The 112959-nt window shown below is 67.0% G+C and carries 98 protein-coding genes, 1 tRNA gene and 2 pseudogenes (2 of these 101 only partly in view); 39 read left to right on the forward strand and 62 right to left on the reverse strand.

Annotated features, from left to right (window positions below; translation table 11 throughout):
• Positions 1 to 1458 carry the 5' portion of a PHA/PHB synthase family protein gene (locus AC2IR1_RS08115; RefSeq protein WP_486475775.1) on the reverse strand. The gene continues 351 nt to the left of window position 1, outside the view, so the window shows 1458 of its 1809 coding nt (coding positions 1-1458); it begins with the start codon at positions 1456 to 1458; its stop codon lies beyond the left edge, outside the window.
• A 164-nt stretch (positions 1459 to 1622) separates the two neighbouring features.
• On the opposite strand from AC2IR1_RS08115, the gene phaZ reads away from it, so the two are divergent.
• Positions 1623 to 2891 carry a polyhydroxyalkanoate depolymerase gene (gene phaZ / locus AC2IR1_RS08120; protein ID WP_486475776.1) on the forward strand — a complete coding sequence of 423 codons (1269 nt, stop codon included), beginning with the start codon at positions 1623 to 1625 and terminating at the stop codon, positions 2889 to 2891.
• Positions 2892 to 3005: 114 nt separating this feature from the next.
• Here the strand turns inward: phaZ and AC2IR1_RS08125 are convergent, their stop codons facing one another.
• Positions 3006 to 3461 carry a methylated-DNA--[protein]-cysteine S-methyltransferase gene (locus tag AC2IR1_RS08125; RefSeq protein ID WP_486475777.1) on the reverse strand — a complete coding sequence of 152 codons (456 nt, stop codon included), beginning with the start codon at positions 3459 to 3461 and terminating at the stop codon, positions 3006 to 3008.
• Positions 3462 to 3777: 316 nt separating this feature from the next.
• Here AC2IR1_RS08125 and AC2IR1_RS08130 point away from each other — a divergent pair, with 316 nt between their 5' ends.
• Complete coding sequence (locus AC2IR1_RS08130; protein ID WP_486475778.1) at positions 3778 to 4161, forward strand: hypothetical protein; 384 nt, start codon at positions 3778 to 3780, stop codon at positions 4159 to 4161.
• A gap of 177 nt (positions 4162 to 4338) precedes the next feature.
• Here AC2IR1_RS08130 and ileS read toward each other — a convergent pair whose 3' ends face one another.
• From ileS to AC2IR1_RS08150, 4 genes are all read right to left on the reverse strand, one after another.
• On the reverse strand, positions 4339 to 7245 hold the full coding sequence (gene ileS, locus AC2IR1_RS08135; protein WP_486475779.1) for an isoleucine--tRNA ligase: 2907 nt from the start codon (positions 7243 to 7245) through the stop codon (positions 4339 to 4341).
• 555 nt (positions 7246 to 7800) lie between these two features.
• Positions 7801 to 8856 (reverse strand): YcjF family protein, encoded by a 1056-nt coding sequence (locus AC2IR1_RS08140; RefSeq protein WP_486475780.1) that lies wholly within the window; start codon positions 8854 to 8856, stop codon positions 7801 to 7803.
• A complete protein-coding gene (locus AC2IR1_RS08145) occupies positions 8853 to 9353 on the reverse strand; it encodes a GNAT family N-acetyltransferase (protein ID WP_486475781.1) in 501 nt (166 codons plus the stop codon). The genes AC2IR1_RS08140 and AC2IR1_RS08145 overlap by 4 nt, the downstream gene beginning before the upstream one ends.
• Positions 9350 to 10780 (reverse strand): YcjX family GTP-binding protein, encoded by a 1431-nt coding sequence (locus AC2IR1_RS08150; RefSeq protein WP_486475782.1) that lies wholly within the window; start codon positions 10778 to 10780, stop codon positions 9350 to 9352. Before AC2IR1_RS08150 ends, AC2IR1_RS08145 begins: the two co-directional genes overlap by 4 nt.
• A gap of 235 nt (positions 10781 to 11015) precedes the next feature.
• On the opposite strand from AC2IR1_RS08150, the gene truA reads away from it, so the two are divergent.
• The 3 genes and pseudogenes from truA to AC2IR1_RS08165 all read left to right on the forward strand — a co-directional run.
• On the forward strand, positions 11016 to 11783 hold the full coding sequence (gene truA, locus AC2IR1_RS08155) for a tRNA pseudouridine(38-40) synthase TruA (protein WP_486475783.1): 768 nt from the start codon (positions 11016 to 11018) through the stop codon (positions 11781 to 11783).
• Between the two features lie 194 nt (positions 11784 to 11977).
• Positions 11978 to 12946, forward strand: coding sequence for an isopenicillin N synthase family dioxygenase (locus AC2IR1_RS08160; protein ID WP_486475784.1), 969 nt, complete (start codon positions 11978 to 11980; stop codon positions 12944 to 12946).
• A 315-nt stretch (positions 12947 to 13261) separates the two neighbouring features.
• A pseudogene (locus AC2IR1_RS08165) lies at positions 13262 to 13694 on the forward strand (transposase); the annotation flags it as partial.
• A gap of 282 nt (positions 13695 to 13976) precedes the next feature.
• Here the strand turns inward: AC2IR1_RS08165 and AC2IR1_RS08170 are convergent.
• The 9 genes from AC2IR1_RS08170 to AC2IR1_RS08210 form a co-directional block, all read right to left on the reverse strand.
• Complete coding sequence (locus tag AC2IR1_RS08170) at positions 13977 to 14297, reverse strand: hypothetical protein (protein WP_486475785.1); 321 nt, start codon at positions 14295 to 14297, stop codon at positions 13977 to 13979.
• A 32-nt stretch (positions 14298 to 14329) separates the two neighbouring features.
• Entirely contained in the window at positions 14330 to 15040 is a 711-nt protein-coding gene (locus AC2IR1_RS08175; RefSeq protein WP_486475786.1) for an orotate phosphoribosyltransferase, read from the reverse strand.
• Positions 15037 to 16317, reverse strand: coding sequence for a hydantoinase/carbamoylase family amidase (locus tag AC2IR1_RS08180; protein ID WP_486475787.1), 1281 nt, complete (start codon positions 16315 to 16317; stop codon positions 15037 to 15039). Before AC2IR1_RS08180 ends, AC2IR1_RS08175 begins: the two co-directional genes overlap by 4 nt.
• Positions 16314 to 17255, reverse strand: coding sequence for a dihydroorotate dehydrogenase (locus AC2IR1_RS08185; protein WP_486475788.1), 942 nt, complete (start codon positions 17253 to 17255; stop codon positions 16314 to 16316). The genes AC2IR1_RS08180 and AC2IR1_RS08185 overlap by 4 nt, the downstream gene beginning before the upstream one ends.
• Complete coding sequence (locus AC2IR1_RS08190) at positions 17252 to 18097, reverse strand: dihydroorotate dehydrogenase electron transfer subunit (protein ID WP_486475789.1); 846 nt, start codon at positions 18095 to 18097, stop codon at positions 17252 to 17254. The genes AC2IR1_RS08185 and AC2IR1_RS08190 overlap by 4 nt, the downstream gene beginning before the upstream one ends.
• 28 nt (positions 18098 to 18125) lie before the next feature.
• Positions 18126 to 19409 carry a TRAP transporter large permease gene (locus AC2IR1_RS08195; protein ID WP_486475790.1) on the reverse strand — a complete coding sequence of 428 codons (1284 nt, stop codon included), beginning with the start codon at positions 19407 to 19409 and terminating at the stop codon, positions 18126 to 18128.
• Positions 19406 to 19903: a TRAP transporter small permease gene (locus tag AC2IR1_RS08200; protein ID WP_486475791.1), complete on the reverse strand. Its 498-nt coding sequence runs from the start codon at positions 19901 to 19903 to the stop codon at positions 19406 to 19408. The genes AC2IR1_RS08195 and AC2IR1_RS08200 overlap by 4 nt, the downstream gene beginning before the upstream one ends.
• Before the next feature lie 104 nt (positions 19904 to 20007).
• The gene (locus AC2IR1_RS08205; protein WP_486475792.1) at positions 20008 to 21018 is read right to left on the reverse strand and encodes a TRAP transporter substrate-binding protein; all 1011 of its coding nucleotides are present in this window, start codon (positions 21016 to 21018) and stop codon (positions 20008 to 20010) included.
• A gap of 160 nt (positions 21019 to 21178) precedes the next feature.
• Positions 21179 to 22060, reverse strand: a complete 882-nt coding sequence (locus AC2IR1_RS08210; RefSeq protein ID WP_486475793.1) for a helix-turn-helix domain-containing protein — start codon at positions 22058 to 22060, stop codon at positions 21179 to 21181.
• A gap of 359 nt (positions 22061 to 22419) precedes the next feature.
• On the opposite strand from AC2IR1_RS08210, the gene AC2IR1_RS08215 reads away from it, so the two are divergent.
• The 8 genes from AC2IR1_RS08215 to AC2IR1_RS08250 all read left to right on the forward strand — a co-directional run bounded on the left by AC2IR1_RS08215 (position 22420) and on the right by AC2IR1_RS08250 (position 30033).
• Positions 22420 to 23166, forward strand: a complete 747-nt coding sequence (locus AC2IR1_RS08215; RefSeq protein WP_486475794.1) for an ABC transporter ATP-binding protein — start codon at positions 22420 to 22422, stop codon at positions 23164 to 23166.
• Entirely contained in the window at positions 23166 to 23933 is a 768-nt protein-coding gene (locus AC2IR1_RS08220) for an ABC transporter permease (RefSeq protein WP_486475795.1), read from the forward strand. Before AC2IR1_RS08215 ends, AC2IR1_RS08220 begins: the two co-directional genes overlap by 1 nt.
• On the forward strand, positions 23923 to 24705 hold the full coding sequence (locus tag AC2IR1_RS08225) for a nucleoside phosphorylase (RefSeq protein WP_486475796.1): 783 nt from the start codon (positions 23923 to 23925) through the stop codon (positions 24703 to 24705). The genes AC2IR1_RS08220 and AC2IR1_RS08225 overlap by 11 nt, the downstream gene beginning before the upstream one ends.
• 39 nt (positions 24706 to 24744) lie before the next feature.
• Positions 24745 to 25734 (forward strand): ABC transporter substrate-binding protein, encoded by a 990-nt coding sequence (locus tag AC2IR1_RS08230; RefSeq protein ID WP_486475797.1) that lies wholly within the window; start codon positions 24745 to 24747, stop codon positions 25732 to 25734.
• A 3-nt stretch (positions 25735 to 25737) separates the two neighbouring features.
• Complete coding sequence (locus tag AC2IR1_RS08235; protein WP_486475798.1) at positions 25738 to 26481, forward strand: ABC transporter permease; 744 nt, start codon at positions 25738 to 25740, stop codon at positions 26479 to 26481.
• A complete protein-coding gene (locus AC2IR1_RS08240; RefSeq protein WP_486475799.1) occupies positions 26474 to 27685 on the forward strand; it encodes a phosphopentomutase in 1212 nt (403 codons plus the stop codon). The genes AC2IR1_RS08235 and AC2IR1_RS08240 overlap by 8 nt, the downstream gene beginning before the upstream one ends.
• Positions 27686 to 28210: 525 nt before the next feature.
• Complete coding sequence (locus tag AC2IR1_RS08245) at positions 28211 to 29605, forward strand: MATE family efflux transporter (protein WP_486475800.1); 1395 nt, start codon at positions 28211 to 28213, stop codon at positions 29603 to 29605.
• Entirely contained in the window at positions 29602 to 30033 is a 432-nt protein-coding gene (locus tag AC2IR1_RS08250; RefSeq protein WP_486475801.1) for a glyoxalase superfamily protein, read from the forward strand. Before AC2IR1_RS08245 ends, AC2IR1_RS08250 begins: the two co-directional genes overlap by 4 nt.
• 247 nt (positions 30034 to 30280) lie before the next feature.
• Here AC2IR1_RS08250 and AC2IR1_RS08255 read toward each other — a convergent pair whose 3' ends face one another.
• The 11 genes and pseudogenes from AC2IR1_RS08255 to AC2IR1_RS08305 all read right to left on the reverse strand — a co-directional run.
• On the reverse strand, positions 30281 to 31759 hold the full coding sequence (locus AC2IR1_RS08255) for a pyruvate kinase (RefSeq protein ID WP_486475802.1): 1479 nt from the start codon (positions 31757 to 31759) through the stop codon (positions 30281 to 30283).
• Between the two features lie 299 nt (positions 31760 to 32058).
• A complete protein-coding gene (locus AC2IR1_RS08260; RefSeq protein WP_486475803.1) occupies positions 32059 to 33279 on the reverse strand; it encodes a DegT/DnrJ/EryC1/StrS family aminotransferase in 1221 nt (406 codons plus the stop codon).
• Positions 33280 to 33580: 301 nt separating this feature from the next.
• Entirely contained in the window at positions 33581 to 34957 is a 1377-nt protein-coding gene (locus AC2IR1_RS08265; protein WP_486475804.1) for a glutamine synthetase family protein, read from the reverse strand.
• Positions 34954 to 35634, reverse strand: coding sequence for a type 1 glutamine amidotransferase (locus AC2IR1_RS08270; protein WP_486475805.1), 681 nt, complete (start codon positions 35632 to 35634; stop codon positions 34954 to 34956). Before AC2IR1_RS08270 ends, AC2IR1_RS08265 begins: the two co-directional genes overlap by 4 nt.
• A gap of 226 nt (positions 35635 to 35860) precedes the next feature.
• Positions 35861 to 37177, reverse strand: coding sequence for a glutamine synthetase family protein (locus tag AC2IR1_RS08275; protein WP_486475806.1), 1317 nt, complete (start codon positions 37175 to 37177; stop codon positions 35861 to 35863).
• Positions 37178 to 37366: 189 nt separating this feature from the next.
• Positions 37367 to 38206: an ABC transporter permease gene (locus AC2IR1_RS08280; protein ID WP_486476386.1), complete on the reverse strand. Its 840-nt coding sequence runs from the start codon at positions 38204 to 38206 to the stop codon at positions 37367 to 37369.
• Positions 38206 to 39102, reverse strand: coding sequence for an ABC transporter permease (locus AC2IR1_RS08285; protein ID WP_486475807.1), 897 nt, complete (start codon positions 39100 to 39102; stop codon positions 38206 to 38208). Before AC2IR1_RS08285 ends, AC2IR1_RS08280 begins: the two co-directional genes overlap by 1 nt.
• 256 nt (positions 39103 to 39358) lie before the next feature.
• Positions 39359 to 40081 (reverse strand): transporter substrate-binding domain-containing protein, encoded by a 723-nt coding sequence (locus AC2IR1_RS08290; RefSeq protein WP_486475808.1) that lies wholly within the window; start codon positions 40079 to 40081, stop codon positions 39359 to 39361.
• A 278-nt stretch (positions 40082 to 40359) separates the two neighbouring features.
• The gene (locus tag AC2IR1_RS08295; RefSeq protein ID WP_486475809.1) at positions 40360 to 41136 is read right to left on the reverse strand and encodes an ABC transporter ATP-binding protein; all 777 of its coding nucleotides are present in this window, start codon (positions 41134 to 41136) and stop codon (positions 40360 to 40362) included.
• A 79-nt stretch (positions 41137 to 41215) separates the two neighbouring features.
• Positions 41216 to 41995, reverse strand: a complete 780-nt coding sequence (locus AC2IR1_RS08300) for a phosphate/phosphite/phosphonate ABC transporter substrate-binding protein (RefSeq protein ID WP_486475810.1) — start codon at positions 41993 to 41995, stop codon at positions 41216 to 41218.
• A 104-nt stretch (positions 41996 to 42099) separates the two neighbouring features.
• Positions 42100 to 42531, reverse strand: a pseudogene (locus tag AC2IR1_RS08305) (tellurite resistance TerB family protein); the annotation flags it as partial.
• A gap of 460 nt (positions 42532 to 42991) precedes the next feature.
• Between AC2IR1_RS08305 and AC2IR1_RS08310 the strand changes: the two are divergent.
• Complete coding sequence (locus AC2IR1_RS08310; RefSeq protein WP_486475811.1) at positions 42992 to 43516, forward strand: hypothetical protein; 525 nt, start codon at positions 42992 to 42994, stop codon at positions 43514 to 43516.
• Between the two features lie 20 nt (positions 43517 to 43536).
• On the opposite strand, the gene ppk2 is transcribed toward AC2IR1_RS08310, so the two are convergent.
• Positions 43537 to 44484: a polyphosphate kinase 2 gene (gene ppk2, locus AC2IR1_RS08315; RefSeq protein ID WP_486475812.1), complete on the reverse strand. Its 948-nt coding sequence runs from the start codon at positions 44482 to 44484 to the stop codon at positions 43537 to 43539.
• Between the two features lie 422 nt (positions 44485 to 44906).
• Between ppk2 and AC2IR1_RS08320 the strand changes: the two genes are divergently transcribed.
• Positions 44907 to 46202 carry an MFS transporter gene (locus tag AC2IR1_RS08320; protein WP_486475813.1) on the forward strand — a complete coding sequence of 432 codons (1296 nt, stop codon included), beginning with the start codon at positions 44907 to 44909 and terminating at the stop codon, positions 46200 to 46202.
• Between the two features lie 716 nt (positions 46203 to 46918).
• On the opposite strand, the gene AC2IR1_RS08325 is transcribed toward AC2IR1_RS08320, so the two are convergent.
• Positions 46919 to 47788 carry a LysR family transcriptional regulator gene (locus AC2IR1_RS08325; RefSeq protein WP_486475814.1) on the reverse strand — a complete coding sequence of 290 codons (870 nt, stop codon included), beginning with the start codon at positions 47786 to 47788 and terminating at the stop codon, positions 46919 to 46921.
• 336 nt (positions 47789 to 48124) lie between these two features.
• Here AC2IR1_RS08325 and AC2IR1_RS08330 point away from each other — a divergent pair, with 336 nt between their 5' ends.
• Positions 48125 to 48343: a hypothetical protein gene (locus AC2IR1_RS08330; protein ID WP_486475815.1), complete on the forward strand. Its 219-nt coding sequence runs from the start codon at positions 48125 to 48127 to the stop codon at positions 48341 to 48343.
• A gap of 87 nt (positions 48344 to 48430) precedes the next feature.
• On the opposite strand, the gene pyrG is transcribed toward AC2IR1_RS08330, so the two are convergent.
• The 3 genes from pyrG to AC2IR1_RS08345 all read right to left on the reverse strand — a co-directional run bounded on the left by pyrG (position 48431) and on the right by AC2IR1_RS08345 (position 51305).
• Positions 48431 to 50074: a CTP synthase gene (gene pyrG, locus AC2IR1_RS08335; protein WP_486475816.1), complete on the reverse strand. Its 1644-nt coding sequence runs from the start codon at positions 50072 to 50074 to the stop codon at positions 48431 to 48433.
• A gap of 241 nt (positions 50075 to 50315) precedes the next feature.
• Complete coding sequence (secG, locus tag AC2IR1_RS08340) at positions 50316 to 50687, reverse strand: preprotein translocase subunit SecG (RefSeq protein ID WP_486475817.1); 372 nt, start codon at positions 50685 to 50687, stop codon at positions 50316 to 50318.
• Positions 50688 to 50903: 216 nt separating this feature from the next.
• Positions 50904 to 51305 carry a DUF6524 family protein gene (locus AC2IR1_RS08345; RefSeq protein WP_486475818.1) on the reverse strand — a complete coding sequence of 134 codons (402 nt, stop codon included), beginning with the start codon at positions 51303 to 51305 and terminating at the stop codon, positions 50904 to 50906.
• Positions 51306 to 51614: 309 nt separating this feature from the next.
• Between AC2IR1_RS08345 and AC2IR1_RS08350 the strand changes: the two genes are divergently transcribed.
• The 3 genes from AC2IR1_RS08350 to AC2IR1_RS08360 all read left to right on the forward strand — a co-directional run bounded on the left by AC2IR1_RS08350 (position 51615) and on the right by AC2IR1_RS08360 (position 54580).
• Complete coding sequence (locus AC2IR1_RS08350; RefSeq protein WP_486475819.1) at positions 51615 to 52907, forward strand: adenylosuccinate synthase; 1293 nt, start codon at positions 51615 to 51617, stop codon at positions 52905 to 52907.
• A gap of 106 nt (positions 52908 to 53013) precedes the next feature.
• Positions 53014 to 53289: a DUF2842 domain-containing protein gene (locus tag AC2IR1_RS08355; protein WP_486475820.1), complete on the forward strand. Its 276-nt coding sequence runs from the start codon at positions 53014 to 53016 to the stop codon at positions 53287 to 53289.
• 58 nt (positions 53290 to 53347) lie between these two features.
• Positions 53348 to 54580, forward strand: coding sequence for a multidrug effflux MFS transporter (locus AC2IR1_RS08360; RefSeq protein WP_486475821.1), 1233 nt, complete (start codon positions 53348 to 53350; stop codon positions 54578 to 54580).
• Positions 54581 to 54590: 10 nt separating this feature from the next.
• On the opposite strand, the gene AC2IR1_RS08365 is transcribed toward AC2IR1_RS08360, so the two are convergent.
• The 9 genes from AC2IR1_RS08365 to AC2IR1_RS08405 all read right to left on the reverse strand — a co-directional run bounded on the left by AC2IR1_RS08365 (position 54591) and on the right by AC2IR1_RS08405 (position 66747).
• A complete protein-coding gene (locus AC2IR1_RS08365) occupies positions 54591 to 55781 on the reverse strand; it encodes a M20 aminoacylase family protein (RefSeq protein ID WP_486475822.1) in 1191 nt (396 codons plus the stop codon).
• A gap of 56 nt (positions 55782 to 55837) precedes the next feature.
• Complete coding sequence (locus tag AC2IR1_RS08370) at positions 55838 to 56815, reverse strand: peptidase C39 family protein (protein ID WP_486475823.1); 978 nt, start codon at positions 56813 to 56815, stop codon at positions 55838 to 55840.
• A 12-nt stretch (positions 56816 to 56827) separates the two neighbouring features.
• A complete protein-coding gene (locus AC2IR1_RS08375; RefSeq protein WP_486475824.1) occupies positions 56828 to 57886 on the reverse strand; it encodes an ABC transporter ATP-binding protein in 1059 nt (352 codons plus the stop codon).
• On the reverse strand, positions 57883 to 58917 hold the full coding sequence (locus AC2IR1_RS08380) for an ABC transporter ATP-binding protein (RefSeq protein ID WP_486475825.1): 1035 nt from the start codon (positions 58915 to 58917) through the stop codon (positions 57883 to 57885). Before AC2IR1_RS08380 ends, AC2IR1_RS08375 begins: the two co-directional genes overlap by 4 nt.
• Positions 58914 to 59783: an ABC transporter permease gene (locus AC2IR1_RS08385; protein WP_486475826.1), complete on the reverse strand. Its 870-nt coding sequence runs from the start codon at positions 59781 to 59783 to the stop codon at positions 58914 to 58916. Before AC2IR1_RS08385 ends, AC2IR1_RS08380 begins: the two co-directional genes overlap by 4 nt.
• Positions 59780 to 60721, reverse strand: a complete 942-nt coding sequence (locus AC2IR1_RS08390) for an ABC transporter permease (protein WP_486475827.1) — start codon at positions 60719 to 60721, stop codon at positions 59780 to 59782. Before AC2IR1_RS08390 ends, AC2IR1_RS08385 begins: the two co-directional genes overlap by 4 nt.
• 69 nt (positions 60722 to 60790) lie before the next feature.
• Complete coding sequence (locus AC2IR1_RS08395) at positions 60791 to 62419, reverse strand: ABC transporter substrate-binding protein (protein ID WP_486475828.1); 1629 nt, start codon at positions 62417 to 62419, stop codon at positions 60791 to 60793.
• A 166-nt stretch (positions 62420 to 62585) separates the two neighbouring features.
• Positions 62586 to 63509: a LysR substrate-binding domain-containing protein gene (locus tag AC2IR1_RS08400; protein ID WP_486475829.1), complete on the reverse strand. Its 924-nt coding sequence runs from the start codon at positions 63507 to 63509 to the stop codon at positions 62586 to 62588.
• A 112-nt stretch (positions 63510 to 63621) separates the two neighbouring features.
• The gene (locus tag AC2IR1_RS08405; protein WP_486475830.1) at positions 63622 to 66747 is read right to left on the reverse strand and encodes a valine--tRNA ligase; all 3126 of its coding nucleotides are present in this window, start codon (positions 66745 to 66747) and stop codon (positions 63622 to 63624) included.
• Positions 66748 to 67007: 260 nt separating this feature from the next.
• Here AC2IR1_RS08405 and AC2IR1_RS08410 point away from each other — a divergent pair, with 260 nt between their 5' ends.
• Positions 67008 to 69314, forward strand: coding sequence for a xanthine dehydrogenase family protein molybdopterin-binding subunit (locus tag AC2IR1_RS08410; RefSeq protein WP_486475831.1), 2307 nt, complete (start codon positions 67008 to 67010; stop codon positions 69312 to 69314).
• Positions 69298 to 70368, forward strand: a complete 1071-nt coding sequence (locus tag AC2IR1_RS08415; protein WP_486475832.1) for a DUF2235 domain-containing protein — start codon at positions 69298 to 69300, stop codon at positions 70366 to 70368. The genes AC2IR1_RS08410 and AC2IR1_RS08415 overlap by 17 nt, the downstream gene beginning before the upstream one ends.
• A 59-nt stretch (positions 70369 to 70427) precedes the next feature.
• Here AC2IR1_RS08415 and AC2IR1_RS08420 read toward each other — a convergent pair whose 3' ends face one another.
• Positions 70428 to 70901 carry a PaaI family thioesterase gene (locus tag AC2IR1_RS08420; RefSeq protein ID WP_486475833.1) on the reverse strand — a complete coding sequence of 158 codons (474 nt, stop codon included), beginning with the start codon at positions 70899 to 70901 and terminating at the stop codon, positions 70428 to 70430.
• 171 nt (positions 70902 to 71072) lie between these two features.
• On the reverse strand, positions 71073 to 71939 hold the full coding sequence (gene metF / locus AC2IR1_RS08425) for a methylenetetrahydrofolate reductase [NAD(P)H] (RefSeq protein ID WP_486475834.1): 867 nt from the start codon (positions 71937 to 71939) through the stop codon (positions 71073 to 71075).
• Between the two features lie 92 nt (positions 71940 to 72031).
• On the opposite strand from metF, the gene AC2IR1_RS08430 reads away from it, so the two are divergent.
• Both AC2IR1_RS08430 and AC2IR1_RS08435 read left to right on the forward strand, forming a co-directional pair.
• On the forward strand, positions 72032 to 72946 hold the full coding sequence (locus tag AC2IR1_RS08430) for a LysR family transcriptional regulator (RefSeq protein ID WP_486476387.1): 915 nt from the start codon (positions 72032 to 72034) through the stop codon (positions 72944 to 72946).
• 156 nt (positions 72947 to 73102) lie between these two features.
• A complete protein-coding gene (locus tag AC2IR1_RS08435) occupies positions 73103 to 73891 on the forward strand; it encodes an inositol monophosphatase family protein (RefSeq protein WP_486475835.1) in 789 nt (262 codons plus the stop codon).
• 116 nt (positions 73892 to 74007) lie between these two features.
• Here AC2IR1_RS08435 and AC2IR1_RS08440 read toward each other — a convergent pair whose 3' ends face one another.
• Positions 74008 to 74847, reverse strand: coding sequence for a rhomboid family intramembrane serine protease (locus AC2IR1_RS08440; protein WP_486475836.1), 840 nt, complete (start codon positions 74845 to 74847; stop codon positions 74008 to 74010).
• Positions 74848 to 75009: 162 nt separating this feature from the next.
• Here AC2IR1_RS08440 and AC2IR1_RS08445 point away from each other — a divergent pair.
• A tRNA-Leu gene (locus AC2IR1_RS08445) sits at positions 75010 to 75096 on the forward strand.
• 64 nt (positions 75097 to 75160) lie between these two features.
• Here AC2IR1_RS08445 and AC2IR1_RS08450 read toward each other — a convergent pair.
• Genes AC2IR1_RS08450 through AC2IR1_RS08480 form a run of 7 tightly spaced genes read right to left on the reverse strand, consistent with a single transcriptional unit; the run spans position 75161 to position 83152 of the window.
• Positions 75161 to 75970, reverse strand: coding sequence for an inositol monophosphatase family protein (locus AC2IR1_RS08450; RefSeq protein WP_486475837.1), 810 nt, complete (start codon positions 75968 to 75970; stop codon positions 75161 to 75163).
• Between the two features lie 2 nt (positions 75971 to 75972).
• Positions 75973 to 76989 carry a LacI family DNA-binding transcriptional regulator gene (locus AC2IR1_RS08455; RefSeq protein WP_486475838.1) on the reverse strand — a complete coding sequence of 339 codons (1017 nt, stop codon included), beginning with the start codon at positions 76987 to 76989 and terminating at the stop codon, positions 75973 to 75975.
• Positions 76986 to 78491: a glycerophosphodiester phosphodiesterase gene (locus AC2IR1_RS08460; protein ID WP_486475839.1), complete on the reverse strand. Its 1506-nt coding sequence runs from the start codon at positions 78489 to 78491 to the stop codon at positions 76986 to 76988. Before AC2IR1_RS08460 ends, AC2IR1_RS08455 begins: the two co-directional genes overlap by 4 nt.
• Positions 78488 to 79543, reverse strand: coding sequence for an ABC transporter ATP-binding protein (locus AC2IR1_RS08465; protein ID WP_486475840.1), 1056 nt, complete (start codon positions 79541 to 79543; stop codon positions 78488 to 78490). The genes AC2IR1_RS08460 and AC2IR1_RS08465 overlap by 4 nt, the downstream gene beginning before the upstream one ends.
• Entirely contained in the window at positions 79543 to 80382 is an 840-nt protein-coding gene (locus AC2IR1_RS08470) for a carbohydrate ABC transporter permease (RefSeq protein ID WP_486475841.1), read from the reverse strand. The genes AC2IR1_RS08465 and AC2IR1_RS08470 overlap by 1 nt, the downstream gene beginning before the upstream one ends.
• 8 nt (positions 80383 to 80390) lie before the next feature.
• Positions 80391 to 81800, reverse strand: coding sequence for a carbohydrate ABC transporter permease (locus AC2IR1_RS08475; RefSeq protein WP_486475842.1), 1410 nt, complete (start codon positions 81798 to 81800; stop codon positions 80391 to 80393).
• Positions 81797 to 83152, reverse strand: coding sequence for an extracellular solute-binding protein (locus AC2IR1_RS08480; protein ID WP_486475843.1), 1356 nt, complete (start codon positions 83150 to 83152; stop codon positions 81797 to 81799). The genes AC2IR1_RS08475 and AC2IR1_RS08480 overlap by 4 nt, the downstream gene beginning before the upstream one ends.
• Before the next feature lie 458 nt (positions 83153 to 83610).
• Here AC2IR1_RS08480 and AC2IR1_RS08485 point away from each other — a divergent pair, with 458 nt between their 5' ends.
• Positions 83611 to 84678 carry an AbrB family transcriptional regulator gene (locus AC2IR1_RS08485; RefSeq protein ID WP_486475844.1) on the forward strand — a complete coding sequence of 356 codons (1068 nt, stop codon included), beginning with the start codon at positions 83611 to 83613 and terminating at the stop codon, positions 84676 to 84678.
• Positions 84679 to 84735: 57 nt separating this feature from the next.
• On the opposite strand, the gene AC2IR1_RS08490 is transcribed toward AC2IR1_RS08485, so the two are convergent.
• Genes AC2IR1_RS08490 through AC2IR1_RS08505 form a run of 4 tightly spaced genes read right to left on the reverse strand, consistent with a single transcriptional unit; the run spans position 84736 to position 88667 of the window.
• Complete coding sequence (locus AC2IR1_RS08490; RefSeq protein ID WP_486475845.1) at positions 84736 to 85716, reverse strand: ABC transporter substrate-binding protein; 981 nt, start codon at positions 85714 to 85716, stop codon at positions 84736 to 84738.
• 52 nt (positions 85717 to 85768) lie between these two features.
• Complete coding sequence (locus tag AC2IR1_RS08495; protein WP_486475846.1) at positions 85769 to 86830, reverse strand: FecCD family ABC transporter permease; 1062 nt, start codon at positions 86828 to 86830, stop codon at positions 85769 to 85771.
• A complete protein-coding gene (locus tag AC2IR1_RS08500; protein ID WP_486475847.1) occupies positions 86827 to 87816 on the reverse strand; it encodes a FecCD family ABC transporter permease in 990 nt (329 codons plus the stop codon). Before AC2IR1_RS08500 ends, AC2IR1_RS08495 begins: the two co-directional genes overlap by 4 nt.
• Complete coding sequence (locus tag AC2IR1_RS08505; RefSeq protein WP_486475848.1) at positions 87816 to 88667, reverse strand: ABC transporter ATP-binding protein; 852 nt, start codon at positions 88665 to 88667, stop codon at positions 87816 to 87818. The genes AC2IR1_RS08500 and AC2IR1_RS08505 overlap by 1 nt, the downstream gene beginning before the upstream one ends.
• Before the next feature lie 345 nt (positions 88668 to 89012).
• On the opposite strand from AC2IR1_RS08505, the gene AC2IR1_RS08510 reads away from it, so the two are divergent.
• From AC2IR1_RS08510 to AC2IR1_RS08530, 5 genes are all read left to right on the forward strand, one after another.
• A complete protein-coding gene (locus AC2IR1_RS08510) occupies positions 89013 to 89945 on the forward strand; it encodes an L-lactate dehydrogenase (RefSeq protein ID WP_486475849.1) in 933 nt (310 codons plus the stop codon).
• Between the two features lie 172 nt (positions 89946 to 90117).
• Positions 90118 to 90630, forward strand: a complete 513-nt coding sequence (locus AC2IR1_RS08515) for an NUDIX hydrolase (RefSeq protein WP_486475850.1) — start codon at positions 90118 to 90120, stop codon at positions 90628 to 90630.
• The gene (locus AC2IR1_RS08520) at positions 90627 to 92123 is read left to right on the forward strand and encodes an inorganic phosphate transporter (protein WP_486475851.1); all 1497 of its coding nucleotides are present in this window, start codon (positions 90627 to 90629) and stop codon (positions 92121 to 92123) included. Before AC2IR1_RS08515 ends, AC2IR1_RS08520 begins: the two co-directional genes overlap by 4 nt.
• 128 nt (positions 92124 to 92251) lie before the next feature.
• The gene (locus AC2IR1_RS08525) at positions 92252 to 92824 is read left to right on the forward strand and encodes a hypothetical protein (protein ID WP_486475852.1); all 573 of its coding nucleotides are present in this window, start codon (positions 92252 to 92254) and stop codon (positions 92822 to 92824) included.
• A gap of 21 nt (positions 92825 to 92845) precedes the next feature.
• Positions 92846 to 95416, forward strand: a complete 2571-nt coding sequence (locus tag AC2IR1_RS08530; protein ID WP_486475853.1) for a methyl-accepting chemotaxis protein — start codon at positions 92846 to 92848, stop codon at positions 95414 to 95416.
• 171 nt (positions 95417 to 95587) lie between these two features.
• Here the strand turns inward: AC2IR1_RS08530 and metG are convergent, their stop codons facing one another.
• The 3 genes from metG to AC2IR1_RS08545 all read right to left on the reverse strand — a co-directional run bounded on the left by metG (position 95588) and on the right by AC2IR1_RS08545 (position 99564).
• On the reverse strand, positions 95588 to 97300 hold the full coding sequence (metG, locus tag AC2IR1_RS08535; RefSeq protein WP_486475854.1) for a methionine--tRNA ligase: 1713 nt from the start codon (positions 97298 to 97300) through the stop codon (positions 95588 to 95590).
• Between the two features lie 165 nt (positions 97301 to 97465).
• Entirely contained in the window at positions 97466 to 98221 is a 756-nt protein-coding gene (locus AC2IR1_RS08540) for an SDR family NAD(P)-dependent oxidoreductase (RefSeq protein ID WP_486475855.1), read from the reverse strand.
• A gap of 122 nt (positions 98222 to 98343) precedes the next feature.
• Positions 98344 to 99564: an MFS transporter gene (locus AC2IR1_RS08545; protein ID WP_486475856.1), complete on the reverse strand. Its 1221-nt coding sequence runs from the start codon at positions 99562 to 99564 to the stop codon at positions 98344 to 98346.
• A gap of 210 nt (positions 99565 to 99774) precedes the next feature.
• Here AC2IR1_RS08545 and AC2IR1_RS08550 point away from each other — a divergent pair, with 210 nt between their 5' ends.
• Positions 99775 to 100821 (forward strand): aldo/keto reductase, encoded by a 1047-nt coding sequence (locus tag AC2IR1_RS08550; RefSeq protein ID WP_486475857.1) that lies wholly within the window; start codon positions 99775 to 99777, stop codon positions 100819 to 100821.
• Positions 100822 to 100935: 114 nt separating this feature from the next.
• Here AC2IR1_RS08550 and AC2IR1_RS08555 read toward each other — a convergent pair whose 3' ends face one another.
• On the reverse strand, positions 100936 to 101793 hold the full coding sequence (locus AC2IR1_RS08555; protein ID WP_486475858.1) for a helix-turn-helix domain-containing protein: 858 nt from the start codon (positions 101791 to 101793) through the stop codon (positions 100936 to 100938).
• A gap of 111 nt (positions 101794 to 101904) precedes the next feature.
• On the opposite strand from AC2IR1_RS08555, the gene AC2IR1_RS08560 reads away from it, so the two are divergent.
• Genes AC2IR1_RS08560 through AC2IR1_RS08570 form a run of 3 tightly spaced genes read left to right on the forward strand, consistent with a single transcriptional unit; the run spans position 101905 to position 103913 of the window.
• Complete coding sequence (locus AC2IR1_RS08560) at positions 101905 to 102126, forward strand: DUF2061 domain-containing protein (protein ID WP_486475859.1); 222 nt, start codon at positions 101905 to 101907, stop codon at positions 102124 to 102126.
• Positions 102119 to 103018 (forward strand): fatty acid desaturase, encoded by a 900-nt coding sequence (locus AC2IR1_RS08565; RefSeq protein WP_486475860.1) that lies wholly within the window; start codon positions 102119 to 102121, stop codon positions 103016 to 103018. Before AC2IR1_RS08560 ends, AC2IR1_RS08565 begins: the two co-directional genes overlap by 8 nt.
• A gap of 13 nt (positions 103019 to 103031) precedes the next feature.
• Positions 103032 to 103913, forward strand: a complete 882-nt coding sequence (locus AC2IR1_RS08570; protein ID WP_486475861.1) for an EamA family transporter — start codon at positions 103032 to 103034, stop codon at positions 103911 to 103913.
• On the opposite strand, the gene AC2IR1_RS08575 is transcribed toward AC2IR1_RS08570, so the two are convergent.
• On the reverse strand, positions 103914 to 104657 hold the full coding sequence (locus tag AC2IR1_RS08575) for an NUDIX hydrolase (protein ID WP_486475862.1): 744 nt from the start codon (positions 104655 to 104657) through the stop codon (positions 103914 to 103916).
• Positions 104623 to 105177: a DUF983 domain-containing protein gene (locus AC2IR1_RS08580; RefSeq protein ID WP_486475863.1), complete on the reverse strand. Its 555-nt coding sequence runs from the start codon at positions 105175 to 105177 to the stop codon at positions 104623 to 104625. Before AC2IR1_RS08580 ends, AC2IR1_RS08575 begins: the two co-directional genes overlap by 35 nt.
• A 555-nt stretch (positions 105178 to 105732) precedes the next feature.
• On the opposite strand from AC2IR1_RS08580, the gene AC2IR1_RS08585 reads away from it, so the two are divergent.
• The 4 genes from AC2IR1_RS08585 (at position 105733) to AC2IR1_RS08600 (ending at position 108669) form a co-directional block, all read left to right on the forward strand.
• Positions 105733 to 106581, forward strand: a complete 849-nt coding sequence (locus AC2IR1_RS08585; protein ID WP_486475864.1) for an EF-hand domain-containing protein — start codon at positions 105733 to 105735, stop codon at positions 106579 to 106581.
• Between the two features lie 379 nt (positions 106582 to 106960).
• Positions 106961 to 107551, forward strand: coding sequence for an RNA polymerase sigma factor (locus AC2IR1_RS08590; RefSeq protein ID WP_486475865.1), 591 nt, complete (start codon positions 106961 to 106963; stop codon positions 107549 to 107551).
• Positions 107544 to 108116 carry a hypothetical protein gene (locus tag AC2IR1_RS08595; protein ID WP_486475866.1) on the forward strand — a complete coding sequence of 191 codons (573 nt, stop codon included), beginning with the start codon at positions 107544 to 107546 and terminating at the stop codon, positions 108114 to 108116. The genes AC2IR1_RS08590 and AC2IR1_RS08595 overlap by 8 nt, the downstream gene beginning before the upstream one ends.
• 4 nt (positions 108117 to 108120) lie before the next feature.
• The gene (locus tag AC2IR1_RS08600) at positions 108121 to 108669 is read left to right on the forward strand and encodes a periplasmic heavy metal sensor (RefSeq protein ID WP_486475867.1); all 549 of its coding nucleotides are present in this window, start codon (positions 108121 to 108123) and stop codon (positions 108667 to 108669) included.
• Positions 108670 to 109896: 1227 nt separating this feature from the next.
• Here AC2IR1_RS08600 and AC2IR1_RS08605 read toward each other — a convergent pair.
• Positions 109897 to 111369 (reverse strand): GGDEF domain-containing response regulator, encoded by a 1473-nt coding sequence (locus tag AC2IR1_RS08605; protein ID WP_486475868.1) that lies wholly within the window; start codon positions 111367 to 111369, stop codon positions 109897 to 109899.
• Between the two features lie 156 nt (positions 111370 to 111525).
• Between AC2IR1_RS08605 and AC2IR1_RS08610 the strand changes: the two genes are divergently transcribed.
• Entirely contained in the window at positions 111526 to 111810 is a 285-nt protein-coding gene (locus AC2IR1_RS08610; RefSeq protein WP_486475869.1) for a DUF3572 domain-containing protein, read from the forward strand.
• A gap of 757 nt (positions 111811 to 112567) precedes the next feature.
• Here the strand turns inward: AC2IR1_RS08610 and AC2IR1_RS08615 are convergent.
• Positions 112568 to 112959, reverse strand: partial view of a MarR family winged helix-turn-helix transcriptional regulator gene (locus AC2IR1_RS08615; RefSeq protein WP_486475870.1) — the 3' portion only. Its footprint extends 106 nt past the window's final position; 392 of the gene's 498 nt are visible here — the last part of the coding sequence; its start codon lies beyond the right edge, outside the window; the stop codon is at positions 112568 to 112570.

Below are 112959 nucleotides of genomic sequence, written 5' to 3' on the forward strand. Positions count from 1 at the left end.
GATGGAGCAGAGCGGCACGGTGACGTCGGAGATCTTCAGCGTCTCGCCGCAGATCTCTATCCCGTCGCCGACGAGGCGGTTGCGCTGGCAGAGGTCGCGCAGGTACTGCACCGCCATCTTCGCCGGCAGGTTGGTGCCATCGCCGTTCCAGAAGAGCAGGTCGAAGGCGGGGGGCTGTTCGCCCATCATGTAGCTGCGGATCGCGGGCCGGTAGACCAGGTCGTTGGAGCGCAGGAAAGAGAAGGTGCGCGCCATGATGGCGGAGCGCAGGATGCCGACCTTCTGGGCCTCCACCTCTATCGCGTCGACGAAATCGTCCTGCAGGAAGGGGGTGAAATCCCCCTGGTCGGAGAAATCCGTCAGGGTGGTGAAGAAGGTCGCGGACTTGACCGAGCGGTCGCCGCGTTTCTTCAGCAGGGCCAGCGCCAGGTGCAGGGTGGTGCCGCCGATGCAGTAGCCGATGGTGTTGACCTGCTTGACCTTGCAGATCTCCTTCACCTGGTCGATGGCCGCCAGGTAGCCGTCCTGAACGTAATCGTCGAGCGCCACGTCGCGGTAGCCTGCATCGGGGTTCACCCAGGAGACGACGAAGAGCGTGTAGCCCTGGTCGACGATGTAGCGGATGAGGGAGTTCTTCTCCTTCAGGTCGAGGATGTAGAACTTGTTGATCCAGGGCGGGAAGATTAGCAGGGGGGTGGAATGCACCTTTTCGGTGGTCGGCGTGTACTGGATCAGTTCCAGCATGTGATTGCGCCAGACGACCTTGCCCGGCGCGGTCGCCACGTTTTCCCCCAGCTGGAAGGCGGAGCCATCGGCCAGCCGCACCAGCATCTCTCCGCCGTTGGCCTCGAGGTCGGCGACGAGGTTCTCCAGCCCCTGCACCAGGCTTTCACCGTCGGTTTCCAGGGCGCGTTCCAGGGCGTCGGGGTTGGTGGCCAGGAAGTTGGTGGGCGCCATCATGTCGGCAATCTGCCGCGTGAAGTAGCGCAGGCGCTGCTTTTCGAGCGGCGACATGCCGTCGACATCCTCGACCGCCTGGGTCATGGCGGCGGTATTCAGCTGATACTGCTGCTTGACGTAGTTGAAGTAGGGGTGGCTTTTCCACAGCGGGTTGGAGAAGCGGGGATCCTCTGGGCCGTCATCTTCGGGTGCTTCGAGCTTGCCGCGCGCCAGGGCCTCCTGGGCCTCCAGGAAGTGGGTGACGGATTTGCCCCAGTATTCAAGCTGATGTTCGAAGATGCGCGCGGGGTTCTGCATCATCTCGGTCCAGTAGGCGCCGGCGGCCTGGGCGAAAAGCGTGGGCGAGGGGCCCGACAGGCCGGGATGCATCTGCTGCCGGTCCTTCAGCGCCTGCAGGAAACGCTGGCTCAGCTGCTCAACCCTGGCGAGATTTGCGCTCAACTTTTCGAGGTTTTCGTTTCCCGAAACGTCACCTTCGTGGGTCTCTTGTATTGTCATGTAAACGATTCCCCCCTATTTTCTGCTCTGCAGCATGCGCGGGATTCTCCCGGAGGTGCCGGTACGCGGCGGCCTCCCACACGGTGTGACAGACCCTGCCTGCGCTGCCCGGAAGACCCCAGTGACGGAGATGCCGGGCGCTGCCCCGCGACAAGGAGAGACCGATGCGCTTTATGGCAAGCTACGACCTTATGGAGACGGTGCGCAATACCCAGCAGTGGATGGGTGCCTCTGCGCTGAGCCTCGCCTCCTACCCGGCCTTCGCCCTGGTGCCGAACCCGATGCTGACGATGATGGCCGCCTGGGGCGAGGTGACGGAGCGCGCCTACAAGCGCATGATCGCCAAGCCCGACTGGGGCATCCATTCGGTGGCCTGCGACGATGGCCGCGATCACCTGGTGTCCATCGCCAAGATCGTGGAACGCCCCTTCGGCGACCTGATCCACTTCGAGGTGCAGGGTCGGGAAGAGAAGAAGCGCAAGGTCCTGCTGGTGGCACCGATGTCCGGTCACTACGCGACCCTCCTGCGGTCGACGGTGGTTTCCCTGCTGCCCGACTGCGAGGTCTACATCACCGACTGGCACAATGCGCGCGACATTCCCGTCAGCGAGGGCAAGTTCGACGTCGAGGATTACACGCTCTACTGCGTCGATTTCATGAAGGAACTGGGCCCGGACGTGAACGTGATCGCCGTGTGCCAGCCCGCGCCGCTGGTGCTGGCCGCCACAGCCTACCTGGCGGAGATCTTCCCCGAGGCGCAGCCCGCCACCCTGACCCTGATCGGCGGCCCGATCGACCCGGATGCCACCCCGACCGAGGTGACCGATTTCGGCAACCGCGTCAGCATGGGCCAGCTGGAGCAGATGATGATCCAGCGCGTCGGCGCCAAGTACAAGGGCATCGGCCGTCAGGTCTACCCGGGCCTGCTGCAGCTGACCTCCTTCATCTCGATGAACCTGGACACCCACGCCACCGCCTTCGGCGAGCAGATCTTCCGCGTGGCACGGGGCGAGGCGGGCGACCATGACCGGCACAACCGGTTCTACGACGAATACCTTGCCGTCATGGACATGACCGCTGAATTCTACCTGTCGACGGTGGAACGCATCTTCAAGAACGGCGAGATCGCCAGGAACGAGTTCACCATCAACGGCCACCCGGTCGACATCGGCAAGATCACCAATGTCGCGGTGAAGACCGTGGAGGGCGAGAAGGACGACATCTCGGCCCCCGGGCAATGCGTGGCCGCGCTGGACCTGTGCACCGGCGTGCCGGACGAGATGAAGTCGAACCACCTGGAACCGGGCGCGGGTCACTACGGCATCTTCGCCGGCTCCTCCTGGCGCAACAACATCCGCCCGCTGGTGCTGCAGTTCATCGATGCCAACGGCGATGCCAAACCCAAGGGCGGGGCCAAGCTGGCCGCAGTTTGAGATCCGAGGCCGGGCCAGAAGCTGGGCCAGAAGCTGGGCCGGACATTTTCGGGAACGCCCGGTGCCGAGAGGTGCCGGGCGTTTTTCGTTGTGCCGGGGGGGGCAGGGGGGCGGTCAGAGCAGCAGGGAGGCGGCGCCTTCGTGCCTGAGCAGCCAGACCTTGGTTTCCACGCCGCCCTCTCCCGAGAACCCGCCGAGCCCGGTGGAGGAAAGCACCCGGTGACAGGGCACGATCACGGGGATCGGGTTGCCGCCGCAGCCCTGGCCCACGGCCTGTGCCGGGGCCTTCAGGGCACGGGCCAGGTCGCCATAGGTGCGTGTCTCGCCCCGGGGGATGGCGGCGATGGCGGCGCAGACCTGCTGCTGGAAGGCGGACCCCGCGATGCGCAGCGGCAGGTCGAAGGTGTCGAGCTGCCCGTCGAAATAGGCCCGTAGCTGATCCCGGGCGCTTTCCAGCAGGGGTGTCGGACTGTCCGGCCCAAGGGGGCGCCAGGAGGCGCGGGTGATCGCGCCCTCCTCTTCGAGGAGCCAGAAGCGGCCGGTGGGCGTATCGAGCGAAAGGCAGGGCATGGCCCCGGTATAGCAGGTCCCGGCGGGGGCGGGAGGGCGTAATCGGGCGTAAACTTTCTGCCGTTAAGCTCCTGTAAAGAGTTGAGGCGCAGACTCGGGGAGACTCATCAGGTGGCCCCAGCAGGGGGCCGATCATGGGGCCCGGTCCGACGGATGACCTTTCGGGGATGCGCAGGCCGGACAGGCCAGGGGGCACGATGCCCGTCTGCAAGCCCGCCTGCAAGGATGACCCTGTTCCGTACAGGGCCAGCCCGAACCAGAACCAGTCCCGTACAGCATATGACAGCGTACAGGACCTATCACGAAGGAGAGTGTCATGCTGGATACATTGCCCGCCGCGCGTGCCCTCTTCACGCCGGAGCTTCGGAGCCTGGCGGCCGAGCTTGAGGCGGAACCGCCGCGACAGGCCACCCCGACGGAGGCGCAGCCCCTGCCGGAACCGGCGGAGACCGTCCGCACGGCGCTGCCGCCCGCGCCTCCGGTCGCGGAAGAGGACAGCGCAGGCACGAAGGTGGAAGCAGAGGCCGGCAGCCCGGAGGGCGATGCGCCGACCCGGATGGATGCGATGTCCCTTTTCCAGGGCATGCTGGCGGAGGCCAGCAGGTCCGGCGTGACCGCCCCGGGAACATCAATGCATATCTACGCGCTGGTGAAGCAGCTTTCGACGCTGATGGCGCATCGGAGCGAGCCCGCGGCCTGATGCTGCCTTGATGGCGCGGCTGTGAAGGCTGGCGGAGGTGCGGGGCGCTGGGCATCCCGGGGACGGCATGCCGGGGCGCTGTCGGCGGCTTTCAGTGCCCCAAGGGCGAAGCCTATGGCGGACAAGAAAAAGGGGCGGCCGAGGGCCGCCCCTTTTCGGTGATCTCAGGACTGTCGATCAGCCGAGCGCGCTGTCGCAGCGGCTGCAGACATGCGCGTGGGTGTGGGTGCCCACGTCCGGCAGGATCTTCCAGCAGCGCTGGCACTTCTCGCCCTCGGCCTTTTCGAAGACCACGGCGATGCCGGGGACCTCGGGCAGGCGGAAGGCCTCCTGCGGGGCGGCGTCGGCGGTCAGGCTGATGCCGGACGTGATGCAGATGTCGTCGAAATCGACCGACTTCAGCGCCGCCAGCACGGCCTCATCCTCGACATGGACGACCGGAGCGGCCTCGAGCGAGGCACCGATGACCTTTTCGACCCGCTGGATTTCCAGCGCGGCGGTGACGACGCGGCGGGCCTGGCGGACGCGGGCCCATTTGGCGGCCAGGGTATCGTTCTGCCAGGCGGCGGGCGTTTCGGGGAAGTCCTGCAGGTGGACGGAGCTGTCCTCGCCCGGGAAACGTTCCAGCCAGACCTCTTCCATGGTGAAGACCAGAACCGGCGCGAGCCAGGTGGTCAGCCGGTGGAACAGGATGTCCAGCACGGTGCGCGCGGCATGGGCGCGGGGCGTTTCGCCGTCGCAGTAGAGCGCATCCTTGCGGATGTCGAAGTAGAAGGACGAGAGCTCCACCGTGGCGAAGTTGAACACGGCCTGGAAGACGCCCTGGAAGTCGAAGGCGCGGTAGCCCTTGGTGACGACCTCGTCCAGCTCGGCCAGGCGGTGCAGCACCCATTGCTCCAGCTCGGGCATGTCGGCAGGCGCGACGCGCTGCGCTTCGGTGAAGTCACCGAGCGAGCCCAGGATGAAGCGCATGGTGTTGCGCAGCCGGCGGTAGCTGTCGGCGGTGCCCTTCAGGATGGTGTCACCGATCCGCTGGTCGGCGGTGTAATCGGCCTGGGCCACCCAGAGGCGCAGGATGTCGGCGCCGTACTGCTTGATGACATCCTCGGGCGCCACGGTATTGCCGAGCGATTTGGACATCTTGTTGCCCTTCTCGTCCAGCGTGAAGCCATGGGTGACCACGTTGCGGTAGGGCGCGCGGCCCAGGGTGCCGCAGGCCTCCAGCAGGGAGGAGTGGAACCAGCCGCGGTGCTGGTCGGTGCCTTCCATGTAGACATCGGCGATGCCGTCCTCGGTGCCGTCTTCGCGGTCGCGCAGCACGAAGGCGTGGGTGGAGCCACTGTCGAACCAGACGTCGAGAACGTCATCGACCTTTGTCCACTCGTCCGCATTGTAGCCTTCGCCCAGGAACCGTTCCTTGGCACCATCCTTGTACCAGGCGTCCGCGCCCTCGGCCTCGAATGCCTCCACGATGCGGGCATTGACGGCCGGATCGCGCAGCAGGAAGTCGGGATCGGTGGGCAGGGCGCCGGCCTTGGTGAAGCAGGTCAGCGGCACGCCCCAGGCGCGCTGGCGCGACAGGACCCAGTCGGGGCGGGTTTCCATCATGGAATGCAGGCGGTTCTTGCCCGACTGGGGCGTGAACTTCACCAGTTCCTCGATGGATTTCAGGGCGCGTTCGCGGATCGTCTCGCCGTGTTCGTCATGGCCGTCGCCGACCTTGCGGTCGATCGCGGCGAACCACTGGGGCGTGTTGCGGAAGATCACGGGCGCCTTGGAGCGCCAGGAATGCGGGTAGGAGTGCTTGATCTTGCCGCGCGCCATCAGGCCGCCGACCTCAGCCAGCTTGTCGATGACGGCCTTGTTGGCGTCACCTTCGCCGCCCTTGCGGGACAGGATGTACTTGCCACCGAAGAAGGGCAGGTCGGCGCGGAAGCCGCCGTCATCCATCACGTTGTAGGTGATGACCTGATCGAGCATGCCCAGATCGCGGTAAAGCTCGTATTCCTCCATCCCGTGGGACGGCGCGCAGTGCACGAAGCCAGTGCCTTCCTCGTCGGTGACGAAGGGCGCGGCGCGGAAGTCGCGCAGGTCGTCCCATTCGCCATTTGCACCCTCAGTGCCGGCGAGGGGGTGGAGGAGGTTCAGGTCTGCCAGTTCGCTGGTCGGCACGTCGCGGACGCGGGTCCACTGGTCGTCCGACAGGCGGGCCTTGGCGAAGGTGGCGGCGGCGAGCTTGTCGGCGAGCAGGTACTTCTCGCCGACCTTCAGCCAGCATTCCTCGGGCGTGCCGGTAACCTCGTAGAGGCCATAGGCATAGTCCGCGCCGAAGACGACGGCCTTGTTGGAGGGGATGGTCCAGGGGGTGGTGGTCCAGATGACGACATGGGCACCCTGAAGGTCGTGGCCTTCGTTGGCGACCTTGAACTTCACCCAGATGGTGAAGCTTTCCTTGTCGTGATACTCGACCTCGGCCTCGGCCAGGGCGGTCTGTTCGACGGGGGACCACATGACCGGCTTCGAGCCCTGGTAGAGCGTGCCGTTCATCAGGAACTTCATGAATTCCTCGGCGATGACGCGCTCGGCGTGGAAGTTCATGGTCAGGTAGGGATCGGCCCAGTTGCCGGTGATGCCCAGACGCTTGAACTCCTCGCGCTGGATGTCGACCCAGCCTTCCGCGAACTTGCGGCATTCCTGGCGGAAGTCGACGATCGGCACGTCGTCCTTGTTCTTGCCCTTCTTGCGGTACTGTTCCTCGATCTTCCACTCGATGGGCAGGCCGTGGCAGTCCCAGCCGGGGACGTAGCGCGCGTCATGGCCCATCATCTGGTGCGAGCGGACGATCATGTCCTTGATCGTCTTGTTCAGCGCGTGGCCGATGTGCAGGTGGCCGTTGGCATAGGGGGGGCCATCGTGGAGCGTGAAGGGCGTGCGGCCCTCCTTCTCGCGCAGGCGGTCGTAGACCCCGATCTTCTCCCAACGGGCAAGCCAGTCGGGCTCGCGCTTGGGCAGGCCCGCCCGCATCGGGAAGGAGGTCTGGGGCAGGTTCAGGGTATCTTTGTAGTCAGGCGTCTCGGCGCACATAGGTCGTGGTCCGTCTCAGGAAGTCGCAATGTCTGTGAAAGGTCGGCGCGGTATCCCATACGCCTTGTCCCGGCCGCTCGAGTTCAGAGCGCCGGGCATGTAATTCGAATGATGATGGCGAAACGCGGAAACATCATGGCGCATTCCTTACACGCAGGCGTCGGGGGCGTCCAGTGGATCGGGCGCCTGCACCTGTGGCCGGGGTCGGATGCCTCCGGCGGGAGTATTTCCGGCGGGTTGAAGGAGGGGGGACGGTGCCCGGTATGGCGCCCGCCGTTTGCCATGGAGGGCTTGGACGCTCTCCATTGCAAAAGTAGGTCGCCCGGAAGGGCGCTGTCCCCCCTTGCTTCTATTTGTTGGCCAAAAATATCCCGGGGGGAGCGCGGCACGCGCGGGGGGCAGAGCCCCCCACTTCCTTTCCATCGTCGCCTCCGACGACGGGGGGGCAGAGCCCTCCACTTCCTTTCCATTGTCGCCTCCGGCGACGGGGGGCAGAGCCCTCCACTTCCTTTCCATTGTCGCCTCCGGCGACGAGCGGGCAGGCGCCCTCTCTGCTCAGCCCTCGGTCTTCTCGCCCTTGGCGAAGAGCCCGGTGAGCGAGGACTGGATGATCGAGGTGACTTTCGGGCGGCGGCCTTCGGCGAAGGGCATGGGGCGGCAGACCTCCATCGCGGCGACGCCGACGCGGGCGGTCAGGGCGCCGTTCACCACCCCTTCGCCGAAGCGGCGGGAGAGGCGGGACAGGAGGTTCCCGCCCAGGACCGAGTGCAGCATGTCGTCGCCCATGGCCACCGCGCCCGTGGCCACGAGGTGGGTCATGACCGCGCGCAGCAGGCGCAGCGAACCCAGGGTGCCGGAGCGGCCGCCGTAGATCTCCGCGATGCGGCGGATCATGCGGATGTTGGAGCCGAGCGCGGTGGCCACGTCCGCCAGCGCCAGCGGCACCAGCGCGGTGACGGTGGCGACCTGGCGCGCGGCGGCCTCCACCTCGGCCCGGGCGGCGCGGTCGAGCGGCGTCAGCAGCTCCTGTTCGGCCAGGCCCAGCAGGGCGGGGGCGTCGAACTGTTCCGGCGCGCGGGCATCGAAGCGGTCGAGCGACCAGCGCATGTCGGGGCGGTGGGCGTAGAGCTTGCGCAGCTCCGCCGTGGCCGCGCGCGCCGGGCCCAGGTCGGGCGCTGCCAGCGCATCGCGGGTGGCCGCGTGCAGCTTGTCGATGCGGGCCAGACGGGAGAAGGCGGTCAGTTCCTTCACCACGATCATCAGCACCACCGCGAGGAAGGCCGCGATCAGCACGGTCACCGCCCAGCCCAGCCAGGGGGTGGAAGCGATGAGCGATGTAACCGCGTTCCAGGCCGCGATGGAGATCATCGTGGTCACCAGCCCGCCCAGCAGGGCCCAGAACCAGCGCGCCAGGCGGGAGGGCCTGCGGGCCAGGATCTTCGCGGTGCGGGCCAGCCCCGCTTCGGGGGCGGGCAGGGCATCGGGCACCGGGGGCGCCTCGTCGGGGCGGACGGCGGGGCCGTCCATCTCTATCAGCACGGGGCCGGAGGCGTTTCCGCTGGCGGGTCTGGGGCTGGCGGGTTTGGGGGGATCGGAGCGGCGGTCGGTCATGCGGTTTCCCGGATGGGATCCAGGGCCGGCTGGTCGCGGCGCGGATCGGGGCGGTGGGGCAGGGCGGACCAGATCATCAGCACCTCCGGCAGGGTTTCGTCGTTATGGGCGCCGTCGGAATAGCCCATCGTCTGGAACCCTTCGGCGGCATAGAAGCGGCGTGCCGTGTGGTTGTCCTGGGGGGTCCAGATGGAGAGCGCGGGGCAGGCGGCCTTGGCCTCTGCCAGCAGGGCGCGGCCCAGGCCCGTCCGGCGGGCGCGGGCATGGACGTAGAGCGCGTGGATCGCCTGGTCGCGCCGGGCGAGGAAGGCTGCGGGACCCTGCGCATCGCGGATCAGGCGCACCTCGTCCCGGCGCACGAGCCGGCTCAGCAGACGCAGGTCGGCCACGCGGGTCCGCGCGCGCGGGTAGCCGGGTGCCCGGGTATGGGTCCACAGGATCCGCGCCAGCGCCGGGACGTCGCGCAGCCGGGCGCGCAGGATGCGGGGCGCGGTCACAGCCTGTCCCCCAGCAGGAACTGCGCCGCCCGGTCGAGCCGGATGTGCGGCGGGCCTTCGCCGGGCTTCAGGGTCAGGGGCGCGGGCTGGAAATTCATGATCCGGTAGTCGCCGTCCAGCCACTTGTCCCCGGCGCGGAAGCCCTGGGTGATCCGCGTGGGATCCTCGGGCAGGTCACCGGGGTAGAAGGCGGCCTCCCGCCCGTCCGCCAGCCGTCCGCGCACGCAGTCGAGCATGCGGCCCTCGTGGCGCAGGGTTTCCTCCACCGTGCAGCGGAGCGAGGCGAGCGACATCGAGGCGGTGCGCGCGCCCGCGAAATCCGCGCGGGAGACGGCGCCCGACAGCAGCTGGTCCAGCACGGCGGTCAGCCGCGCGTGCTGGGCATGGTGCAGGTGATCGGCCTTGGTGGCGGCGAAGAGGATCTTCTCCACCCGCTTGCCGAAGAGGAACTGCGTCAGCCAGGCGTTGCGGCCGGGGCGGAAGGCCTGAAGGATCGCCTCCATCCCCTGACCCAGATCGGCCACGGCTTCCGGCCCGGCATGGATGGCCGAGAGCGCATCGACCAGCACCACCTGCCGGTCGATCTTGGCGAAATGGTCGGTGAAGAAGGGTTTGACGACCCGGGCGCGGTAGGCGTCGTAGCGGCGCGCCATTTCGCGGTGGAGCCCGCGGCGGGGCGGGTGGTCTTCGAAGGGCAGGGGCGCGAAGGTCAGCACCGGCGATCCGGCGAGGTCGCCGGGCAGCAGGAAACGGCCCGGCGTGACGTCCGAGATGCCCTTCTGCCGCGCCTCCTGCAGGTAGGCGGTGTAGAGCCGGGCAAGGGTCTGGGCCTGACCCTCGTCGAAGGTCTCGCTGCCTGAGGCGGTGCGGGCGGCCGACAGGAAGTCCTGGGCGTAGGCACGGTGTTCGAGGCGCGAGAGCACGCCTTCGGACCAGTCGGCGTAGCTCTTTTCCATCAGGCCGAGGTCGAGCAGCCATTCCCCGGGGTAGTCCACGATATCGAGGTGCAGGGTGCGCGGGCCGGAGATGCCGCCCAGCAGCCCGGTGGGCCGCACCCGGAAGGACAGGCGCAGTTCAGAGATCGACCGCGTGCTTTCGGGCCAGTGCGGCGTGGCGCCGGTGAGGGCGGCGAGGTGTTCCTCATACTCGAAGCGGGGCAGGGTGTCGTCGGGCTGGGGCTGCAGGTAGGCGGCCTGGATCCGGCCCTCTGCCTGGGCGGTGAGACCGGGCATGCGGGCCCGGTTCAGCAGGTTGGCCACCAGCGAGGTGATGAAGACGGTCTTGCCCGCCCGCGCCATGCCGGTGACGCCCAGGCGCAACGAGGGTTCGAGGAAGGTGGAGGAAATGGTGTCGGTCGCCGCCTCCAGCTGGCGGGAGACGCCATCCGCGAGGGAGGTGATGCCGAAACGGGAAATGCCGGTTGCCACTTTGCGTCCTTCTTGCCTGCTCTCAAAAGATAGAGGCGGGACGCGGGGTTTCCAAGCATCTCTGCCGGATCCCGGCGGGGTTTGCAGAGTGCCGTCGCTGGCTTTGCAAAGCGGTGGCGGAGGGCAGGGCGGGGGCGCCCTCCGGTTTGCCGGGGCTTTGCAGGTGGATTTGCAAAGATGTGGGCGGGTGCGAAGGGATTGCGGGGGTGTCGGCGGATGGGATAGGAGGCGCGTCATGCCCAGATATGCTTTGCAGGTCGAATATCACGGTGCGCCCTTTGCCGGATGGCAGAGGCAGGCCGACGTGCCCTCTGTCCAGGGGGCGATCGAGGCTGCGCTGGCGAAGCTGGAACCGGGGGCGCATACGATTGCCGCCGCCGGGCGCACCGATGCGGGGGTCCATGCCACGGGGCAGGTGGCGCAATGCGACCTGACCCGCGACTGGGACCCGTTCCGCCTGTCGGAGGCGCTGAATTTCCACCTGAAGCCGCAGCCCGTTGCGATCCGGGCCTGCGCCCGGGTGGCCGACGACTGGCATGCGCGGTTCTCGGCGCTGGAACGGCGCTACCTGTTCCGGCTGCTGATGCGGCGCGCACCCGCCACGCTGGAGGCCGGCCTGGTCTGGCAGGTGAAGCAGGAACTGGACGCCGAGGCGATGCGCGCCGGTGCGGCCTTCCTGATCGGCAACCATGATTTCACCACCTTCCGCAGCTCGATCTGCCAGGCGGCGAGCCCGGTGAAGACCCTGGATGAGATCCGCATCGTCGAGGTCGCGGGCCAGTCGGGTCCGGAGCTGCAGTTCCACCTGCGCGCGCGGAGCTTCCTGCACAACCAGGTGCGGTCGATCGTCGGCACGCTGGAACGGGTGGGGACGGGCGCCTGGGAACCGGAGGACGTGAAGCGGGCGCTGGAGGCCCGCGACCGCGCCGCCTGCGGGCCGGTCTGCCCTCCCGAGGGGCTCTACCTGGCCGGGGTGGGTTACCCGGAAGATCCTTTCGACTGAGGACGGCGGCGCGCGTGGCCGGGGCCACGACGCCCCGCCCGCCCTCCCGCAGCGCCTGCCTCTTGGGCAGGGGGCGTCGCAACCGGGCTGGCCGTGCGGGCGCGCGCGTCTGGCGCTGCGGCAGGGGCCTGGAGGGCGTTGACAGCCCCGGGCAGAGGGCGTTGCCTGCGGCAAACGACCGGAAGGACCCCTCAATGAGCCTCGATGACAGCGCCGCTGCCGATTTCCCCATCCTCGACCTGGGCGCCTTTGCCGAAGCCGGACCCGAGGGCCGGGCCGCCATCGGCGCCGAAGTGGCCCGCACCTGCCGCGAGACGGGATTCCTCGCCGTCGGCAACCACGGCGTGCCCGATGCGGTGATCGCGGGCCTCTGGTCCAAGCTGACCGCCTTCTTCGACCTGCCTGCGGAGGAAAAGCAGAAGCTGAAACCCGCCCCGGGCGATCCCTACGGCTACCTCGGCCCGGGCACCGAGGCGCTGGCCAAGTCGCGCGGGGAGGACACGCCGCCGGACCTGAAGGAGAGCTTCAACGGCGGCCCCCAGTCCGTGCCTGAGGGCGAGACCGATCCCCAGGCGCTGGCCTTCTGCTTCTCCCCCACGCCCTGGCCTGCCGCGCCCGAGGGCTTCCGCGAGGCCTGGACCGTCTATTACGGAGAGATGGTCGCCCTGGCGGAGCGCATCATGGAGGTCTTCGCCGTGGCGCTGGGCCAGCCGCAGGATTTCTTCGCCCCCTACATCGACGCGCCGATCAGCGGCATGCGGGCGCTGAACTACCCCGCGCAGGAGCAGGCGCCGGAGGAAGGCCAGCTGCGGGCGGGGGCGCATACGGACTACGGTTCACTGACGATCCTGCTGCCGGAGCCGGGCTCCCGCGGGTTGGAGATCCTGACGCCCGAGGGCACCTGGCGCGGCATCCCGCCGGTCGAGGGCGCCTTCGTGATCAACATCGGCGACCTGATGACGCTCTGGACCGGGGGGGACTGGGTATCGACGTTGCACCGGGTGGTGACGCCCCCGGACTGGGCCACGCGGCGGCGCATGTCGATCGCCTTCTTCCACCAGCCGAACTGGCATGCCGAGGTGAAGCCGCTGGCGGGTGAGGGCGGCGAGGCGGTGATCTCGGGGCCGTACCTGATGGGGAAGTTTGCGGCGGCGAATGGCTGAGGGGGAGGTTCGGCGGGAGAAGCGGGCGGGGTGCTGGCGGTTGGTCCTGAGTGCCGCGGCCTGACGCGAGGTGCTGGTACGGGGGGGCGCCGTTCGCGGCGACAGACACGAGTGACCGAGATGCGCAAAAAGCGGTCGCTCTTTTGTGCCCGCGTACACGGGGCGAGGCCAGAAACAGACTTTGGGAACTGCACCTTCAATCGCCGAGGCAGTATGACGGAAGCCCTCTCACCCTATTCATGGCGTCCTTCTCGAAACGAGCATAGCGTCCATCAACAAACGCGGGCGAGAGTTGGCCGTGAAAGCGGTGGCGATGATGGGCGCCAGTTCCGGTTGTTGAACGTCCTGGATGGTTTCAACCGCGAAGGCCCTGGAATCCAGGCCGACTTCCCGCTGCCTGCTGAACGGGGCGTCCGAGCACTGAACCAGATTGTCGAATGGCGTGGCGCACCGAAGACGATCAGGGTCGACAACGGCTCGGAATAGATCAGCGGCATCCACGTGGAATGGGCGGAGCAAAAGGGCATCGCCCTGGCGCATATCCAGCCCGGGACGCAGCAGCAGGACGCCTGCGTCGAGCGCTAGAACCGGACGGTTCGGCATGAATGGCTGGACCTCAATATCTTCGAGAGCATCGACGAAGTGCAGCAGATTGCCACCGAGCGGCTCTGGTCCTGCAACAACGAGTGGCCGCCTCATGGCCAATGGCGGCATGACGCCCGCCCGGAAACCGAGAACGGTCGCGTAAATTCTACGTCGAAGCCCCCGTAAACAAGACCCTGTAGAAAGGGGGGGTACCCCTCGACACGAGCCGTGAACTGGCAATCGAAACGACCGCGTTCACGAAACCCGCTTGCGGGACCTGATCTCAAGCGCAAGGTCGCTTGCCGAACGGAGACCTGTTACCGAAGTCCAGAGGCCATTTCCGGGTCCGATTTGCCGCAGGGACGCGGCAGGGACGAACGACGAAGGCCGGACCTTCGCGAGAAGAGCCGGCCTTCGAAAGCCTAAAGCGCGGTGATGTTTGCGCTCAGTCCAGTTCTGCCGCGCGGGCTGCGGCGATCTTGTTCAGTACCTCGAGGATCTGGGCTGCGTCGCCGGCTGCATAGGCGGCGCCAAGGGCTTCGATGTCCTGTTTGAGGGTGGCGAAGCTGTGTTTGACCTCGGCGAACATCAGGGGCATGCGCTCGTGGCGCTCGACGAAGGCGTCGATTGTGGTCGCCAGCAGGTAGAAGGCGGCGGCATGGTCGGGGACCTCGGCGGCCTTCTGCCAGGACATCTGCGATACTGCCCGGTAGGCGTGGATACCGTTGCCCTGTTCGGCGAGCGTCTCCAGAAGCGGGGTGAACATGGGTGTCTCCTTTCGGAACGGGACGTGAAGGGTCAGAAGGAAAGACTGCCGGCGCCGCCATGGGCGGCCGACCAGTCGAGAGGGGCGTCGATGAAGGCCCGCAGCGCTTCCAGCGCCGGGCGGGGGAAGCTGTCGCGGGTCTCGGCTTCGGCCAGGATGTCGCCCCAGTTGGCCAGGGCATGCAGGCGCAGGCCGTGCTGGTCCAGCGCGACACGGGTCTCGGGGAAGATGTCGTAGTGGAACAGCATCAGCACGTCCGACACCTCCAGCCCGGCTTCGCGCAGGGCCTGGCAGAAACGGATCTTCGAGGCGCCGTCGGTGGTCAGATCCTCGATCAGCAAGACCCGTTGGCCGGGGGTCGAGACGCCCTCGATCCGCGCCGCCGGGCCGAAGCCCTGGGCGCGCTTGCGCACGTATTGCATCGGCAGACCGGCCAGGGCTGCGATCCAGGCGGCGAAGGGGATGCCGGCCGTTTCGGCGCCGGCGACGGCGTCGATGCGGTCGCGGCCGATCTCGGAATCCAGGATCTCGGTCGCAAAGCCCATCATCATCTCGCGCAGCGCGGGGTAGGAGATCACCTTGCGGACGTTGATGTAGACCGGGCTGGCCACGCCGGAGGACAGGATGAAGGGCCGTTCGCCCGCGCATTCCACGGCGCCGATGTCCAGCAGCGCCCGCGCGGTGCGGCGGGCGAAATCCTTGCGTGTCTCGGGCGAGAGCTGCATCGGCAGGGCTTCCTTCATTCTTCCGCCTCCAGATAGGCGGAAAGGATCGCCGTGCCTACGAGGAAATCGCCGATTTCCATCGCTTCGTCGGGATTGTGGCTGCCGTTGCGGTTGCGCACGAAGACCATACCGGCGGGAATGCCCGCCTGGGCGAAGATCGCCGCGTCATGGCCGCCGCCCGAGGGCATGGTGAAGGGCTCGTCCGTGACCCGGGCCATGGCGGCCTCCAGCCCGGCAATGACGGTGGGATCCATCAGGGCGGGGGCCACGGCCACTTCGGCGCCGGTGTCGAAACGCACGCCACGGCTGCGGCCGATGTCGTCCATCTGCTCGCGCAGGTAGGCACGCATCTGGTCGAGGATCGCCGCATCCTGCGAACGGATGTCGAGCGAGAAGCCCAGTTCGTCCGGGATTCGCGAGATCGCGTGCGAGGCCGGGTCGGTGCCCACGATGCCCGAGGTCAGCACCAGGTCGCGCCCGGTGCGCAGCAGGTGGTCCCAGGTGTCGTCGAGCCGGTGCATCAGTTCGGCGAAGGCCAGCACCGGGTCGTGGCGGTAGGCGCGGGGGACGGCGCCGGAGTGCCCGGCCTCGCCGATGCAGCGCACCAGCCGGTGGCGGAAGTTGCCCCGGATGCCCGAGACGACGGCGGCGGGAAGGCCCCGTTCGACCAGCAGCGGGCCCTGTTCGATATGCAGTTCCAGGTAGCCTTTGATCTTCGACAGGTCGCAGATCGGGGTCCGCGCGGCCAGCGGCGCGGTGTCGATGCCCAAGGCCTCCAGGTGATCGCGCAGCGAGCGGCCATCGCCCTTGTGGGCGGCGGCCAGTTCCGCGTCGGGCAATTGCCCGGTCAGCATCTTGGAGCCCAGGTAGCAGGCGCCGAACCAGGCGCTTTCCTCGCCGCGCATGGCCAGGCATTTGACCGGGCGCCGGAAGGAACGGCCGCTGCGCGCGGCGCGGATGAGGACGATCAGCCCCGCCACGACGCCCGCCAGGCCATCGTAGTTGCCGCCCATGGGCACGCTGTCGACATGGCTGCCGATCAGCACCCAGCTGTCCGCCGCCGCATCCTCGGGCAGGCAGAACAGCAGGTTGCGGCCTGCGTCTTCCTCGACGTGCAGCCCCTCGGCGCGGGCGAAGTCGGCCAGCCAATCCAGGGTCCGCGTCTCGATCTCCGAGAAGGCGGGGCGGCTGACGCCTGCGGTATCGGGCGAGAGGGCCCGGATGCCGTCGAAGACCTGCGCCGCCAGGGCGCCCATGGCCGCATCGTCGTGGCCCTTGAGGGATTGCAGCATCATGCGGCCTCTCCGCTTGGAAGCTGGTCGCCGGGGATCTGCACCGAGCCGATGATCTCTCCCAGCGAGGTGACGCCTTGCGCCTGCATCCAGTCCGACAGTTCGGCGATCAGCCGGGCCATGACGGTGGGCGACTGGAAGGTGGCGGTGCCGACCTGCACGGCGGCGGCGCCGGCGATGAGAAATTCCAGCACGTCGTCCAGCGTAGCGATGCCCCCGCAGCCGATCACCGGCACGCGGCAGGCGCGGGCGCATTGGTAGGTCATGCGCAGCGCGATGGGTTTCACCGCGGGGCCGGACATGCCGCCCATGACGTTGCCTAGCCTGGGCCGCCGGGTGCGCACGTCGATGGACATGCCAAGCGCGGTATTGGCGGTGACGATGGCATCGGCGCCCTCGGCCTCTGCGGCCAGGGCCACGGCGACCGGCTCTCCGGTGTTGGGCGTCAGCTTGGCCCAGAGCGGCAGGTCCGTCTCGGCCCGCAGGCGGCGCATCACTTCGGCGGTGGTGTCGGGGCGCATGGCGAAGGCATTGCCGTCGGCCTCGATGTTCGGGCAGGAAATGTTGGCCTCGATCGCCGCCACGCCGGGCAGCGAGACCTCGGCGGCGAGGCGGGCGAATTTATCCATCGAATGGGCCGAGATCGAGACCACCAGCGGCGCCTTGTAGGCGGACCAGTAGGGCAGCATCCGGTCGCGGAAATCGTCGATCCCCTTGGATGGGATGCCGATGGCGTTCAGCATGCCGCCCTGCAGGTCGCAGACCCGGGGCGTCGGGTTGCCGGCGCGCTTGCCGTGCATGATGGTCTTGAGGACATGCGCGCCCAGCACATCCAGGTCGAAGACATCCGACAGATCCTCGGAGAAGGTGCCGGAGGCGGGCATGATCGGGTTGGCGAAGGTCAGATCGCCGACTTTTACAGAAAGATCGGGGGTGCTCATGCGATGGCCTCCGAGATGGGGAAGACGGGACCTTCGCGGCAGACGCGGCGATGGACGACCTCGTTGCCTTCGCGGAAGGGGCGGACGCAGGCCTGGCACATGCCCAGGCCGCAGGCCATCTGCTGCTCCATGGCGATTTCGCCGGGGATGCCATGCTTTCGGCCCAGGCCCTGCAGCATGGTCAGCAGGCGGCGCGAGCCGCAGGTGTAGAAGGCATCGACCCGGCCTGCGGCGATGCGTGCCTCGATCAGCGCTTCCAGGGCAGGCACCTCGGAGGATCCGTCCTCGTCATGCACCACGATGACCTCGGCGCCGTAGCTGCGGAAGAGGTCGACGGACATGGCCAGTTCCGGGCTGCGGGCCGAGCAGATCGCGGTCAGGCTGCGTCCCTGTTGCTGTGCCATCCGGGCCAGGGGTGCCAGGGTGGCCAGGCCCACGCCGCGCGCCACCAGCATCAGGTTCTGCCAGGCGTCGGGCATGGAGAAGCCCTGGCCCAGAGGGCCCAGCACGTTCAGCGTGTCGCCCGCGCGCAGGGTGGCCAGGCCACGGGTGCCGGCGCCGGCGATCTTGTAGAGAAACTGCAGTTGTCCTGCGTCGGCGTCGTAGCCGTAGATCGACATCGGGCGGCGCAGGAAGGGATGCTCGCCCTCGGACACCGGGCAAAGCAGCTGGAAGAACTGGCCCGGGGCGCAGTCCAGCACCTCGGCCGGGGCGTCCAGGGTCAGCAGGCGGTACTCTCCGTTGACCGGCGTGTTCGAAAGCACGATGGCCCGGGCCTCGGCGCAGCGTGCGGTGACGCCGGGCGAGGGAGGGACGGACAGGATCGAGGGGGTGAGGGTCATGAGGGGATCTTTCGGGGAAGTGCGCGGATCAGCCGTAGATCAGGCGCGGCACGAATAGGGAGATCTGCGGGATGTAGGTGATCAGCAGCAGCACAATCACGTTGACCAGCACGAAGGGCCAGACGCCGCGGATGATGTCGGCCACCGGTTTGCCCAGGGTCGAGGAGGCGACGAAGATGTCCAACCCGAAGGGTGGCGTGATCATGCCCAGGCAGACGTTGAAGGTGACCAGCATCCCGAAGTGCACCGGGTCGATGCCGAAGCTTTGCGCCACGGGGTAGAGCGGGGGCACGAGGACCAGCAGGGTCGAGTTCGGGTCGATGAACATGCCGGCGATGAAGAAGCAGATGTTCACCGCGATCAGGAAGGCGATGCGCCCGGCGTCGGCGCTGTCCAGCAGCCCCAGGATCGCCGTCGGCACCTGCGCCAGCGTCACGAAGAACGAGATCAGACCGCCCATGGCCAGCAGCACGAAGATGATCGCGGTGTTGATCGCGCTGTCTTCGGTGATCTTGACCAGGGCGCCCCAGTTCAGGCTGCGGAAGACCAGGGTTTCGACCAGGATGGCGTAGACGACGCTGACGGCGGCGGCCTCGGTCGGGGTGATCACGCCCGAGTAGATGCCGCCCAGGATGATCACCGGCATGCCAAGCGCCCATTTGGCGTTCCAGATGGCGCGCAGGCGGGCGCCCCAGGGCAGGCGGTCGCTGTGGCTGACGTTGTCGCGGCGGGCCTGGATCTCGACGAAGATGGCGAAGGCCACGCCCAGCACGATGCCCACACCCAGGCCCGCGGCGAAGAGCTGCGAGATCGAGGTGCCGGTGATCCAGCCATAGACGATCAGCGTGATCGAGGGCGGGATCAGCAGCGCGGTTTCGGCAGAGGAGACGAGGAGCCCCAGCGAGAACTTCTCGGAATAGCCGGCCTTCCGCATCTCGGGGTAGACCATGCGGCCCATGGCGGCGACGGTGGCGGGGGCGGAGCCCGAGACGGCGCCGAAGGCCATGGAGCCGCCGACCACCACGTGGCCGATGCCGCCGCGGCTGTGACCGACCAGCGCGGTCACCACGCCCACCAGCTGGCGGGCGATCTGGCCCGAGCCCATGAGGTTGGCGGCAAAGATGAAGAAGGGGATGGCCAGCAGGGTCGAATGGTCGATCCCGCCGACGATCTTCTGCACCACCGCCGCATCGGGCAGGCGGCCGTAGAAGGCTTCCTTGTAGGCCAGCGCGGGCAGGCCCAGCACCAGGAACATCTCGAAGCCGGCGACCAGCAGCAGCACGGCAAGAAGGAGGATGAGGGCGAGGATCATTCTGCCTGCTCCTGTGCGTTGAAACGGTCGATGATGCCGAACAGGCTGAGGCCATAGCGCAGGGCCAGCAGCAGGAAGCCCACGACGGGGGCGAGGTAGATGTAGCCCATGGGCACGCCCAGCGTGGGCGAGGCCTGGCCGGTCTTCAGGACGAACTGCACCAGGCCGAAGGCCAGCCAGGCGACATAGAGGCCGAAGAGCAGGCCGCAAAGGTCGATCAGCTTGCAGACCGCTCGGATGCCGCCGGCCGGCAGCCGTTCGCGCAGGTTGGTGATGCCGACGTGCTTGCCGCGTTCAAGCGCCAGGCCCAGGGCCAGGAAGACGAGGAAGAGGTTCATCATCCGCACCGCTTCCTCGACCCAGGCGAAGCGCGAGGCGAAGGTGCCCCCGATTTCGCGGGTGACGACGGAGCCGGTGTAGAGAACCACCATGGCAAGGAAGAGAGCCACCAGAAGGCTTCGCTCGATCGTCCTCAGCAGGGTCAGGAATTTCATGGGATGTGCCTCGCGCAGTCGGGGCGGGCCACCTGCAGCAGGGGCCGGAAGGGGGAGGGCCCGCCACGAAGGACGGGCCCGGGGAGCGAAGCCGTGGAAACGGCTTACTGAAGGGCCTCGTAGGCTTCTTCATAGGTGGCCAGAAGGGCCTTGCCGGTGTCGCCGGCCTTGGCGACATAGGCCTCGGAGGCCGGGCCGAAGGTGGCTTCGCGCAGCGCGGCGCGCTCTTCCTCACCGGCGACGCGGACGTTGGTGCCGGCGGCCTTGATGGTTTCCAGCGCTTCTTCCACGGCGGCGGCCTTGTGGGCGGTCAGCTCGGGGATGACTTCGTGGAAGGCGGTGGTGATCACCTCCTGGTACTCGGCCGGCAGGCTGTCCCACCACATCGGGTTGAACAGCACGACATCTTCCATGGCGCCGTGATCAGAGACCACGAGGTTCTTCTGCACCTCGTAGAACTTCATGTTCATGATGGTATCCAGCGGGTTCTCTTCCCCGTCCACGACGCCGGTCTGCAGCGAGGTGTAGAGCTCGCCGAAGGGCAGGGCGATGGCCGAGGCGCCGAGGGCGTTGAACTGTTCGATCAGGATCGAGCTGTCCATGACGCGGAACTTCTGGTCGGCGAAGTCGGCCAGGTTGTCGAGCGGCTTGTTCGAGGTGAACTGCTTCTTGCCGTTGGGCCAGAGCGTCACGGCGACCATGCCCTTGTCCGAGAAGGTGTCCAGCAGCGCCTGGCCGAAGGGGCCGTCGCGCAGTTCCTGCGCCTTGGCGTCGTCTTCGGGCAGCAGGTAGGGGATGTCCATGATCGACACGGCCGGGTTGAAGCCGCCCAGGAAGGCGGCGGGGGCCACGGTGCCCTCGATGGTGCCCAGCTGGACGCCTTCGTTCATCTGGCGCTGATTGCCCAGCTGGCCCTGCGGGAAGATCTGGAACTCGACCTCGCCGTCGGTGCGCTCTTTCACCAGTTCGGCCACCTTCTCAAGCGTCACGTTGCGGCTTTGCGCCGGGCTTTCGAGGTGACCGATCTTGGCGATGTATTCCTGCGCCTGCGCGCCGGAGGCCAGGACCAGGCCCAGTGCGGTCAGTCCGGAGAGGACGGTGGTTTTGCTGAACATCTGTGACTCCCTGTCATGCTCATCTTGTCTGATGCCTGAAGGATCACGATGGTGGGGCAGGGGGTCAACGGAAAAATCTAAAAAATGAGACGGTGGCGAAAATTTATCGGATGGTCAGCTTCGGGCCGTCTAGTTTTTGAGCGGAGGGGGTGACGGCCGCTTAGCGAATCCCGTGCCGCTCGATCAGCGCATCGACGTGGTCGGCGGCCTCGCGACCCTTGAGCGAGCTGCCCCAGAGGCGTTGGGTGATCCCTTCGTGCAGCTCCAGCGCTTCGGGGGCGGAGGTGATCAGGCCGACGCCGATCCGGATGTTGGGGTTATGGCCCAGTCGGAAGGGCGAAATGGTCAGGGTCGACTCGCTGCCCTTGCGCACGATCTGGAAAGAGGTCGCGGGAATCGGCTCGCGCGCGACGCCGACCTGGATGCCGATGAGCGGTTCGCGCAGCATCGCCGAGATATGCTGCGCCTCGCGCAGGGCCATGCGGCGGCGGGCGTCCAGCGTCGCGGGCGGCAGCTCGCTGCGGCCGATCAGGCCCTCGCGCAGGAAGCGTTCGATGTCCGCGTCCGAGATGATAGAGGCCAGGTGCGGCCGGCGCTGATCGAAGCGCGTCTTTCTTTTCTTCAGGATATCAAGGATCTGATCGACATCCTTCCCCTGGTCGGCGGTGGTCGATTCGCGCATCACGTCTGCCAGCACGGCGTCATAGCCTCCCGTGGTGACCAGGTAGGAGATCGGGCTGAAGAGGCCGATGATCTGCTCGCTATCCTCTTCGATCTGGCGCATCCGTTCGAAGAAACTGACGGCGTTGTCGACATATTCGATGCCCACGCCCAGCAGGGAGGGCAGGGAAACCTGCAGTTCGTCGGCGATGGCGGTCAGCATCTCGATCTTGGCGATTTCGCCTTTTTCGGCGCGGTAGAGCGCTGCGCGAGAGATGCCGAGGCGGGCGGCCAGATCTTCTGGCGACAGGGCGCGGCCCAGCCTGTGGGCGCGCAACCGGGCGCCCAGCTCGACGAAATTCACCTTGTTTGCCTGCGTCACGGGCTGCCCCCTCCGGATCTTTCTGACGGTCCTTGTGGCTGGTGGCGCAATGCGCCCTGGCCATGGATCGTCTCGGAAATGATCCAATCACGAGATGCAAGCCCCTGCAATCCCAGCTGGATTCGATGATTTCCCAATTTTTTCAGGGGATTTTTCGGTTTTCAGATGAAATGACCTGACGCCAATCAGGTGCATTTTTTAGATTTCCCACCTTGAGCGCCCCTTTTTTGGGCGATCATTCCCATTTTTGAGAAGAACGTGCCGCGTAGTCTAAAAAATGAGAGTTAGCGCTTGAACCTCGCGCCGCCTGCCGCTCAGAACTGGGGCCAAAGTAGTATGCGAAGAAGAGGACATCCCTCGTGATCAGTGTTTCCGGCCTGACGAAGCGGTTCGAAATGGACGGCGGTGCCTCCGTCCTGGCCCTGTCGCCCGTCACCCACCACATCCCCGAAGGTGCCTTTGTGTCGATCGTCGGACCCTCTGGCTGCGGCAAGTCGACCTTCCTGCGCCTGGTGGCCGGGCTCGAGGAGGCCTCAGACGGCACGATCACGCTGGACACCGGCGCGACCCGGCGGCCCGTGGGTTTCGTCTTCCAGGATGCGGTGCTGCTGCCGTGGAAAACGGTGCGCGACAACATCCGCTTCCCGCTGGACACCGCAGGCACGAAGAAGTCCGAAGGCAACAAGCGCGTGCAGGAGCTGATCGACCTGGTCGGCCTGACCGGCTTTGAAGATGCGCTGCCCAAGCAGCTGTCGGGCGGCATGCGCCAGCGCGCCGCCATCGCCCGCGCCCTGGCCGACGATCCGCCCATCCTGCTGATGGACGAACCCTTCTCGGCCGTGGACCTGCTGACCCGCGAGACGCTTAACGACGAGTTGCTGAAGATCTGGAAGGCCACCGGCAAGACGATCCTGCTGGTCACCCACTCGGTCGAGGAGGCCGCCTACCTGGGGTCCGACATCATGGTGATGTCGCCGCGTCCCGGTCGGCTGAAGAAGACCTATTCGGTCGATCTGCCCTATCCGCGCACGCCGGAAACCAAGGCGTTGCCGGGCTATCACGCCCTGGTCTCGGACCTGCGCAGCGATCTGCGGGAAACCGAGTGATGCCGCGTCAGATCCGTTCCTTCATCGAATACGGCGCCGCGCTGGCGCTGCTGCTGGTGGCCTGGTGGTACGCCAGCGGGCCTATGGGGATGCCCAAGTACCTGCTGCCCTCGCCGCAGGCGACCTTCTCGACCCTGTGGAAGATGATGGTCGACGGCAGCCTCTGGCCGCATCTGTGGTTCACGGTGCACAACATCGTCATGGGGCTGGCCATCGGCGCCGTGGCGGGCATCGCGCTGGCCTATGTGCTGTACAAGCTGCCGCGCCTTTCGACCCTGCTGGACGGCCCGCTGGTGGTCCTTCAGACCGCGCCGAAGATCGCGCTGGCACCGCTGTTCGTCGTCTGGTTCGGCCTGGGGCTGACCGCCAAACTGGTGCTGATCTTCTCGCTGGTCTTCTTCCCGGTGCTGATCGGCGCGCTGGCGGGCTTCCGCGGCATCGATTCCCGTATGCATGACCTGGCCGTGCTGCTGAAGCTGCGCCCCCTGCAGCGCTTCTGGCAGATCGACATGCCGGCGGCCCTGCCGGGCATCTTCGTCGGCCTGAAGATCGGTGCGGTGCAGGCGCTGGTGGGCGCGGTGCTGGCCGAGTGGATCTCGGGCTCCGACGGGTTGGGCTATCTGATGACCTACGCCGGGGCCACCTACAAGACGCCGCTGCTGTTTGCCGCCGTGCTGCTGACCTCGCTGCTGGGCATCGCCCTGCACGCCGGTCTGACCGCCATCGAATCCCGCGTTCTGGCCTGGAAGGTGCAGGATGGCCGTTGAGAAACCTACCGCTGGCAAACCTACCGCCCGCGTCCCCTTCACCGGGGGCCGCCCGCCGCATCTGCCCTGCGGTCCCGGCGATGTCGCCCGCGACGTGCTGGTGCCTGGCGATCCCGACCGCGTCGCCCTGCTGAAGGACATGCTGGAGGACGTGCAGGACTTCGGCCGCAAGCGCGAGTTTGCCCTGATCACCGGCCGCTACCAGGGGCATCCGCTGACCATCTGTTCCAGCGGCATCGGCGGCCCCTCGGCCGAGATCGCGCTTGTCGAGCTGAAGCACCTCGGCGCCGAACGGGTCGTGCGCATCGGCGGCATGTCCGCCCTGGTGCCCGAGATCGGCGTCGGCAGCTACCTTGTCCCCGACCGTGCCATCGGCATGACCGGCGTCGGCGCTCTCTATGCCGCGCAGGGCTACGAGGCGCTGGCCGATCCCGCCCTGCTGGCCGGCCTGCGCGCCGCCGCCGCCGAGCTGGGGCATGTGACGCACAGCGGCACCATCGCCTCGACCGACAGCTACTATCTTGGCCAGGACCGGCCCCTGCCGGACGGCACCGAGGGCGCCTTCCTTGACGGTTTCCTCAAGCAGGGTGCCGTCGGCTGCGAGATGGAGGCCCAGGTCATCCTCTCCGTCGGCCGGGCGCTTGGCCTGCAGGCCGCCTGCCTGATCGGTGCCCATGGCAATCGCGCCACGGACGACTGGCTGGTCGACTACGAACCCACGCAACGGGGCCTGCTGACCATCGCCGGTCGCGCCCTGGCTGCCCTGAAATAACCCCGCAACCACAAGAAGACCCAACAGGAGACTCTCCCCATGACCCACGTCTTCAAGACCACTGTCGCCGCCCTGGCGATGCTTGCCGCCGCCCCGGCCGCCTTCGCTGCCGACAAGGTGACGATGCAGATCGACGGCGCCGCCGTGCCCTTCTACTCGCCGCTCTATGCAGGTGTCGAAAACGGCTTCTTCGCCGACCAGGACATCGAAGTCGAGTTCATCTATGCCGGTGCCTCCGACATCCTGACCAACATTGCCGCCGGCAACGTGCAGTTCGGCTTCCCCAACGGTGACGCGGTCGTCGCCGCTGCGGCCAACGGCCTGCCCGTCAAGGTCGTGCACACCACCTACCAGCGCGGCATCGGCGCCCTGCTGGCCAAGGAAGCCACCGGCATCTCCTCCTACGAGGATCTGAAGGGCAAGACCGTCGCCGTCACCTCGCTGGGCTCGCCCAACTACCTGCAGCTGCAGGTTGGCCTGCAGAAAGCCGGTCTGACCATGGACGACATCAAGCTGGAAGTCGTCTCCACCGGCGCGATCGTGCAGGCGCTGCAAAGCGACCAGGTCGACGCCATCGTCTTCTCGGAACTTCGCAAGTACAACCTGGAAGCCGCCGGTGAAGACGTCACGATGATCCTGTCGAACGACTTCCTGCCCTCCTTCGGCAATGTCGTCGTCACCTCCGACAAGCTGCTGGCCTCCGACCCCGACCTGGTGAAGCGCTTCACCAACGCCGTCACCGCCTCCTACGAGTGGGTGATCGACGGTCACGTGGAAGACGCGCTGGACATCTCCTTCGAGAAGTACACCCCGACCTGGTCCGACCAGAAAGAGCTGCTGACCACCGCCTTCGAGAACTCCTTCGTGGCCTCCGTCTGGCAGAGCGATCTGACCAAGGAAAAGGGCCTGGGCGCGGCGGACTTCGACGCCTGGCAGGCCAATGCGGACACGCTGGCTGAATACGGCGTGATCGACAGCGCGCCCAAGGCCACCGACTTCGTGGTCGATCCCTCGACCATCGGTGAATAAGCCATGCTGAAACGCGGGATTGCAGGCCTTCTTCTCATCCTCGTCCTCTGGGGCGGGGGCGTGTTCCTCTTCGACGTGCCTGAGTACCTCTTGCCGGGGCCCGGAACCGTCTTTGATCGTCTTGGCTTCCTCTATGCCAATGCCGGTCTGCTGGGGCACGTCCAGGTCACGCTGGTCGAGATCTTCTGGGGCTTCGTCTTCGGCCTTCTGGCCGGGGTGGTCTGCGCGGTCATCTTCGCGCGGATCCCCGTGACGGAGCGGCTTGCGACCCCGCTCATCCTGCTTCTGCAGACGGCGCCGAAAATCGCCATTGCGCCCCTGCTCCTGCTTTGGCTGGGGCTGGGGCCGGCACCGAAGATCGTGCTGATCGCCATTGTCACCTTCTTCCCGGTGATGACGGGGATGCTGTCGGGCCTGCGCTTCGTCAACAAGTCCTTCCTGGACCTGGCGCAGGTGCTGAAGCTGACCGCCTGGCAGCGCTTCGTGCATATCGAGCTGCCGGCCTCGCTGCCGACGCTCTTTGCCGGCGCCACCGTGGCCACGACCCTGGCCATGACGGCCGCGGTGATCGGCGAACTCATGGGCTCCAACGAGGGCATGGGTTACCTGCTGTCGATGGGGCAGGAGAACGCGGATACCGCGACGGTGATCGGCATGGTGCTGCTCCTGTCGCTGACCGGCTGGCTCTTCTACGAGGTGGCCGAGTATCTGCGGCGGCGCATGGAGGCACGGTTCTCGGATGTCTGAGGCGCGTCGCGCGTTTGTCTGCGTGCTGGATTCCGTCGGCATCGGGGGCGCCCCCGATGCCAATTCCTTTTTCAACGACGGGGTGCCGGATGTCGGCGCCAATACCTTGCTGCACATCGCCCAGGCCTGTGCGGCGGGGCGTTGTGACGACCGGGGCCGCGCGGGCCCGCTGCATCTGCCCAACATGGATCGCCTGGGGTTGGATGCCGCGCTGCGTCTGGCTTCTGGCGAAGGCGCTCCCGGGGCCTCCGCGCCCGGCGATGCGGCCAGCTGGGCCGTGCTGCAATCTGCCTCCGCCGGCAAGGACACCCAGACCGGCCATTGGGAGCTGGCGGGCCACCGGTTGGACCGCGACTGGCACTACTTCCCGCGCCAGGTGCCGGCCTTCCCCGAAGAGGCCATGGCGGCGCTGATCGCCGCCGGCGACCTGTCGGGCACGCTGGCCAATTGTCACGGCTCCGGTTCCGACCTGCTGGAGCGTTTTGGCGCCCTGCACATGGAGAGCGGCCAGCCGATCCTTTACACCTCTGCCGACAGCGTGGTGCAGATCGCGGCCCATGAAGAGACTTTCGGGCTGGAACGTCTGCTGGCGCTTTGCGAGGCCGCGGCAGAGATCTTCCACCCGATGAACGTCGGCCGGATCATCGCGCGCCCCTTTGTCGGCACGCCCGCGAATGGCTTCACCCGCACGGCGAACCGCCACGATTACGCCATTGCGCCGGATGGGCCCACGCTTTGCGACCGGGTGCAGGGGCTGGGTGGCAAGGTGCATGGGATCGGCAAGATCGGTGACATCTTTGCGGGGCGCGGCATCGACCGCGTCCTGAAGGCGCCCGACGACATGGGGTTGTTCGACCGCTTGCTGGAAACCACGGTCCAGGCCGCGCCGGGCGACCTGGTCTTCGCGAATTTCGTCGAGTTCGACAGCCTCTATGGTCACCGCCGGGACCTTTCGGGCTACGCCATGGCGCTGGAGCGCTTCGATGCCCGCCTGCCGGAGCTTCTGTCGCGACTGGCGCCCGGTGACCTGCTGCTGCTGACGGCGGATCATGGCAATGATCCATCCTGGGTCGGCACGGATCACACCCGCGAACGGGTGCCCCTGTTGGCCCATGGCTTGAGGCTGGCGCCGGACGTGCGCCCCTTCACCGACCTGGCCGAGATCGTGCTGGGCCACCTTCGGGAACGTCAGGTGATCACCTGAGGCCCTTCTTGCGGAAGTCTCTTGAAGCATTGGTCCTGAGGCATTGGAACCAGTCATCGCCAGGTGGCAGGTCCTGTCGGCAGCGGGACCTTGGTGACCGAGGCTCTGCCGCGGCGTTTCGCATGCCCTGAACTGTCAAAGGCGGCGGTCCGATCACGCGCCGGCCCGAGATGCAGTGGCGCGAAACGGGCAGGGGGCTGGCCGCGCGGTGTTAGCGAGTTCTCAAGCCCGCTCTGGCCGCCGCGTTGCCGCATGCCGGCATCGAGCTTAAACCAACCGCTTAGCGCGACGGGCTACTTATGTGTACGTCATTTCGGAACTGGACGCTGACGCGTCATCCCTGTCTCATGTTGCCTTTCAGTCGGTTTCCTTGTACCGGAACGACAAGGTGCCGGGCACCTGCCGCCTGCAGACGCGAGTCACGGTGAAGCCCGAAGCAAAACGACACCTCACCCTCGAAGCATTTCGCAGGTGGGTAATGCAGGCTCCCTCCAAATCCGAAGTGCCTCTCAGGAGGAGTGAGCGATGTCTGTCGGACGCGCCGCCAATACAATTGAAAACCCATTTCTGACCCTGCCGGTCAGGCGACTTTTCCTGTCCAACGCCCTTCCCATGGCAGTGGTCATGTCGACCAGCGGCCTGCTGAATGTGGTGGACGGGATCTTTGTGGGACGGTTCATCGGGGCTCAGGCCCTTGCGGCTGTCAGCCTGGCCTTTCCGGTAATCATGCTGGTGACGGCGTTGACCACCCTGACAGGCGGCGGCATGTCGAGCCTTCTGGCCCGGCGCCTGGGCAGGGGCGCGCGGCGCGAGGCGGAAGCCGTTTTCGCGGGAGCGCATGGCCTTGCCCTCGTTCTGAGTGCGGCCTTGATGCTCGGTGCGCTGACATTGGGCCCGGGCATTGTGTCGTTTCTCGCGGCCGGAAATGAACCTGTCGCGGCGCCAGCAAGGGCGTATCTGCTGATCCTGATCCTTGGGGCGCCTGTGCAGTTCGGTCTGGGCCTGCATGCTGATGCGCTGCGCAACGAAGGGCGATCAGGGCACATCGCGATGTTGTCTGTGATCGTCAACCTGCTGAACGTCGCTGCAAACTACATTGCGATCGTGCTGCTCGATCTCGGCATCGCTGGATCGGCGATCGGGACGGTGGCGGCGCAGGCGCTTGGCCTGATGCTGCTCTTGCTGGTTCGCAGCCGCGATCCCGCTCTTTTGCCGCTTGCCGCGATCCGGCAGGCAAGCTGGCTGACGGGATGGCGGCAGATCCTGTCACTGGGCCTGCCGTTGAGCCTGAGCTTCATCGGAATGGCACTCGTGGCAAGCACCGTGCTTCTGGCCATCGGCAACACCGCCGCGGATCATGGAACCTATGTCGCAGCTTACGGGATCGTGACGCGCATTCTTGGTCTGGCTTTCCTGCCGCAGATGGCCATTGCGTTGACCACCCAAAGCATCACCGGAAACAACATCGGCGCAGGCCGACCGGAGCGTGCGGGCGCGGCCCTCCGACTTGCCATCGTGTGCGCGTTCCTCTGGTGTCTGGGCGTGACACTGGCAGGGTTGCTGGCAGGCGAGATGCTTGGCGCAGTGTTTTCCGAAGATCAGGCGGTGATCACGGCAGTTGGTGACATCATACGCCCGATGACAGCGCTCTATGCCGTAACCGGGCCGATCCTTGTGGTTGCCATGCATTTTCAGGCCATGGGGCATCCGTTGCGAACCGCGGCTCTGACCCTGGTCAAACCCTGGGTTCTGACGCCTGCGCTTGTCGTCCTGCTGAATGCGCACTTCGGGATCCAGGGCCTTTGGCTTGCGTTTCCCGCTGCAGATGCCGCCCTGCTTCTGGTGGCTCTGGCGATGGCTGTCAGAGGCCGCATATGTGGCGCCCCCATTACGACATTGCACGCCGGGGAAAGATCATGACACAGCCATCTCTCGATACCGTCAAGGCGCAGGCAAAGGCTCTCCGGCAGGCACTGCAAGCCGGGGGCACTGTCATCAGCCATGCACAGGCCCTTGAACTGATCGCCCGGCAACACGGGGCACGAGACTGGAACACGCTGCATGCCCGGCTCACCCGGCGGAATGCGCCAGCAGAGCTTGTCCTTGGTGATCGGGTGGCCGGCTTTTACCTGGGCCAGGCCTATACCGGCGAAATCGTTGCCTTGTCGGGACCTGTCGGGCATCGGCAGGTGGATATCAAGCTCGACCAGCCGGTTGACACCGTTCGGTTCGAGAGCTTCTCGAACTGGCGTTACCGGATACGTGGAACGCTCGACAGCGAAGGGCGCAGCCATCGCAGAACATCGGATGGCGAACCGCAACTGATTGTGGAGAAGGCGCCATCCTGACGTCTGGCGGGGCTGACCGGTGTAACGACCGACCAACGCGGTGCTCGCCTGCTTCGTCCTGCTCTGCCGACCATGGCCTGCACGATCATGCTGAAAGATGCCGCCGATGTCTGGTGCGGGGGAACTGCGCGGCGACAAAGCTGAACCTGGCCAATGACCTCTAATTGGCCGAAAACGCCGCAACCCATGCCCGCCCAGCTGCCACCGCTGCCTGGCCCAAGGCCCTGCGGCAGCCGGCTGTCTCCCCTCAGCCCTCCCAGCTCCGCAGCACCCTCAGCTGGGGCGTCTTCTTTGTCAGGTGCTCCGCCATCCGGCCCATCAACCGGTCAAGATCCGCGATCGCCTCGAAGATATGCGGGCCCTTGTTCAGCATGACGCATTCGGCGCGGGCGGCCATGGCGGCGTCGGTCATCTCGCCCCGGGACGGCAGGCCCGTCTTCACGTAGCTCTCCAGCACCTGGGTGGCCCAGATCACCGGCACCTGCGCCGCCTCGCAAAGCCACAGCAGCTCCTCCTGCATCTCCGCCAGGCGGGCAAAGCCGATCTCAACCGCCAGGTCGCCCCGGGCGATCATCACCGCCGTGGGCTGCTGCCCCGCTGCGCGGACCAGCATGTCGGGCAGGTTGCGCAGGGCGCGGGCCGTTTCCACCTTCAGCACCAGGCCCAGCTCGCGCCAGTCCCCGGGCCGCAGGCGCGCGAGGTGGGATTGCAGCTCCGCCACGTCCTCCGGGCCCTGCACGAAGGAGAACTCGATCCCGTCGGCATGGCGGGCGACGAAGGGCAGGGCGGCCAGGTCGGCCGGGGTCAGGGCGGGGACGGTGAAATGGGTGTCGGGGAAGTTGATGCCCTTCTCCGGCTTCAGCCGGTAGCCCTCCCCATCGGGGCCGGCGGTCACCCGGGTCAGGACGCCCCAGTCCTCCTCCCGCTCCACCCGGCAGTCCAGCTTGCCGTCGTCGATGAAGATCCGCTGGCCCGCGCGCGCCGCGCTCAGCGCCTCGGGCAGGGTGCATTCCAGCGCCGCCATGTGCCGTGGTGCCGCCTCCAGCCGGCCGGGCAGGGTGATCGCCAGGGGATCGCCGGGGATCACGTGTTTGAGGTGCTTCTTCTCGCGCAGGGGGCCGGTGCGGATCTTGGGGCCGGCGAGGTCCATCAGCACCTTCATCCGCCAGCCGGTTTCCGCCGCGGCGCGGGTCACATGGGCGATCATCGCCTGCCAGTCCGCTTCGGTGTCATGGGCGCAGTTGATGCGCACGGCCTCCACCCCCAGTTCGGCCAGGCGGCGGGTGAACCCCGGGTCCCGCGCGGCCTCCGACGGGAGGGTGACCAGAAGGCGCACCGGCGATTGCGGAGAGATCGCGCCGAGCAGCGCATCGGCCCGCGCGGCGATCCGGGCCTCCCCGGCAAAGAAGGCGTCGGGGGCGGGCGCGCGGTAGGTGCCGCCCGTGGCCGCCAAAAGCAGCGCCTGCAGCGCATCGAACGCGGGCAGGACCCGGCTTTCGGCCCGGCCGAGGGAGGAAAGCCCCGCCTGCATCATCCGCCGCTGCAACGGGCGTATGTCGTGCCGACGCAGCGCCAGGTAGCGGGCGAAGTTGGCGGCCGAGGGGACGAAATCCGGCGCCGCGATCCAGCCCTGCCAGCGGGCCTCGATGGGCCGGGCGCCTGCCTCCACCGCGGTACGCAGGTCGGTGACCTCCTTGAGCAGGGCGGACAGGTCGGGGGTATCCATGATGCGGTCTCCGGCAAACTCCCCCGGTTCTGGGCGTGCTGGATGACAGTCTCATGACAGCGGGTCACCCGACGGCGGGACAGGGTGTCGCGCCCGGGCCGGGCCCTGCATGAAAACCGTCGCGCGAGGGTGTCGCGCCCTGGCCAGGCCCCGCAGGAAAACCGCCGCGCGAGGATATCGCGCGGCGGCCTGTTCGTGAGCGGTGGGTCGTGTCGGTCTTCCGGATGATCCGGTCTTCCCGACCCGCGTGAGCGCGCGGACGGGTCTTCAACCGGGGAACCCCCCGGGTCTGGCGCGGCCTATTCCGCCGCGTGGGTTATCTCGGCTTCACCCATGACATCTGCGGCCGCGCCGGTCAGGGCGGCGGCAATCATGTCGCATTCCTCCAGCGTCAGACGGGCGGGCAGGCGGCAGTCGCAGGCGCGCATCAGCATGGCGCGGGTGGCGGGCAGCTCGGGCAGGTCTTCGATGAATTGCCAGTTCCAGAAGGCGCGGGCATTGTCGGTGGACATGCCGAAGACCTGCACCTTGACCCCGCGCTTGGCGGCGGCGGCCTGGAAGGCGAGGGTCTGTTCGTCCGAAAGGCCCACCAGGTTGAACTGCAGGCTGTCGGGCGCGCGTTCTTCGGGGGCAAGCTTGGCCGGCACGTCGATCCAGGGGCTCTGCGCGATGGCGGCTGCGGTGTGGTCGTGGTTGCGCCGCCCGTCCCGGACCCGGCGCGCCACCTCGGGCAGCTGGAAGCGGGCGATGGTGGCGGACATGTTGGACAGCCGCAGATTGTAGAGCGGCAGCTTGTTCTGCCAGCGCTGCAGGGCCTCCAGCAGGTCGTTGGAATTCTCGCCGTGGCGTGCCTTGTGCTTCTTCCACATGTGCTCATAGGCGCCGGACATGATGATGGCGCGGGCCACCAGGTCGGCGTCATCGGTGATCAGGATGCCACCCTCGCCGGAGTTCACCAGCTTGTAGGACTGGAAGGAGAAGCAGCCGATACGCCCGATGGTGCCGATGTTGCGGCCGTGCCAGGTGGTGCCAAGGCTGTGCGCCGCATCCTCGACCACCGGGATGCCGGCTTCGTCGCAAAGCGCCATGATCGCATCCATGTCCGAGGTATGGCCGCGCATGTGGCTGATGATCACGGCCTGGACGGTGGGCAGCTTGGCTTTGAAGTCCTCGATGTCGATGCGGTAGTTCGCGCCCACTTCGCAGAGCACGGGCTGGCAGTCGGCATGGACGATCGACGACGGCACGGCGGCGAAGGTGAAGCCGGGGATCATGACCCGCGCGTCGCGCGGCAGGTCCAGCGCCTTCAGCGACAGGAAGAGCGCGGCGGAGCAGGAGGAAACGGCCAGCGCGTAGCGCGTGCCCATCATCTCCGCGAATTCGGTTTCCAGCAGGGTGACCGGGGCATTTTCCGGCGCCGTGTAGCGGAAGAGGTCACCGGAAGACAGCAGGCGCTCGATCTCGGCGCGGGCGGCTTCGGGGATCGCTTCGGCATCATAGACATTCGGCGGCAGGGTCATCGTATTCGGCTTTCCTGAAAGTGTCTTTCGGAAAACCTAACGGAAGCGGCGGCGGCGGCAAAGTGAAAAGTCTGTAACAGGCGGCGAATGGCGGAAAGGTGGCGAAGGGGAGGGGGCGCTGCCCCCGGCTCCGTGCCGGAGCCTCCCCCGGAGTATTTTCAGCCGTCGAATGAACAGGCCGGAGTATCTCCATTCGACGGCCCGAAATACTCCCGCCGGAGGCTTCGGTCCGCAGGGCCGAAACAGCAACGCCCCCGCCGGGCGAACCAGCGGGGGCGCAGGGCTGAATTCTGATGGGATATCAGACGTTCAGAAGCAGATGCTCGCGTTCCCAGGGCGAAATGACCGACAGGAATTCCTCGTATTCGGTCCGCTTCACGATGGAATAGACGCGCAGGAATTCCGGCCCCAGGACGGAGGCGAGCGCCGTTGCCTCGTCCATCGTGTCCAGCGCCTCGCCCAGGGTGCGGGGGAAGTCGCCCTCGCCCTCGTAGGCGTCGCCGCGGAACTGCTTGTCGGCGCGTTCCTCGTTCATCAGGCCCAGGTAGCCCGCGGCCAGCGAGGCGGCAATGCCGAGGTAGGGGTTGCAGTCCATCCCCGCCACGCGGTTTTCCACCCGCCGCGCATCGGGGGAGGAGATCGGCACGCGGATGCCCGTGGTGCGGTTGTCGCGGCCCCATTCCAGGTTGATCGGCGCCGCGTGGTCCTTCACGTAGCGGCGATAGCTGTTCACGTAGGGCGCCATCAGCGGGATACATTCCGGCAGGTGCTTCTGCAGCCCGCCGATGAAGTAGAAGAAGGCATCCGTTTCGCCCCCCGCGGGGCCGGTGAAGATGTTCTTGCCGGTCTCTATGTCCAGCACCGAGTGGTGGATATGCATCGCGGAACCGGGTTCGTCCGGGATGGGCTTGGCCATGAAGGTGGCAAAGCAGTCGTGGCGCAGCGCGGCTTCGCGGATCAGGCGCTTGAAGTAGAAGACCTCGTCCGCCAGGCGCACGGGGTTGCCGTGGCGCAGGTTGATTTCCAGCTGGCCGGCGCCGCCTTCCTGGGTGATGCCATCGATCTCGAATCCCTGGGCCTCGGCGAAGTCGTAAATGTCGTCGATCACCGGTCCGAACTCGTCCACGGCGGTCATCGAATAGGCCTGGCGGGCGGCGGCAGGGCGCCCCGAACGGCCCATCATCGGCATGATCGGCTTGGACGGATCGGTGTTGCGCGCGACGATGTAGAATTCCATCTCCGGCGCGACCACGGGTTTCCAGCCCTGATCCTCGTAGAGCTTCACCACCCGTTTCAGCACGTTGCGCGGCGAATAGGGGATCGGGTTGCCCTTGCGGTCATAGGCGTCGTGGATCACCTGCAGGGTCCAGTCGCCGGTCCAGGGCGCGGCGGTGGTGGTGGAAAAGTCGGGGGTCAGGATCATGTCGGGCTCGATGAAGCCCTCGTCGCCCGCCGCATCCGACCAGTCGCCGGTGATGGTCTGGAAGAAGATCGAGTTCGGCAGGTGGAAGTTCTTCTGCCGGGCGAATTTCGACGCGGGCACGGCCTTGCCCCGGGCGATGCCGGGCACGTCGGCGATGATGCATTCCACCTCGTCCAGGCGGCGCCCTTCCAGGTACTGCTGGGCCGCCTCGGGGATCAGGGTGGTCCAGTTGGTGCTGTTGGGATCGGGGATCATGCGGGCTGTCCTTTCAGCACGGCGGCAATATGCGCGGCCTCGGTTGCGGCGGTGGTGGCCGTGTCCAGCTTCTCGGTCGCGTCCTGGATCAGCGGGTCGGGCACCACGCCCTTGGCGCGGCTTTCCAGCAGCGCGCCGATAGCCTGGGCGTTGTACTCGGGGTGCGGCTGCAGGGTGTAGACATGCTGCCCATAGGCCAGCGCCGCGTAGTCGCAGAAGGGGGAGGAGGCGACGACCCGCGCGCCGGGCGGCAGGATCGTCACCTGGTCCTGATGCCAGGCGTTCAGCACCTTTTCGCCCTCGGGCCCGGTGTAGCGTGTGGCGCCCACGGACCAGCCGCCGGGGAATTTCTCGACCCGGCCGCCCAGGGCCTGGGCGATGATCTGGTGGCCGAAGCAGATGCCCACCAGGGGCACGCCACGGGCGTAGATCTCGCGAATCAGATCCTCCAGCGGGGGGATCCAGTCGTGATCCTCGTAGGCGCCGAATTTCGATCCGGTGATCAGCCAGCCGTCGCAGGCGCGCGCGCCCTCGGGGAAGACCCCGTCGCAGACGGCGTAGGTTTCATAGGTGAAGTCTTGGCCCTCGAGGAGCCTCTCGAAGAAGGCGGGGTAGTCGCCCATCTCTTCGAGCATGTTTTCCGGCGCGTGGCCGGTCTGCAGAATGCCGATTTTCATGGAACACCGTTGGATTGCACGGGAAAGGTAGAGGAGAGGTCCGGGGGCGGCAAGTGGCCAGCGCCGGGAGGGGAACGGAGGATCCTTCCAGACCCGCCTGCGCCCCCTGGCCTCCGGATGGACTGGCCCCGTAGGGTGCATGCCAATGCACCTTCCCGACACCTTCCCGACACCGGCCCTGCCTTGGCCTTCCCTTGGCCCGTCCCCTTTCGCGAAATCTGCGTCCTCAGACCGTCTCCAGGTAGACCAGCCAATGCTCTTCCTGGGGGATCTCCGCCAGGCGGCGGATCTCCTGCCGCTTGGTCATGGCGAAGTTGCGGATCAGTTCGGGGGTGAAGATGCGCTTCATCAGCGGATCTTCCTCGAACCGTTCCAGCGCGCTTTCCCAGTCGGGCATCAGCCCCGGCAGCTTCTGGTCGTAGGCGTTGCCGGTGATCGGCGCCGGCGGCTTCATCCCGTCCTCGATCCCCACCAGGGCGGAGCCGAGGATGGTTGCCAGCACCAGGTAGGGGTTGATGTCGCCGCAGGCCACGCGGTGTTCGATCCGGCGCGCCTTTGCCGGGCCCGACGGGATGCGGATCGCCGCCGTGCGGTTCTCGTAGGCCCAGCAGGCGCCGGTGGGGGCATGGGCCCCGGGGGTGAAACGTTCGTAGCTGTTGCCATGGGGCGCCCAGATCAGGGTGCCGGGGGCCAGGCCCGCAAGGCAGCCCGCCACGGCATTCTTCAGCAGCGGCGTGCCCTCGGCCCCGCCGTTGTCGAAGATGTTGTTGCCCTCTTCGTCCAGCACCGAGAAGTGCACGTGCATCCCGTTGCCGGCGTCATTGGCAAAGGGTTTCGCCATGAAGGTCGCCGCCATGTCGTGACGCCGAGCCATGCCGCGCACCATGGCCTTGAAGAGCCAGGCATCATCGGCCGCCGCCATGGCATCGCGGTGGTCCAGGTTGATCTCGAACTGGCCAAGACCCGCTTCCGAACTGGCCGAATCCGCCGGGATATCCATCGCCTCGCAGGCGTCGTAGAGGTCGGTCAGGAAGTTGTCGAAGGCATCCAGCTGCCGGATCGACAGGATCGCATTGCCAAAGACCGGCCGGCCAGAGATCGGGTTCTGCGGCGCCGCCAGCTGGTGCCCGGTGTCGTCGACCAGGTAGAATTCCATCTCCACCGCCGCCTGCACCGTCCAGCCGCGTTCCTTGTAGCGGTCCAGAACCCGGCGCAGGGCATGGCGCGGGTCGCCCGCGAAGGGCGTGCCGTCATCGTGGAACATCCACATCGGCACCAGGGCAGAGGGGCTGTCGAGCCAGGGCATCGGCACCGGGCCGTGCTCTGTCGGCTTCATCACGCCATCCTCGTCGCCACTGTCGAAGACCAGCGGGCTGTCCTCGATATCGGCCCCCCAGACATCGACGTTGAGGACGGAGAGCGGCATGCGGGTGCCCTCGGTGCCCAGCTTGTCGAAGGTCGCAAGTGGCACGCGCTTGCCGCGCATCTGTCCGTTAAGGTCTGCGGCCGCCACCCGGAAGGTGCGGTACTGGTCGAAATTCATCGGATCCTCTTGGGGCCGGGGACCGGCCACTGGTTAATATGATCAAATCAATTCCATTCTGACCGAAAGCGCTTCGTCCCGGAAGGGGAAAGATGATCAAATTATCAAGCCGTCGAACTTTTGCGCCACTTCCCCCATTTGCTGGCTGAAAATATCCCCGCCGGAGGCAGGCCCGCAGGGCGGGCCCCTTCAGCGCACCATCTGCGGCTTGATCCGCATCCGGGGTTTCTGGTTCGACGGCAGGTGCCGGTTCAGGCGCCGGTAGATCGCCCCGTAGACCAGCACCACGGTCAGGGTCAGCAGGATGAAATACATCGCCAGGATCGGGTAGGGGATGAAGGGGTTGAAGGTCTTCGAGGCGAAGTAGTCGGCATAGTAGAGCGCATCGCCCTTCTGCTGCCGCGCCGGGAAGGAGCTGAAGTAGACCAGCGTCGTGGCGTGGAAGAGGAAGATCGCCTCGTTGGTATAGGCGGGCCAGGCCAACCGCAGCATGGTCGGGAAGGTGATGCGGCGGAACTTCCGGAAGCCGGAGAAGCCATAGGCATCCGCCGCCTCCAGGTCGCCCTTGGGCACCGACCGCAGCCCGCCCAGGAAGATTTCCCCCGCATAGGCGGTGGTGTTCAGCCAAAGGGTGATCAGCGCCCCGGCCCAGGCCCGGGTCAGCCAGCTGGTCTGGGCCGTGAACTCCACGAAGCCGAGGTTCACCGGCACCCCGTCGCGGGGCAGCTGGGTGAAGAGCGCGTAGAAGAAGAAGAACTGGATGAAGAGCGGCGAGCCGCGGAAGACGAAGACGAACCAGTCGGCGGGCTTGCGCAGCAGCCAGTGGTCCGAATGGCGCATCAGGGCGATGCCCACGGCGGCGCCGAAGCCCAGGATCAGGGCGCCGATGCCGAAGTAGAGGTTCCAGATCATCCCCGACCCGATCAGCACGAACTGGTCGCACAGCGTGAAGTCCGATCGCGGCAGCAGGCGTTCGCCCAACCCGATGGAGCGCAGCCCGTAGGCCTGGATCGTCTCGATGCAGCTCATCATGCGGCGGCTCCCTTGGTGCGGGCGCGGGCCTGCTTCATGCCCGAAGCGGTGGCCTGGCCGCGCGACAGGCGTCGTTCCAGCCGGGCAAAGGCGATTTCCGACAGTTTGGTCATGCACAGGTAGAAGGCCAGCAGGGCGGTGAAATACCAGATGCGCCAGTCCGGGTGCGGGTAGCTGTAGGCGGATGTCTTGGACCCGCCCAGTTCCCGCGCCCAGTAGACCACGTCCTCCACCCCCAGCAGGAACAGCAGCGGCGTGGCCTTGATGAGGATCATCCACAGGTTCGACAGGCCCGGCAGGGCATAGACCCACATCTGCGGGATCAGGATGCGGCGGGTGACCTGCCCGCGCGACATGCCGTAGGCCTCTGCCGTTTCCAGCTGGGCGCGCGGCACCGCGGTCATGGCGCCGGTCAGCACGAAGGAGGCGAAGGCGCCGAAGACGAAGGCGAAGGCGATGATGGCCAGGACCACGCCATAGACCTCGTGCCAGGCCTGCGGGGCGGAGCTCAGCGGCAGCTTTGCGGCGGCGCAGACGACGAAATCATTGCCCTGGCGCACCGGTTCGTCCCAGTCCGGGCATTTGATGCGGTGGCGGATGTATTCCAGCCCCTGGTCGAGCGCCAGCGGCACGAAGAGGAAGAAGGCGATATCGGGCACGCCGCGCACGATGGAGGAATAGAAGACGCCCAGCCAGCGCAGCGGTGCCAGGTGCGAGCGCGTCGCCAGCGCGCCGAGGAAGCCCACGCCAAGCGCCACCGGCGCGGTGATCAGCATCAGCACGATGACCACCCCGAAGCTCTGGTAGAACATCATGTGCTTGGGCGTGGTCAGGTAGCAGGCCATCCAGCTGGAGCCTGTCAGCAGGTCCGGGGCCGCGCAGTATTCGAACAAGGGCTCCTCCGGGAAGGGGGCGGGCCGGACCGGGCCGGCGTCGGGATGGCATGGGAAGGGGGGAGGGGGGGCCTTGCCCCCCGTCTCCGTGCCGGAGACTCCCCCCAGGATATTTTGGGCCAGAAAATGATCAGGGCCGGGCGCAGGGACCAAAGCAGGGCCAAGAACGAGGGCCGGGGGCTTCGGAGGCGCGGGCCAGGGCCGGGAGCCGGGGGCGCACGGGGCGCGCGCCGCCGGTCCCGGGCCGATGGCCGGATCAGTAGGTGCCGGTGCCTTCGCCGAAGTACTTGTCCAGCAGCGCGTTGAGCGAGCCGTCGGCCTTCATCGTGTCGATGGCGGCGTTGAACTTGTCCTTCAGCTCGGTGTCGCTTTCGCGCAGGCCCATGCCGACGCCGCCACCCAGGGCGACCTCGTCACCGACGACCATCAGTTCACCGTCTTCCGCGTAGGGCAGCAGGAAGTCCTTGTCGGCGAAGACCGCATCGGCCTCGCCGTTCTTGACGGCTGCGATGGTTTCATCGGGGGTGGCGAATTCCAGCAGGGTGGCGCCGGTTTCGGCCACGTAGCCGGCCTGGATCGTGGCGGTCTGGGCCGCGATCACGCCGCCTTCCAGGTCAACACCCTCGTCCATGCCGAGGTAGATGGAGCCGGTGGGCGGGTAGTAGTCCTGGGTGAAGTCGATGACCTCGTCCCGTTCGTCGGTGATCGACATGCCGGCGATGATGGTGTCGTAGTTGCCGGCCACCAGGTTGGGGATGATGGAATCCCAGTCGTTGGTGACCCATTCGCAGGTCAGCTCCGCCAGCTCGCACAGCTTGTCGCCCAGCTCACGTTCGAAGCCGGCCACTTCCCCGTTGTCGTCGATGAAGTTGTACGGAGGGTAGGCGCCCTCGGTGCCCATGCGCACCACGTCCGCGGCGAAGGCCTGACCGGCCAGGAGGGCCAGCGCGGCGGTGGCGGAAAGCATCGTCTTTTTCATGTGTGTCTCCCAAGTGAGGGGGGCGGTTCCGCGCCCCCGGGACCCTCTGCGGGGCCTGCCATCAGGTTGCGAAGACTTGACCAGGGAGACAAGAAATTTCTGCACGCCGGATCAAACTTCCTGCCTTCCCGTGGCGTCAGCCCCCGGCGCCGCAGCGGAAAGGGGCAGCGCTCCTCCGCCGCCGGATCACCACCGGGCCGCGACCGCCGCTCCCGGCAGGCAGGCAAGGTAGCAGGCAAGGAAGGTGGCAGGCATCGGGGCGCCGCGCCGCCCGGGTCTCAGACGTGCACGGTGGACGACAGGAACCCTTTCAGGCGTTCGCTCTTCGGGGCGCCGAAGAGCGCATCGGGCGCGCCCTGTTCCTCGATCAGGCCCTGGTGCAGGAAGACCACCTGGTCGGACACATCCGCGGCCATCTTCATGTCATGGGTCACGATCAGCATGGTCCGGCCTTCACCGGCCAGATCCTTGATCACCTTGACCACCTCCTGCTCCAGCTCGGGATCCAGGGCAGAGGTCGGCTCATCGAACAGAAGCGCCTCGGGTTCCATGCACAGGGCGCGGGCGATCGCGGCGCGCTGCTGCTGGCCGCCGGACAGCTGGGCGGGCCAGGCATCCGCCTTGTCCGCGATGCCGACCTTGGCCAGGTATTCCCGCGCCCTGGGCTCCACCTCCGCCCGGTCGCGCCCCAGCACCGTCAGCGGCGCTTCCATCACGTTTTGCAGGATCGTCATGTGGGACCACAGGTTGAACTGCTGGAACACCATCGACAGGTTCGTGCGGATCCGCAGCACCTGCTTGGCCTCCCCGGGGCGCCGGTGGTGGCCTTGCCCCTTCCAGTGCACCGCCTCGCCCTTGAATAGGATCTCTCCCTTCTGGCTGTCTTCCAGAAGGTTGGCGCAGCGCAGCAGGGTGGATTTGCCCGATCCCGAGGATCCGATCAGGGAAATCACATCGCCCCGATGGGCGGTCAGCGACACGCCCTTGAGGACTTCAAGCGCGCCATAGGCCTTGTGCAGGTCGCGGATCTCGATAACGGGCGGGTTCTGGCTCACGTGTCCCCCAGGATGCTTTTGCGGTCCGGGGATTAGGGCCCCAGAACGGCCGCGAAATCAACATCCGTGATCGCTGACTTCACGACAGGGAAAGGGACCGGGGCCGGGGCGGCAGGGGAACGGCGTAATATTGGGCCGCGGGCAGGCGCAGCAGGCGGGTGAAGCCGATGGCCTCCCGCTCCTGCGGCTGCAGGGTGGTCAGCGCGACATCCAGGGCCTGGCGAATGGGCTCCGGGTCGCGGCCCCTGGCGGTGATGATCGGATGGGCGGGGCTGGGGCGCGTGGGGCCCAGCACCCGCAGGCGTGCGGCATCGGGATCACCCTCGGCCTGCAGCAGGCGCCAGGTCACCAGGTCGATCGCCGCCAGGTCGGCCGCGCCGCGCGCCACGGCCTGAACCGACAGCGCATGCGCGCCGGTAAAGGTCACGGGGCCCAGGGGCACGCCTGCCTCTTCCGCATGGGTGACCAGCGCGGCCCAGCCCGACTGGCTGACAGGTTCATTGGCCGCCGCCGGGCGCCCGTCCAGATCGGCCATGCTGCGCGCCGGGTCGTCCGTGCGCACCACGATCACCGACAGGTAGTGCCCCGCCGGGGCGCCGGGCAGGGCGGGATCGGTGGTGCCCACCAGGTCCACCCGCTCCTTCAGCGGGCCGCGAAACGGCAGGCCGCAGGTCTGCGCCATCAACAGGTCGGGGCTTTCCCACTGCGCGAAAAGATCCTCGGGATCACGCGTCAGCGCCTCGGGCGCGGCAATGCCCCCGGCGCGCAGCCGGTCGCGCGTCACCGCCCACAGCCGGTCATAGATGCCGCTGGTCGCGGCGCGGTCGTACATCGGAAAGGCGGCGATCAGCTCTGTCATGGGGCCTCCGCTGGGTGGGCTCAGGTCCAGGGGCCGGGGCGGCCGGTGGCCACACTGGCGGGCCCGCCAGTTTCGTTGCCACCATCCTTGCCAGCGTCATTCCCGCTTTCGGCCCTTTGCCGGGCGCGGGCGCTGTCCTGATCGGTGATGCCCAGAAGGTTCGACACCAGCCGCAGCAGGGCGTCTTCCTCCGGGTCACGGGTGCCATCGGCCAGCACCACCTGCCAAAGCGCCCCGATCACCGCCAGGCGGTTTTCATAGGGTACGGCATCCTTGATCGCCCGGGTGAAACGCACGGTGTCGGGGGCCTGGCCTTCCAGGACCTCGGCATCGCCCAGCAGCGCCTCCGCCTCTTCGGCGGTCAGGCCGTAACGGGTGGCCAGGATGCGCCCGATGGTGCGGCGTTCGCCGGCATCGTAACTGCCATCGGCGCGGGCAACCCGGACCAGCAGGGCAGAAAGCGCCAGGCGTGCGTCGCCCTCGCCAAGCGGCGCGGGGCGGGGGGCGGTGAGGCGGGACAGGAAATCTCCGAACATGGCGTACTATATAGAGTGCCCGTCCGGAGGCGCCAATGCGGAACCGTCCCGCGCCGCCCCCTTGCGTTCACACCGGGGTAAAATTCCCGTTTCATATCCGGGTTCCATATCCGGGGGGCGCCCATTGCCGTGGCCTCCGGGGTGCAATTGGCCCATCATCGCGCAGGTCAGGAGCCGGGAGGCATCTTGTTCCGAAAGAGGCGACTTCCGGGCCGAACCGCGCCCCGGAGGCGGCGAAAGGCCCGCAAGCGCCGCCGGGCGCTGCGGCAAATGCGGCCCTTCCGTGGCGGATGGTGCTGCAGGGGCGGGCTGAAACAGGGCTTTCGTCCTGCGGTTGTTGGGGTGGCCGGAAAATTGCGCCGGAAATTGAATTCCCCGTCTTGGCCATAATTCGGACCCACTTCTTTCCCAAAACTGATTCACATTATTCAGATCAGTCATTTTTTCAGGAACCCGCGGCATGCCGTCTCTCACCCGGATCGATTGGGCCGAATCCTCCGCCTCCGAGCGGTTGGAGGCTTTGCGCACCGCGACCGGGCGCCAGGTCTGCGCCATGGCCCGGGCCGTGGAATGGGAACGCGACACCTACGAGGTGATCGGCTGGATGTCCGCCCAGATCTGCGTCGATCTCGGCTCCGCCCTGACGCTGTTCATGAACGCCGAACCCCAGCGCTTCAACAAGGTGCCCCGCGAAGAGGTGCCCTCCGACCTGGCCTGCATGTGCGCCCTGCTCGATGCGCTTTGCCAGCGGATCAACGCGGGCTTCTACCTGCCCGATCCCGCGCGCCAGATGATCGGGCCGGAACGGCTGCAGGCCTGGATGGCCGCACAGGCCGAAGATGCCCGCAGGGGCGACAGCGGCCGCTGGCAGCTGAGCCCGGAAATCGTCGGCCCGATGATCACCAAACCCCGCGCGCGCAAGCATCCCCGGCGTGGCCGGGACAAGGGCCTGATCAGCCGCCTGATCAAGCCGCTTCTGGCCTGACAGCCCCCCGACCTCTCCGGTCAGTACTTCGACGGCACGTAAAGCTCCGGCGGCAGCACGGCGCGTTCGTAATCCGAATTGTAGACGCGGTCGGGCAGGCTGATCTCCTCCTGCGGGACATCCTCGTAGGGCATCAGCGACAGCAGGTGGTCGATGCAGTTCAGCCGCGCCCGCTTCTTGTCGTTGCCCGGCACGATGTACCAGGGCGCCTCGGGGATGTTGGTGCGCGCCAGCATCTCTTCCTTGGCCTTGGTGTACTGCTCCCACCGCACCCGGCTCTGCAGGTCCATCGGCGACAGCTTCCACTGCTTCAGCGGATCGTGGATGCGCATGAGGAAGCGCATCTGCTGCTCCTCGTCGGTGACCGAGAACCAGTATTTCACCAACCGGATGCCGGAGCGCACCAGCATACGCTCGAACTCCGGCACGTCCTCGAAGAACTGCTGCACCTGGGTCTCATCGGCAAAGCCCATGACCCGCTCCACCCCCGCCCGGTTGTACCAGCTGCGGTCGAACAGCACGATCTCCCCGCCGGCCGGCAGATACGGCACGTAGCGCTGGAAATACCACTGGCTCTTTTCCCGCTCGGTGGGGGCGGGCAGGGCCACGGTGCGCACCACCCGGGGGTTCAGCCGCTGCTGGATCCGCTTGATCACCCCGCCCTTGCCGGCACTGTCGCGCCCCTCGAAGATCACTACCACCTTCTCGCCGCTGTGGACCACCCAGTCCTGCAGCTTGATCAGCTCCGCCTGCAGGTGCAGCAGGGCGCGGAAATATTCCGGCCGCGGGATCGAGGGGCCGTGGGCCTTGTTGTAGATCTCGCGGATCTTCATCGACAGGACCGCATCTTCCAGCTCGATCTCGTAATCCTCGTCCAGCTCGTCCTTCAGCTCGGCCTCCAGCCAGTCGTGGGCCTCGTCCATCGGGTCGGAGGGTCGGGTGTCGTCGGAGGGAATATCCTGGGCCATGGGGGTCTTTCGCGCGCGTTGGAGGGACCGGAAGGTCAGCCCTCTCTTTTGCAGGTAATTGTGACAGTTTCGTGCCAATCGCCGCCAGCCCGCAAATGCAGGTCCGAAATGCATGTCCGAGTCGCCCCGGCGCGCGCCCCGACCATGCTGCGCCGCGGCATGCCGGGGAGCACGACCGGCGGCCCGCCGCCGCTCTTTCGTGTCAATCTGCCGCAACCTGTTGACTTGGTTGTAAAGTCTGACGGTCAGTCAGAATTGTTGACTTAGTCAACAGCTATGCAGTTGCGGCAAGGCTGCCATGCTAGCGCTAAAAATTACGTACACAGCCTTTCGCCAGCATCTTTATTGCGCTAGGCGCCGTGTTCCGTTTCCGGCTCCTGCGAAGGACCCGCATGCGGAGCAATCTGAACTGGAAGAGATCCATGACTGACACGACCTCCACGCCCTCCATGGCGGCCGAGGCGACGCCCCTGAACAAGCCCTCGCGGGTTCTGCTGGCAAGCCTCATCGGCACCACCATCGAGTTCTTCGATTTCTACGTATATGCCACCGCGGCAGTGCTGGTGTTCCCGCACCTGTTCTTCCCCGGTGAAGATGCCACCACCGCGCTGCTGGCTTCCTTTGCCACCTTCTCGATCGCCTTCTTCGCGCGCCCGCTGGGGGCCGTGGTCTTCGGCCACTTCGGCGACAAGATCGGCCGGAAGACGACGCTGGTCGCAGCCCTGCTGACCATGGGGATCTCGACGGTCGTGATCGGCTTCCTGCCCACCTACGCGCAGATCGGCGTGGCAGCCCCCGCGCTGCTGGCGCTCTGCCGCTTCGGCCAGGGCTTCGGCCTCGGCGGCGAATGGGGCGGTGCCGTCCTGATCGCGACCGAGAACGCGCCGGAAGACAAGAAATCCTGGTACGGCATGTTCCCGCAGCTGGGCGCGCCCATCGGCCTGTTCATGTCCTCGGGCCTCTTCACCATCCTGCTGCTCTTCATGAGCCGCGAGGACCTGCTGGCCTGGGGCTGGCGGATCCCCTTCATCGCCTCCCTGGCGCTGATCGTGATCGGCCTCTGGGTCCGTCTCTCGCTGGCCGAAACCCCGGCCTTCCAGAAGGCGATCGACAAGGAAGAGCGCGTCAAGGTGCCCTTCATCGAGATCTTCCGCACCCACAAGATGGAGCTGTTCCTCGGCACCTTCGTGGCGCTGGTGACCTTCGTGCTGTTCTACATCGGCACCGCCTACCTGCTGTCCTACAACGTCAAGGTGCTGCAGATGCCGCTGACCTCGGCGCTGAAGATCCAGATCTGGGGCGCGGTCGTCTTCGGGATCTTCATCCCGATCGCGGGCAAGCTGGCCGACAAGCACAGCCGCTTCACCATCCTGGCGCTGGTGACCGTGCTGATCGGTGTCTTCTCCTTCGCCGTCGGCCCGCTCCTGTCGGGCAGCATCGCGGGCGTCTACGTCTTCGTCACCGTCTGCATGGCGCTGATGGGGATCACCTACGGCATCATCGGTGCCGTGCTGGCCGCGCCCTTCCCGACGGCCGTGCGCTACACCGGCTCCTCGCTGGCCTTCAACTTCGCCGGCATCTTCGGCGCGTCGCTGGCGCCCTACATCGCGACCTACCTGCAGTCGCACTACGGCATGACCTACGTGGGCTACTACCTGCTGGCCGCCGCAGTGATCACGCTGCTCTGCGTCTTCGGCATGGGCCGCAAGAAGGTCTGATCCATCAGCGATCAACGCGAAATCAGAAAGGGCCGTCCCTCGGGGCGGCCCTTTTGCATGGGGCCCGCACTGGAAGGGCTTTGCCCGCAGGCTGAGGGGGAGGGGGGCTTTGCCCCCCGTCTCCGTGCCGGAGACTCCCCCCAGGATATTTTTGGCCAAAAAATGGGAGGGGCGGGGTGCCTCGTAGGGTGGATGAAATCCACCGTTACTCCACTCATCCACTCCACCGTCCCCCCCATCTCCCCCCCCACCGCACGCCCCGTTAACCCGGCCCCCTCCGGCGATGCTGCACCGCCGCAATACCGACGCAATACCGACGTGATACCGACGTTGCGATTTCGCCCCGAAACCCCTGTTAACCATGGCTCTGCCTGGGTGAGTCGCTGCACTGCAGTACCGACGTGGCGTGCGGCGGGGTAGGGCGGGGTTAACCCCGCCGCGCCCGGGCCGCCCCCTGGATCGCGCTTGCGGGGCGCAAAAGGCAGGCGGCCCGCTCTTTCAAGCGGACCGCCAGCAGTTCTTTCTGGAAAAGTCTTGGGATTTCAGGTGGCTCAGGCCACGAACTGGACGATTGCCAGGACGATGACGACGAGGCCGACCATGTAGATGATGGCATTCATGATCTCTCTCCTTTTGCGGCTGCATGACGCCCGACGGGGCATCCATGTCTCTCGGGGACATAACGGGGAAACCCGTCATTGGTTCCCACGCCTGCCTCAGCGCAGCGGTCTGGCGCCTGCCAGAAGGTCGGCATTATCCTTGTAAAGCAATACGATACGCTCGATCAGCCGGCGGATATGCGGGCGGTGGCGATCATCGTCGTGCATGACGAGATGCTGGGTTTCATCGAGTTCGGGGATCAGTGGGCCGGCGCGTGTCAGCCCTGGGTCGCTGTCGCCCAGCAGGCAGGGCATCACCCCCTTGCCCGCGCCTGACCGGACCAGCTGGTGCACCATGGCGACGTTGTTGGCCAGCACGGCGATGCGGTGATCGGGCTGGGCATGCAGCCAGTGCGCCGCGGGATGGCGGGCCGCGCCGGGCTCCACCGCCACCCAGTCCTGCAGCTCCGGCCGGTACACGCCATGGGCGTGATAGGGGGCGAAACGCAGGGTTCCCAGCGGGCGGGAGGCCAGATTTCCCTGCTCCGCCGGGCGGTTGCGGATACCAAGGTCGATCTCCCTGTGGGCGATGTCCAGCCGGGCCTCGGTGGTGACGAAATGCAGGCGGACCCCGTCTTCGGGCTTGGAGAGGTCGCAGATCCGGTCGGCCAGGAAGGTCGCCGTGGCTGTCCCGGCAGAGATCCGGATCCAGGGCGCCTCGCGCCCCTCCGACAGGAAGTCCTGCACGGGTTTTGCGGCCGCCTGCATGCCGCGCACCCGCGCCAGCAGGGCCGCGCCATCCGGGGTCAGCGCATAGCCCGTCTGCCGCCGCAGGAACAGGCTTCGCCCGGTCTCCTGCTCCAGGGCCAGCATCCGGCGGCCCAGGGTCGGGGCCGACAACCCGGTCGCCCGGGCGGCCCCGGACAGGCCGCCGCCCTCGGCCACGCGAAGGAAAAGCTGCAGGTCGTCCCAGCTGAGGTCGTTCATTTCTGAAAAGCCTTTTGCCTGAGCAGGCGCAGATATTGCGCCCGGGGCAGGCTATTCTTTCCCAGGTGAAAAAGAAAGGACGTGCCATGATGCCCCTTCTCAGACCTCTCCCGCCCCGCAAACCTGACCCGGAGGCGCTTTACGCGCTTGGTGCGGCAACCCCTCGGAACCGGCTGCGGGCCCTGGTGCGCCGTCTGCGCGGCTTGCCCGGGATATGCAGGCATGCCGCTTCGTGGCATCATGGAGCGGGGAGGGGAAGGGATGCGGCGCCTGCGCAGAGGGAAACAGCCAAGGCCCCGGCGGCGCCTGTCGCCGCAGTCAGAAGCCACGCTCTGGATGGCCCTGGCGCTGTGCCTGCTGCTGCTGGCCTGGCCGCCCCTGCTGGATACCTTCCGGATGGATCTTGAACGGGCGACGCTCAGGATGGTGGACCGCGATTGCCGCGACTTCGCCACCCGGGCAGAGGCACAGGCCTTCTACCGCGCTGCCGGGCCGGGGGATCCGCATAACCTCGATATGGACCGGGACGGAAAGGTCTGCGAATGGCTGCCCTGAGCCTGAGCCTGAGCCTTAACCGGAACGCGAAAGGGCGCGCCTCGCGATCAGCGGGCACGCCCTTTACACATTGTTAGCCTTAAAAGCTTACACCAGCCGGGAGACTTCCTTGGCAGCGCGCACGAAGTCCTTGAACAGGGGATGCGGCGCGAAGGGCTTGGATTTCAGCTCGGGGTGGAACTGCACACCGATGAACCAGGGGTGGTCGGCGATCTCCACGATCTCCGGCAGGCGCCCGTCCGGGGACATGCCCGAGAAGCTGAGGCCGCATTCCTCCAGCTTGTCCTTGTACTTGATGTCCACCTCGTAGCGATGACGGTGGCGTTCCTCGATCTCGGTGGCGTGATAGACTTCTGCCACCTTCGACCCCTCGGTCAGATTGGCGGTATAGGCGCCCAGGCGCATGGTGCCGCCCTTGTCGTCGCCCACCTTGCGCTTGACCGCGTGGTTGCCCTTTACCCATTCCTTGAGGTGGTAAACCACGGGTTCGAAACGCTTTTGTCCTGCTTCGTGGTCGAATTCCTCGGATCCCGCGGCCTCGATCTTGGCCAGGTTGCGGGCCGCTTCGATCACGGCCATCTGCATGCCGAGGCAGATCCCGAGGTAGGGGATCTTGCGCGTGCGGGCAAATTCCGCCGCCTTGATCTTGCCCTCGGTGCCGCGCTCGCCAAAGCCGCCGGGCACCAGGATCGCGTGGTAGCCTTCCAGGTGGGGCGCGGCATCCTCGTGGTCAAAGACCTCCGCATCGACCCATTCGACATTGACCTTGATCCGGTTGGCCATGCCGCCGTGCACCAGCGCTTCCTTGATCGACTTGTAGGCGTCTTCAAGCTGCGTGTACTTGCCGACGATGGCGATCTTCACGTCGCCGTCGGTGTTGTGGATCCGGTCCTGCACATCCTGCCAGACGCCCAGGTCGGGCTTGGGCGCGGGGGCGATGTTGAAGGCATCCAGCACCGCCTGGTCCAGGCCCTCGCGGTGATAGGCCAGCGGCGCCTCGTAAATCGAGTTCAGGTCGTAGGCCGCCACCACGTGCTCCTTGCGCACGTTGCAGAAGAGGGCGATCTTCTCGCGCTCCTTCTCGGGGATCGGCTGCTCGGACCGGCAGACCAGGATATCCGGTGCGATACCAATGCTTTGCAGCTCCTTGACGGAGTGCTGGGTCGGCTTGGTCTTCAGCTCACCGCTCGCGGCCAGGTAGGGCAGCAGGGTCAGGTGCATGAAGATGCATTCGCCGCGCGGCTTGTCGTGGCTGAACTGGCGGATCGCCTCGAAGAAGGGCAGGCCCTCGATGTCGCCGACGGTGCCGCCGATCTCGCAGAGCATGAAATCGACCTCGTCATCGCCGACGGAGAGGAAGTCCTTGATTTCATTGGTGACGTGGGGAACCACCTGGATGGTCTTGCCCAGGTAGTCGCCGCGGCGTTCCTTTTCCAGCACGTTGGAATAGATCCGGCCGGAGGAGACGCTGTCGGTCATGCGGGCCGCAACGCCGGTGAAGCGTTCGTAGTGGCCCAGGTCCAGGTCGGTTTCCGCGCCGTCGTCGGTCACGAAGACTTCGCCGTGTTCGAAGGGGGACATGGTGCCCGGATCGACGTTCAGATAGGGGTCGAGCTTTCGCAGCCGGACAGAGTAGCCGCGGGCCTGCAGCAGCGCGCCGAGCGCGGCAGAGGCCAGCCCCTTGCCAAGAGACGATACGACGCCGCCGGTAATGAAAACATATCTCGCCATGGATCAGAGGCTCCCGTGAGTGGTCGGCGCCAATGCGCAAATAACAGAACATGCGGTCCGAAGACCGCTGTATCACGGGATTTAACGGCTACCAGATTCGCAAAAGCCTGGCAACAGCATCCCGCAAGATGCTGGGGATTTGAGGGGATATCCCTCAAGGTTTAGTGTGTTGAGGGGGCAGTGTCCCGACGGGCGCCGAAGCGCCCGCGCGGCGGGTACGTCCCGGCCGGATCCGGGTGGATCAGTCGGCCGAGGGGGTCAGCCCGTCAGTGCCCGATGCGCCGGAAGGCGGCGGCAGCAGGGAATTGTCGCCGGACGTGGCCGGGGCCGCGTCGTCGGTGGTCTCTTCGGCGGCCGGCGGCGGTGCCAGCCGGTCCAGCACGGAAGACCCGGCGGATTTCTCGGCGGCGACGATCGTCAGCGCAAGGGAGGTGATGATGAAGGCGCCAGCCAGGACCCAGGTCAGCTTGGCCATGGCGGTGGCGGCCTGCCGGCCCGTCATCGCGCCGCCGCCGCCCATGCCCAGGCCACCGCCTTCGGAGCGTTGCAGCAGCACCACGCCGATCAGCGAGAGCGCCAGGATCAGGTGGACGATGAGGACGACGTTTTCCATGTGTATCAGCCCGTTTCGGTCGCGGCGCTCTGAGCGCTCATAAATCGTTGCGGCGCGGTGCCGTCATTCGGCGGGTATCTAAGCCAGACAGGGCCTCGCCGCAACCCCGAATGCCTGCCCGAATGCCTGTCCCCTCCGGCAGGGCCGGGGCGCGCGGGCTCCGGTCGCCCTTCGTTTGTTCCCGCTTTGCCACCGGTGCGGGTGCCCGGGGCGCCTTCAATGATCGTCGTCGATGTCATCGGTGTCGATCTGGCCCGACAGCTTGCGGCGGATCAGCGACCAGCTCAACCCGATGCCTAGCACCAGCGAGAGGGAGAAGATCCCGAGCCAGAGCAGGGAGTTGCGGTCCCGAAGGCCCAGAACGCCCAGGTCCGACAGGACCCAGATCAGCGCGGCGGCAATTGCCAGCACCAGGCCCATGCCGAAGACGCCGATCGACCTCAGCGTCGCACGGAAGTAGATCATGTAGCCCACGAAAAGCAGCAGGCCCAGCAGGACCGTGACCGACATCAGGTCAGGCCAGTTGGTCATGACCCAGGAGACGTAATTGTACTGGGTCGGATTGTAGGTTGCCGTGACCAGAAGAAAGGCCACGAGCCAGCGGATGAAGAACCCCATCAATGTCCCCTTGAATCGGTTCGGCGCAGAATGTGCTTAAGTGGGCGTGGTTTGCCTGTTTCGACCCGCCCTGTCCAGAAACTCCGGTATACAGCGGCAGGTTAACGCAGTCGGGCAGGCGCCAGGACTTGCCCCGGGGGCGCTTTCCGTGCTGCCCTTGGGCAGGACGCGGGGCGGCGCGGTGTCGCTTCGCCCTTCATGGATGGCAGATTCGGGTTTCGCAGCGCCTTGCGCAGCGCTATACCGGCGCGGGTTTGAGAGCGCCGGACGCGCGCTCCGCAGAATTCGCCAAGTCAGAAAGGACCGGACATGGCCAATGTCGTAGTCGTCGGCGCCCAGTGGGGCGACGAGGGGAAAGGCAAGATCGTCGACTGGCTCAGCGAGCGTGCCGATGTCATCGCGCGCTTCCAGGGCGGTCACAATGCAGGCCACACGCTGGTCATCGACGGAGAGGTCTTCAAGCTGAACGCGCTGCCTTCGGGCGTGGTGCGGGGCGGCAAGCTCTCTGTCATCGGCAATGGCGTCGTGCTGGATCCCTGGCACCTGGTGAGCGAGATCGCGAAGATCCGTGATCAGGGGGTCGATATCTCCCCCGAGACGCTGATGATCGCGGAAAACACGCCGCTGATCCTGCCGTTCCACGGGGAACTGGACCGCGCGCGCGAGGCGCAGAACTCGGTCGCGAAGATCGGCACCACCGGCCGCGGCATCGGGCCGTGCTATGAAGACAAGGTGGGCCGCCGCGCCATCCGCGTCGCCGACCTGGCCGATGCGGCCACGCTGGAGCTGCGGGTCGACCGGGCGCTTGTGCACCACAACGCGCTGCGCGCGGGCCTCGGCCTGGAACCGATCGACCGGGATGCGACCATCGCGAAGCTGAACGAGATCGCGCCCGAGATCCTGCAATACGCCGCCCCGGTCTGGAAGGTCCTGACCGAGAAGCGGAAAGCGGGCAAGCGGATCCTCTTCGAAGGCGCTCAGGGCTCGCTGCTGGACATTGATTTCGGCACCTATCCCTTCGTGACCTCGTCCAACGTCATCGCGGGCCAGGCGGCCACGGGCGTGGGCATCGGGCCGGGGTCCATCGACTTCGTCCTGGGCATCGTCAAGGCCTACACGACCCGTGTGGGCGAGGGGCCGTTCCCGACCGAACTGACCGACGAAACCGGCGAACGCCTGGGCGAACGCGGCCACGAATTCGGTGTGGTGACCGGGCGCAAGCGTCGTTGCGGCTGGTTTGACGCGGCCCTGGTAAAGCAGACCTGCGCGGTCTCCGGCGTCAACGGCATTGCCCTGACCAAGCTGGACGTGCTGGACGGTTTCGAGACGCTGAAGATCTGCGTCGGCTACGAGCTGGACGGCAAGCGCATGGATTACCTGCCGATCGCGTCCGACCAGCAGGCCCGCTGCACCCCCGTCTACGAAGAGATGGAAGGCTGGTCCGAGTCGACCGAAGGCGCACGCAGCTGGGCCGATCTTCCGGCCAATGCGATCAAGTACGTGCGCCGCGTCGAGGAGCTGATCGAATGCCCCGTCGCGCTGCTGTCCACCAGCCCGGAGCGTGAGGATACCATCCTGGTGACCGACCCCTTCGCGGACTGACACCATGATCGGGGGGCCACGGCCCCCCGTTTTGCTGCAGGTCCCGGCGACCTGCCCGGGCGACCATGGGTCGCCGTTTCCATGACGGCCGCGGGGGAGGAGAGCCATGGCACTCAGCTACAAGGCACGCAGGCGCTGGTCTCTGGTCATCCTGGTGGTCGGGCTTCCGCTCTATATCGTGGCCTGCGTCACGGTGATGAACCTGCTGGGCCGACCGCCGCTTGTCGTCGAACTGATGGTCTACATCCTGCTGGGGGTGCTTTGGGCGTTCCCGCTGAAATTCGTCTTCATGGGCGTGGGGCAGGCCGAACCGACCCCGTCTTCCGAACCGGCCCCCTCCACCGGATCGGAGGCAGATGACGAAGGGCGCGGCAGGCATTGATCCGTGCCACGCGCAGATGACGGGTGCCTAAGGAGGATGGGGGCCTAAGGAGATCGCATTGACACACCGCACCCCGCCATCCCTGGCGACCCTGATCATCCTGACAGGCGCGTCCGTCCTGACCATCAACATGTTCGTTCCCTCGCTGCCCGGCATGGCGCGGGAGTTCGGGATCGACTACGGCGCAATGAGCCTTGTCATCGGGGCCTACCTGCTGATGACGGCTGTCATGCAGCTGATCTTCGGCCCGCTCAGCGATGTCTACGGCCGCCGCCCGGTGATCCTGGCGGGCTTTGCCATTTTCACCCTGGCTTCGATCGTCTGCACGCTGACCAGCGACATCACCGTTTTCTGGATCGGGCGGATGTTCCAGGCTGCCTCGACCGTGGGTATCGCCATCAGTCGCGCGGTGCTGCGCGATCGCTACGAATCCCGCGAGATCACCCAGAAGATGGCCACGGTTTCGATGGTCATGGCGCTTGGTCCGATCCTCGGCCCGGTCCTGGGGGGGCTGATCGACGAATTCCTTGGCTGGCGGGGCAACTTCGGGTTCTATTCCCTTCTGGGCCTTGGGGTTTTCCTGCTGTCCTGGATCGATCTCGGCGAAACGAACAGCAGTCGCGGTGGCGGGTTCTCCGCCCAGTTCCGCTCCTGGCCGGAGCTTTTGCAATCCCCCCGGTTCTGGGGCTACGCGGCCTGCTGGGGTGTCTCCATCTCCACCTTCCACATCTTCGTCGCGGCGGCGCCGCTGGCGCTGACCACGGCGTTTGACATGGGAACGGGGCAGGTGGGGCTGTGCATGGGCAGCATGAGCCTTGGCTTCATGGCCGGCAGCTGGATCACCGGCTGGGTGACGCGGCGGGTGGACTGGCCGCTGACCCGGCTGCTGATCATCGGGCGGCTGCTGGCAACGGCGGGGCTGGCCGGGTCCATGGTGGCGCAGGAACTGGGCGCCCTGACCATGCCGCTGCTGATCGCGGGAATGATCTGCAACGGTATCGGCAACGGGCTGACGGCGCCCAATGCCGCAAGTGGCGTGATGGCAGTCCGTCCGCACCTGGCCGGGGCGGCTTCGGGGCTCAGCTCGGCACTGCTGCAGCTGGCGGGCGCCCTGGGCACCGGGATCGTCGGCGTCCTGCTGGCCCCCCGGATCGCGATGGAGGTGCTGATCGGCGCGATGCTGGTGGCCTCGCTCCTGGGGCTGGCGATCGGCCTCTGGCTGACCTGGATCGAACGGCGGCGCGGGGTGATCCGGACAGACGTGCCGCCTGCGGGCCCCTCGATGGAGTGATGGCAGGCGGTCAGGCTGTCTGCGTTTCGACCCCAAGGGGCATGCGCGCCTCGGCCATTCCGGCGTGCCAGGCGGCGCCGACAGGCAATGCCTCATCATTGAAATCGTAGCCCGGATGGTGAAGCTGGGCACTGTCGCCATTGCCGATGAAGAGGAAGGCGCCCGGCCGTTCCTGCAGCATGTAGGCAAAATCCTCTGCCGCCAGCATCGGTTCGCAGGCATCATCCACCGCCGCACCGCCCGCTATGGCGCGGGCAGTCTCGGCCGCGTGGCGGCTTTGCGCCTCGCCGTTGATGGTCACCGGGTAGCCTGGCAGCCAGGTGACCTCGGCGGTGGCCCCCAGGGCCGATGCCGTGTCCCGGGCGATGCGGTGCACGCGCTCTTCCGCAAGGCCGCGGTACTCCGGATCCAGGGTGCGCACCGTCCCGCGCAGCCGCGCCGTCTGTGCGATGACTGCGCCCGACCTGCTGTCGGTTTCGAAGATGCCGATGGTCAGCACGACGCGTTTCAGCGGGTTCACGTTGCGCGACACGATGGTCTGCAGCGACAGCACGATCTGGGAGGCGACGACGGTTGCATCGATGCAGTCGTGCGGCCGGGCCGCATGGCCGCCCTTGCCGGAAATGTGGATTTCGAAGTTGTCGGAGGAGGCCATGATCGGGCCGGCGCGCAGGGCGAAATGCCCGACTGGCAGGTCCGGCTGGTTGTGCATGCCATAGACTTCCTGCACGCCGAACCGATCCATGATGCCATCTTCGACCATTTCGCGACCGCCGCCGCCGCCCTCTTCGGCAGGCTGGAAGATCAGGACGACGGTGCCGTCGAAACGGCGGGTCTCGGCCATGTAGCGCGCGGCGCCCAGCAACATCGCGGTATGCCCGTCGTGGCCGCACGCGTGCATCCGCCCCGGCATGACGGAGGCATGCGCCGCGCCGGTTGCCTCGGTAATCGGGAGGGCATCCATGTCGGCGCGCAGGGCGATCACGCGGCCGGAGGCCGTCGATCGCCCCCTTATGACGCCCACCACACCGGTGCGGCCGATTCCCTCGACCACCTCGTCGCAACCGAAGTCACGCAGTTTTCCGGCCACGAGGGCCGAGGTGCGCTGCGTATCGAACAGCAGTTCCGGATGCGCATGAAGATCGCGCCGCCAGCCGGTCATTTCGGCCTGCAGCTCCGCGAAACGGTTCGGGATCGGCATATTGGGTCTTTCGGATCGGTTTGGGGGCGGCGCAGGACAGCAGCGCAGGACAGGGCTCAGCGCAGGATCAATGCGCCATGGGCGGGCGTGTCGCCATAGGCGCCCATGGCATGCAGCACGTCTGCCCGCATCGGCAGGCAATCCACATCGGCGCGGGTTTCCCGGTCCCGGGGTTCAAGCCAGGGATCGTTCACCAAAAGGACGCCGTCCCGTTCGGCATGCAGCAAGATCCAGTGCGGGGCGTGGTGATCATGGGTCAGGTGCTGGTCGATCAGCAGGATCACCATGGCACCCGACCGCACGGCCTGCGCCAGCTGTTCTGCGCTCAGGTGGTTGGCGATCACGGGAAGCCCTGCCTTTTCCACCTTCTTCTTGAAGCTGTTCTGGACATAGCTCATCAGCTCGGCCTTTTCGGGCGTCTGGGCGCGATCGATCAGGATCGGGCCGGGGGCGTCGAAATGCAGCTCCACCGTGAAACCGCGATTGGCGGCTGCCAGAAGCATGCCATAGGGGTCGCATCCGCCGGGGCCGTTCAGCCCGATCATCGTGGTGGCCTCCCGCCAGATCTCGATTTCCTGGTCGCGGGTCACCTCGCCCATGGCCATCGCGATGGAAACCGGACCGCAGGTGAAGCCGGTGGATTGGTTGTACTGGCCGACCGGATGGGTCAGCGGGATCGGCGCCGAAAGCCAGAGCTGCGCATAGCCGCGCCCGGTGTCTTCCAGCCCCAGAGCGGCGATGGCCTCTGCCTGTTCGGGCAGGGAGCGGATCAGGAGCGCCTCGCGGTCCGATGCCGCGACCTTTACGCCAAGAGCCAGGGCCTCGGCCAGCTCTGCCGGGGCGGACCAGCCGGCAACATGGATGGCCAGCGCGGTGCGTCGCTGGCGCAGGGCAGCCCAGGCCAGGAGGGTGCCGTCCTCGGCGGTGATGCCTACGGCGAAGATATGGGCCTGGTCCGGAAGCTGTGGTTGCGCCGCACCCTGGGGTAGGGAGGAAAGGGGGATTTCGCGGGCTTGCAAGAGGGTCTGGGTCATCGGGGGCTCCGGTCAGGCGGTGGTTTCGGGGGTGGCCGCCTGGGCACGGGCGGCGGCACGGTAAAGGTCGATGGCGCGCATCAGGCGCGGCGCCGGGGCGGGTGGGCGCCGCGACCAGTCCGGCAAGCTGCCGGACAAATGGCACGCGGTGGCATGATCGCCTCCAGTCAGCATGGGATCGGCACTGGCGCAGAAGTCCGTCGCGTGGGGGCATCGGGTCCTGAACCGGCAACCGGAGGGCAGGGCGAGGGGGCTTGGCACTTCGCCTGTCAGGGGAATGCGTCCGCCTTCGCCACCGGGGACCGGCTCCGGCGTGGCGGAGATCAGGGCCCGGGTGTAGGGATGACGCGCCGCGGAGAAGAGCACCTCGGCGCGGCCCTCTTCCACGATCCGGCCGAGGTACATCACCGCGACGCGGTCGGAGATGTGATGCACCAGCGACAGCCCGTGGGAGATGAAGAGAAGACTGACCCCGGTCCTGGCCTGGATCTCCTTCAGGAGGTTGGCCACCTGTGCCTGCACCGACACGTCGAGCGCGCTTACCGCTTCGTCCGCGACGATCAGCCGGGGATCAGTGGCCAGCGCCCGGGCGATGGCCACCCGTTGCCGCTGGCCGCCGGACAGGGCATGGGGATAGCGCCCGGCGACGGCAGGGGGCAGGCCGACCAGCTCCAGCAGCTCCGCCACGCGGGCGGGGGCCGTGCGGCGGGTGACCAGTTGATGTAGCAGCGCCGGTTCGGCGATCAGCTCTCCCACCGACATCTTCGGGTTCAGCGCGCCGAAGGGATCCTGCATGATGATCTGGATCTGCCGGGCGCGGGCCTTGCCGCTGGCGGGCTGATGGCCTTCGAAGAGGATCTCGCCCGAGGTGGCGGGCAGCAGGCCTGCCACGATCCGGCCAAGCGTGGACTTGCCGCAGCCAGACTCGCCCACCAGCGCCACGGTTTCCCCCGCGCCGATGCGCAGGTCGATCCCGTCCAGGGCACGCAGCAGGCGGCGAGGGCCGAAAAGCCCGCGGGTGACGTCGAAATCCCGACGGATGCCGACCAGTTCCAGAAGCGGGGCTGTCATGCGGGATCTCCCAGCGTGTCGAGCAATGGCGAAAGATGGCAGGCGGTGTTCTGCCCGGGCCGGATCTGCCGCATCGGCGGTCGCGCGCGGCGGCAGAGATCGGTGGCAAAGGGGCAGCGCGGGTGGAAGTGGCACCCGGGCGGCATGCGGCGCGGATCCGGCACGGTGCCCCGGATCGGCAACATCGGTTCGCCCCGCGTGTTCATCTGCGGCATGGCGCCGAGCAGGCCGACGGAATAGGGATGCTCCGGCCCGTCGAAGAGGGCCCGCGCGCTGGCGCTTTCCACCTGCCTGCCTGCGTAGAGCACGCTGACCCGGTCGGCCATTTCCGCCACCACCCCCATGTCATGGGTGATGAACAGGGTTGCGGTCCCGGTTTCCCGCGCCAGATCGCGGATCAGGTCGAGGATCTGCGCCTGCACCGTCACGTCGAGCGCCGTCGTGGGTTCATCGGCGATCAGCAGGCGGGGGCGGTGCACCAGCGCCATGGCGATCAGCGCCCGTTGCCGCATCCCGCCCGAGAGCTGGTGCGGGAAGGCGCGCGCCCGTTCCCGGGGTGCGGGGATGCCGGTGGCCGCCAGCGCCTCGACCGCGCGGGCGCGCGCGATACGGGCGGGCAGATCCTCGTGCAGGCGGATCGCCTCTACGATCTGGTCGCCGATCCGCTGCACCGGGTTCAGGGCGGTGGCGGGCTCCTGGAAAATCATCGCCATCTGGGTGCCGCGCAGGCTCCGGCGCTCCGGTTCTGCAAGGGCCAGCAGGTCGCGGCCGGCAAAGGTCAGGCTATCGGCCTCGATCCGGGCGGATGCGGGGAGCAGGCCCATGACCGCCAGTGACAGCACGGATTTGCCGGACCCGGATTCCCCGACCACGGCCAGGGTCTCCCCGGGCGCGATGGACAGGTCAACGCCATCCACGGCGCGCAGGGGGCCCTGATCTGTTGCAAAGGTGACGGTCAGCCCACGGGCCTCCAGCAGCGGGGCGGGTATCGTCGTGTCGGGTGTTATGTCCGTTGCAGCCATGGGTTTCATGCGGCCCTCCGATCCGATGCATCGCGCAGGGCGTCGCCCAGAAGGTTCACCGAAAGCACGATCAGGAAGATCAGCGCCGAGGCCGCGAAGGAGACATGCGGCGCGATGAAGAGGAAGGAGCGGCCCTCTGCCGCGATGGAGCCGAGCTCCGCCATTGGCGGTTGCAGGCCGAGGCCGAGAAAGCCGAGAGAGGCTGCCAGCAGGACGGCATCGCCAAAGGCCAGCGTGACGTAGGTCAGGATCGGCGCCAGGGCATTGGCCAGCAGGTAGCGGGTCATCAGGGTGCGGTCGGGCAGGCCGATGGCACGGCCGCCGTCGATGTAATCCTGCGCCATGACCGAGAGCGCGGCGCCTCGGGAAATCCGCGCGATGCCGGGCATCAGGGACAGGCCGATGGCGGTGATCAGGCTGTCCAGCCCCGGCCCCATCATGGCAGCGAGCGAGAGGCCGAAAAGGATCGACGGGAAGGAAAGCAGGACGTCGACGATCCGCATGAGGGCGTTGTCGAGACGCCTGTAGAAGGCCGCGAGGAGGCCGATCGTCCCGCCGAGAAGGGCGGCGATCGCCACGCCCGACAGGCCCAGAAGCAATGTCGTGCGGGCGCCGTACATCAGGCGGGTTGCCATGTCGCGCCCCTGGCTGTCGGTGCCCAGCCAATGTTCGGCCGAAGGGCCCTTCAGCCGTGATCGCAGGGCGGTATCATATGGATCGAAGGGGCTTATCACCGGACCGACCAGGGCGAACAGGATCAGGGCCAGCAGTGCGAGGACCGCAATCACCAGCCCGGGCTTGCGGCGAAGCCGTCGCCAGGTGCGCGCAGCAGAGCTTTCGGGGATCTCGGAGGCGGCGAGGGGAAGATCGGTCATTGGCGGCCTCTCAATCTGGGATCGGCCAGTTCCGACAGCAGGTCGACCGCCACGTTCACGAGGATGAAGGTCGTGGCGAGGAAGAGGATCGCGCCCTGGGCCATCGGGTAGTCGCCGGCGCTGATGGCGCTGACCGCCAGCCGACCGACGCCGGGCCATGAAAAGATCGTCTCGGTCACCACGGCGCCGCCCATCAGCATCCCGACCTGCAGACCGATCAGTGTGATGATCGGCAGCAGCGCGGTGCGCAAGGCATGGCGCAGGACGACACGGGCGGGTCCGGCCCCCTTTGCGCGGGCCGTGCGGACGTGATCGGCATTCAGGGCTTCGGACAGCGTTGTGCGGGTCATCCGGGCAATCGGACCCAGCAGGATCAGGCCAAGTGTGACGGCGGGCAGCACCACATGCGGGAACCCATCCAGGCTGAGCACGGAGCCGTTGCGACCCTGGATGGGGAAGGCCCGGGTCTTCGCCGCGAATTGCACCAGCAGCAGGCCGACCCAGAAGACGGGCAGGGAAACGCCGGCGACCGATACGGCCATGACGGCGCGGTCGATCAGCCCGCCCCGGCGCAGCGCCGCGACAATGCCCAGCACCAGCCCGAGCGGCAGGGACCAGGCCATGGCGGCGCACATCAGTTCCAGCGTCGGTCCGGCGGCCTTCACCAGCTCTGTCAGGACGCTGGCATTGTTGATGATCGAGGATCCCAGATCTCCCTGCACGACCCGGAAGAGGTAGAGGGCGAATTGCACCATGATCGGCTGATCCAGGCCCAGGTGGCGACGGATTGCCGCGATCTCCTCCGCCGTGCCCTGGGCACCGGCAATGGCGGCGGCGGGGTCGGCAGGCATGACCTGCAGCATGAGGAAACCCACAAGCAGCACGCCGGTCAGCACGACGAGGGAAGTGAGCAGGCGATGGGTGAGGCGTCCGGCCATGGGTCTTCTCCGGCAGGTCCTGAGGGAGGCATTCGGGGGAGGGGGCCGGTCTCGGCCCCCTCCGCTGGCTTACTTGATGGCCAGGTTCAGGCCGCTGTCGAAGACGGCACCGGACATGCCCGCCGGTTCGAAGGGCGCGATCCGGGTGTTGGCGACCACGGTCGGCGTTTCCTCCACCAGCGGTTTCCACAGCACGGCCTCGTGCACGTGACGGGTCAGTTCCTCGAAGGCGGCAGCGCGGTCGGCGTCGTTGACGGCGGAATTGCCCGCATCCATCAGCTGATCGGTCTCCGGATCGTTCCATTCCATCCGGTTGGGGGAGGGGATCGAGGCGGAGTTGAAGTAGAGGTTCAGCGCATCACCGGCAGAGACGTAGGGGTAAGACATCTCGTAGAGGTCGTAGGTGGGTTCACGCAGCTTTGCCCAGATCGCGGTCGAGTCGTAGCTTTCCACGTTCACCTGGATGCCGACCTTGCGCAGGTCGCCCTGCACGGCCTCTGCGATCTCACGCGAGAGGGTCTCGCTGAAACCGTAGTAGGTCAGGACCAGCGGCTCGCCGTCCTTCTCCCAGAACCCGTCGTCGTCCTTGGTATAGCCCGCCTCGGCCAGCAGTTCGGCGCTCTTCTCGGGGTCGTAGGTGTAGAAGTGGGTGTCGGTGTCGGCCGGGAAGTCCAGCACCGTTTCGGCGTAGTAGGAGACCGCAGGCGTGGCATTGCCGAAGAACAGGCCTTCCGCGATGGCGTCCTGGTCGATGGCGTGGGTGATCGCCTCTCTCACGCGGATATCCTGCAGCGCGGGGCGGGTGATCTTCATGCCCGTATAGTGCGTGCGATAGGAGCTTTCCGGGCGCAGCAGCTGAACCGAGGGATCTGCTTCGAACAGGGCGATGGCCCAGCCGGGCAGGGTGTAGGAGGCATCGACCTCCCCCGCGGGAATGGTGGCGACGAGGGTGGCCGATTCAGGCACGATCTTCCAGATCAGCTTTGAAACCTGCGCCGGGCCCGGATTGCCGAGAGAGGGATCGCCCCAGCTGTAGCCCTCGTGCCGGCTCAACACGACCTCGTCGCGCGGCGACCAGCTGTCGAGGCAGAAGGGACCGGTGCCGTCAAAGCCGGTGACGCCAAAATCGTCGCCCAGCTCGCTGGCCTGATCGGGGTTGATGATGATGAAGTTGAAGGATGCCATCTGGAACAACAGGTTGGAGGCAGGCTTCTTCAGCTTGTAGACCACGGTGTAGTCATCGGCTGCGGTGATGCTGTCCACCTCGCCCGCGCGCCAGGTGCTGACGGAAGGGGCTTCCGGTTCCAGCCAGCGTTCCATCGAACCGACGACATCGGAGGCGGTGAAAGCCTTGCCGCTGCAGTAGGTGACGCCCTGTTTAAGGTGGAAGGTATAGGTCAGACCGTCCTCCGACACGTCCCAGCTTTCCGCCAGCTCGGGTACGACGGTGCGCTGATCGGGGCTCAGCGTGACGAGGGTATCCCCCAGCATGTAGAGGACCTCTGCCGCTGCCAGGGCCGAGCTGCGTTGCGGATCGTAGCGGTCGGCGTCCAGCAGACGGCCAAGGGTAATCGTGTCGTCCTGCTGTGCTTTCAGCGGGCTGGGCGCAAGGGCGGTGAGCAGGGCGAGGGGGGCAAGACGCAGGGCCTTGGCCGCAGGCATGCCTGCAGCCGCCCGCGCGCGGGGGGAGTTGATCATTTCGTTCTCCTGTTGGCAGGGCCGTATCCGCCTGCGGGCGTTGCGGTCCCATCTGCCGCCGGGCTTCGTGGTCCCTTTGGCGGTTGGCGGCGCCTGAGCATGCGTCCGCTGTAGCTCAGGGCTAGCCCCTACGCCGTGACAGGCAAAACGATAAAACAGCGAGAGTTCATTCCGTTTCGGAATGAGAGGTGTTCGGGTCGATCACGCGGTCGGTCAGGGGGATCTGCCGGAAGAGCCATTTTTTGAAGGCGATCAGCGCCGGATGTCCCTGTTTCGCGGGCGGGTGAGCCAGGTAGTAGCCCTGCTGACTGGTCATGCCACGCCGGAAGGGCTGTACGATTTTGCCCGCCGCCAGATCCTCGACTGCCATGAAACTGGGCACCAGGCCGATGCCGTGACCCCCGGCGGCACAGCGGATGATCATGTCGAACTGTTCGAAGCGGCTGCCACGAAACGCGTTCACCCCCGTGATGCCGCCGGCCGTCAGCCAGTTTTGCCAGTCATGGTGCCGCGCGCGGTGGTGCAACAGCGGCAGGCGTGCCAGTGCCCCGCTGTCTTCGGGGGCGATCACCCCGGGGGCGCAGATCGGGATCATCTCTTCCCCGAACAGCCGGACGGAGGTGCCGCCGGCCCAGGGCGCGGGACTGTAGAGGATCGCGGCGTCGGTGTTTTCCTGCTTGAAGTCGAAGGGCCATTTCCGCGTCGTCACATTGAGGGTGATATGCGGATGGCTGGCGGCGAAGTGGCCCAGGCGCGGGGACAGCCAGTAGTGCCCGAAGGACGTCAGCGTGGCGAGGTTCAGCGTGCTGGCATGGGGGCGCATCGACAGGGTTTCGACCGTCGCCTCGTCCATGATCTCCAGCGCGGCGCGGACGCGGGCCAGGAAATGCTCCCCCGCCTCGGTCAGGACGATACGTTGTCGGACCCGTTCGAACAGGCGGATGTCCAGCCAGTCTTCCAGGCTCGCGATGCGCTTGGAGACTGCCGACTGGCTCATGTTCAGCTCCTCCGCGGCACGGGTGAAGCTGCCGTGCCGGGCGGCGGCCTCAAAGGCGGTGAGGGAGGGGAGCGGGGGGAGAACGTGGCGCATCTGGCTGTCCGGAAAGTCTGCGGACATGGTGCGCCGGGCGAAGGCGAAGTCAAGCGCGCCAAATGCAAAAGGCCCGCCGAAGGGGCGGGCCTTTTCCTTGGATCCGGGCGGGTCAGCCCAGTTCGTTCATACGCTCCAGCGCGGCCTTCAGCTTAGCCTCTTCATCCTGCCGGGCGTCCAGGTTGGCCTGGGTTTCCGCCACGACCTCCGCCGGGGCGCTTTCCGCGAACTTGGGGTTCTTCAGGCGACCGGCGAGGCCACCGATTTCCTTCGCCAGCTTTTGCAGGGTCTTTTCCAGCCGTGCCTTTTCCGCGGCCACGTCGATCACGTCGGCCAGAGGCAGGCCGAAGGTTGCGCCCTCTGCGGGCAGCGTGATCGTCCCTTTCGGGAACTCCGCGACCTCTTCCAGTTCACCAACGCGGGCCAACCGTTTGATCAGCGTCTCGTTGTTCGCCCAGGCCGTCTTCGCCGTGTCGGAGAAGCCGGTGACGACCAGCGGCACGTAAAGACCGGCGGGCACATGCATCTGGGCGCGGGCGGAGCGGATGCTTTCGATCAGGTGGATGACCCAGTTCATTTCGGCGTCGGCTTCGGCGTCGATCAGGTCAGCCCCGTAGGTGGGCCAGTCGTTGTGACACAGCAGCCCGTCGCGCGTCGCGGTCGTCGACCACAGCTCTTCGGTGATGAAGGGCATGATCGGGTGCAGCATGGTCAGGCACTGGTCGATGACCCAGCCCATCACGGCCCGGGTTTCGGCCTGTTCCGGCGCACCGTCGTCCAGCAGCGGCTTGGAGAATTCGACGTACCAGTCGCAGACCTTGCCCCAGACGAAGGCATAGAGGCCCAGGGCCGCCTCGTTGAACTTGAAGGCTTCCAGGGCCGCATCGACGTCGGCGCGGATCTTGGCGGTTTCGCCGATGATCCACTTGTTCACCGTGGCGGTCGCGGCGGGCACCTCGGCCGAGGGCGCGCCGCCTTCGTAGACGCCATTCATTTCCGCGAAGCGGGTGGCGTTCCACAGCTTGGTGCCGAAGTTCCGGTAGCCCTTGATGCGCTCTTCCGACAGTTTCAGCACGCCGCCGATGGCCGCCATGGAGGCATTGGTCATCCGCAGGGCATCGGCACCGTATTCGTCGATGATTTCCAGCGGGTCGATGACGTTGCCGGTGGTCTTCGACATCTTCTTGCCCTTCTCGTCACGGACGAGCTGGTGCAGGTAGACGGTGTGGAAGGGCTCCTGATCGACGACGGCCAGCTGCATCATCATCATCCGGGCGACCCAGAAGAACAGGATGTCTTCACCGGTGATCAGCACGTCCGTGGGGAAGTATTTTTCCAGTTCCGGCGTCTGCTGCGGCCAGCCCAGGGTGCCGATCGGCCAGAGGCCGGAGGAGAACCAGGTGTCGAGCACATCTGCATCGCGCCAGATCGGGTAGACCAGCCTGGTCGGATCCTGTGTCGCGGTGAACTCGGCCAGGCTCTCGGCCAGTGCTTGCTGCGCCGCCTTCTTGTCCTCGACCTCGACGATGCGGGCATGGCTGAGGGGGGAGGGCAGATCGGCGTTCAGGTCCTTGAAGGTCGAAAGCACCGCATCGACATCGGCGCCGCAGGCCTCGACATCGCCCATGTGGACCATGTGGTCATCGACGAAGAGGGTCAGCATGTCCACGAGGTCCAGCTCACCTTCGCCGCCCTGCTTCAGGGTGCCCATGTCGATGCCGTACCAGACGGGGATCTGGTGACCCCACCACAGCTGGCGCGAGATGCACCAGGGCTCGATGTTTTCCAGCCAGTGGTAATAGGTCTTCTCGCCGCTCTCGGGCATGATCTTGGTGCGGCCTTCGCGGACGGCATCCAGCGCGGGCTTCACGATCTGCTCGCTGTCGACGAACCACTGGTCGGTCAGCATCGGCTCGATCACGACCTTCGAACGGTCGCCGAAGGGCTGCATGATCGGCTTCGCCTCGACCAGGGGGACGATCTCTTCGCCTTCCTCGCCATCGGGACGCTTGCCGCCCAGACGTGCGTCCGACGCGGTGGTCATGACGGCCAGACCGGCAGCGGTGATATCCTCGACCACGGCCTTGCGGGCCTCGAACCGGTCCATGCCGCGGTATTTCTCGGGCACGAGGTTCAGGGTGTCGATTTCCATCTCGGTGGCATCGCTACCTGCGGCGATTTCGCGGGCACGGGCGACGCAGGTCTCGTAGTCGTTGCCGTCGGCGCGCATGTTCCCGGCCATGTCCATCAGGCGGTACATGGGCAGGCCGCAGCGCTTGGCGACCATGTAGTCGTTGAAGTCATGCGCCCCGGTGATCTTCACCGCGCCCGAGCCGAAGGAGGCATCGGGGTATTCGTCGGTGACGATCGGGATCAGGCGGTCGCAGAGCGGCAGGTGCACCATCTTGCCGACGATGGGCGCGTAACGCTCGTCATCGGGGTGCACGGCCACGGCGCCGTCGCCCAGCATGGTTTCGGGCCGGGTGGTGGCGATGGAGATGTAGTCGCGTTCCTCGGAGAAGGTGACGTTGCCGTCCTCGTCCTTCTCGACGTAGGTGTAGGTTTCACCCCCCGCCAGCTTGTACTTGAAGTGCCACATGTGGCCCGCGACCTCGATGTTCTCGACCTCCAGGTCGGAAATCGCGGTCTCGAAATGCGGGTCCCAGTTCACCAGCCGCTTGCCGCGGTAGATCAGGCCCTTCTTGTACATCTCCACGAAGACCTTGATGACGGCATCGTGGAAGTTGGGGCTGTTTTCATGGCCCGTCCGGGGATCGCCCGGCGCGCCCGCCATGGTGAAGGCATTGCGCGACCAGTCGCAGCTGCTGCCAAGGCGTTGCAGCTGGCTGATGATGGTGGAGCCGTACTTGCCCTTCCATTCCCAGACCTTTTCCAGGAACTTTTCGCGGCCAAGCTCGCGACGGCTTTCATTGCCTTGCGCCGCCAGCATTTTTTCGACCTGCAGCTGGGTCGCGATGCCCGCGTGGTCCTGACCGGGCTGCCAGAGGACGTCCATGCCCTGCATGCGGTGCCAGCGGCACAGGATGTCCTGGAGGGTGTTGTTGAACGCATGGCCCACGTGCAGCGCGCCGGTCACGTTGGGCGGCGGGATCATCACGCAGAAGGTCTCGGCGCCGGGTTTCGCGTTGGCGCCGGCCTTGAAGGCACCGGCCTTTTCCCAGGCTGCGGCAATGCGCGGTTCCGCAGCGGCGGCGTCGAAGGTCTTTTCCATGGCCATGTCGATGGTCCCCTGTCGTCTCGGGTTCTGGGCCGAGGGGATAGCGCAAGGGGGCGGGAAGGTGAAGCCTTCGCAGCGTTTAGGGGCCCTTGAAAGCCGCGTCGGTAACATGTCGGTGCAACGTCGGTATCGCGTCGGTGCCTTTCGGCCCGGCGGCCGGAGGCCGATCCGGCGCAGGACATGACAAATGACCGTCACCGCTATGGACTATGCGGGGGGAGAAGTTAGTCTCATCCCAAGACCAATCGAGGGAGCGGGTCATGGAGAAGTTCGGTCGCAGCCAGCCGGTGAAACGTGTCGAGGATATCCGGTTCGTCACCGGCAAGGGGGGCTATGCCGACGATGTCGCGCCGGAGGGCGCTCTCTATGCCTATATATTCCGGTCTCCGGTGGCGCATGCCACGATCACGGAGCTGAACCTTGAAGACGCGCGGGAGGTCGAAGGGGTCCACCTGGTTGTCGGAAGTGCGGAGCTGCACGCCGCGGGTCTGACCGGTGGGTTGGGGGCGTCGCTGGCCCCGAACAGGGATGGCTCCTCTGCCGCCGAAGTGCGTCATCCCCTTCTGGCGGAAGGGAAACTGCGCTTCACCGGAGAGGCCGTGGCGCTGATCGTGGCGGAAAGCCTTGCCGCGGCAAAGGATGCCGCAGAGCTGATCGAACTGGATTACGACGACCTGCCGGTGCAGGTGTTTCGCGGGCCCCATGCGGCCGATGTGCACGAGGCGGTGCCGGGCAACCTGGCGGTGGACTATGCCGTGGGCGACGCCGATGCGACGGAGGCCGCGCTGGCAGGATCCGCACATGTGGTGAAGGCCGAAGTCGTCGACAACCGGGTCATGGTCGTTTCGATGGAACCGCGAGGCTGCTTTGCCGAATGGGCCGACGGCAAGCTGCACCTGTGCTTTGGCGGGCAGGGCGTCTGGGGGGCCAAGAAGGAGGTCGCGGGCCTCTTCGGGCTGTCCGATGACAAGATCCGCGTGACCCACCCGGATGTCGGTGGCGGCTTCGGCATGAAGGCCAAGACCTATCCCGAATACGTGCTGTGCGCCTTTGCTGCCCGGGAACTGGGGCGCCCCGTGCGCTGGACCGCGGACCGGACCGAGTCGATGCTGTCGGACAATGGCGCGCGGGACCTGGTGCACGAGGTCACCATGGGCTTCGATGCCGATCACCGCATCACCGCCTATCACGTCAAGACACTGTACAATCTGGGGGCCTACAATTCCAACTTTGGGCAGCTGATCCAGACCCACCTCTTTGCCCGCGTTCTGACAGGTGTCTACGACATCAAGACGGCCCTGCTGGAAGCCGAAGGCGTCTACACCAACACCACCCAGACCGATGCCTACCGTGGCGCGGGCCGGCCGGAGGCGATCTTCCTGCTGGAACGCACGATGGACTACGCCGCCCGCGACCTGGGCATCGACCCCTGGGAACTGCGGCAGAAGAACTTCATCGCGCCGGACCAGTTCCCCTATGCGACCGTCACGGGCGAAAGCTATGACGTGGGGGATTTCCCCCGGCTGCTGGACGCGGTCGGCAGAACCGCTGACCGTCAGGGCTTTGCCGCGCGGCGCGCCGCCTCCGAGGCGCAGGGCAAGCTGCGTGGCTTGGGGCTTTGTTATTACATCGAGTCTATCCTGGGGGACCCGTCGGAGACGGCGAAGGTCGAATTCAATCAGGATGGAACCGTGAACATCTACGTCGGCACGCAGTCGAACGGGCAGGGACACGAAACGGTCTATGCCCGCTTCCTCTCCGACCAGACAGGGATCCCGATGGAGCTGATCCGCGTCGTCCAGGGCGACAGCGACCGCATCGCCACGGGGGGCGGCACCGGGGGATCGCGTTCGGTCACCACGCAGTCCAACGCGACGCTGGCGGTCGTGGGCACCATGACCGATGCCTTCGGCGCCTTCCTGGCGGAGAAGATGGAAGTCTCGGCGGAGGATGTCAGTTTCGATGACGAGAGTTTCCGCATCAAGGGGTCCAACGCGGCGCCGACCATGATCGACGTGGCGGAAATGGCGCGGGAGGCGGGCCGTACCGACCTGCTGGTTCACGAACAGAAGGCCAAGCTGCCGGGCCGGTCCTATCCCAACGGCGCCCATGTCGCCGAGGTGGAGGTCGACCCCGAGACCGGTGAGGTCGACCTGGTGGCCTACACGGTCGTCGATGACTTCGGCAATCTGATCAACCCGATGCTGGCAGAGGGCCAGGTGCATGGCGGGGTGGTGCAGGGGGTCGGCCAGGTCCTGATGGAAAACGTGACCTACGACGAGGATGGGCAGCTGCTGACCGCGACTTTCATGGACTATGCGATGCCCCGTGCCTCCGACGTGCCGATGATCGGATTTTCCACGGAACCGGTGCCTTCGACCCAGAACCCCATGGGGATGAAGGGCTGCGGCGAGGCGGGCACCGTGGGATCCATGGCGGCCGCGTCGAACGCGGTGATGGATGCGCTGGCCAGCCGGGGTGTGGCGCGCGCCGACATGCCCTTCACCCCGCAACGGGTCTGGACCCTTCTGAGGGAGGCCTCGGAAGGCAGTGAAGCGGCCGCTTGAACGCCTGATCGCCCGGCTTCGGCCGGGCGGATGGTTCCGCCGCCAGCGACGTGCTTCCGCCGCAACTGCGCGGGGACCCATCATTCACGTCGTGATCCTGGACGGTACCATGTCCTCCCTCCTGCCGGGGGAGGAGACGAACGTGGGCCTGATCTACAAGCTGCTTGACGAAAAGCGCGGTGCCGGGCTCTCCGTCTACTACGAGGCGGGGATCCAGTGGGACAGCTGGAGCAACACCCTCGACGTGATCATGGGGCGGGGGATCAATCGCAAGATCCGCGCCGCCTACGGCTATCTCGCATCGCGGTACCGGCCCGGCGACAAGATCTACTTCTTCGGCTATTCGCGTGGCGCCTATGCGGTGCGGTCCCTGGCCGGGGTCATTGACCGGGTGGGGCTTATCCGCGGCCCGCGGGCGACGGAGCGAAACGTGCGCCAGGCCTACCGGCTGTACCAGGATGGCGCGAGCGACGAGACGATCCGCGCGTTTCGCAAGAAGGAGTGCCACGAGCAGGTGGAGATCGAGATGATCGGCGCCTTCGATACGGTCAAGAGCCTCGGCCTGCGGCTGCCGCTGATCTGGCGCCTGGCGGAGGTGAAGCACGCCTTCCACAACCACGCGCTGTCGTCCTGCGTGAAGGCCGGCTTCCACGCCCTGGCGCTGGAAGAAACCCGGCAGGTCTATGCCCCGGTGATGTGGAAAAGCGATCCGGACTGGCGTGGGCGGCTGGAGCAGGTCTGGTTTCCGGGGACCCACGGGGATGTCGGCGGGCAGTTGGGTGGTTTCGACGCGGCAAGGCCGCTGTCCAACCTGCCGCTGGTCTGGATGCTGGGCCTGGCCGAATTCCATGGCCTGCCCTTGCCCGCAGGCTGGCGGGACCGCTTCCCGATGGATATCCACGCCCCCTCTGTCGGGCAGTGGCGTGGGGTGGCCAAGCTCTTCTTGCTGCGCAAGCCGAGGATCGTGGGGGCGGATCCGTCGGAACGGCTGCATGACAGTGCGCTGGCCCGTGGAACCTATCCGAGCGAAGGTCAGCTGGCGCATCACTCCTGATTCCTGGTCTGACTTCTCGCCTGACCTCTCGCCTGCCCTGAGCGACCTTTTCCGCCCGGTCAGAAGATGGCGCCGGGGGGCATGGCCAGGACGGCGCAGGTGGTGGACCCGGTGGCATAGAGCTTTCCGTCGTCCACCCCGGTCAGTTCCGCCACCGAAACGCCCGTGGTGCGCCCGACGTGCTGGGTGCGCCCCGTCGCGCGGACCTTCATCCCGTAGGGGATCGGACGCAGGATGTTGACCTTGAATTCAAGCGTGGTGCAGCCGCGACCCGCAGGCAGACGCGAGAGCACCGCGCAGGTCATGCAGCTGTCCAGGATGGTGCCGTACCAGCCGCCATGCACCGTGTCGGCGGGGTTGGCGAAGTCGGGCAGGGGGGTGCCGGCGAAGACGACCAGACCTTCTTCTGCCAACTCCAGATGGAAGTTCAGCACCTCGGCGATCGGCGGGCCGCGCCTGTCACCGGTGATGATCGCGCGCAACGCCTCCAGCCCGGTCATTTCGGCCCGGATGGTTTGAACCTGTCCCGTCATGTCGTCTCCTCCCACCCCAAAGGTAATCCCGCATGTCGGTTTTCGCAACCGCAATGCGGTTTTCGTTCCGGGCGAGAAAATATCAGGCAGGCCGATCGCAGGAGGGCAGATGGCAAAACACCCGACGCTGGGGGCGCCGGGTGTCATGTTTCGGATCTGGTTCGCGGCCTGTCAGGCGACGTTTTCCAGCTTGCTGCTGGGCGTCACGCCCAGGGCGTGGCAGACGTCGCGCGTCAGCTCGGGCTTGTTCAGCGTGTAGAAGTGCAGCTTGTCGACACCTTCGGACATCAGCTTTTCGCACATCTCGGTGCAAAGCGCGGTCGCCAGAAGATCCTGGCGGTCGTCGCGGATGGCCTTGTCGAAGGCATCGTCCAGCCAGGCGGGGATCGCGGTGCCGCAGGCCTCGGCAAAGCGGCGCAGGCCCTTCCAGTTCTCGATCGGCAGGATGCCGGGCACCACGGGCGCCTCGATCCCGGCCTTCACGCAGCGGTCACGGAACCGCAGGAAGGTTTCCGGCTCGAAGAAGAACTGGGTCAGCGCCTCGGCCGCGCCGGCGTCGATCTTGCGCTTCAGCCAGGTGATGTCGGCATCGGCATCCGCGGCTTCGGGGTGCTTTTCGGGGTAGGCCCCGACGCGCAGGGTGAACTTGCCAGTCTCGGCAAGCGCCTCGATCAGTTCGATAGAGTTGGCAAAGCCGCCCGGCGTGGGGGTGAAGCTGCCTTCACCCTTGGGGGGATCGCCGCGCAGGGCCACGATGTCCGTCACGCCGACCTCGGCAAAGCCTTCGGCGATGGCCAGGGTCTCTTCCCGGGTCGCATTCACGCAGGTCAGGTGGGCGGCGACATTGAGCCCGGTGTTCTTGTGCAGGGTGCCCACGGCATCCCGGGTCAGCTCTCTCGTGGTGCCGCCGGCGCCATAGGTGACGGAGACGAAGCGCGGCATGAGCGGAGAGAGCACCTGCACGGTATCCCAGAGGCGGAATGAAGCCTCGAGGTTCTTCGGAGGGAAGAATTCGAAGGAAACGGCGGGGACGGACATGGATCTCTCCTGGTAAAACTCAGCTCTTGTCGCCGATATGGCAAAGTGAGACAACTTCATAATTCTCACGATAATCATGAGGCGCATTGCATATGCATCTGGAGCTGAGACATCTGCGCACGATCCGGGCCATCCACGAGACCGGCGGCCTGCAGCGTGCGGCGGAGAGCCTGAACATCACCCAAAGCGCCTTGAGCCATCAGATCAAGGGCCTGGAGGAACAGGCGGGGATGGAGCTTTTCGTGCGGCGGACCAAGCCGATGCGGCTGTCCTCTGCCGGGATGCGCATGCTGCGTGTGGCCGAACGGGTGCTGGAGGAGGTCGAGGCCCTGGAGGCGGAGTTCGACAACCTGCGCGGAGGCAGCGCCGGGCGGCTGCACATCACGCTGGAATGCCACGCCTGCTACGACTGGCTGCTGCCGGTGCTGGCGCTGTTCCGGCGGGCCTGGGCCGATGTCGATGTCGATATCCGCCCCGGCCTGGCCTTCAACGCGATGGAGGCGCTGGAGCGGGAGCAGGTCGATGTCGTGATCACCTCCGATCCGGAGGAGAAGCCGGGCATCACCTTTTCCCCGCTCTTCGACTACTCCCCGGTCTTTGTCGCGGCGGCGACCCATCCGCTTGCTTCCAAGAGCCACATCGTGGCGGAGGACTTGGCCACCGAAACGCTGCTGACCTACCCGGTGGAGCGCCCGCGCCTGGACGTGTTCAAGATGTTGCTGGGCCCTGCGGGGGTCGAACCTGCCGCGCAGCGCAAGGTCGAGATGACCGAGGTCATCCTGTTGCTGGTGGCCTCCGGGCGCGGTGTTGCCGTGCTGCCGGACTGGGTCCTGCGGGAGGTGCGCTATCACGCGGACTACGTGACGCGTCCCATCGGGGACGGCAGCATGTCGCGTCGCATGTATGCCGCCTGCCGGAGCGAGGATTCCACCAAGCCGTTCATGGCCCATTTCAATCGCCTGGCCCGGACGGAGGCGGTCAAGCTGCAGGGCGAGGGACGGCGCTGAGGACAATGCTGAGGCCAGTGCTGAGGGCGGTGCTGACGAAGGTGCGCGCCGGATGCTGCGCAAAAGGCCCGAAAACCTGCCATGCGGGCGGGGACAGGCCCTTGGCAACAGGCGCCTCGACGTCTATACGCGCCTTTCGAACACAGGAGCTGCCCGATGTCCTTCAGTGCCAATCTCAACATCATGATGAAAGCCGCCCGCAAGGCGGGCCGGTCCCTGGTGAAGGACTTCCGCGAGGTCGAGAACCTGCAGATTTCCGTCAAGGGCGCAGGCGATTTCGTCAGCCGTGCCGATATCGCCGCCGAGGCGATCCTGAAGGAAGAGCTTCTGGGCGCGCGTCCCTCCTATGGCTGGCTGGCCGAAGAAGGCGGCGAGATCGCCGGTGAGGATCCGACCCGTCGCTGGATCGTCGATCCGCTGGACGGCACCACCAACTTCCTGCACGGCATGCCGCACTGGGCGATTTCCATCGCGCTGGAGCACAAGGGCCAGATCGTCGCCGGTGTCATCTACGATGCCGCCAAGGACGAGATGTTCATGGCAGAGAAGGGCGAGGGCGCCTGGATGAACGACATGCGGATCCGGGCCTCTGGCCGGATGCGGATGATCGAGGCGGTCTTCGCCACCGGCGTTCCCTTCGCCGCCAGCCGGAACCTTCCGGCGACGCTGAAGGACCTGGCACGCCTGATGCCCGCCTGCGCCGGCGTGCGCCGCTGGGGGGCTGCCTCGCTCGACCTGGCCTATGTGGCTGCGGGCCGCTACGATGGCTACTGGGAACGCGGCCTGAACGCCTGGGACCTGGCTGCGGGCCTGGTCATCGTGCGCGAGGCCGGTGGTTTCATCGAACCCATCGAAGTGGGCGGCGATATCCTCGAAGACGGCTCCGTGCTTTGCGCCAACGAACCGCTGTTCGACAAGTTCTCCAAGATCATCCGCGACGCGTGACCCATCCGCTTCGGCGGATGTGACCCGTTTCGGCGATTTGGCCCGGTCCGCAGGATCGGGCCTTTTGCATTTGGACGATCGTTCGGGGATGGGCTGGGGCGGGCACCATGGATGGCTCAGCGCCAGGGATCGCGAGGCGGCCTGCGCTTGCGCCCTGCGCGGGGGATCACGCTGGAACTTTCGACGCGTTCGGTCGTCCCGTGCGAGGGGCCTTGCCCGCGCCGCACGCTGGGGATCGAAGAGCGGGAGAAGCGGTATTCGGCGGCGGGGTTCGGCGGACGGCCCTGGTTCACGTTCCAGTAGGCGGTGCCGCCGCGTCTGGCAAAGACGGGCAGGGTCAGCAGGATGCCGAAGACGAAGCCCCCGGTATGGGCCCAGTAGGCCACGCCGCCGGTGGTGGGATCGGCGCCGACACCGTTGAACAGCTGCATCGCGAACCAGAAACCCAGCATCAGCCAGGCCGGCACCGGGATGATGCGGAAGAACACGATGATGATGATCAGCAGGTCCACCTTGGCCTTGGGATAGAGCAGCAGGTACCCGCCCATGACCCCCGCGATGGCGCCGGAGGCTCCCACCGTGGGTACGGTCGATCCCGGCGCGGAAATGACGTGGGTCAGTCCGGCACCTATGCCGCAGGCCAGGTAGAAGCCCAGGAACTTCAGCGGGCCCATCTCGTCTTCGAGGTTGTCGCCGAAGATCCACAGGAACAGCATGTTGCCCGCCAGGTGCATGAACCCGCCGTGCATGAACATCGAGGTCAGCAGCGTATATGCGCCATCGCCGGAGGCGACCCGGGCGGGGATCATCGCGTAGCTTGCGAAGAACTGGCTGAGCGCCTGCTGGTCGCCCAGCAGACCGGCGTAGCTGATGAAGACCAGGACGTTCGCCGCGATCAGCAGGTAGGTGACATAGGCGGTGCGGCCCGACGGGTTGTGATCGCGCAATGGGAACATGGCGCATAGCTGGGGCCGGGGCGGGCGCAGGTCAAGCGAAAAGGCCGCATCGGTCCGCCGGGCCGGGTGACATGCCGGCGCCGCGCCCTGAAAACGCCGGTGGCGACCTTTCAAGCATTTGAACTGGCCGCGGCCATGTGCGAAAGCTGTTCGGCGTGATCTGCGGGCGTGGCGAAATCGGTATACGCACGAGACTTAAAATCTTGCGCCTTCATTGGCATACGGGTTCGAGTCCCGTCGCCCGCACCACGCCCCCGGCGCAGAAATCTCTGCGTGGTTCCGGCTCGGGCCTCCGCAGGGGGGCTCCCCGGTTTCAGCCCTCCACCAGCTCCGTCAGCGCGTCGAAAAGGCCGGGACCGGCAGAGGTGACCGGCTGCCGAGCCGTCGGGCGTGTCATGTCGAAGGGGGCGTTTCGGCCACCGGCCTCCGCCACGAGGAGCCTTCCGGCAAGGCAGTCCCAGGCAGAGAGCTCCGGTTCGTGGAACCCCCCATAGTGACCGGCCGCGACCTGGGCGAGGCTCAGCGCCGCAGATCCGTTGCGCATGAAACTTGCTTCGGAGGCGATGATGCGGGTGACGATCCGGCCGATCCGTGCGGCATGGGCCGGGCCGCCAGGGCCGCAGGCAATGATCTGCCCCGCCATGTCCGGCGCCATGCACACCGAAAGCTCTTGCGCCGGCGCACCGGCCTCTTCGAGCCAGGCGCCGCCGCCGGTTTCGGCGGTGTAAAGCCGTGCGCGGCAGGGCTCCGCGATGAACCCGGCGACCGTTTCGTTGTCGTGCAGCAGGGCGATCACCACGGTCCAGCTGGGCAGGCCATGCAGGAACGGGGCCGTGCCGTCGATGGGGTCGATGACCCAGGTCCAACCGGTGTTGCCGGTTTCCATTCCCCGCTCTTCGCCCAGGATCGCGTCCTCCGGGAAGGCCCGGGAGATCGCCTGCCGCAGCAGATCCTCGACTTCGCGGTCGGCCTGGCTGACGGGATCCTGCGGACCTGACTTGGTTTCGATGTCCAGGCGATCCAGATGGTGGAAATGCTCTTTCGCCAGCGTGGCGGCCTGCGCGATGGCCTTGCGGGCAAGCGTGGTCCGTTCGGCACGCGCGGCGTTCGGGGAAGGGGTCATGTCTACGGTCTTGCAGTCGTTCCGCGGCGCACCAGGTGGACGCCGATCTTGGTGAGGCCCGGGCGGGCGTTCCTGTCCGATATGCAGGCGAGCAAAGCGGAAATGGATGCCTCGGTCAGCTCCGCCACGGGCTGATGTATTGTCGTAAGGTCATAGGCGCCCCAGGCGGCTTCGGCAATGTCGTCGCAGCCGACCAGGGCAAGATCGCGGGGAATGGCCAGTCCGGCGGCCTTCAGGGCGTCGATGAAACCCAGGGCAAAGAAGTCGTTGGCGCAATGGACGCCGTCGATCGCGGACGGGTGGGCCAGGAAGGCGGCGGCGGCTTCCTGGCCTCCGGCATAGTTCTGCGCGGCGCCGGTCACCGTGGTCACCAGCTCCATCCCCAGCGTTCGCGCCTCTGCCAGGAAGGCATCGCAGCGCAGGTCGATCGTGTGGGAACTGCGCCGTTGCCGCGCCAGGGCGATGCGGGTGCAGCCCGCCTCCTTCAACGCGCGGGCGGCCAGCTTCCCGGCCAGATCCGTATCCTGGGTGACATTGGCGACGCGCCCGCCCATCTCTGCCTTGTTGACCAGAACCAGAGGCACGTCATGGCGCGCGCATTCCTCCACGATCTCCTGCGGGGAGGCGTCGGAGGTCACGATGGCGCCCGAGACGTTGTAATGCAGCATCATGTCGATGACCTTCCGCGTGTCCTCCCCCCGGGTGGTGGGCAGCAGGACGGGGCGGTAGTCGGCAGCGATCAGCGCGCGGCTCAGGCTGTCGACAAGGTGGGCGCGCAGGCTGTGATCCATGTCCGAAACGACGAGCCCCACCAGGCGCGTCCGCTGTTCCTTCAGGGATCGGGCGAGGAAGTTCACCCGGTAGCCAAGGGAGCGCGCGGCCTCCATCACCTTCTTGCGGGTCTCTGGCGCGACGGAGGCGCCTTCGGTGAAGGTCCGCGACACGGCGGAGCGCGACACGCCTGCCAGGCGTGCCACGTCGCTGGCCGTCACCGGGCCGCGGGGTCTGTCGTCGCTCATGCGCTGCCGCTTTCCCGAACCTTCGCCCCCGGACGGAGCGCTTGCCGCCTCAGGGCTGCCAGAAGCAGATCGGCCCGGTCAAGGTTGATCATCTCGGGACGCCAGGCGGCGATCCTGTCGAAGACCGCAGGATCGTCGCTGAAATACTGCAGCATCGGCACGATGCCCCTTTCGCGGCAGAGAGGAGCATCGCGTTCCCAGGCCTCGACGCCGATCTCGCAGATCTGCGGTGCGACTTCCTCGATCATCTGGTCGACAGAGGCATGGCGGGAGATGTTGGACTTGATCAGCGCCTCGGGCGCCAGCTTCCGCAGGGCGACCATCCAGCCCATGTCCCAGCACCAGAAGAAGCAATCCTTCTGGAAGCCCATCTCGCAGACCAGGGCCCAGACCTTTTCGACCGGCGCGAACTTGTTCTCGATGTACATCCGCTTGCCCAGGGACTGGCACAGGGAGATTGCCTCCCGCAGGGTCTGGATGCGCTGACCCGCGAAATGCGGGGCCTTCCAGGCGCCGATATCCAGCGCCTTCAGCTCTGCCAGGGTCATGGCGGCAATGGCGCCGGTGCCGTTCGAACAGCGGTCGACGGTCGCGTCGTGGTGCACCACGATCTCGCCATCCAGGGTTTCGTGCACGTCCAGTTCCAGCCAGTCGCAGGCCCAGTCATAGGCCAGCCGCGCCGAGGCGAGGGTGTTTTCCGGGCAGATGTGGTTCATGCCGCGGTGGCAGACGACTTCGATCCCGGGAAACTCCCCCGCACGGCGCCCCCGCATCAGTTCCGGCTGGTCGGTGCAGATCCCCAGGCAGGGGAGCTTTTCGAGATCCGCCAGAACGTCGGGCCGTTCCTCGTGCCACAGGACAAGGCCAAGCTGCGCCTGTGCGATGGCGTCCAGCAGCGCGGGCGTGACCAGGTCCTGCGGCCGGTCGGAGCCGCGTTCCCAGCACAGGTGCACCGTGTCGGCGCCGCTTTCGGCAGCGCGGGCAAGGGGATCCTCGCCCACCCGTACCAGCACCGACACCGGCCAGGGGCAGCCGGCGGCGATGACCTCGCGCACCAGCGCGCTGTCGAAGGAGCCAAGCGCCGCGGCCCCGAAACCCTGCAGGAGCGGCAGGGCCGCGGGGCCGGCGCCGGGGGCCTTCAGCTCGATATAGAGGCCACAGCCGCGGGCCTTCGCCAGCGTCAGGATCTCTGAAAGCGTGGGCACCCCGGGCACGGCGGCGCGCAGATCGGCAAAGGGGGTTTCGGCGATCTGCAGGTCGGTTCCGAAGACCGCGCCGGTGGAGGCATCATGGCAGGAGACCGGCACGCCATCGGCAGTAAGGCGCAGGTCGATCTCCCACATGTCGGCGCCGAGGTCGGCGGCGATCTCGTAGGCGCGCAGGGTGTTCTGCGTCGCATGGGCCTGCGCGCCCCGGTGGGCGATGCAGGCCGGGCGGCCATGAGGCTTCGGGAAGGGCTGGGTGGGCTGATGGCGCGCGGGCGACAGGGGGGCAAGGGTCACAGGCGTGCCCCCGCTTCGTCGAAGACCAGCACGGCCTCGGTATCCAGGTTGAAGGTCACCGCGTCGCCCAGGCGCAGATCCTCGCGCACGTTCTGGATCGAGCGGAGGACCACGCCATTGGGCAGCATCACATCGAAGAGCGTTTCCCGCCCCTGGGGTTCGACGAAGCGGATCGTGCCGGAGACGGGGATGCCGCGATTGCCGCCGAAATGTTCCGGCCGGATGCCGAGCGAAAGGGCCCGGCCAGCGGGCAGACCTTCGAGCCGGGCGGGCAGGGGCAGCTTCATCCCCGTGAGGTCCACGTCGCCCCGACCGTCGCTGATGCCTTCGGCAAAGACGATGGGCGGATTGCCCAGGAAGCCCGCGACAAAGCGGGTGCGGGGGGCGCGGTACATGTCGGTCGGGCTGTCGATCTGCAGGATCTCGCCCTCGTTCATGATCGCCACCCGGTCGCACATCGACATGGCCTCGACCTGGTCATGCGTCACGAGGATCGCGGTGATGCCGGTTTCCTGCTGGATCCGCCGGATTTCCGAGCGCATTTCCAGCCGCAGCTTGGCGTCCAGGTTGGCCAGCGGTTCGTCCAGCAACAGCACGGCAGGTTTGCGCACGATGGCCCGGGCCAGGGCGACACGCTGCTGCTGGCCGCCCGACAGTTCTGCCGGTTTGCGGTTCAGCAGCTTCTCGATATGCACCATCTCGGCGATGGCCTGAACCTCCCGCCGGATGGCGTCGCGGTCATGGCCCGCCACTTCCAGCGGGAAGGCGATGTTCTGCGCCACGGTCATGTGCGGGTAGAGCGCGTAGTTCTGGAACACCACGCCCACGTTGCGCTTCTGGCTGGGCAGTTCGGAGACATCCTGTTCCCCGAAGAGGATCCGCCCGCCACTTACCCGGTGGATGCCCGCGATGGCGAAGAGCGTGGTGGATTTGCCGCAGCCCGAGGGGCCGAGCAGGGCCAGCATTTCCCCGTCGTTCACGGTCAGGTCCAGGTCGGTGATCACGTCCGTCGAACCGAAGCTCTTGGAGAATTTGTCGAGGGTAAGTTGCATCAGCCTTTCGTGCCTCCGCCGAAGATGTTCATGAGCCGGTTCTGGAACACCACGAAGAGCACCAGCACGGGCAGGGTGTAGAAGATGCCCACGGCCTTGAAGATGTTGAAATTGTATTCGACCGAGTCGGGGATCGACGCTTCCTTGAGGAAGATGGAAAGCACCTCGAAATCGGCAGAGGGGGCCAGGATCCGCGGCAGCAGGTATTCGCCCCAGCCGTCGAGGAAGGCGAAGACGCCAAGCGCGACGAGGCCGGGTTTGACCTGCGGCAGGATCAGCCGGCGCCAGACGGTGAAACGGCTCGCGCCGTCCTGCACGCCGGCCATCTCGATCTCCCACGGGACGGCATCGTAGAAGCCCTTCATGATCCAGATCCCAAAGGGCAGCGACAGCGCGCCCTTCACCAGGATGACCCCGATCATGGAATTGTAGAGCCCGCTCATGTTCAGCACCAGGAAGGTGCCGATCAGCAGGGTCACGCCGGGAAAGGCATGCATGACCAGCACGGTAGCCAGGAAGAACCGCCGGTAGGGCAGGTTCAGCCGCGACATGGCATAGCCCCCGGTGGAGGAGAGCGTCAGCGTGATCGCCACCATGGTGAAGGCCAGGATGAGCGAATTCTTGGTGGCGATCCAGACATTGCCGACGATGGAGAAGTCATAGAGGAACTTCCAATGCTCCAGCGTGAAACGGTCGGGGATCAGCGACCCCGGCGGGGCATCGGTGAAGCTGTCGATCACCAGGAAGCCGTACATCGCCAGCAGCGGCAGCGACACCAGCCCCAGGATCACCAGGACCGGGATCATGGAGAAGTTGCGGGTGAGGGAGTGTTGCGACATGGGGGACCTCAGAACTCGATCTTGGGACGGCCCACCAGGTCGTCGAACTTGAACAGGATCAGGTAGGCGATGGAGAGGGTCAGCCCCACGACCACCAGGATCAGCGCCATCGCGGCACCCAGCCCGTACTTGAATTCCCCCGAATAGGCCCAGAGCGCGGTCTTGAAGGCGTCCAGCGCCCAGACCGTCGTGGTGGTGCCGGGACCGCCGTCGGTGGTCAGCCAGATCAGCTCGTAGGAAGAGAGCAGCGACAGCGTCTGGTAGGAGGTCACGAACAGCACCGGCCAGCGCAGCTGCGGCAGGATGATCCGGCGGATCTGCTGCCAGCGCGAGGCCCCGTCGACCTCCGACGCCCAGAGCTGCTGCACCGGGATCGCACGCAGCGCGCCGGAGAAGAGGATCATCCCGAAGGAGGCCCCGACGAAGCCGTTGGACAGGATCATGATCGTCCAGGCAGAGGTGATGCCGGCCTTCATGTAGTTGTAGGCGGGCAGGCCCAGCGTGTCGGCGATGATGTAGACGAAGCCGTTTTCCCAGGTGAACCATTGCCAGAGCGTGGCATAGAGCACGACCGGCGTGATGCGCGGCAGCAGCCAGACGGCATTGAAGAGGGCACCCGCGCGTTTCGGCAGGTAGAAGGTCGTGATGGCCAGGAAGAGGCCCACGCCAACGTTGAAGCAAAGCGTCAGCGCCACGTAGAGGAAGGTGTTGCCGATGATGCGCACCGTGTCGCGGCGGTCCAGCAGGGTGCGGAAGTTGGCGGTGGTGAAGACGGCACCGGTATAGGCGGCGCTGGTCACCATCTCGCGGGTTGCGGGCGCCAGGTCTGGCGCGAAGTCCTGCAGCGCCGCGGTGAAATCGGCCTCTGTCGCGAAGCGGCGGTTCAGGATCGAGACCGAGAAATAGTCTGCTGCAGCCTTCAGATCCCGGGCGGAGCGCGGCTTGTTCGGCAGCTTGCGCAGGTCGCCCTGGAAGGCGCGGGGCGTCTCGTAGGTCTTGCCGGACAGGCGGCTTTCGATATCGGCCAGGAAGCGGTCATCGACCCCGGCCTCCCTGGCGCGGGCCAGGTGCGCGTCATCGACGACGAAGGTGGCCGACGAAATCTGGGTCTCCTCGGCTTCGGTCAGGCCGGTATCGCGCAGGTCGCGCAGCAGCACCGGCGTGACCATCCAGTCCCCTTTCCCGATCCCGGTGGAGGTCGACATGTTGGTGAAGGCAAAGACCCCGGTGAAGATCGCGGGGGCAAAGAAGAAGGCGCAAAGCAGGATCAGCGACGGGGCAAGCATCGCAAGGCCCAGCAGGCTGATCCGGGGGCGGCCACGGCGGCGCGGCGGTCTTGCCGGGGCCGTGCCATCGGCGGTGGGGGAGGTGGAGGGGGCGGCCTGTGCCGCCCCGTCCGTCATTGCACGCATGTTCATTTGACGATGATCTTGTCGCCCAGGGCGGAGGTCACGTCGGACTTCACGTTTTCCACGGCGTCTTCGACGGACATGGTGCCGGTCCATGCGTTCTCCAGGCCCTTGTACATCGCGGTCCAGTAGGTGCCGAAATCGGCATCGTTCGGGATCGCGTTGACGTAGGGCAGGAACCCTTCGGAGGCTTCGGTCAGCCAGCGGTCCTCGGCGTAGAGGGGCACGGTGACTTCCTCTTCGCCGATGGCCAGGTGGCCGGACTTGACCGCGTGCATGGCGTTCAGGCGCGGTTCGGAGGCGATGGAGATCAGCTCGGCCGCGATGGTCGCCTCATCGTCGGAGTTTCCGGCGCCCAGCAGGTAGACCAGCGGGTGCGTGATGGAGTTCGCGCGCCCGTCGGCATTGCCGGCCGGGATCAGCGTGAACTGCACGTCGTCAAAGAAGCTGTCCATGCCGAAGGAGCGGGTCCACTGGGCGTAGTGCCAGGATCCGCCGTGCCATGCGCCCGCGGTCAGGCCGGACACCGCGCGGTGCCAGTCGTCCCAGTTGCCGCCCAGGTAGCTTTGCGACACCACGCCCTTTGCGACGGCATCCACGAAGAACTGGTAGAAGTCGGTCAGCGCCTCGGTATCCAGTTCCAGCTTGCCGGTTTCGGGGTCGGTCATCTCGCCGCCGAAGGACTGGTAGAACTGCCAGTAGTCCGGGCCGTTCGACACGCGGGGCATGAAGCCCTGGCCGGGGGCCACGGCCTCGACCTCCTGCATGGCGTAGACGTCATCCAGCATGTTGTAGAGCGTGTAATCGCCGTCGATCACGCGCTGCGGCAGGGCGTCGATCTGCGCGTCGGTCCAGCCGATGGCCTTGAACCCTTCGCGGTTCCAGAACATCACCCGGGCTTCGGCGTCCTGCGGGATGCCCCAGACCACGCCGTTGTAGGTCGCGACGTCGACCAGGTTGGGATAGAGCTGGTTCAGCGGCCATTGGTCGAAGTAGACGAAATCCTCGACCGGCTGGATGATGCCCGCCTGGGACCAGGGGCCGATATCCTCGTGGCCCGAAACGATGATGTCGGGGGCGTCGCCGGATTCGGCGGCCAGGGTGACGGCCTGCTTGAAGTCGTCCCAGCCGGACCAGGTCTGGCCTTCGATGGTGATGTTCAGCTCTTCACCGCGGATCGCGGCTTCGCGCATCAGCTGCTCTGCCGCGAGCTTGATGTTGTCGACGCGGTAGTTCGCGCTGTCGCCGGTGCCGCCGGACCAGACGGTGATGGTGTAATCTTCTGCCAGACCGGCCGCGGCGGTGGAGGCCAGCAGGGCCGCCGACAGGGTCAGGCGCTTGGAAAGGGAAAGGATGGTCATGGAGGAACGATGCCTTGCTCTCTGCGTGATCAGGTTTGCACTCGTGTGCAACGCCATCACTACCGGAGGCCGATGACCGTTTTTTTAGAGTTTCTTGTAGGTTTTGTGACGACGCACCCGGGCTGACTTGTCGGGCGGGGCACGGGGAACGGTTTTGGTTTCAGTGGGTTGCGCGTTGTTTGGGGGGCGGGAGGAGCTCGGCGTAGCGGCGGATCTGCCCTGAGAAATGCGAAATCGGCCCGAAACGCGCAGGGCTGCGCAGCGAGTCGGGCCCGCTCTTTGTCTTGGGGGCCGCTTGTCTTGGGGGGGAGGGTTCGGTACGTGATCCCTGTATTCTCCTGCCCTGTCGTCGGGATGCGGTGATCGGCCGGCATGCCATCCTGCTGCCGACGGGGGCGGAACAGCAAAGGCATCCGCATGCGCAGCTTCCCCGTACCCGCAATCGGCGACCCGGCCGCATGACCTTCCGCCCCGTCTCTTCCCCCTTGGTTCGCGGGATCCTCACCCTTCTGACCGGCGCTGTCGGCGGGCTTGTCTTCTTCCATCTCAACTTGCCGCTGCCCTGGGTCCTGGGAAGTCTTTTCGCCAATGCGCTGATCGCGCAGGCAACGGATATTCGTCCGACCTTGCCGCCCAGCTGGCGCACCTATGCGATGGTTGCGGTGGGGATCATGCTGGGCACGGGGTTCACCCACGACGTCGTCACCCGCGCGCCGACCTGGACGTTCAGCCTGGTCGCGATGAGCCTGCTGTCGACGGTCTTCTGCCTGTTCGGCTACCTTGTCTTCCGCAAGTGGGGCCAGATGGATCGCATGACCGCGCTCTTCGCCGCCATGCCGGGCGGGCTGTCGGTGGTGACCATGCTGGCAGAGGAGCACCGGACCGAGGTTAATCGTGTCGTGCTGAGCCATACGGCCCGCATCGTCGTCCTGCTGGTCACGGCGCCGCTGCTGATCCAGCTGGTGTCGGGGATCGACCTGACCGAGGCGAACCGGGCGACCTTCGCCAAGGCCGAACCGATCGACCCGCTGCGCCACGGTGCGATGCTGGCCGTCGCGGTGGCAAGCTGGTGGCTGGGTCAGAAGCTGAAGTTCCCGTCGGGCCAGTTGCTGATCCCGCTCTTCGCCTCGGCTGCGCTGCACATGACGGGGGTGCTGACGGTGCATGTGCCGCCGCTGCTGTCGGCTGCGGCCCAGATCGTCATCGGTGGATCCGTCGGGGTGCGCTTTGCCAGCTACACCCTGCGGCAGATCCTGAAGGACGGGGGGCTCGCCTCTCTGGTGGCGCTTGCCATGGCGCTCGGCTCGCTGCTGGCGGCGATGGTGCTGTCGCCGCTCGTGGGCAACCCGGTGGCGCCGCTCTTCCTGTCCTACCTGCCGGGCGGGGCACCGGAACTGGGTGTCGTCGCGCTGGCCCTGGGGATCGACCCGGCGATGGTTGCCGCACACCATGTGCTGCGGGTCTTCCTGATCGTCGCGGCACTGCCGCTGGTCGCCGCCTGGGCCGATCCGAAGAAGGATAGCTGATCGGGAAACGACAAAGGCCGCGCCCGGGCGCGGCCTTTCCCCGGATCGGCTTCGGTGTCACTTCTCCAGCGGCACGAAATCCCGCGTCACGATATTGGCGAGGTAGATGGAAAGCACTTCCTCCAGCGACTGGTAGGACAGGGCGCGCATGATTTCCCGGTTGATCAGGATGTGCTGATTGTTCCGCGGCGCATGCAGCAGCTGATCCCAGCCGGGGATCAGGTTGTCCCATTCGGTCTTGATCTCTTCCGGCGGCTGCCGGAACGCGGCTGCATAGGAGGAGACCATGAAATCGGCGTCGATCTGCATGACCTGCTCCGGCGACAGGTCCATCCGCTCGCCGTCGATGCCCTCGATCAGGGCCGGTTTGGAGAAGCCCAGGTCGTCCAGCACGGAGGTCATCGCGTCATAGCTCTTGAACACGCGGAAGCGCTTGCCGCGCACCTCGGCCACCGCGACGGAGACCTTGGAAGGGTCGCCGATCATCTTTTCCGTCAGGGCCCGGGCCTGGTCCAGCCGGAACTGGTAGGCGGCGTCCAGCTTTTCCCACTCCGGCAGCATGCCCGCGGCATCGGCGATGCGCCGGTAGCGTTCACGCGAAGGGTTGGACCAGATGTTGATCACCACGGTCGGCGCGATGGTCGACAGCTGGTCGAAGTTCTCCGAAGAGAAATCCGGCACCAGGATCAGGTCGGGCTGCAGGGCGGCGATCGCCTCCATGTCGGGCTGGCTGGTATCGCCCACGAAGCCCAGGCCGGAGTTTTCGAAGGTCGTGTGGTACAGGTCCCAGGCGCCCCGGATCACCGGCTGGCCGTCGTTGACCCCCTCGATCAGGTTCCCGGTGGAGCCGACGATGGGCGCCCGCAGTTCCAGCAGGGGGACGGTGAACTGCTCCCCGCGCAGGGAAACGATACGTTGCGGATGTGCCGGGATCTCGACCTCGTGGCCGGCACCGTCGGTGAAGGTTCGGGTGTCGGCGGCAAGGGCACTGCCGGCCAGCGCGATCAGCGCCACCCCGGCGGCGAACAGGTTTCTCATGATAGCTCCTCTGAGGGTCGTGTGAGGGTGGGAGGCTGGCAGGCGCAGGGGCTCATGGCTGGCGCGTGGACAGGCGGCCGATCAGCAGCGTCAGGAAGACAGGCACGCCAAGGACGGTCGACACGATGCCGACGGGAAACTGGATGGGGGCGGCGATGGTCCGCCCCAGAAGGTCCGCCGCCGCCACGAGGCAGGCGCCGGTCAGAGCAGTCAGCACCAGGTGCAGCCCGGGGCCGGAGCGGCAAAGGCGCCGGGCAAGATGGGCAGAGACGAGGCCGACGAACCCCAGGGGCCCGGCGAAGGCCGTGGGCAGGGCGGCCAGCAGCACCGCAAGGACGAGCAGCCCCAGCCGGGTACGCCCGGGGTGGCTTCCGAGACCGGCGGCCAGCTCCGCCCCGAAGCGCTGCGCGCCCAGGGGCCGGACGGCCAGCGCAAGCGCCGGCAGCAGCAGAAGGCCCAGCCCGCCCAGCAGCTTCACATCGGCCAGGGTGACCGTGTGGACCGACCCCGACAGCCAGCCGAGTGCGGCCATGGCAAGGTTGATCTGACCATAGGTCAGGATCGCGGTGGTCGTGGCCGAAATGGCGGCGGCAACGCCGATGCCGGTCAGGATGAACCGGAGAGATGCCGCGCCCGAGGCGCCGCTTGCGATCCACTGCACGAGGCCCGCCACCGTGATCGCACCGCCAAAGGCCGCCAGCGGGCGCCATTCGATGGGCGCGGTCGGTGCCATGACGATCAGGGCCACCACGGCAAGCCCGGCCCCCTGGCTCACTCCGACCAGGCCCGGATCGGCCAGCGGATTGCGGGTGATCCCCTGCAGAAGGGCCCCGGACAGGCCCAGCATGGCCCCGACGAGGAGCGTGGCCAGCGCGCGCGGCAGGCGCAGGTCCATCACGATCGTGGCGCTGCTGGCGGTGGCGCCCTCTGCTGCCGTCCTGCCCAGCAGGATCCGCAGGATCTCTGCCGGTGCCAGGGTCTGGGAGCCGACGAAAAGGTTCAGCAGGAACAGGCACAAGGCGCAGGTTGCCAGCAGCGCGGCGGCGCGCAGGGCGCTCCTGTGCATCCGGCCCGACAGGCGCCCCCGGGCGATTTCCAGCGTGACGTAGCTCACAGCACTCTCCGGACCAGCCAGACGAACAGCGGGGCACCCAGAAGGGCGGTGACGACACCGGTCGCGATCTCGGTCGGGGCCAGGACGATCCGCGCGGCAAGGTCCACCAGCAGCAGGTAGGTCGCCCCGATCAGGGCGGAGAAGGGCAGGATCAGGCGATAGTCGGATCCCACCAGAAGCCGTACCGCATGGGGGATCACCAGGCCGACGAACCCCAGGGGGCCCGTCATGGTGATGGCCGAAGCGGTCAGGCTGACGACGCAGAGCAGCGACAGCAGGCTCAGCCGGCGGGTGTCGACGCCCAGGCCCGCGGCGGTTTCGGCCCCCAGCGACAGGGCGGTGATCTGTCTGGCGGTGGCCAGGGCAATGCCGAAGCCCAGGATCAGCCAGGGCGCGCACCAGGGCAGCATGCGCACGGAATCGTTCGAAATCGCCCCCGAAAGCCAGACCCGCAGCGTCTGGAAGCTCTCCTCGTTCAGCAGGTTCACCCCCGACACGATGGCGGCAAGAAAGGCCGATACGGCGGATCCGGCCAGCAGCAGCACCGCCGGGGTCGCGCCGCCGGGGGTGACCGTGGCAATCGACAGCACCAGAAGGGCCGCGCCCAGGGCACCGGCTACGGCCAGAAGGGGCAGGGCGGCCGGGGCGGTGATCCCCCACAGGCCGGTGCCCATGACCACTGCGAAGGAGGCCCCGCTCATCAGGCCCAGCAGGCCGGGATCTGCCAGCGGATTTCGGGTGACCCCCTGCATCAGCGCACCCGACACCGAAAGCGCGGCGCCAGCGACCATCGCCGTGACCAGGCGGGGCAGGCGCATCTTCCAGATGATGACGGAATCGAAATTGCCGGGATCGTAGTGAAACAGCGCCTTCAGGATCTCCGTCACCGGGATCGGCTTGGCGCCGAAACCCAGGTGGGCCAGCGCCACCGCAGCCAGCAGGGCAAGGCAAAGGGGGGCACTGATCGCGCCACGTCGCAGCGCCATCAGCGGGCCTGCCATGCCGGTGTGGCGGCAGGGGGTTCTGCGGGGCAGGGCTGGGTGCGCAGGCAAAGCGGCAGGCAGACGGGCCGGCCGGTTTCCGGATCCGGGATCACCCGGGCCTCCAGGCCGAAGACCTCCTTCAGGCGGTCCCGGGTAAAGACCTCCGCCGGGCGGCCGGCGCAATGGATCCGTCCCTCCCGCATCATCACCAGCCGGTCGGTGAACTGCGCGGCCAGGTTCAGCTCATGCAGAACCAGCACCATGGTGCGGCCTTCCTCGTCGGCAATCCGGCGCAGCAGGCGCATCAGGTCGATCTGCACCTTCAGGTCCAGGTAGGTCGTGGGTTCGTCCAGCAACATCACCGGCGTGTCCTGGGCCAGCACCATGGAAAGCCAGACCCGCTGCCGCTGGCCGCCGGACAGGGCGGCGACATCGCGGTCGCGGAAGGCCGTCACCTCGGTCGCCTCCATCGCGCCCTCGACCGCCGCGGCATCGGCGCGGGACCACTGGCGCAACAGGGACTGGTGCGGGAACCTGCCCTGGGCCACCAGTTCCTCCACCGTCAGGCCGGGGGTGGCGACGGGGGTCTGGGGCAGAAAGGCCATGCGGCGCGCGACGGCCTTGGCGGACTGGCCGCGCAGGGGCGTGCCTTCCAGCAGGACCTCGCCGCGATCGGCGGGAATGGCGCGGGCGATGGCCTTCAGCAAGGTGGATTTCCCGCAGCCGTTCGGCCCGATCAGCGCGGTCAGGCCCCCCTTGGGGATGTCCAGGCTCAGGTCGTCCAGGATCGTCGATCCGCCATAGGAAACGCCAAGCCCCCTCAGGGACAGGGCGGGAGTGCCCAGGTGCAGCATCTTGAAGGTCCTTCCGGAAACTTTCGGTGTGCTGCGGGCTGGCTGGGCCGAGGCATCTGGCGATACCCGCTGGGCACCGGTTCTACGCGCGCATGGACGCAACGGCAAGACCGGCAGGGTTTGGCGGGGCTTGGTTGGGCACTCACATCCGGTCACGGGGTGGTTGGGGGGCTTCTGGCGGCGAAGGTTGCCTGCCGAATTGGCGCCGGCCACCTGGCACGCCGCCCGAATCTGTGCCGCCTGCGAATAGGCATGCGCCGACATGCTGATCCTGTAACCTGCCCCCGAATCCGGGATGCGGAGATCCCGCATCTGCATGGTGTGGAAACGAGGGGAGTGAAGCACATGAAAGTCGGAATCGTCGGGGCCGGAATGGTCGGATCCGCCGCCGCCTACTCGCTGGTGATGCGCGGCGTCGCGAGCGAGATCACCCTGGTGGACCACAACCCCGACCTAGCCCGCGCCCAGGCCGAAGACATCGCCCACGCCGTGCCCTTCGCCCAGCCCGCCCAGGTCCGCTCCGGCGATTATGACGCGCTGGAAGGGGCGGAGGCGATCATCATCGCCGCAGGCGTGCCACAGAAACCGGGTGAAAGCCGGCTGTCCCTTCTGGGCCGTAACGCAGAGGTCTTCGCCGATGTGATTTCCCACACCAACCGTGTGGCGAAGGACGCGATCCTGCTGATCGCCTCCAACCCGGTCGACATCATGACGGAAGTGGCCCTGACCGCCTCCGGCCTGCCGGCGAACCGCGTCTTCGGGTCGGGCACGATCCTGGACACGGCGCGCTTTCGCTACCTGCTGGGGCGTCATCTGAACGTCGCCGCGCAGTCCGTGCATGCCTATGTGCTGGGCGAACATGGCGACAGCGAGGTCCTGGCCTGGTCCTCTGCCCGGTCCGGCTGTGAAACGCTTGCCGATTTCGCCGACCAGGTGGGCGCGCCCATCACCGATGCCGTCCGGACGGAGATCGACGGCCTGGTGCGCCGTGCCGCCTATCGCATCATCGAAGGCAAGGGGGCGACCTGGTACGGGATCGGCGCCGGGCTTGCCCGGATCGTCCAGGCCATTCGCGACGATCAGCGCGCGGTGCTGACCGTTTCCGCCCGCAGCAGCCAGATCGAGGGCGTGCATGACGTCACCCTGTCGCTGCCCCGCGTGGTCGGTCGCTCCGGGGTGGAACAGACGCTGATCCCCCATCTGTCCTACGCCGAGGCCACCGCGCTTGCCGCCTCAGCCGAGATGCTCAGGAAGACATCCGAAGAACTCGTGGGATAGCCTGCGCGGAGGGCGCCCGACCCAATGCCAGGTTGCAATTTGCGGCGTTTTCCTGCTAACAGACCCAACCTCTTTCCCGGCACGGCGTGACCGGGGGCGGGGCAAACCGGCCCGGCAGCGGCCGGATCCATGATATGACGCGCCAAGGGCGCACCGGGCAGAACGACGAACGATGTTGATCCCACTGTGGAATTCACTGGTCCGGCCGCTCCTGACGCGGCCCGTGCGCTTCCAGGTCGCGGCGCTCTGCTATCGCCGTGGCGAGGCGGGCGCGCAGGGTATCGCCCCGGTGGAAGTGCTGCTGATCACATCGCGCGACACCCGCCGCTGGGTCCTGCCAAAGGGCTGGCCCAAGCGGGGCCATGACGCCGGCGGAACTGCCCTGGAAGAAGCCTGGGAAGAGGCCGGGATCAAGGCCGAGGGCACCCCGCGTGCGGTCGGCTCCTACGGCTACGACAAGCGCCTGGACGGCGGCCTGCCGATGCCCACCCGGGTGGAAGTCTTTGCCATCCCCGTCACCCGCCTGCTCGACGAATACCCGGAGAAGGGCCAGCGCGATCGCACCTGGGTCCGCGCCGAAGAGGCCGCGACCATGGTCGACGAACCGGAACTCTCCCGTCTGCTGGCCGATTTCCCCGCGCATCCGATCTTTTCCGGGGCCGCGGGCGGAGGGGCCGCAGGGTGAGCCGTGGCCCGCGCCTTCCGACCGGACGCGGAGAGTGGAAGACCCTCGACCGTGATCTCGACCGCCTGTCAGTGCTGGAGGCCGGGGCGATCTACCTGTCGCGTCCTCTGCTGGGGGCGGGGATCGCGCTGGCGTTCATCGTCTGCGCCACGATCCTGGCGGGCGGTCTGACAGGTGGGCTCGGCGCGACGCCGGGCGGCCTGCTGGTGGTGACGGCGGCGGCGCTCGGCGCCTACATGGCGCTGAACATCGGGGCCAACGACGTGGCCAACAACATGGGCCCGGCCGTGGGATCGGGGGCGATTTCCATGGTGCGGGCCATCCTGCTGGCGGCGGGGTTCGAAATCGCGGGCGCGCTGATCGCCGGTCACGATGTCGTCGATACCCTTTCCCGAGAGGTGGTGCCCGCGGCACAGGTCGCCTCCATCCCCGACTTCCCCCTCGCCATGATCGCGGCGCTTCTGGGCGCGGCGCTCTGGGTCAACATGGCCACCTGGCTGCGCGCGCCGGTCTCGACCACCCAGGCCGTCATCGGCGGGATGCTGGGCGCGGTGTCCGCCGCGGCAGGCTTCGGGGTCTTCAGCTGGCCGACCCTGGGGGCGATCACCCTGGGCTGGGTTCTCTCCCCGCTGATGGGGGCCGTGGTCGCCGCGGCGCTGCTGGCCTTCATCAAGTGGCGCATCCTCTACGTGGAAGACCGGGTCGCCGCCGCGCGGCTCTGGCTGCCGGTGCTGATCGGCCTCATGGCCGCCGCCTTCACCACCTACCTGCTGCTCAAGGCGCCGCCGCGCTTCTTCGTCGTCTCCGCCTCGGTCGCCGGGGCGCTTGGCCTGCTGGCGGGCGCCCTGGCCACGCTGATCGCCGTGCCGCGAATCCGTCGCCTGTCCGAAGGGATGGAAAACCGCCGGTCGGCCCTGAAACCCCTGTTCCGCCTGCCGCTGGTCTTTTCCGCCGCGCTGCTGTCCTTCGCCCATGGCGCCAACGACGTTTCCAACGCGGTCGGTCCGCTTGCGGCGCTGGTCCAGGCGCGGCAGATGGGGGAACTGCAGACGATCGTGCCCGTGCCCTTCTGGGTCATGGCCATCGGCGGGGCGGGCATCGCCACGGGCCTGCTGCTCTTCGGGCCGCGCCTGATCCGCATGGTCGGCTCCGAAATCACCCGGCTGAACCCCACGCGGGCCTTCTGCATCTCCCTCTCGGCTGCGGTGACCGTGCTCATCGCCTCTGCCATGGGGCTGCCCGTCAGCTCGACCCATATCGCCATCGGCGCGGTCTTCGGCGTCGGGTTCTTCCGCGAATGGTTCATGGCCAAGCGCGGGCGGGAGGCGAACCCGGATCGCCGCTTCCCGGTAGAGGAACGCCGTCGTCGCCGGCTGGTCCGGCGCTCCCACTTCATGACGATCATCGGGGCCTGGCTGATCACCCTGCCTGCCTCGGCGCTCGTTTCGGCCCTGGCCTTCGTGCTGCTGCGGGCGCTGACGACGCTGTTCTGATCCGGGCTGCACCGGATTTTAGCTAAAGCGTCGGGCGTTGGCCGGGCAAACCCGGGCGGGATTAATCGCCCGGAAAGCCTTGGTGACCCAAGGTCCGCCGGACGTAGCAACGATTCCGGGGAAAGCTCATGAAAGTCCAACTCGCAGCGATGGCCCTCGCATGCGCCGCAGCCCTGCCTGCGCACTCCAACCCCTACGAAGCCTCGATGCGCGACTATCTTGAGGGGGAGGTGCTCCTGTGGGCCTTCGACCCCGCCATCGTCGACGCGATCGAGGCACAGAACGAACAGCACAAGTCGATGAGCCAGACGCGCATCGACGCGCTGGATACCCAGTGGCGGGAACAGGTCGGCACCGGCGCGCAGCCGCTCGTGGACAGCGTGCTGTCCAACCCGGCCTCTGCCTTCCTCAAGGAACGCATCCACGACTCCGCCGGCGCCATTACGGAGATCTTCGTGATGGACAATCACGGCCTCAACGTCGCCGCGACCGGGGCCACCTCCGACTACTGGCAGGGGGATGAGGCGAAGTTCCAGAAGACCTACCTGGTCGGCCCGGGGGCCGTGCACGTAGGCGATGTGGAGCTGGATGAATCCACCCAGACCTACCAGGGGCAGGTGTCCGTCAGCATCATCGATCCGGACACGCGGGAAGTCATCGGGGCGATCACCGTCGGCCTCAATGCCGCCATGCTCTACTGATCCCCTTTCAAGGAGCCCGCCATGACCAGCACCGCCCGGGCCATGTCCAGCCAGGTCCCGCAGAAGAGCCAGCCGATCCCCTTCTACCGAACGGTCTTCTTCCGGGCGACGGCCATCGTGGCCGTCTGCATCCTCGCCGTTGTCATGACGACGGAGCTGATGGGCATGCGCCGCATGGTCCAGAGCATCCATGACTGGACCGCGATCCGCGCGGCGGAGGCCTCCGAGGGGCTGGCCACGACCCTGGCCGGGGCGATGAAGTTCAACCGGCCGCAGGCGATCGGCCCGACGCTGGAAGTGTTCACCGAAAACCTGTCGGGCGATGTTCTGGGCGCGGTGGTCATCCGGGCGAATGGTGAGGCCATGGGGCATCGTGGCGGGGCCGATTTCGACCTGGCCGCGGCCACGGAACTGGGGCGCAAGACGGTCGAAACCGGTCTGCCGCTGGCGGATCCCTCCCTGGGCCTCTGGGCGTCTCCCTCGACCTTCGGACCCGACGGGGCCGTGGTCGGCGCCCTGGTCAGCCAATGGACCTCGGACCGTCGCATCGCCTCCGCCATGCGCGAATGGATCCCGGCGACGCTGACCTCGCTGTCGGTGTTCATCGTGGCCCTGCTGCTCGCATCGGTGGCCTTCTACCGCTATATCTCCCGCCCGCTGCGCCTGGTCGCCGACCAGATGAACGCGGTCGCCATGGGCCAGTACGAGGCGCATGTCCACGGCACCCGCCGAAAGGATGAAATCGGCCGCATCGCCCGCCGGCTGGAACGGTTCCGCGACGGGCTGATGGCCGCCCGCGCCACGGAAACCGAAAACGCGTTCAAAAGCGCGGGGGTCAGCAATTCGGGCTCTGCGCTGATGCTGCTCGACAATGACCTGAATGTCGCCTTTGCCAACCCGTCATGCCAGCGCATGCTGGCTGCCAGCGCCGACCGCATCCGCACGTCCTGGGCCGATTTCTCTGCCGATGCCCTGACCGGCTGCGCCGCGGGGCGTCTGCCGGGGCTGGGCGGCCCGCTGCAGGATATCCGCGCCAACCAGCTGTCGCTGCCAAGCACGCTCGATCTCCGCTGGGGTGAGGCGCAGATCTCCGTCTATATCGACGCCGTCGCGGACGAGGCGGGGGAGCATATCGGCTACGTGCTGGAGCTGGAGGATATCTCCACCGCGCGCCTGAACGAGGCCGTGCTCTCCGCCATCGAGACGCACCAGATCCGCATCGACTTCGACGGGGCGCAGAAACTCTCCGCCTGCAACCCGCGCTTCCTGGACCTGACGGGGCTGACCCTGGACGGGCTCAGGGGGATCTACGGGCCCGACCTGCTGCGCCGCATCGACGTCTCCGAAGACGTGGGCGCGGCAGAGGCGCAGCAACTGCATGACGGGCGCGCGATCAGCGGCAAGTTCGAGTTGAAGAAGGGCCATGCGGAAATCTACCTCGAAGGCAGCGTCAGCCCGCTGCTGGACCGCAAGGGCAATATCGACCGGATGGTCTTCATTGGCTCCGACATCACCGGCAGCCAGCTTGCCATGCGGGATGCGGAAAAGGAACGCCGCGAAACGGCGGAGCAGCAACAGCAGGTGGTCGATGCGCTCAAGGTCGGGCTGCGCCGCCTGGCGGATGGCGATCTGACCGCCACGATCCAGGACCGTTTCCGCGCCGAATACGAACAGCTGCGCTCCAACTTCAACCAGGCGGTCGAGGCGCTTCATGCGGCCATGGGGGCCGTGGTCCAGAACGCGGATTCCATCCGGGGCGAAACCGGGGAAATCAGCAATGCCGCCGATGACCTGGCCCGTCGGACCGAGAAGCAGGCCGCCACGCTGGAGGAAACCGCCGCAGCCCTGGATCAGCTGACCGCATCGGTGAAATCCGCCGCCTCCGGCGCGGATGAGGCCAGCCAGCTGGCCGCCAGTGCGCAGGGGAAGGCCGAAACCGGGGGGGAGGTCGCCCGGCAGGCAGTTTCGGCCATGGATGCGATCCGCATCTCTTCCAAGGAGATTTCCAAGATCACCGGCGTGATCGACGACATCGCCTTCCAGACCAACCTCCTGGCCCTGAACGCCGGGGTGGAGGCCGCGAGGGCGGGCGACGCCGGCCGTGGTTTCGCCGTCGTCGCGACCGAGGTGCGCGCCCTGGCGCAGCGGTCATCCGAAGCCGCGCGTGAAATCAATGAGCTGATCTCCGCCTCCGGCAACCATGTGCGCTCCGGTGTCGAACTGGTGGACAAGACGGGCGCCGCCCTGGGGGAAATCGTCACCGCCGTGGTCGATATCTCCTCCCGCGTGGCCACCATCGCCAGCTCCGCCCGCGAACAGGCCACCGGCCTGAACGAGATCAACTCGGCGGTCAACGACCTGGACCAGGTGACACAGCAGAACGCCGCCATGTTCGAGGAAACCACCGCCGCCAGCCATGCCCTCACCAGCGAGGCCAACGCCCTGGTGGAGGCTGCGAGCCGCTTCAAGGTCAACGTGCCCCGAGGCGCGCGCAGCCGGGCCAAGGAAGAACCCAAGCCCCGGCAGAAGCGCGCCGTGGGCGGTGCCGAGGGGCCCGATCCCAGCATGGAGCCCAATTGGGAGCAGTTCTGACGGCTCCGCGCCTGGGGCAATGCCTGCATGGCTCAATGCCAGGATGGGTCAGCCACCATGGGCCAATGCCAACATGGGGCCCATGAAACGGCCCGAAAATGCAAACGGCGCGCCCCCGGGGGGACGCGCCGTAACTCGTTTATCCGTTGGCCTTTTCGGGCCTGTCAGCGATCAGCTGCGCGTGCCGCTGAACCGGGCCTGCCAGTCCTCGCGTTCCTCGTCGGAAATCTTGCGGAACAGGTTTTCCGGCACGGCAAAGGCCGCACCCGGTGCCAGCGCTTCCAGCGCCGCGGGCAGATCATCGGGCCAGCTGCTGTCCTCGACCTTCATCGCCTCGGTCAGGGCCTCCGCCGCATCGGGGATGAAGGGGGCGGACAGAACGGCGTAGAGCCGGATCAGGTTCAGCGACAGGCGCACGATGGCGGCCGCGCGTTCCGGATCTTCCTTGAAGGCGGCCCAGGGCGCGGCGCTCTGCAGGTACTCGTTGCCGGCCGCCCAGATCGCGCGCAATTCGCCCGCGGCCTTGCGGACCTCCATCGCGTCCATATGCGCCTGGTAGTCGGCCAACCGCTTCGTCAGTTCCGCGATCAGCGCCGCCTCGGCCTCGCCGTAGGTGCCGCCCTCGGGCACCACTTCGCCGAACTTCGACCGGCAGAACTTGGTCACCCGGCTGACGAAGTTGCCCAGCACATCGGCCAGGTCCTTGTTGACCGAGGCCTGGAAGTTCTCCCAGGTGAACTCGCTGTCCGAACTTTCCGGCGCATGGCTCAGCAGCCACCAGCGCCAGTAGTCGGAGGGCAGCACCTCCAGCGCCTGGTCCATGAAGACCCCGCGCCCGCGGGAGGTCGAAAACTGCCCGCCCTCGTAGTTCAGGTAGTTGAACGACTTGATGTAATCGACCAGCTTCCACGGCTCGCCGCTGCCCAGGATCGTGGCCGGGAAGGACAGGGTGTGGAAGGGCACGTTATCCTTGCCCATGAACTGGGTATAGGTCACGTCTTCGGCGCCCTTGTCGGTGCGCCACCAGCGTTCCCAGTCGGTGCCCTTGCCCGCGTCGACCCATTCCTGCGAGCAGGCGATATATTCGATCGGCGCGTCGAACCAGACATAGAAGACCTTGCCCTCCATCCCCGGCCAGGGCGCATCGCCCTTCATCACCGGCACGCCCCAGTCCAGGTCGCGGGTGATGCCCCGGTCCTGCAGCCCGTCACCGTCGTTCAGCCATTTCTTGGCGATCGAGGTGGTCAGCACGGGCCAGTCGGTCTTGCTGTCGATCCAGGCCTCCAGCTCGGCCTTCATCTCGGACTGGCGCAGGTAGAGGTGCTTGGTCTCCCGCATCTCCAGGTCCGTGGCGCCGGAAATGGTGGAATGCGGGTTGATCAGGTCGACCGGATCCAGCTGCTTGGTGCAGTTGTCGCACTGGTCGCCCCGCGCGCTTTCGAAACCGCAGTTGGGGCAGGTGCCCTCGATGTAGCGGTCGGGCAGGTAGCGTCCGTCCGTCGGGCTGTACATCTGGGTTTCGGACACTTCGCGGATCAGGCCCTTGTCGGCCAGGACGCCGGCGAAATGCTGGGTCAGCTTGCGGTTCTGCTCGGAAGAGGAGCGGCCGAAGTGATCGAAGCTCAGCCGGAAACCACGGGCGATCTCGGCCTGCACCTCGTGCATCTCGGCGCAGTATTCGGCCACGGGCTTGCCTGCCTTGGCCGCCGCCAGCTCTGCCGGGGTGCCGTGTTCGTCGGTGGCGCAGAGGAACAGCACCTCGTTGCCGCGCCCGCGCTGGTAGCGTGCGTAAAGGTCGGCCGGCAGCTGGGAACCCACCAGGTTGCCCAGGTGCTTGATCCCGTTGATGTAGGGAATGGCCGAGGTGATGAGATGCCGCGCCATGGACGCCTCCTGACTATGCTGATCCGCTTTGACGTGCCTCTTATCGCGTGGGGCGGCGAAGCAAAAGCACAGAAAAGGGCCGCCGGCACGCGGCAGCCCTTGGTTTTCTCGCCCGATCGGCGCCGGTTCCCCAATGGTTAAACTTGGGGCCGGGCGCCGGATGCGTCAGCGGGCGGCGTAGCCGCCATCGACCAGGTGGTAGGACCCGGTGACGAAGCTGGCCTGCTCCGACAGCAGGTAGACGACCAGCGAGGCGACCTCTTCCGGGGTGCCCAGGCGGTTGAAGGCGTGCTGGCTGGCCAGGAAGTCCTGGGTGGCCTGATCAAGGTTGGAATCGACCAGCGGGGTGTGGATGAAGCCCGGGCCCACGGCGGTGACGCGCACGTTGTCGGCGGCGTGTTCCAGGGCCGCGTTCTTGGTCATGCCGACCACGGCGTGTTTCGCGGTCACATAGGCAGAGGACATCGCGATGCCGACCGAGCCCAGGACAGAGGCGACGTTGACGATGGAACCGCCGCCTGCGGCCTTCATGGCCGGGATGGCGAAGCGCATGCCGTAGAAGACGCCGTTCAGGTTGACGTCGATGACCTGTTTCCAGCTGTCGATGGGATATTCGCCCAGGGGCGCCGCGGCGCCACCGATGCCGGCGTTGTTGACCAGGCCGTAAAGACCACCGGTCTGTTCGACGGCGAAGTCGATCATGGCCTTCACGCTGTCCGCATCTGCCACGTTCCCGGCAAAGGCCAGCGCCTTGCCGCCGGCCGCGATGATCTTGTCGGCTTCGGCCTGGGCGGCCTCTTCCTTCAGATCCGCCACGATGACGGTGGCGTCGGATTTTGCCAGCTCTTCCGCGATGGAAGCGCCGATGCCGGATGCTGCGCCGGTGACGATGATGGTCTTGCCGCCGAATGTCAGGTTCATGGTCATTCTCCTATGGTCGGGTGTCGTACCCCATTGGCGAGTAGATATGCGCAACACATGACGAATGCATCTATCTGGACCTGCGCAAATCCGCACAACGCCGTATGCAACTGTGTACAGTTTCAGGGGCGTTCCCGCAATCCGCGCAGCAGCCGGCCCACCAGGAAGCTGGTGCGCGGCGCGTAGATGTAGCTTGTCCTGGGCTCCGGCACCGGGCGGGCGCGCATGCGGATCAGGCCGAAGACCAGCAGGGCCAGGTGCCCGGCAAAGACCATGACGTAGATGGCAGAGGGGCCGAAGGCGGCGATCAGCTGGGACGCCAGCCAGGGCGCGGTGATCGCGCCCAGGGCGTAGTAGAACAGCAGCGCGGCCGACAGTTCCGCGCGTTCGTGGCTCTCGGCGAAGTCATGGGCGTGGGCCAGGGCGACGGAATAGACGGGGTAGGTGGCCACGCCGAAGATGAAGCCGTTGATCATCGCCGCCTCCGGGCCGTGGATCGTCAGGGCCGAGGAAATACAGCTCGCCATGGAGGCGGCAGAGATGCCGACAAGCACCCAGCGGCGGTCGAACTTGTCCGCCAGCCAGCCAGTGGGATACTGCGCCAGCGCGCCGCCCAGCACGAAAAGCGCCAGGAACCAGGCGATCTGCGGCGTGCTCAGCCCGATCTCCTGGCCATAGAGCGGACCGATCATCCGGAAGGTCGCCGCCGACAGGGCAGAGACCATGACGGCCACCGCCGCCAGGGGGGATCTTTGCCAGGCCAGCAGGGGGCGCAGCCGCGGCGCGCTGGACAGCACCGGCTGCGGGGCCTTGCTGATCGCCAGCGGCAAAAGGGCGGCGCAGCACAGGATGGCCAGCAGGTTGTAGGAGGCATAGGCGGCGGGCGAAAGTATACCAATCATCAGCTGCGCGATGAGGGAGGCGCTCATGTCCGCGATGCGGTAGACGCTGGTGATCCGGCCCCGGTCGGCGTTTTCCAGCCGCGCCATCAGCCAGCCCTCGATCACCGTGTAGCAGCCCGCGACGCAGATGCCGGAGGCCACGCGCATCCCCGCCCAGGCCCAGGGATCGACCAGCATCATGTGTCCCATCAGCCCGATCGCGCCAAGTGCCGTGAAGGCGGCAAAGCTGCGGGCATGGCCCACGCGGCCCAGCAGGCGCGGCGCGCCCCAGCAGCCAATGAAGAACCCCAGGAAGTGGGCCGACCCCAGCAGGCCGATTTCCCCCCGGCTGAAGCCGAGCGCCATGCCCGACAGCGCATCCAGCGGGCCCACCCCACCAGAGGACATCTGCAAGAGCATCACGGAAAGGAAGAGGGAGGAGAGGGCAAGGACGAGTCGCATCCCCCTTCCATACGCCTCGGGGCGGCGGGGGCCTGCCTGTCTGCGACATCGGATGACGAATACGAACCCTCCCCGGGCCGCGTGTCTTCTGTGCCTGGGCCGCTTTCGGGCGGCCTCGCGACGAATTGAGGGCAAGAAGACCTTGCAACCCGCAGTAAAATCGTAACCCTCGGCCCGTATCACGAAATGAATGCGACGGACGGACGGGACATGCGCAAGAACAAGCTGGGCCGCACTGATATCGAGGTGACCGAATACTGCCTCGGTTCGATGACCTGGGGGAACCAGACCCCCAGCAGGGAGGCGCACAAGCAGATCGACGCGGCACTGGATCGCGGCATCAACTTCATCGACACGGCGGAGATGTATCCGGTCAATCCCGTGCGGGAGGAAACCGTGGGCCGGACCGAACGGATCATCGGCCTGTGGTTCGAAAAGGCCCGTGGCCACCGGTCGGAGGTCGTTCTGGCCACCAAGCACTCCGGCGAAGGCTCCGCCTTTGTCCGGGAGGGCGCGCCGATCTCCTCCAAGACCATTGCCGAAACCGTCGAAGGCTCCCTGCGGCGGCTGAAGACCGACTACATCGACCTCTACCAGTTCCACTGGCCCAACCGCGGGTCCTACCACTTCCGCAAGTACTGGAATTACGACCCCACCGGCATGGACCGGAACGAGGTCCTGGACAGCATGCAGGACTGCCTGGAAGCGCTTGAAAAGGAAAAGAAACGCGGCACCATCCGCGCCTTTGGCCTGTCCAATGAAAGCGCCTGGGGCATGTCCCAGTGGCTGCGCCTGGCGGAGGAGGGGCACGGCCCCCGCGCCGCGACGATCCAGAACGAATATTCCCTGCTCTGCCGTCTCTTCGATACCGACCTGGCGGAACTCTGCATGCTCGAAGACGTCGGGCTGATGTCCTATTCGCCGCTTGGCGCGGGCCTCTTGACGGGCAAGTATCAGGGCCGGGCGAAACCGGCGGGCTCCCGCATGGCGATCAACGGTGATCTTGGCGGGCGGGCGACCAAGCGGGTCTTCCCGGCGGTCGACGATTACCTCGACGTGGCCTTCAAGCATGACCTCGACATGGTGCCGATGTGCCTGGCCTGGGCGGCACAGCGCCCGTTCAACGCCTCCGTCATCTTCGGCTCCACCACCATGGAACAGCTGGAAGTCATCCTGGGCGGGCTCGACCTGACCCTCTCCGAAGAGGTGATCAAGGATCTCGACGCGGTCCACAAGGCGCATCCGATGCCCTTCTGACCCGCATCACCTGACAGTCAGCGAAGGCCGGGCCGCCCTGTGCCCGGCCTTTTCCTTTGCGTGAGCTTTGCATCGCAGGAGATTGATCAGAAAGGAAAGTCTTTTGGCTTTCCCTCAAATCCAGTCCTTCAGCTCTCTCAGGTAGGCGGGCATGTCGCGGGACGACACGCTGGCCTCCCGCACCAGCCGGTCGAAGTGCTGCGTCAGCGCCTGCACCCGTTCGGTGTCACGGAAGGCGATGTAGTTCTGCCCGACGTAGAGCACCGACAGAAGCGGGCCGAAGATCGTCAGCGGGGCCGAGAACAGCCGCCGCGCGTCGAAAAGGTAAAGCCGCATCCGGGGGTAAAGGCTTTCCAGCAGCGTCGCGAACCGTTCCAGCTGCTCCGCCCGGATGTCTTCGGGCAGGTCGGCGTAGTAGCCGGTGGCGGTGGCAAAGGCGATCATCTCGTGCCGGGGCAGGGCGATTTCATAGTCGGAATTCGATCCCCGCATCCAGCTCAGCCGGTCGGCAGATGCGGTGACGGCCTGCTGGGTCGTCCGCCCAAGGTGCGGGGAATATTCCCATTCCAACAGGGCGTTGCTTTTCAGCATGTCGGGCAGGGCGGCCGGAACATGGCGGATCTTGTAGCCCGCGGCCTCCTGGTGCCAGGCAAAGATCTGCTCGTCGATCAGCGCCCGCGCGGCCTCCGACATCTCGGAGGCGCCGGCCAGCAGGTCCGCGGCGGTTTCCGGCCGGTCCGACAGCGACAGCAGCCAGTCGGCCGACACGCCGAGCGCTGCGGCACATTCTCCCACCACCTGCGCATTGGGCAGCCGCGGGGTTTCGCCGGACAGAAGTTGCGATATCGTCGAACGATCGACCCCGACGCGCCGCGCCAGGGCGCTCTGGCTCTGGCCGCGCAGGGCCATCGCCTCCTTCAGACGCAGGCGGAACTGTTCGGCCCGGTCGCGTTTGTCGACTTTATCCATCATGGCGTGAATTAAATCACGATTGTCTGGTTCTGTTAACAGGATCCCGAATGGTCAACGGCCTTCTGGCCCCCCTACCTTGGTCGCAAAACCGGGATCAAATCGGGGGACAAGATGGAAACGCCACTCCGCAGCTGGCTCAAGGCCGCGCTCTGGGCCTTGCTGGGCCTCGTGATGATGAGCCTGGTGGGGCTCCTCTTCACCGGCTCTGCCGCGCTGGGCGGGGTGATGGCGCTGGTCAACGCCGGGATGGGGCTGGTCTGCTACTGGCTCTACGAAAGGCTCTGGGCGCGCATCGCCTGGGGCCGTCAGATGCAGGACGCAGGCGATGCGTGACCGTCCTCCCGTCGAATGGCCCACGCTGCTGCTCTTCCTGGCCTGCTACGGCGGGCTGGTCTCCGCCACCACCTGGCTGGCCGATCTCGCCCTGCTTCCGGCCATCGCCCTGCTGGCCATCGCCGGGGCGCTGCATTCCTCGCTCACCCACGAGGTCATCCACGGCCATCCCTTCCGCCGGCGCTGGCTCAACGCCGCGCTGGTCTTCCCGGCGGTCTCGATCACCGTGCCCTACCTGCGGTTCGAGGCGACCCACCTGGCGCATCACCACGACCAGATCCTGACCGACCCCTACGACGATCCCGAAACCAACTACCTGGATCCGGCGGTCTGGCACCGGCTGCCCGCCTGGCGCCGCGCCCTGCTGCGGGTCAACAACACGCTGGCGGGGCGGATCCTGCTGGGGCCGCTCGTCGGCAACCTCTCCTGGCTCTCGGCCGAGGCGCGCCGGGCCCTGCGCGACACCAGGGTCCTGCGCGGCTGGCTCTGGCACATCCCGGCCCTGGCCCTGGTGCTCTGGTGGCTGGCAGAGGTCTCCTCCCTGCCGCTCTGGGCGGCCGCCCTCGGCCTCTACCTGTCGCATTCCCTGCTGAAGATCCGCACCTTCCTGGAACACCAGGCCCATGAAAAGGCCCGCGCCCGCACCGTGATCATCGAGGACAGAGGCCCCCTCGCGCTGCTTTTCCTCAACAACAACCTGCATGTCGTCCACCACATGCACCCGAACCGCCCCTGGTACGACCTGCCCGCGCTCTACGCCCGCCGGCGCGACCACTACCTGCGCCGGAACGAAGCCTACCGCTACGCTTCCTACGCAGAGGTCTTCCGCCGCTACTGGGCCCGGGCCAAGGACAGCGTGCCCCATCCGCTCTGGCATCCGCCGGCGGAATAGGCGACAGAGGCGCATGAGCCTCTGGATTCCCGTCACCCTCGCCGCCGTCCTCTTCCAGACCGCGCGCTTCATGCTGCAGAAACACCTGGCCTCGACGGGGCTCAGCCCGGCGGGGGCCACCTTCGCGCGCTTCCTCTGGGCGGCGCCGGTGGTCTGGGCGGCCTACCTGCTCAGCGGGATGTCCTGGCCCGCGCTGCCCCCGGCCTTCTGGCTGCAGGCCTTTGCGGGCGGGGCGACACAGATCCTCGCCACCGTCTGCGTCGTGGCACTCTTCAAGTCGCGCAACTTCGCCGTCGGCGTCACCCTGAAGAAGACCGAAGTGCTGCTCACGGTCTTCATCGGCCTGCTGCTGCTGGGGGAAACCATCTCCCTTCCGGCCTTCATCGCCATCCTGGGCGGGCTGGTGGGCGTGCTCTTCCTCACCAACATGCCGGAGGGCGCGGGCATCCGGCGCTTCGCCAACCGCGCGGCGGCGCTCGGCGTGGCCTCGGGCTTCTTCTTCGCCATCTCCGGCGTGACGGTGCGCGGAGCCACCCTGCTGGTGCCCGGCGAACCGGCCATGCGCGCCCTGCTGACGCTGGCTGTCGTCGTCACGGCCCAGGTGCTGGGCCTCGGCGCCTGGCTCCTCCTGCGCGAGAGGGGGGAGGTGACCCGCGTCGTCCAGGGCTGGCGCACCACGGTCTGGGTCGGGCTGACCTCGGTCGCGGGCTCCTTCTGCTGGTTCACCGGCTTCACCCTGCAGAACGCCGCCCTGGTCTATGCCGTGGGCCAGCTGGAGGTCGTACTCTCGCTCCTCGCCTCCGTGCTCTTCTTCCACGAGGTCGTCACCCGGAAGGAAGTCACCGGCATCGCCTTCGTCACCGCCTCGGTGCTGGCACTGATCCTGCTGGAGTGATCAGGTCACGCCGTCCAGCGGCGACCGCCCCCTGAGCCGCCGGAACAGCTGCGCCTCCTCGCCCTGGGCGAAATAGGGCACGCTGGCGGGGGCTTCGTCGCTGTCGCGCGCGGCGACCTCGGCCAGGACGACCTCGGTAATGAAGGGCAGGTCGAAGGCCCGCGCCTCGGCCAGGGGGATCCACTGCAGGTGGCTCAGTTCGTCCGAGGCTGCGGCGAAATCCTCCAGGTTGCCGGCGATCGCCCGGTCGGCGTCCAGCGTGAAGAAACGTGCGTCGAAGCGGCGGGGGCGGCCCGGCGGGGTCACTGCGCGGAACACGAACCGCAGGGCAGAGGCATCGGGCAGGTGGCCCGTCGCGGCAAAGCCCTGCCAGTCGGCGGGCGCCTCGGGCCAGGGGCCCGGACGGCCCAGCACCAGCCCGGTTTCCTCCCACAGCTCGCGGATCGCGGCGGCGGTCAGGGCATGGGCGATGCCCGCGGGCGCGTCCTGGGACAGGCGGCTGGCGCAGAAATCGGGGATCGGCGCGGCCAGCGGCACGGCGGCATCGCCGGGATCGACCGCCCCGCCGGGAAAGACGAATTTCATCGGCATGAAGGCGGCCTTGGCGCCGCGCTGGCCCATCAGCACCTCGCGCCCGCCCTCGCGGCGGCGCAGGGCGATCACCGTCGCCGCATCGCGGATCTGCTGTGCCGTCGTGCCGGTCGCGGCCTCAGGCCGGGCCGGGCTCTCCGTGCTCCGTGTCATTCTCTCCCGTCTCCTCCTGCGCGCCAGCCTGCCTGGCCTCGGGGGCAAAGCCGTGCATGTAGCGGGCCCACTGGACCGCCACCAGCACGCCCTTGAACCTCGGCAGAAGGTAGAGAGAGAGGGCCACCGTGCCAATAGCGAAACAGGTGAACAGGATCAGGGGCTCCGGCTGCCAGGTCATCCAGGCGATGCCGAGGAGGGGGGCAGCCAGGTGGCCGACCACAAGGATCGTCAGGTAGGCGGGCCCGTCGTCGGCGCGGTGATGATGCAGTTCCTCCCGGCAGACGGGGCAGTGATCGCGCACGGTCAGGTAGCCTTTCAGCAGCGGACCGGACCCGCAGTTGGGGCAGCGCCGCCGCCAGCCGCGCAGCATGGCACGCCCCAGCGGGCGTTCGGGCGGGGCCGCGCCGGATCCGCGCCCGCTGCGCCCACCGGGGGGCTGCGGCGCGCTGGCCGGGGGCGGGCAGGGCGCCGTTGCGGTGCCCGCTGCCGGGGGCGACTGGTCTTGCGTGTCCTGCATCGGGTCGTCCTGCGGTTCGTTCTCGTCCTGGTTCCGGCCCTGATCCTGCACCTGATCCCGGCCTCTGGTCTGAATTGCGTCCGGTGCCTTGGCGAGACGGTGCCCGGGGTGGGGCGGTATCCGGCTGGGCCATTGAAGCCTCGTCACCCGTGCCCCGCCTTTGCCTTGGCTGCCCTCGAAAGATGGGCGATCGGAGGCCGCGTTGAAAGGCTTGTGGGCGCCTTGCGTCCCCATGTCGCAAATGATCGGTCCGCGAGTCATCTCTGACCGCAGGCCGCACGCCCCCACCGCGCCGATCCCCACGGACCGCGCCCGCGACGCCCGGGCAGGGGCCGACAGGGGGCCGACTAGGGGCCGACAGGGGACCGCCCCGCCCTCCATTTCCACTCGTGGCCACGGCTTTTTCCCTGTCACACAGGGGGGCTGCGCAGGCTTCGCGAAAAAAATGCATTTCCCCGCGACGGAACCGCGAACCCGGCCCGTTCTAACCTGCAGATGACGCCCGGGGTGCAGCCCGGTCGCATCGCCCCCGAAAGGGTTCAGAGGAGTAGAACTATGAAACGTGCAATCCTGTTCAGTGGCGCTGCCGCCATTGCCCTTGCTGCCATGGCCACCACCGGCTCGGCACAGACGACGGAAACCCCCGCGCCGCAACCGCCGGCCGGTCAGCAGGCCCCGATGGGGCACCCGCCGATGGGCCGCGGCCCGGTCATCGACTTCGGCGCCGCCGATACCGATGGCGACGGCAAGCTGACCATGGAAGAGATCCAGGCCGCAGGCCAGGCCCGCATGGCCGATGCCTTCGCCGAGGTCGATGCCGATGGTGACGGCTCCGTCACCACGGATGAGGTCGTGGCCTTCATGAAGGCCAAGGCCGAAGCCCGCCGCGAGGCGCGGATGCAGGCGGCCGCCGAACGCGCCATGGCGCGGGCCGATGCCAACGACGACGGCGTGATCAGCCTGGATGAGATCACCCCGCCGGACCACGCCAAGGCCGACGGCTCCTTCTTCGAACGCATCGACACCGACGGTGACGGCGCGATCAGCCAGGAGGAATTCGACGCGGCCCAGGCCCGGATGGGGCAGCGCGGCCCGCGCGGTCCCGAAGGTGGTCCCCAAGGTGGCCCGCAGGGCGAACATGGTCCGCGCGGCATGGGTCCGCAGGATGGCCACGGTGATCACGGCAAACCCCGTGACGGCCGGCCCATGATGGGCGGCCACGGTGACGGCCATGGCGGTGATCGCGGCGACAACCACGAGTCCCACAACCAAGGGCCCCGTGGCCCGCAGGGTCCCGATGGCCAGGGCCCGCGCGGCCCTCAGGCCCCGGGTGAAGGTCAGGGCATGGGCGGCGAAGGCTCCCTGCTGCCCTTCTTCCTCTTCGGCATGCCCCAGGCACGCTAAGAGCCCGCAATTGCCGGCCCCCGCAATGGGGCCGGATGGAATTCCCGTCCTGTCGCCGGAGTTGACTGAACCGGCACATGGCAGGGCGGGAAGGTCCCCTGGTCAAGTCCCTGACCAGGGGGTCCTCCCGAGCCCGGGGCGGAAGCTGCGTCCCCCGAAGTACCGCCCCGGGCTTGGGCTCTCACCGATCGACCTGGCCGCAGGGGCGGGCGCCGATCGGCGGACATTCCGGCCGTGGCCACTAGCCCCGGTCACAGCTTGCGGAAAACCGGCAGCGCGGCGCCGAAAAAGCGGCCTCGTTCCGGGTTTTCCCCCAGGCGCAGGGCGCGCCGGACCGTGAATATGGACAGCCCGGGTTGAAACGTATAGCCCGGCCGACATGGAAGAAATGGCTTTCGACGATCCAGACGCCATACCCGACGACACGCTCCTCGTGCTCTATGCCAACGGGGATGCGGCGGCGTCGCGCCTGCTGACCACGCGGCTCGCGCCGCGGGTGCTGGCGCAGGCCGTCCGTATCCTGGGCGACCGGGCAGAGGCGGAGGACGTCACGCAGGAAGCGATGCTGCGCCTGTGGAAGATCGCCCCCGACTGGCGCCAGGGCGAAGCCAAGGTCACCACCTGGCTCTACCGGGTGACGGCCAACCTCTGCACCGACCGGCTGCGCAAGCGCCGTGGCGGTGCCGATATCGACGACATACCGGAACCGGCCGATCCGGCCGCCCCGGTACATGAGGCGATGCAGAGCCGCGCCCGGCTGGACGCCCTGCAGGAGGCCCTGAACCAGCTTCCCGACCGCCAGAGACAGGCGGTGGTCTTGCGTCACCTCGAAGGACTGGGCAATCCTGAGATTGCCGAGATCCTGGACATCAGCACCGAGGCGGTCGAAAGCCTGACCGCCCGGGGCAAACGGGCGCTGAGCCGTCTGCTGGCGGACCGGCGCGAAGAACTGGGGTATCACGATGACTGATCGCGACAGAAAGGACATGCTGCCCGAAGATGCGCTCGACGCGCTCTTCGAAGAGGCACGCGCACAGGACTTTTCGGGCAGGTCTCACGGGATGCCCGGCAAGACCTTCGGCGGCACCTTCAGCGGCACCTTCAGCTCTGGCCCGGGCGGCGATTTCGGCCTGCCCGCAGGGCTGACCGCCCGTATCCTCGACGATGCCGACCGGCTGAGTGCCGAACGGGAGGCCCGCGCACAGGAAGCCCGCGCGACCGCCCGCGCCGCGGCCCCGGTTCGCGTGGCCGTGCCCGGCATGGTGCCCGCCGGCGCCGGCATGGGCGGGGGCATGCTGCCCGGCGGTGGCATGGGGCTCGATGACTTCTGGCATCAGCTGACCCGGGCCATCGGCGGCGTGCCCGCGCTTGCGGGGCTGCTGGCGGTGACGGTGGCTGGGCTCTGGCTTGGCATCATGCCGCCCGATGCGCTGCAGACCGGGTTCGACAATGCCTTCGGCAGCGCGATCACCTCCGATCCCTACCTGGTGGACAGTACCTCCGCCTTCGATTTCCTGCAGACCGACGAGGGCTGATGACGTGACCGATCCCAAGACCGAAACCGGCACCACCCCTGCGCCGAACGGGGCCTCCCCCGATCCGGTCCGGCCGCCGCGCGCGCGGCTCGGCATGGGGGTGCGCATCCTGCTCTTCACCTCGCTGGCGCTGAACCTGGCGGTGGCGGGGCTGGTCGCGGGCTTCCTGTCCCGCGCGCCCTTCCGGCCGCCGCCGCCGCGCCCCGACCGGGTTGGCGGCGCTCTGACCTCCGCGCTGAACGAAGAGGACCGCCGCGCCATCGGCCGTGCCGTCTTCCAGGAGATGCGCAAGAGCGAGGATGACAGGTCGGTGCGGGAAAGCGAGTATCAGAACGTGCTCGCCACCCTGCGGGCAGAGCCCTTCGATGCCGCCGCGCTGGACGCCAGCCTGCAACGTCAGGCGCAGGATTCCATGCGCATGCAGCGCGCGGGGCAGGAGGCCTTCCTGGAACGTATTCGCCAGATGACCCCGGACGAGCGCCGCGCCTTCGCCGATCGCTTCGAAGAGGCCCTGCAGCGCGAGAAGGACAAGGACCGCAAGCCCCGTCCCTGAGGCCCGTCCCTGATACCCCGCCCCTGACCGGCCGCCCCTGATCGACCGTGCCTCCCCGGCCGACCCTGATCGACCGTACCTGACCGACTGGGCCTGACCGGCTGCCGACCGCCCCTTGATCAAAGGCGGAAAGGGTACGGACAGGGCGCAGACTGGACGCGAACCGGGGTCTGGCAGGGCATCGGCGGGGATTTGACAGAGCGTTGGCTGGGCTCTTGCAGGGCGCTGTTCAGGCACAGGGACGGTACAGGGACCGACGCCCGCATCGCGCTCCGCCGTGTGGCGCGCGGTCCAATTTCGATAGCGTCCCAGTCCTTTCGTGGTGCAGTCCTTTCGTGGTGCAGTCTTTTCGCATCCCAGTCTTTCGCGGGGCAGTCGTCTCGCAGGCCATCCATCGGCCCGTCGCCGCGCCTTCCTCGCCCCCTATCCCGGCGGCCTCCTGCCTGGCTCCAGCCACCAGGCCGGCAAACGCGCCGCTCAGGCTCCATTCCCACTGCATGCGGCGCCGCAATCCCGCCCGGTCGCGCCGAAAGCGCCCCGCGAGTCCGATCCCGCCAGCCGGGGCCCCGCCAGCAAGTCACGCCAGCAGGCCCGCAGCAGGGGCCCGCCTGGATGTCTCTCCCAGCCCGCCGCCCGCTCTCATCCAGCCCGCGCGCGGCCTCCCTCATCGGCGTTCCGGTTCAGGTTCAGCCCGCCCTGACCCATCGACCTTGCCCGCCGGCCCTGGCTCGCCCCACCGGCCTGATTTGCCCCTCTGGCCTGACTTGCCGCTTTGGCCGCTTCAACTCCGACCGGGGGGGGCAATTGGCCAATGCAAGGCCCTCACGTCAGTACCTGCCGTGTCGCTTGGCCCGTCCTTGCAAGCCGCTCCTTCCTCGCCGACCTTGGGCGCGCGACTTCCCTTCCGGTCCGCCTGTCTGGCACGCGTTGCCTCGCCTGAAAGTTCAGGCTCTGGCATTCGCCGGTCACGCCAATCCGGCTTCAGCTGACTGTACCTGCCGTTTCGCTCATGTCGGCCAGCCCCGGGCGGGCAGGCTGGCCTTGGCGCCGCCCCATCTGGGCGCGTCCCGTCAGGGCTTGTGCAACTTCAGGCTCTGTTCCCTTGGCGCGCAAGCGCCCGTCGTCGCCGGGCCTCCTCACCCTCCCTCATCCAACCAGGTTTTCCCGCCTGCGCGGCATCATAGGTCGCGCCCCGGATCCGGCCCTCCTGCCGTGCCCCGGGCGCACCTAGTGTCCGGCGCCGATCCGGCGCCCTGCGGACAGGGGGCCGCCCGGCGGATCATGGGCGACCACGCGGTCGCGCCCGGCGTTCTTGGCGGCGTAAAGCGCCCGATCCGCATCCTCCAGCAAAGCTTCCGGGCTGCGGCGCCCCGCGCCGCCCAGCGTCACCCCGACGGAGATCGTCAGGGGGATCTGCATGCCGCCATCGGCCAGCGTCACTGGCTGGCGGCGGACACCGTCGCGGATCCGGTTCGCCACCTGCAGCGCGGCCTCCCGCCCGGTTTCCGGCAGGATCGCCAGGAATTCTTCTCCGCCGATCCGCGCCAGGACGTCGTCGGGGCGCAGGTGCTGCTGCATCACCTCGGCGACAGCGCAGAGCGCCCGGTCGCCCGTGGCGTGGCCATGGGCGTCGTTGACCGCCTTGAAGTGATCGAGGTCGGCCACCAGCACCGCGAACTGTCCGCCCCGCATGGCACAGGCGCGGGAGATTTGCGCCAGCCGGGGCAGGGCAAAACGGCGGTTGTGCAGGCCCGTCAGCGGATCCGTGACCGAGGCGCGCAGGCTTTCGGCCAGGGCGCGGCGCAGGGCGCGGCGGCGGGTCAGGCGGCGGTGCAGCAGGCGCAGGCGGGCGGCGACCTCCTCCGCATCGAAGGGACCGGTCATCACCGCGCTGGCGCCGATCTCGAACCCCTGGGCCTGGATCTTGGGGCCGGCGCCGGGGGCAAACAGCAGGATCTCCTGCTCCACCCGGTCGCCCCGATTGATCAGCTCCGCCAGCAGGCGCAGGCCCCGGCTCTCCTGCCGGCAATCCAGGCCCAGCACCAGAAGCCCGTGGCGCGCCGGCAGGGCGCAGCTGCTGCCGCTGCGTCCCGCGCCAGTGCCAGTGCCAATATCAGTGTCCGTTTCCGCCTCCGCGCGCAGCCGCTCCTGATCCAGGAAGTCGAGCCGGACCCCCGGCAGCCCCTCCATCGCCCGCCGCCAGGCCGATGCCGTCGCCGCATCGGGCGCGATCAGGCTGGCGCGGGTGGCGCCCAGGAAGGGCGGCGCGGTTTCCGACAGGCCGGGCACGCCCAGGTCGCTGCCGCGCAGTTTCAGCGTCTGCAGCTCCTCGCGCGCGCGATCATGGGATCTCAGCCGGGCGCGAAACACCTCTTGCGGTTCGCTGCGTGGGATCACGTCGTCGGCCCCCGCCGACAAAAGCTCGGCCCGGCCGGTCTGCGCGCCGGGCGCGGTCACCACCAGCAGGGTCGCCTCCGCCAGTTGCGGCACCGCGCGCAGCCGCCGCAGCAGGGCGGCCTGCGGCGCCTCGCACAGCTCATCCGCCACCAGCAGGACCCCCGGGCGCCAGTCCGCGGCCTGCGCCAGCGCCTCCGCGGCAGAGGTCGCGACGCGGATCTCGTAGAAGGCACCGGACAGGCGCGCCGCCAGGGTGATCCGGCGGGTCACGTTGTCGTCCAGGATAAGGATGCGGCCCGGCATGCGGGATCTCCTGCTTGGGGCGCCGGATTGGCTCCGGTCTGGGGGACATTTTCACAACGGCACCAAGGCGCTGTTGCCTAGCCCATGGATTGGTGAAATTGGTTAACAAAGCCTTGCAATCGACCCGTCAGTTTTGTGTCAGCCAGGAGGGAAACCATGGCAATCAGCCCCAGCCGAGCCGAGGATATCGCCACCGCCTGCCTGATCTGGCTGGCGGGAAACGACGATCTGCTGCCCGTCTTCATGGGGGCCACCGGGTTGGCCGTCGAAGACCTGCGAACCGCGGCGGGTGACCCGCAATTCCTTGGTTCCGTTCTGGATTTTCTGCTGATGGACGATGCCTGGGTGGTCGCGTTCTGCGATGCGCAGCAGTTGACCTACGACACGCCCTTCCAGGCGCGGCAGGCCCTTCCGGGCGGGGAACAGGTGCATTGGACCTGAGCGCCGGCGCCTCGGCTGCTCTTTGCCGACGGGCTGTTACGTAAGCGCATGATTTGAGCGAAGCCGGTTAACGAGCCCTTGTTCAAGCTGGGGCGTTTGTCCCTGCGGGCCATGCGTGGGGCCATCCTTGGGGCCTGTCAGGGGGGGGCATCAGCGGGGTCCTGCGGCCCGATGGGAAAGGGCTGCCTTGGCCACCCCTGGGTATTGCGGCGATCTTGCCGGGATCCTGCAGGGACCTTGCAAACATTGCGCCGATCCGTCCGCTTTCGGCCCCTCATCCGGCCCATCATCCGGCCCCGATCCGAAGGTATCGCGCCTCTGATACGGCCCCGTCCCCCGATGTGGCCTCGTGGTAATCCTGCGATGGCCCGCCGGACGGGCAGGCGCTTGCGCGGGTCCGGTCCCGGGCGCTGTGCGGCCTATGCCCGCCACGGGTCCCTCCGCGGCTGCGCCCCATCACGGGGCGAGGGCGCAGGCGCACTCGCTGTGCCGAAGTTGCGGCAGATCGAACGCCCGCCGTTTGAGGTTCTGGCCTGGGTCCTGCCGCGCTTCCTCGCATACGTCCTGCCGTAGGTTGCCCCTCCCGTCCGCGCGGACCCGCCGGGCAGGGGCACTTGGACGGGGCTGCCTGGAAAGCGCCCCATGGACAATGTCGGCCGAACAGCGTCGCCCGAAAAGGGTCGGCTGGACGAGGTGACTGGGGCAAGGCGACTTGGACAAGGCGACTTGAACAGGGCCGTCCGGAGCGGGCCGGCGGTTACAGGTGGCTCAGCTGGGTTTCCTCGCCCTCGGCCAGGCGGCGGAGCAGGGTCAGCAGTTGTTCCACGTTTTCCTCGCCCAGACGGTCGGCCATCACGGCACCGTTTTCACGGGCATAGGGGGTGGCGCTGCGCACCGCGTCGCGGCCGTCTTCGGTCAGCGTGATCTGCCGCGTCCGCCGGTCGCCCGTGCCCGAACTGCGCGACAGCAGCCCCGCCTGTTCCAGCTGGCGCAGCGCGCGAGAGGTCGCCGTACGGTCGATCCCCACGAAATCCGCCAACTCGGAGGGCTGCGACAACCCCTCGTTGGCCAGGCCGACCAGGATGCACCAGGTGATCCGTGTCAGGCCAAGGTCACGCAGCCGTTCATCCAGCCGCCGCTCCTGCAGGC

Source organism: Pseudooceanicola sp. NS-SX8, from assembly GCF_057380755.1.

Coding starts and splice junctions, on each gene's coding strand:
- metF (WP_486475834.1), bottom strand. CDS start 71,939: ATGTCCGTCCCCGCCGTTTCCTTCGAATTCTTCCCTCCGAAGAACCTC.
- AC2IR1_RS08385 (WP_486475826.1), bottom strand. CDS start 59,783: ATGACCGATCTTCCCCTCGCCGCCTCCGAGATCCCCGAAAGCTCTGCT.
- AC2IR1_RS08560 (WP_486475859.1), top strand. CDS start 101,905: ATGGAAACGCCACTCCGCAGCTGGCTCAAGGCCGCGCTCTGGGCCTTG.
- AC2IR1_RS08510 (WP_486475849.1), top strand. CDS start 89,013: ATGAAAGTCGGAATCGTCGGGGCCGGAATGGTCGGATCCGCCGCCGCC.
- AC2IR1_RS08185 (WP_486475788.1), bottom strand. CDS start 17,255: ATGAGCACCCCCGATCTTTCTGTAAAAGTCGGCGATCTGACCTTCGCC.
- AC2IR1_RS08570 (WP_486475861.1), top strand. CDS start 103,032: ATGAGCCTCTGGATTCCCGTCACCCTCGCCGCCGTCCTCTTCCAGACC.
- AC2IR1_RS08325 (WP_486475814.1), bottom strand. CDS start 47,788: ATGAACGACCTCAGCTGGGACGACCTGCAGCTTTTCCTTCGCGTGGCC.
- AC2IR1_RS08550 (WP_486475857.1), top strand. CDS start 99,775: ATGCGCAAGAACAAGCTGGGCCGCACTGATATCGAGGTGACCGAATAC.
- AC2IR1_RS08500 (WP_486475847.1), bottom strand. CDS start 87,816: ATGGCGCTGCGACGTGGCGCGATCAGTGCCCCCCTTTGCCTTGCCCTG.
- AC2IR1_RS08265 (WP_486475804.1), bottom strand. CDS start 34,957: ATGATCCCCGATCCCAACAGCACCAACTGGACCACCCTGATCCCCGAG.
- AC2IR1_RS08400 (WP_486475829.1), bottom strand. CDS start 63,509: ATGCGCCACGTTCTCCCCCCGCTCCCCTCCCTCACCGCCTTTGAGGCC.
- AC2IR1_RS08485 (WP_486475844.1), top strand. CDS start 83,611: ATGACCTTCCGCCCCGTCTCTTCCCCCTTGGTTCGCGGGATCCTCACC.
- AC2IR1_RS08200 (WP_486475791.1), bottom strand. CDS start 19,903: ATGAAATTCCTGACCCTGCTGAGGACGATCGAGCGAAGCCTTCTGGTG.
- AC2IR1_RS08270 (WP_486475805.1), bottom strand. CDS start 35,634: ATGAAAATCGGCATTCTGCAGACCGGCCACGCGCCGGAAAACATGCTC.
- AC2IR1_RS08245 (WP_486475800.1), top strand. CDS start 28,211: ATGTCTGTCGGACGCGCCGCCAATACAATTGAAAACCCATTTCTGACC.
- AC2IR1_RS08370 (WP_486475823.1), bottom strand. CDS start 56,815: ATGACCCAGACCCTCTTGCAAGCCCGCGAAATCCCCCTTTCCTCCCTA.
- AC2IR1_RS08280 (WP_486476386.1), bottom strand. CDS start 38,206: ATGAGCTGCATCGAGACGATCCAGGCCTACGGGCTGCGCTCCATCGGG.
- AC2IR1_RS08530 (WP_486475853.1), top strand. CDS start 92,846: ATGACCAGCACCGCCCGGGCCATGTCCAGCCAGGTCCCGCAGAAGAGC.
- AC2IR1_RS08505 (WP_486475848.1), bottom strand. CDS start 88,667: ATGCTGCACCTGGGCACTCCCGCCCTGTCCCTGAGGGGGCTTGGCGTT.
- AC2IR1_RS08260 (WP_486475803.1), bottom strand. CDS start 33,279: ATGACCCTGCCGCCGAATGTCTATGATGCCGAAGCGATCCCCGAAGCC.
- AC2IR1_RS08515 (WP_486475850.1), top strand. CDS start 90,118: ATGTTGATCCCACTGTGGAATTCACTGGTCCGGCCGCTCCTGACGCGG.
- AC2IR1_RS08420 (WP_486475833.1), bottom strand. CDS start 70,901: ATGACGGGACAGGTTCAAACCATCCGGGCCGAAATGACCGGGCTGGAG.
- AC2IR1_RS08610 (WP_486475869.1), top strand. CDS start 111,526: ATGGCAATCAGCCCCAGCCGAGCCGAGGATATCGCCACCGCCTGCCTG.
- AC2IR1_RS08490 (WP_486475845.1), bottom strand. CDS start 85,716: ATGAGAAACCTGTTCGCCGCCGGGGTGGCGCTGATCGCGCTGGCCGGC.
- AC2IR1_RS08525 (WP_486475852.1), top strand. CDS start 92,252: ATGAAAGTCCAACTCGCAGCGATGGCCCTCGCATGCGCCGCAGCCCTG.
- AC2IR1_RS08310 (WP_486475811.1), top strand. CDS start 42,992: ATGCCGTCTCTCACCCGGATCGATTGGGCCGAATCCTCCGCCTCCGAG.
- AC2IR1_RS08410 (WP_486475831.1), top strand. CDS start 67,008: ATGGAGAAGTTCGGTCGCAGCCAGCCGGTGAAACGTGTCGAGGATATC.
- AC2IR1_RS08220 (WP_486475795.1), top strand. CDS start 23,166: ATGCCGCGTCAGATCCGTTCCTTCATCGAATACGGCGCCGCGCTGGCG.
- AC2IR1_RS08355 (WP_486475820.1), top strand. CDS start 53,014: ATGGCACTCAGCTACAAGGCACGCAGGCGCTGGTCTCTGGTCATCCTG.
- AC2IR1_RS08555 (WP_486475858.1), bottom strand. CDS start 101,793: ATGATGGATAAAGTCGACAAACGCGACCGGGCCGAACAGTTCCGCCTG.
- AC2IR1_RS08330 (WP_486475815.1), top strand. CDS start 48,125: ATGGCCCTGGCGCTGTGCCTGCTGCTGCTGGCCTGGCCGCCCCTGCTG.
- AC2IR1_RS08395 (WP_486475828.1), bottom strand. CDS start 62,419: ATGATCAACTCCCCCCGCGCGCGGGCGGCTGCAGGCATGCCTGCGGCC.
- AC2IR1_RS08160 (WP_486475784.1), top strand. CDS start 11,978: ATGAGCCTCGATGACAGCGCCGCTGCCGATTTCCCCATCCTCGACCTG.
- metG (WP_486475854.1), bottom strand. CDS start 97,300: ATGGCGCGGCATCTCATCACCTCGGCCATTCCCTACATCAACGGGATC.
- AC2IR1_RS08180 (WP_486475787.1), bottom strand. CDS start 16,317: ATGATGCTGCAATCCCTCAAGGGCCACGACGATGCGGCCATGGGCGCC.
- AC2IR1_RS08235 (WP_486475798.1), top strand. CDS start 25,738: ATGCTGAAACGCGGGATTGCAGGCCTTCTTCTCATCCTCGTCCTCTGG.
- AC2IR1_RS08290 (WP_486475808.1), bottom strand. CDS start 40,081: ATGAAAAAGACGATGCTTTCCGCCACCGCCGCGCTGGCCCTCCTGGCC.
- AC2IR1_RS08175 (WP_486475786.1), bottom strand. CDS start 15,040: ATGAAGGAAGCCCTGCCGATGCAGCTCTCGCCCGAGACACGCAAGGAT.
- AC2IR1_RS08545 (WP_486475856.1), bottom strand. CDS start 99,564: ATGCGACTCGTCCTTGCCCTCTCCTCCCTCTTCCTTTCCGTGATGCTC.
- AC2IR1_RS08475 (WP_486475842.1), bottom strand. CDS start 81,800: ATGAACATGCGTGCAATGACGGACGGGGCGGCACAGGCCGCCCCCTCC.
- ppk2 (WP_486475812.1), bottom strand. CDS start 44,484: ATGGCCCAGGATATTCCCTCCGACGACACCCGACCCTCCGACCCGATG.
- AC2IR1_RS08585 (WP_486475864.1), top strand. CDS start 105,733: ATGAAACGTGCAATCCTGTTCAGTGGCGCTGCCGCCATTGCCCTTGCT.
- phaZ (WP_486475776.1), top strand. CDS start 1,623: ATGCGCTTTATGGCAAGCTACGACCTTATGGAGACGGTGCGCAATACC.
- AC2IR1_RS08345 (WP_486475818.1), bottom strand. CDS start 51,305: ATGGGGTTCTTCATCCGCTGGCTCGTGGCCTTTCTTCTGGTCACGGCA.
- AC2IR1_RS08440 (WP_486475836.1), bottom strand. CDS start 74,847: ATGTTCCCATTGCGCGATCACAACCCGTCGGGCCGCACCGCCTATGTC.
- AC2IR1_RS08470 (WP_486475841.1), bottom strand. CDS start 80,382: ATGTCGCAACACTCCCTCACCCGCAACTTCTCCATGATCCCGGTCCTG.
- AC2IR1_RS08250 (WP_486475801.1), top strand. CDS start 29,602: ATGACACAGCCATCTCTCGATACCGTCAAGGCGCAGGCAAAGGCTCTC.
- ileS (WP_486475779.1), bottom strand. CDS start 7,245: ATGTGCGCCGAGACGCCTGACTACAAAGATACCCTGAACCTGCCCCAG.
- AC2IR1_RS08540 (WP_486475855.1), bottom strand. CDS start 98,221: ATGAACCTGACATTCGGCGGCAAGACCATCATCGTCACCGGCGCAGCA.
- AC2IR1_RS08380 (WP_486475825.1), bottom strand. CDS start 58,917: ATGAAACCCATGGCTGCAACGGACATAACACCCGACACGACGATACCC.
- AC2IR1_RS08590 (WP_486475865.1), top strand. CDS start 106,961: ATGGAAGAAATGGCTTTCGACGATCCAGACGCCATACCCGACGACACG.
- AC2IR1_RS08575 (WP_486475862.1), bottom strand. CDS start 104,657: ATGACACGGAGCACGGAGAGCCCGGCCCGGCCTGAGGCCGCGACCGGC.
- AC2IR1_RS08390 (WP_486475827.1), bottom strand. CDS start 60,721: ATGGCCGGACGCCTCACCCATCGCCTGCTCACTTCCCTCGTCGTGCTG.
- AC2IR1_RS08275 (WP_486475806.1), bottom strand. CDS start 37,177: ATGAATTTCGACCAGTACCGCACCTTCCGGGTGGCGGCCGCAGACCTT.
- AC2IR1_RS08435 (WP_486475835.1), top strand. CDS start 73,103: ATGTCCTTCAGTGCCAATCTCAACATCATGATGAAAGCCGCCCGCAAG.
- secG (WP_486475817.1), bottom strand. CDS start 50,687: ATGGAAAACGTCGTCCTCATCGTCCACCTGATCCTGGCGCTCTCGCTG.
- AC2IR1_RS08140 (WP_486475780.1), bottom strand. CDS start 8,856: ATGACCGACCGCCGCTCCGATCCCCCCAAACCCGCCAGCCCCAGACCC.
- AC2IR1_RS08605 (WP_486475868.1), bottom strand. CDS start 111,369: ATGCCGGGCCGCATCCTTATCCTGGACGACAACGTGACCCGCCGGATC.
- AC2IR1_RS08375 (WP_486475824.1), bottom strand. CDS start 57,886: ATGACAGCCCCGCTTCTGGAACTGGTCGGCATCCGTCGGGATTTCGAC.
- AC2IR1_RS08240 (WP_486475799.1), top strand. CDS start 26,474: ATGTCTGAGGCGCGTCGCGCGTTTGTCTGCGTGCTGGATTCCGTCGGC.
- truA (WP_486475783.1), top strand. CDS start 11,016: ATGCCCAGATATGCTTTGCAGGTCGAATATCACGGTGCGCCCTTTGCC.
- AC2IR1_RS08205 (WP_486475792.1), bottom strand. CDS start 21,018: ATGTTCAGCAAAACCACCGTCCTCTCCGGACTGACCGCACTGGGCCTG.
- AC2IR1_RS08255 (WP_486475802.1), bottom strand. CDS start 31,759: ATGGATACCCCCGACCTGTCCGCCCTGCTCAAGGAGGTCACCGACCTG.
- AC2IR1_RS08365 (WP_486475822.1), bottom strand. CDS start 55,781: ATGCCGATCCCGAACCGTTTCGCGGAGCTGCAGGCCGAAATGACCGGC.
- AC2IR1_RS08430 (WP_486476387.1), top strand. CDS start 72,032: ATGCATCTGGAGCTGAGACATCTGCGCACGATCCGGGCCATCCACGAG.
- AC2IR1_RS08300 (WP_486475810.1), bottom strand. CDS start 41,995: ATGACAGAGCTGATCGCCGCCTTTCCGATGTACGACCGCGCCGCGACC.
- AC2IR1_RS08230 (WP_486475797.1), top strand. CDS start 24,745: ATGACCCACGTCTTCAAGACCACTGTCGCCGCCCTGGCGATGCTTGCC.
- AC2IR1_RS08190 (WP_486475789.1), bottom strand. CDS start 18,097: ATGACCCTCACCCCCTCGATCCTGTCCGTCCCTCCCTCGCCCGGCGTC.
- AC2IR1_RS08195 (WP_486475790.1), bottom strand. CDS start 19,409: ATGATCCTCGCCCTCATCCTCCTTCTTGCCGTGCTGCTGCTGGTCGCC.
- AC2IR1_RS08565 (WP_486475860.1), top strand. CDS start 102,119: ATGCGTGACCGTCCTCCCGTCGAATGGCCCACGCTGCTGCTCTTCCTG.
- AC2IR1_RS08170 (WP_486475785.1), bottom strand. CDS start 14,297: ATGTTCACCCCGCTTCTGGAGACGCTCGCCGAACAGGGCAACGGTATC.
- AC2IR1_RS08130 (WP_486475778.1), top strand. CDS start 3,778: ATGCTGGATACATTGCCCGCCGCGCGTGCCCTCTTCACGCCGGAGCTT.
- AC2IR1_RS08350 (WP_486475819.1), top strand. CDS start 51,615: ATGGCCAATGTCGTAGTCGTCGGCGCCCAGTGGGGCGACGAGGGGAAA.
- AC2IR1_RS08480 (WP_486475843.1), bottom strand. CDS start 83,152: ATGACCATCCTTTCCCTTTCCAAGCGCCTGACCCTGTCGGCGGCCCTG.
- AC2IR1_RS08455 (WP_486475838.1), bottom strand. CDS start 76,989: ATGAGCGACGACAGACCCCGCGGCCCGGTGACGGCCAGCGACGTGGCA.
- AC2IR1_RS08580 (WP_486475863.1), bottom strand. CDS start 105,177: ATGCAGGACACGCAAGACCAGTCGCCCCCGGCAGCGGGCACCGCAACG.
- AC2IR1_RS08405 (WP_486475830.1), bottom strand. CDS start 66,747: ATGGCCATGGAAAAGACCTTCGACGCCGCCGCTGCGGAACCGCGCATT.
- AC2IR1_RS08320 (WP_486475813.1), top strand. CDS start 44,907: ATGACTGACACGACCTCCACGCCCTCCATGGCGGCCGAGGCGACGCCC.
- pyrG (WP_486475816.1), bottom strand. CDS start 50,074: ATGGCGAGATATGTTTTCATTACCGGCGGCGTCGTATCGTCTCTTGGC.
- AC2IR1_RS08450 (WP_486475837.1), bottom strand. CDS start 75,970: ATGACCCCTTCCCCGAACGCCGCGCGTGCCGAACGGACCACGCTTGCC.
- AC2IR1_RS08465 (WP_486475840.1), bottom strand. CDS start 79,543: ATGCAACTTACCCTCGACAAATTCTCCAAGAGCTTCGGTTCGACGGAC.
- AC2IR1_RS08125 (WP_486475777.1), bottom strand. CDS start 3,461: ATGCCCTGCCTTTCGCTCGATACGCCCACCGGCCGCTTCTGGCTCCTC.
- AC2IR1_RS08225 (WP_486475796.1), top strand. CDS start 23,923: ATGGCCGTTGAGAAACCTACCGCTGGCAAACCTACCGCCCGCGTCCCC.
- AC2IR1_RS08595 (WP_486475866.1), top strand. CDS start 107,544: ATGACTGATCGCGACAGAAAGGACATGCTGCCCGAAGATGCGCTCGAC.